Annotated in this window: 101 protein-coding genes and 1 other RNA gene (1 of these 102 only partly in view); 49 read left to right on the top strand and 53 right to left on the bottom strand. The window is 42.0% G+C overall.

Features of this window, described 5'->3' with window-relative positions:
- The 3 genes from AAEU28_RS08490 to AAEU28_RS08480 form a co-directional block, all read left to right on the top strand.
- A protein-coding gene (locus AAEU28_RS08490; RefSeq protein WP_421963722.1) for a glycoside hydrolase family 2 TIM barrel-domain containing protein crosses the window boundary here: on the top strand, positions 1 to 2,491 show its 3' portion. The gene continues 704 nt to the left of window position 1, outside the view; only the last 2,491 of its 3,195 coding nucleotides appear in the window; its start codon lies beyond the left edge, outside the window; the stop codon is at positions 2,489 to 2,491.
- Between the two features lie 18 nt (positions 2,492 to 2,509).
- Entirely contained in the window at positions 2,510 to 4,825 is a 2,316-nt protein-coding gene (gene ygjK, locus AAEU28_RS08485) for an alpha-glucosidase (RefSeq protein WP_421963721.1), read from the top strand.
- Between the two features lie 76 nt (positions 4,826 to 4,901).
- Positions 4,902 to 6,719 (top strand): S8 family serine peptidase, encoded by a 1,818-nt coding sequence (locus AAEU28_RS08480; RefSeq protein ID WP_421963720.1) that lies wholly within the window; start codon positions 4,902 to 4,904, stop codon positions 6,717 to 6,719.
- A 120-nt stretch (positions 6,720 to 6,839) separates the two neighbouring features.
- Here the strand turns inward: AAEU28_RS08480 and AAEU28_RS08475 are convergent, their stop codons facing one another.
- Genes AAEU28_RS08475 through rimK form a run of 3 tightly spaced genes read right to left on the bottom strand, consistent with a single transcriptional unit; the run spans position 6,840 to position 9,952 of the window.
- Complete coding sequence (locus AAEU28_RS08475) at positions 6,840 to 7,979, bottom strand: flavohemoglobin expression-modulating QEGLA motif protein (RefSeq protein ID WP_421963719.1); 1,140 nt, start codon at positions 7,977 to 7,979, stop codon at positions 6,840 to 6,842.
- A 19-nt stretch (positions 7,980 to 7,998) separates the two neighbouring features.
- Positions 7,999 to 9,033, bottom strand: coding sequence for a succinylglutamate desuccinylase/aspartoacylase family protein (locus AAEU28_RS08470; protein WP_404391214.1), 1,035 nt, complete (start codon positions 9,031 to 9,033; stop codon positions 7,999 to 8,001).
- Positions 9,034 to 9,046: 13 nt separating this feature from the next.
- On the bottom strand, positions 9,047 to 9,952 hold the full coding sequence (rimK, locus tag AAEU28_RS08465) for a 30S ribosomal protein S6--L-glutamate ligase (RefSeq protein WP_058028976.1): 906 nt from the start codon (positions 9,950 to 9,952) through the stop codon (positions 9,047 to 9,049).
- 132 nt (positions 9,953 to 10,084) lie between these two features.
- Between rimK and AAEU28_RS08460 the strand changes: the two genes are divergently transcribed.
- Positions 10,085 to 10,927, top strand: coding sequence for a LysR family transcriptional regulator (locus AAEU28_RS08460; protein ID WP_421963718.1), 843 nt, complete (start codon positions 10,085 to 10,087; stop codon positions 10,925 to 10,927).
- A 145-nt stretch (positions 10,928 to 11,072) separates the two neighbouring features.
- Here the strand turns inward: AAEU28_RS08460 and AAEU28_RS08455 are convergent, their stop codons facing one another.
- Positions 11,073 to 13,625 carry a DUF5666 domain-containing protein gene (locus tag AAEU28_RS08455; RefSeq protein ID WP_421963717.1) on the bottom strand — a complete coding sequence of 851 codons (2,553 nt, stop codon included), beginning with the start codon at positions 13,623 to 13,625 and terminating at the stop codon, positions 11,073 to 11,075.
- A gap of 294 nt (positions 13,626 to 13,919) precedes the next feature.
- Complete coding sequence (locus tag AAEU28_RS08450; RefSeq protein ID WP_421963716.1) at positions 13,920 to 14,768, bottom strand: DUF2306 domain-containing protein; 849 nt, start codon at positions 14,766 to 14,768, stop codon at positions 13,920 to 13,922.
- A gap of 275 nt (positions 14,769 to 15,043) precedes the next feature.
- On the opposite strand from AAEU28_RS08450, the gene AAEU28_RS08445 reads away from it, so the two are divergent.
- On the top strand, positions 15,044 to 16,171 hold the full coding sequence (locus tag AAEU28_RS08445) for a helix-turn-helix domain-containing protein (RefSeq protein WP_421963715.1): 1,128 nt from the start codon (positions 15,044 to 15,046) through the stop codon (positions 16,169 to 16,171).
- Here AAEU28_RS08445 and AAEU28_RS08440 read toward each other — a convergent pair.
- The 3 genes from AAEU28_RS08440 to AAEU28_RS08430 form a co-directional block, all read right to left on the bottom strand.
- On the bottom strand, positions 16,168 to 17,016 hold the full coding sequence (locus AAEU28_RS08440; protein ID WP_421963714.1) for a carboxylate/amino acid/amine transporter: 849 nt from the start codon (positions 17,014 to 17,016) through the stop codon (positions 16,168 to 16,170). The genes AAEU28_RS08445 and AAEU28_RS08440 overlap by 4 nt on opposite strands.
- Positions 17,017 to 17,119: 103 nt before the next feature.
- Positions 17,120 to 18,448, bottom strand: coding sequence for a DUF1501 domain-containing protein (locus AAEU28_RS08435; RefSeq protein WP_421963713.1), 1,329 nt, complete (start codon positions 18,446 to 18,448; stop codon positions 17,120 to 17,122).
- A 10-nt stretch (positions 18,449 to 18,458) separates the two neighbouring features.
- On the bottom strand, positions 18,459 to 20,477 hold the full coding sequence (locus tag AAEU28_RS08430) for a DUF1800 family protein (protein ID WP_421963712.1): 2,019 nt from the start codon (positions 20,475 to 20,477) through the stop codon (positions 18,459 to 18,461).
- A gap of 520 nt (positions 20,478 to 20,997) precedes the next feature.
- On the opposite strand from AAEU28_RS08430, the gene AAEU28_RS08425 reads away from it, so the two are divergent.
- The gene (locus AAEU28_RS08425; RefSeq protein WP_421963863.1) at positions 20,998 to 21,384 is read left to right on the top strand and encodes a VOC family protein; all 387 of its coding nucleotides are present in this window, start codon (positions 20,998 to 21,000) and stop codon (positions 21,382 to 21,384) included.
- Between the two features lie 130 nt (positions 21,385 to 21,514).
- Here AAEU28_RS08425 and AAEU28_RS08420 read toward each other — a convergent pair whose 3' ends face one another.
- On the bottom strand, positions 21,515 to 21,760 hold the full coding sequence (locus AAEU28_RS08420) for a hypothetical protein (protein ID WP_421963711.1): 246 nt from the start codon (positions 21,758 to 21,760) through the stop codon (positions 21,515 to 21,517).
- Positions 21,761 to 21,952: 192 nt separating this feature from the next.
- Between AAEU28_RS08420 and AAEU28_RS08415 the strand changes: the two genes are divergently transcribed.
- The 4 genes from AAEU28_RS08415 to AAEU28_RS08400 all read left to right on the top strand — a co-directional run bounded on the left by AAEU28_RS08415 (position 21,953) and on the right by AAEU28_RS08400 (position 29,584).
- Complete coding sequence (locus AAEU28_RS08415; protein WP_421963710.1) at positions 21,953 to 23,053, top strand: c-type cytochrome; 1,101 nt, start codon at positions 21,953 to 21,955, stop codon at positions 23,051 to 23,053.
- A 110-nt stretch (positions 23,054 to 23,163) separates the two neighbouring features.
- A complete protein-coding gene (locus tag AAEU28_RS08410) occupies positions 23,164 to 26,049 on the top strand; it encodes an insulinase family protein (RefSeq protein ID WP_421963709.1) in 2,886 nt (961 codons plus the stop codon).
- Between the two features lie 406 nt (positions 26,050 to 26,455).
- Positions 26,456 to 26,863, top strand: coding sequence for an ExbD/TolR family protein (locus AAEU28_RS08405; protein ID WP_421963708.1), 408 nt, complete (start codon positions 26,456 to 26,458; stop codon positions 26,861 to 26,863).
- Positions 26,864 to 26,977: 114 nt separating this feature from the next.
- Positions 26,978 to 29,584, top strand: coding sequence for a CHASE domain-containing protein (locus AAEU28_RS08400; RefSeq protein WP_421963707.1), 2,607 nt, complete (start codon positions 26,978 to 26,980; stop codon positions 29,582 to 29,584).
- A 12-nt stretch (positions 29,585 to 29,596) separates the two neighbouring features.
- On the opposite strand, the gene AAEU28_RS08395 is transcribed toward AAEU28_RS08400, so the two are convergent.
- Entirely contained in the window at positions 29,597 to 31,684 is a 2,088-nt protein-coding gene (locus AAEU28_RS08395; protein WP_421963706.1) for a winged helix-turn-helix domain-containing protein, read from the bottom strand.
- Between the two features lie 154 nt (positions 31,685 to 31,838).
- On the opposite strand from AAEU28_RS08395, the gene AAEU28_RS08390 reads away from it, so the two are divergent.
- A complete protein-coding gene (locus AAEU28_RS08390) occupies positions 31,839 to 33,680 on the top strand; it encodes a serine hydrolase domain-containing protein (protein WP_421963705.1) in 1,842 nt (613 codons plus the stop codon).
- A 46-nt stretch (positions 33,681 to 33,726) separates the two neighbouring features.
- Here AAEU28_RS08390 and AAEU28_RS08385 read toward each other — a convergent pair whose 3' ends face one another.
- Positions 33,727 to 34,935, bottom strand: a complete 1,209-nt coding sequence (locus tag AAEU28_RS08385) for an iron-containing alcohol dehydrogenase (protein ID WP_421963704.1) — start codon at positions 34,933 to 34,935, stop codon at positions 33,727 to 33,729.
- Positions 34,936 to 35,063: 128 nt separating this feature from the next.
- Between AAEU28_RS08385 and dbpA the strand changes: the two genes are divergently transcribed.
- Together dbpA and AAEU28_RS08375 are read left to right on the top strand one after the other, a co-directional pair.
- On the top strand, positions 35,064 to 36,452 hold the full coding sequence (gene dbpA / locus AAEU28_RS08380) for an ATP-dependent RNA helicase DbpA (protein WP_421963703.1): 1,389 nt from the start codon (positions 35,064 to 35,066) through the stop codon (positions 36,450 to 36,452).
- Between the two features lie 179 nt (positions 36,453 to 36,631).
- Positions 36,632 to 37,033 (top strand): hypothetical protein, encoded by a 402-nt coding sequence (locus tag AAEU28_RS08375; RefSeq protein ID WP_421963702.1) that lies wholly within the window; start codon positions 36,632 to 36,634, stop codon positions 37,031 to 37,033.
- Between the two features lie 73 nt (positions 37,034 to 37,106).
- On the opposite strand, the gene AAEU28_RS08370 is transcribed toward AAEU28_RS08375, so the two are convergent.
- The gene (locus tag AAEU28_RS08370) at positions 37,107 to 37,607 is read right to left on the bottom strand and encodes a lactoylglutathione lyase family protein (protein ID WP_421963701.1); all 501 of its coding nucleotides are present in this window, start codon (positions 37,605 to 37,607) and stop codon (positions 37,107 to 37,109) included.
- A 92-nt stretch (positions 37,608 to 37,699) separates the two neighbouring features.
- On the opposite strand from AAEU28_RS08370, the gene AAEU28_RS08365 reads away from it, so the two are divergent.
- From AAEU28_RS08365 to AAEU28_RS08355, 3 genes are all read left to right on the top strand, one after another.
- Positions 37,700 to 38,575 (top strand): LysR family transcriptional regulator, encoded by an 876-nt coding sequence (locus tag AAEU28_RS08365; protein ID WP_421963700.1) that lies wholly within the window; start codon positions 37,700 to 37,702, stop codon positions 38,573 to 38,575.
- A gap of 119 nt (positions 38,576 to 38,694) precedes the next feature.
- Entirely contained in the window at positions 38,695 to 39,417 is a 723-nt protein-coding gene (locus AAEU28_RS08360) for a tellurite resistance TerB family protein (RefSeq protein WP_421963699.1), read from the top strand.
- Between the two features lie 164 nt (positions 39,418 to 39,581).
- A complete protein-coding gene (locus AAEU28_RS08355; protein ID WP_421963698.1) occupies positions 39,582 to 40,322 on the top strand; it encodes a spondin domain-containing protein in 741 nt (246 codons plus the stop codon).
- Positions 40,323 to 40,388: 66 nt separating this feature from the next.
- Here the strand turns inward: AAEU28_RS08355 and AAEU28_RS08350 are convergent, their stop codons facing one another.
- The gene (locus AAEU28_RS08350) at positions 40,389 to 41,318 is read right to left on the bottom strand and encodes a LysR family transcriptional regulator (protein ID WP_421963697.1); all 930 of its coding nucleotides are present in this window, start codon (positions 41,316 to 41,318) and stop codon (positions 40,389 to 40,391) included.
- 128 nt (positions 41,319 to 41,446) lie between these two features.
- On the opposite strand from AAEU28_RS08350, the gene chrA reads away from it, so the two are divergent.
- Positions 41,447 to 42,601, top strand: coding sequence for a chromate efflux transporter (chrA, locus tag AAEU28_RS08345; protein WP_421963696.1), 1,155 nt, complete (start codon positions 41,447 to 41,449; stop codon positions 42,599 to 42,601).
- A gap of 45 nt (positions 42,602 to 42,646) precedes the next feature.
- On the opposite strand, the gene AAEU28_RS08340 is transcribed toward chrA, so the two are convergent.
- Positions 42,647 to 44,263, bottom strand: a complete 1,617-nt coding sequence (locus tag AAEU28_RS08340; protein WP_421963695.1) for an RNA polymerase sigma factor — start codon at positions 44,261 to 44,263, stop codon at positions 42,647 to 42,649.
- 224 nt (positions 44,264 to 44,487) lie between these two features.
- Here AAEU28_RS08340 and AAEU28_RS08335 point away from each other — a divergent pair, with 224 nt between their 5' ends.
- From AAEU28_RS08335 to AAEU28_RS08320, 4 genes are all read left to right on the top strand, one after another.
- On the top strand, positions 44,488 to 45,072 hold the full coding sequence (locus AAEU28_RS08335) for a CIA30 family protein (protein WP_421963694.1): 585 nt from the start codon (positions 44,488 to 44,490) through the stop codon (positions 45,070 to 45,072).
- Positions 45,073 to 45,331: 259 nt separating this feature from the next.
- Positions 45,332 to 46,546 (top strand): acyltransferase family protein, encoded by a 1,215-nt coding sequence (locus AAEU28_RS08330; protein WP_421963693.1) that lies wholly within the window; start codon positions 45,332 to 45,334, stop codon positions 46,544 to 46,546.
- 56 nt (positions 46,547 to 46,602) lie between these two features.
- Positions 46,603 to 46,794, top strand: a complete 192-nt coding sequence (locus AAEU28_RS08325; RefSeq protein WP_421963692.1) for a hypothetical protein — start codon at positions 46,603 to 46,605, stop codon at positions 46,792 to 46,794.
- A gap of 135 nt (positions 46,795 to 46,929) precedes the next feature.
- Positions 46,930 to 48,249 carry a serine hydrolase domain-containing protein gene (locus AAEU28_RS08320; RefSeq protein ID WP_421963691.1) on the top strand — a complete coding sequence of 440 codons (1,320 nt, stop codon included), beginning with the start codon at positions 46,930 to 46,932 and terminating at the stop codon, positions 48,247 to 48,249.
- A gap of 107 nt (positions 48,250 to 48,356) precedes the next feature.
- Here the strand turns inward: AAEU28_RS08320 and AAEU28_RS08315 are convergent, their stop codons facing one another.
- A complete protein-coding gene (locus AAEU28_RS08315) occupies positions 48,357 to 48,605 on the bottom strand; it encodes a DUF3297 family protein (protein ID WP_058028947.1) in 249 nt (82 codons plus the stop codon).
- A 92-nt stretch (positions 48,606 to 48,697) separates the two neighbouring features.
- On the opposite strand from AAEU28_RS08315, the gene AAEU28_RS08310 reads away from it, so the two are divergent.
- Positions 48,698 to 49,555 carry a bile acid:sodium symporter family protein gene (locus AAEU28_RS08310; RefSeq protein WP_421963690.1) on the top strand — a complete coding sequence of 286 codons (858 nt, stop codon included), beginning with the start codon at positions 48,698 to 48,700 and terminating at the stop codon, positions 49,553 to 49,555.
- A 47-nt stretch (positions 49,556 to 49,602) separates the two neighbouring features.
- On the opposite strand, the gene AAEU28_RS08305 is transcribed toward AAEU28_RS08310, so the two are convergent.
- Positions 49,603 to 50,922, bottom strand: a complete 1,320-nt coding sequence (locus AAEU28_RS08305) for an MDR family MFS transporter (protein ID WP_421963689.1) — start codon at positions 50,920 to 50,922, stop codon at positions 49,603 to 49,605.
- Between the two features lie 165 nt (positions 50,923 to 51,087).
- Entirely contained in the window at positions 51,088 to 51,570 is a 483-nt protein-coding gene (locus AAEU28_RS08300) for an MgtC/SapB family protein (protein ID WP_404395276.1), read from the bottom strand.
- Between the two features lie 279 nt (positions 51,571 to 51,849).
- On the opposite strand from AAEU28_RS08300, the gene AAEU28_RS08295 reads away from it, so the two are divergent.
- On the top strand, positions 51,850 to 53,178 hold the full coding sequence (locus tag AAEU28_RS08295) for a hemolysin family protein (RefSeq protein ID WP_421963688.1): 1,329 nt from the start codon (positions 51,850 to 51,852) through the stop codon (positions 53,176 to 53,178).
- 69 nt (positions 53,179 to 53,247) lie between these two features.
- Here AAEU28_RS08295 and nth read toward each other — a convergent pair whose 3' ends face one another.
- On the bottom strand, positions 53,248 to 53,919 hold the full coding sequence (gene nth, locus AAEU28_RS08290) for an endonuclease III (RefSeq protein ID WP_421963687.1): 672 nt from the start codon (positions 53,917 to 53,919) through the stop codon (positions 53,248 to 53,250).
- 160 nt (positions 53,920 to 54,079) lie between these two features.
- On the opposite strand from nth, the gene AAEU28_RS08285 reads away from it, so the two are divergent.
- Positions 54,080 to 54,919 carry an AAA family ATPase gene (locus AAEU28_RS08285; RefSeq protein WP_390448986.1) on the top strand — a complete coding sequence of 280 codons (840 nt, stop codon included), beginning with the start codon at positions 54,080 to 54,082 and terminating at the stop codon, positions 54,917 to 54,919.
- Between the two features lie 4 nt (positions 54,920 to 54,923).
- Complete coding sequence (locus AAEU28_RS08280) at positions 54,924 to 56,108, top strand: vWA domain-containing protein (RefSeq protein ID WP_421963686.1); 1,185 nt, start codon at positions 54,924 to 54,926, stop codon at positions 56,106 to 56,108.
- Here the strand turns inward: AAEU28_RS08280 and AAEU28_RS08275 are convergent.
- From AAEU28_RS08275 to AAEU28_RS08260, 4 genes are all read right to left on the bottom strand, one after another.
- On the bottom strand, positions 56,105 to 56,620 hold the full coding sequence (locus AAEU28_RS08275) for a helix-turn-helix transcriptional regulator (protein WP_421963685.1): 516 nt from the start codon (positions 56,618 to 56,620) through the stop codon (positions 56,105 to 56,107). The genes AAEU28_RS08280 and AAEU28_RS08275 overlap by 4 nt on opposite strands.
- A 218-nt stretch (positions 56,621 to 56,838) precedes the next feature.
- Positions 56,839 to 57,567: a cytochrome b/b6 domain-containing protein gene (locus AAEU28_RS08270; RefSeq protein WP_421963684.1), complete on the bottom strand. Its 729-nt coding sequence runs from the start codon at positions 57,565 to 57,567 to the stop codon at positions 56,839 to 56,841.
- Positions 57,568 to 57,838: 271 nt separating this feature from the next.
- Positions 57,839 to 58,087, bottom strand: a complete 249-nt coding sequence (locus AAEU28_RS08265) for a hypothetical protein (protein ID WP_421963683.1) — start codon at positions 58,085 to 58,087, stop codon at positions 57,839 to 57,841.
- 125 nt (positions 58,088 to 58,212) lie between these two features.
- Positions 58,213 to 58,395, bottom strand: a complete 183-nt coding sequence (locus AAEU28_RS08260) for a hypothetical protein (protein ID WP_421963682.1) — start codon at positions 58,393 to 58,395, stop codon at positions 58,213 to 58,215.
- A 246-nt stretch (positions 58,396 to 58,641) separates the two neighbouring features.
- On the opposite strand from AAEU28_RS08260, the gene AAEU28_RS08255 reads away from it, so the two are divergent.
- Positions 58,642 to 58,890, top strand: coding sequence for a hypothetical protein (locus AAEU28_RS08255; protein ID WP_421963681.1), 249 nt, complete (start codon positions 58,642 to 58,644; stop codon positions 58,888 to 58,890).
- A 60-nt stretch (positions 58,891 to 58,950) separates the two neighbouring features.
- Here AAEU28_RS08255 and AAEU28_RS08250 read toward each other — a convergent pair whose 3' ends face one another.
- Positions 58,951 to 59,232 carry a hypothetical protein gene (locus tag AAEU28_RS08250; protein ID WP_421963680.1) on the bottom strand — a complete coding sequence of 94 codons (282 nt, stop codon included), beginning with the start codon at positions 59,230 to 59,232 and terminating at the stop codon, positions 58,951 to 58,953.
- Positions 59,233 to 59,378: 146 nt separating this feature from the next.
- Here AAEU28_RS08250 and AAEU28_RS08245 point away from each other — a divergent pair, with 146 nt between their 5' ends.
- Positions 59,379 to 60,095: a substrate-binding periplasmic protein gene (locus AAEU28_RS08245; RefSeq protein WP_421963679.1), complete on the top strand. Its 717-nt coding sequence runs from the start codon at positions 59,379 to 59,381 to the stop codon at positions 60,093 to 60,095.
- Here the strand turns inward: AAEU28_RS08245 and AAEU28_RS08240 are convergent.
- Entirely contained in the window at positions 60,079 to 61,272 is a 1,194-nt protein-coding gene (locus AAEU28_RS08240) for an acyltransferase family protein (RefSeq protein ID WP_421963678.1), read from the bottom strand. The two genes, AAEU28_RS08245 and AAEU28_RS08240, sit on opposite strands and share 17 nt — an antisense overlap.
- A 163-nt stretch (positions 61,273 to 61,435) precedes the next feature.
- Between AAEU28_RS08240 and AAEU28_RS08235 the strand changes: the two genes are divergently transcribed.
- From AAEU28_RS08235 to AAEU28_RS08220, 4 genes are all read left to right on the top strand, one after another.
- Positions 61,436 to 62,131 carry a VC0807 family protein gene (locus AAEU28_RS08235; RefSeq protein WP_421963677.1) on the top strand — a complete coding sequence of 232 codons (696 nt, stop codon included), beginning with the start codon at positions 61,436 to 61,438 and terminating at the stop codon, positions 62,129 to 62,131.
- A 198-nt stretch (positions 62,132 to 62,329) separates the two neighbouring features.
- Entirely contained in the window at positions 62,330 to 63,328 is a 999-nt protein-coding gene (locus AAEU28_RS08230) for a Kelch repeat-containing protein (RefSeq protein WP_421963676.1), read from the top strand.
- Between the two features lie 90 nt (positions 63,329 to 63,418).
- The gene (locus AAEU28_RS08225; protein ID WP_138479997.1) at positions 63,419 to 63,598 is read left to right on the top strand and encodes a hypothetical protein; all 180 of its coding nucleotides are present in this window, start codon (positions 63,419 to 63,421) and stop codon (positions 63,596 to 63,598) included.
- Between the two features lie 347 nt (positions 63,599 to 63,945).
- Positions 63,946 to 65,637 carry an immunoglobulin-like domain-containing protein gene (locus AAEU28_RS08220; protein WP_421963675.1) on the top strand — a complete coding sequence of 564 codons (1,692 nt, stop codon included), beginning with the start codon at positions 63,946 to 63,948 and terminating at the stop codon, positions 65,635 to 65,637.
- A gap of 189 nt (positions 65,638 to 65,826) precedes the next feature.
- On the opposite strand, the gene AAEU28_RS08215 is transcribed toward AAEU28_RS08220, so the two are convergent.
- Together AAEU28_RS08215 and AAEU28_RS08210 are read right to left on the bottom strand one after the other, a co-directional pair.
- A complete protein-coding gene (locus AAEU28_RS08215; protein WP_421963674.1) occupies positions 65,827 to 65,994 on the bottom strand; it encodes a hypothetical protein in 168 nt (55 codons plus the stop codon).
- A gap of 33 nt (positions 65,995 to 66,027) precedes the next feature.
- Positions 66,028 to 67,437, bottom strand: a complete 1,410-nt coding sequence (locus tag AAEU28_RS08210; RefSeq protein ID WP_421963673.1) for an L-cystine transporter — start codon at positions 67,435 to 67,437, stop codon at positions 66,028 to 66,030.
- 310 nt (positions 67,438 to 67,747) lie between these two features.
- On the opposite strand from AAEU28_RS08210, the gene AAEU28_RS08205 reads away from it, so the two are divergent.
- The gene (locus tag AAEU28_RS08205) at positions 67,748 to 68,056 is read left to right on the top strand and encodes a hypothetical protein (protein ID WP_058028923.1); all 309 of its coding nucleotides are present in this window, start codon (positions 67,748 to 67,750) and stop codon (positions 68,054 to 68,056) included.
- A 103-nt stretch (positions 68,057 to 68,159) separates the two neighbouring features.
- Here AAEU28_RS08205 and def read toward each other — a convergent pair whose 3' ends face one another.
- Complete coding sequence (gene def / locus AAEU28_RS08200; protein WP_421963672.1) at positions 68,160 to 68,708, bottom strand: peptide deformylase; 549 nt, start codon at positions 68,706 to 68,708, stop codon at positions 68,160 to 68,162.
- A 185-nt stretch (positions 68,709 to 68,893) separates the two neighbouring features.
- On the opposite strand from def, the gene AAEU28_RS08195 reads away from it, so the two are divergent.
- The 6 genes from AAEU28_RS08195 (at position 68,894) to AAEU28_RS08170 (ending at position 73,245) form a co-directional block, all read left to right on the top strand.
- The gene (locus AAEU28_RS08195) at positions 68,894 to 69,472 is read left to right on the top strand and encodes a MotA/TolQ/ExbB proton channel family protein (protein ID WP_421963671.1); all 579 of its coding nucleotides are present in this window, start codon (positions 68,894 to 68,896) and stop codon (positions 69,470 to 69,472) included.
- Positions 69,459 to 69,866, top strand: a complete 408-nt coding sequence (locus AAEU28_RS08190) for an ExbD/TolR family protein (RefSeq protein WP_421963670.1) — start codon at positions 69,459 to 69,461, stop codon at positions 69,864 to 69,866. The genes AAEU28_RS08195 and AAEU28_RS08190 overlap by 14 nt, the downstream gene beginning before the upstream one ends.
- Entirely contained in the window at positions 69,835 to 70,542 is a 708-nt protein-coding gene (locus AAEU28_RS08185; protein ID WP_421963669.1) for an energy transducer TonB, read from the top strand. The genes AAEU28_RS08190 and AAEU28_RS08185 overlap by 32 nt, the downstream gene beginning before the upstream one ends.
- A gap of 231 nt (positions 70,543 to 70,773) precedes the next feature.
- Positions 70,774 to 71,571, top strand: a complete 798-nt coding sequence (locus tag AAEU28_RS08180; protein ID WP_421963668.1) for a hypothetical protein — start codon at positions 70,774 to 70,776, stop codon at positions 71,569 to 71,571.
- Positions 71,572 to 71,786: 215 nt separating this feature from the next.
- Positions 71,787 to 72,095, top strand: coding sequence for a DUF6172 family protein (locus tag AAEU28_RS08175; protein WP_421963667.1), 309 nt, complete (start codon positions 71,787 to 71,789; stop codon positions 72,093 to 72,095).
- 283 nt (positions 72,096 to 72,378) lie between these two features.
- Positions 72,379 to 73,245: an AraC family transcriptional regulator gene (locus AAEU28_RS08170; RefSeq protein ID WP_421963666.1), complete on the top strand. Its 867-nt coding sequence runs from the start codon at positions 72,379 to 72,381 to the stop codon at positions 73,243 to 73,245.
- A gap of 91 nt (positions 73,246 to 73,336) precedes the next feature.
- Here AAEU28_RS08170 and AAEU28_RS08165 read toward each other — a convergent pair whose 3' ends face one another.
- Positions 73,337 to 74,119, bottom strand: a complete 783-nt coding sequence (locus AAEU28_RS08165; protein ID WP_421963665.1) for a DUF1461 domain-containing protein — start codon at positions 74,117 to 74,119, stop codon at positions 73,337 to 73,339.
- A 118-nt stretch (positions 74,120 to 74,237) separates the two neighbouring features.
- Positions 74,238 to 75,110 carry a pirin family protein gene (locus AAEU28_RS08160; RefSeq protein WP_421963664.1) on the bottom strand — a complete coding sequence of 291 codons (873 nt, stop codon included), beginning with the start codon at positions 75,108 to 75,110 and terminating at the stop codon, positions 74,238 to 74,240.
- A gap of 116 nt (positions 75,111 to 75,226) precedes the next feature.
- On the opposite strand from AAEU28_RS08160, the gene AAEU28_RS08155 reads away from it, so the two are divergent.
- The 3 genes from AAEU28_RS08155 (at position 75,227) to AAEU28_RS08145 (ending at position 79,009) form a co-directional block, all read left to right on the top strand.
- Positions 75,227 to 76,132, top strand: a complete 906-nt coding sequence (locus AAEU28_RS08155) for a LysR substrate-binding domain-containing protein (protein WP_421963663.1) — start codon at positions 75,227 to 75,229, stop codon at positions 76,130 to 76,132.
- A gap of 169 nt (positions 76,133 to 76,301) precedes the next feature.
- Positions 76,302 to 77,150: an HAD family hydrolase gene (locus tag AAEU28_RS08150; RefSeq protein WP_421963662.1), complete on the top strand. Its 849-nt coding sequence runs from the start codon at positions 76,302 to 76,304 to the stop codon at positions 77,148 to 77,150.
- Between the two features lie 119 nt (positions 77,151 to 77,269).
- Positions 77,270 to 79,009, top strand: coding sequence for a hypothetical protein (locus tag AAEU28_RS08145; RefSeq protein WP_421963661.1), 1,740 nt, complete (start codon positions 77,270 to 77,272; stop codon positions 79,007 to 79,009).
- 60 nt (positions 79,010 to 79,069) lie between these two features.
- Here the strand turns inward: AAEU28_RS08145 and AAEU28_RS08140 are convergent, their stop codons facing one another.
- Both AAEU28_RS08140 and AAEU28_RS08135 read right to left on the bottom strand, forming a co-directional pair.
- Positions 79,070 to 79,840 (bottom strand): DUF4097 family beta strand repeat-containing protein, encoded by a 771-nt coding sequence (locus tag AAEU28_RS08140; RefSeq protein ID WP_421963660.1) that lies wholly within the window; start codon positions 79,838 to 79,840, stop codon positions 79,070 to 79,072.
- A 410-nt stretch (positions 79,841 to 80,250) separates the two neighbouring features.
- A complete protein-coding gene (locus AAEU28_RS08135; RefSeq protein ID WP_421963659.1) occupies positions 80,251 to 80,628 on the bottom strand; it encodes a MerR family transcriptional regulator in 378 nt (125 codons plus the stop codon).
- A gap of 59 nt (positions 80,629 to 80,687) precedes the next feature.
- Here AAEU28_RS08135 and AAEU28_RS08130 point away from each other — a divergent pair, with 59 nt between their 5' ends.
- Positions 80,688 to 81,539 carry an alpha/beta fold hydrolase gene (locus AAEU28_RS08130; protein ID WP_421963658.1) on the top strand — a complete coding sequence of 284 codons (852 nt, stop codon included), beginning with the start codon at positions 80,688 to 80,690 and terminating at the stop codon, positions 81,537 to 81,539.
- Between the two features lie 52 nt (positions 81,540 to 81,591).
- Here AAEU28_RS08130 and ppiC read toward each other — a convergent pair whose 3' ends face one another.
- The 3 genes from ppiC to AAEU28_RS08115 form a co-directional block, all read right to left on the bottom strand.
- Positions 81,592 to 81,870, bottom strand: a complete 279-nt coding sequence (ppiC, locus tag AAEU28_RS08125) for a peptidylprolyl isomerase PpiC (protein WP_058028905.1) — start codon at positions 81,868 to 81,870, stop codon at positions 81,592 to 81,594.
- A 91-nt stretch (positions 81,871 to 81,961) separates the two neighbouring features.
- Positions 81,962 to 82,507: a hypothetical protein gene (locus AAEU28_RS08120; protein WP_421963657.1), complete on the bottom strand. Its 546-nt coding sequence runs from the start codon at positions 82,505 to 82,507 to the stop codon at positions 81,962 to 81,964.
- 485 nt (positions 82,508 to 82,992) lie between these two features.
- Positions 82,993 to 84,465, bottom strand: a complete 1,473-nt coding sequence (locus AAEU28_RS08115) for a serine hydrolase (RefSeq protein ID WP_421963656.1) — start codon at positions 84,463 to 84,465, stop codon at positions 82,993 to 82,995.
- 688 nt (positions 84,466 to 85,153) lie between these two features.
- Between AAEU28_RS08115 and AAEU28_RS08110 the strand changes: the two genes are divergently transcribed.
- Together AAEU28_RS08110 and AAEU28_RS08105 are read left to right on the top strand one after the other, a co-directional pair.
- Positions 85,154 to 85,360 (top strand): hypothetical protein, encoded by a 207-nt coding sequence (locus AAEU28_RS08110; RefSeq protein ID WP_421963655.1) that lies wholly within the window; start codon positions 85,154 to 85,156, stop codon positions 85,358 to 85,360.
- 336 nt (positions 85,361 to 85,696) lie between these two features.
- On the top strand, positions 85,697 to 86,008 hold the full coding sequence (locus AAEU28_RS08105; protein WP_421963654.1) for a hypothetical protein: 312 nt from the start codon (positions 85,697 to 85,699) through the stop codon (positions 86,006 to 86,008).
- A 66-nt stretch (positions 86,009 to 86,074) separates the two neighbouring features.
- Here the strand turns inward: AAEU28_RS08105 and AAEU28_RS08100 are convergent, their stop codons facing one another.
- Positions 86,075 to 87,067: a fatty acid desaturase gene (locus tag AAEU28_RS08100; protein WP_421963653.1), complete on the bottom strand. Its 993-nt coding sequence runs from the start codon at positions 87,065 to 87,067 to the stop codon at positions 86,075 to 86,077.
- A 515-nt stretch (positions 87,068 to 87,582) separates the two neighbouring features.
- Positions 87,583 to 88,020: an acyl-CoA thioesterase gene (locus AAEU28_RS08095; protein WP_421963652.1), complete on the bottom strand. Its 438-nt coding sequence runs from the start codon at positions 88,018 to 88,020 to the stop codon at positions 87,583 to 87,585.
- A gap of 331 nt (positions 88,021 to 88,351) precedes the next feature.
- On the opposite strand from AAEU28_RS08095, the gene upp reads away from it, so the two are divergent.
- Positions 88,352 to 88,981 (top strand): uracil phosphoribosyltransferase, encoded by a 630-nt coding sequence (upp, locus tag AAEU28_RS08090; protein WP_421963651.1) that lies wholly within the window; start codon positions 88,352 to 88,354, stop codon positions 88,979 to 88,981.
- Positions 88,982 to 89,192: 211 nt separating this feature from the next.
- Here upp and AAEU28_RS08085 read toward each other — a convergent pair whose 3' ends face one another.
- The 4 genes from AAEU28_RS08085 to AAEU28_RS08070 all read right to left on the bottom strand — a co-directional run bounded on the left by AAEU28_RS08085 (position 89,193) and on the right by AAEU28_RS08070 (position 93,925).
- A complete protein-coding gene (locus AAEU28_RS08085) occupies positions 89,193 to 90,542 on the bottom strand; it encodes a hypothetical protein (protein ID WP_421963650.1) in 1,350 nt (449 codons plus the stop codon).
- A gap of 24 nt (positions 90,543 to 90,566) precedes the next feature.
- On the bottom strand, positions 90,567 to 90,731 hold the full coding sequence (locus AAEU28_RS08080) for a hypothetical protein (RefSeq protein WP_421963649.1): 165 nt from the start codon (positions 90,729 to 90,731) through the stop codon (positions 90,567 to 90,569).
- A gap of 573 nt (positions 90,732 to 91,304) precedes the next feature.
- Positions 91,305 to 92,276, bottom strand: coding sequence for a transposase (locus AAEU28_RS08075; RefSeq protein ID WP_421963648.1), 972 nt, complete (start codon positions 92,274 to 92,276; stop codon positions 91,305 to 91,307).
- Between the two features lie 677 nt (positions 92,277 to 92,953).
- Positions 92,954 to 93,925 (bottom strand): transposase, encoded by a 972-nt coding sequence (locus AAEU28_RS08070; protein WP_421963648.1) that lies wholly within the window; start codon positions 93,923 to 93,925, stop codon positions 92,954 to 92,956.
- Between the two features lie 211 nt (positions 93,926 to 94,136).
- On the opposite strand from AAEU28_RS08070, the gene AAEU28_RS08065 reads away from it, so the two are divergent.
- Positions 94,137 to 95,393, top strand: coding sequence for a hypothetical protein (locus AAEU28_RS08065; RefSeq protein ID WP_421963647.1), 1,257 nt, complete (start codon positions 94,137 to 94,139; stop codon positions 95,391 to 95,393).
- Entirely contained in the window at positions 95,393 to 96,424 is a 1,032-nt protein-coding gene (locus tag AAEU28_RS08060) for a hypothetical protein (RefSeq protein WP_421963646.1), read from the top strand. Before AAEU28_RS08065 ends, AAEU28_RS08060 begins: the two co-directional genes overlap by 1 nt.
- Positions 96,425 to 97,578: 1,154 nt before the next feature.
- On the opposite strand, the gene gcvP is transcribed toward AAEU28_RS08060, so the two are convergent.
- The 4 genes from gcvP to AAEU28_RS08040 form a co-directional block, all read right to left on the bottom strand.
- Positions 97,579 to 100,470, bottom strand: coding sequence for an aminomethyl-transferring glycine dehydrogenase (gcvP, locus tag AAEU28_RS08055; RefSeq protein ID WP_421963645.1), 2,892 nt, complete (start codon positions 100,468 to 100,470; stop codon positions 97,579 to 97,581).
- Between the two features lie 212 nt (positions 100,471 to 100,682).
- Positions 100,683 to 101,072, bottom strand: a complete 390-nt coding sequence (gene gcvH, locus AAEU28_RS08050; protein ID WP_421963644.1) for a glycine cleavage system protein GcvH — start codon at positions 101,070 to 101,072, stop codon at positions 100,683 to 100,685.
- Positions 101,073 to 101,128: 56 nt separating this feature from the next.
- Complete coding sequence (gene gcvT, locus AAEU28_RS08045; protein ID WP_421963643.1) at positions 101,129 to 102,211, bottom strand: glycine cleavage system aminomethyltransferase GcvT; 1,083 nt, start codon at positions 102,209 to 102,211, stop codon at positions 101,129 to 101,131.
- Between the two features lie 124 nt (positions 102,212 to 102,335).
- Positions 102,336 to 102,908, bottom strand: a complete 573-nt coding sequence (locus AAEU28_RS08040; protein WP_421963642.1) for a hypothetical protein — start codon at positions 102,906 to 102,908, stop codon at positions 102,336 to 102,338.
- Between the two features lie 128 nt (positions 102,909 to 103,036).
- On the opposite strand from AAEU28_RS08040, the gene AAEU28_RS08035 reads away from it, so the two are divergent.
- Positions 103,037 to 103,882: a LysR family transcriptional regulator gene (locus AAEU28_RS08035; protein WP_421963641.1), complete on the top strand. Its 846-nt coding sequence runs from the start codon at positions 103,037 to 103,039 to the stop codon at positions 103,880 to 103,882.
- Between the two features lie 858 nt (positions 103,883 to 104,740).
- Here the strand turns inward: AAEU28_RS08035 and AAEU28_RS08030 are convergent.
- From AAEU28_RS08030 to AAEU28_RS08015, 4 genes are read right to left on the bottom strand one after another with little or no spacing between them, the layout of a single operon-like run.
- Positions 104,741 to 105,919: an FAD-dependent oxidoreductase gene (locus AAEU28_RS08030; protein WP_421963640.1), complete on the bottom strand. Its 1,179-nt coding sequence runs from the start codon at positions 105,917 to 105,919 to the stop codon at positions 104,741 to 104,743.
- Entirely contained in the window at positions 105,919 to 107,100 is a 1,182-nt protein-coding gene (gene ubiH, locus AAEU28_RS08025; protein ID WP_421963639.1) for a 2-octaprenyl-6-methoxyphenyl hydroxylase, read from the bottom strand. Before ubiH ends, AAEU28_RS08030 begins: the two co-directional genes overlap by 1 nt.
- A gap of 9 nt (positions 107,101 to 107,109) precedes the next feature.
- Entirely contained in the window at positions 107,110 to 108,420 is a 1,311-nt protein-coding gene (gene pepP, locus AAEU28_RS08020; protein WP_421963638.1) for a Xaa-Pro aminopeptidase, read from the bottom strand.
- Positions 108,420 to 108,977, bottom strand: a complete 558-nt coding sequence (locus tag AAEU28_RS08015) for a UPF0149 family protein (protein ID WP_404391412.1) — start codon at positions 108,975 to 108,977, stop codon at positions 108,420 to 108,422. Before AAEU28_RS08015 ends, pepP begins: the two co-directional genes overlap by 1 nt.
- A gap of 222 nt (positions 108,978 to 109,199) precedes the next feature.
- Here AAEU28_RS08015 and ssrS point away from each other — a divergent pair.
- Positions 109,200 to 109,382: non-coding RNA, 6S RNA (gene ssrS / locus AAEU28_RS08010), on the top strand.
- 145 nt (positions 109,383 to 109,527) lie between these two features.
- Here the strand turns inward: ssrS and lysS are convergent.
- From lysS to AAEU28_RS07985, 5 genes are all read right to left on the bottom strand, one after another.
- Positions 109,528 to 111,069, bottom strand: coding sequence for a lysine--tRNA ligase (lysS, locus tag AAEU28_RS08005; protein WP_421963637.1), 1,542 nt, complete (start codon positions 111,067 to 111,069; stop codon positions 109,528 to 109,530).
- Between the two features lie 27 nt (positions 111,070 to 111,096).
- Positions 111,097 to 112,195, bottom strand: a protein-coding gene (prfB, locus tag AAEU28_RS08000; RefSeq protein WP_130256774.1) for a peptide chain release factor 2 whose coding sequence is annotated in 2 segments (ribosomal slippage) — positions 111,097 to 112,119 and positions 112,121 to 112,195 — 1,098 coding nt in all. Because the reading frame shifts where the segments join, the coding sequence is not laid out codon by codon here.
- A gap of 295 nt (positions 112,196 to 112,490) precedes the next feature.
- Complete coding sequence (gene recJ / locus AAEU28_RS07995) at positions 112,491 to 114,221, bottom strand: single-stranded-DNA-specific exonuclease RecJ (protein ID WP_421963636.1); 1,731 nt, start codon at positions 114,219 to 114,221, stop codon at positions 112,491 to 112,493.
- 144 nt (positions 114,222 to 114,365) lie between these two features.
- Positions 114,366 to 115,103: a bifunctional protein-disulfide isomerase/oxidoreductase DsbC gene (gene dsbC, locus AAEU28_RS07990; RefSeq protein WP_421963635.1), complete on the bottom strand. Its 738-nt coding sequence runs from the start codon at positions 115,101 to 115,103 to the stop codon at positions 114,366 to 114,368.
- A 59-nt stretch (positions 115,104 to 115,162) separates the two neighbouring features.
- Positions 115,163 to 115,343, bottom strand: a 181-nt coding sequence (locus tag AAEU28_RS07985; RefSeq protein ID WP_421963634.1) for a tyrosine-type recombinase/integrase, incomplete at its 5' end; no start/stop codon positions are given.

Genomic DNA, 115,343 nt, shown 5'->3' with positions numbered 1-115,343 from the left:
ACAGCATATTTTTGATTTTCATGCCAAACCTCGTTTAAACAAGCGCTTTGATAAAGGCACATTAGAGCTTGAGTTAGACGTTAAAAACTATCAAAAAAATAACGCTCAACTCACCGCAAAATTTGAACTACTCGACCCTAAAGCAAACCATGCAGCTGTCGCCAAAGCCACAAAAAAATTCATTGCAAACGCCCAAGGCACACAGCAAATCAGCTTTTCAGAGCAAATAGCACATCCACAACTTTGGTCAGCAGAAACCCCAAACCTCTACACCCTAGTGATGAGCCTATACAATCAGCAAGGTGAATTACTCGAAGTGGTGCGTGATGAAATCGGCTTTAGGCACATTGAGATTGTAAATAAACAACTGACTATCAATGGTAAGCCCATTGTTATTCGCGGCGTTGACCGCCATGAAACCTCGCCAACCCGCGGCCATGTCGTCGACAAAGCATCAATGGAGCAAGATATCAAACTGATGAAGCAGTTTAATATCAACGCAGTGCGCTCTAGCCACTACCCCAATCACCCATACTGGTATGACTTAACCGACAAATATGGCTTATACGTCATCGATGAAGCCAACATAGAATCACACCCGCTTGCCATTGACGAGAAAACCCAACTTGGTAATGAGATGAGTTGGTTGCCTGCGCACCTTGACCGCACTCAACGCATGTTTGAACGAGATAAGAACCACCCTTCTATCATCATTTGGTCGTTAGGCAACGAAGCCGGCCACGGCGAAGTATTTGCCAACACCTATCAATGGTTAAAAGACAATGATGATCTGCGTGTTGTGCAATACGAGCCAGCCGAGCTTGAGCATTACACCGATATCTTTGCGCCTATGTATCCGTCAATCGAAAAACTGGTTAACTACGCCAGCAATAATCCAGATAGACCCGCTATTATGATTGAATACGCCCATGCCATGGGCAATTCTGTAGGTAACTTGCAAGACTATTGGAATGCCATTGAAAAATACGAAGTGCTTCAAGGGGGTTTTATTTGGGACTGGGTTGACCAATCACTAGAGTACCGCAATGAATTTGGTGAAACATACTTTGCTTATGGCAAAGACTTCCACCCGACTCTGCCAACCGACGGCAACTTTTTAAATAACGGCCTGATGGATCCAAATCGTAACCCCCACCCGCACGCCTTTGAGGTGAAAAAAGTCTATCAACCAGTTAAATTTACTGCGCATAATCTACTTAAAGGGCAAGTCACTGTACAAAATAAATTCTTATTCACGGACTTAAAAAAGTATGACCTGCGTTGGAAAATAGAAGCGGATGGAGCAGTCATAAAACAAGGCCATAGCACTATGCCCAGCGTGCAACCAAGTAAAACCGCCATATTGAATTTTGATATTCAAGGTCTTCCTGCTTACAGCGACAAAGAATACTTTGTCACCCTGAGCATGCATGCCAGAGCACAAGAACCGCTATTACCGCTTGGTCATGAAATTGCTTTTGAGCAATTCAAACTACCGGTATCGCAGCCAAAATCAGCTGCAAAAAGTGCTAACAAACCAGTTAAGCCTAGCTATACACATCAAAAGGAAACGCTGATCGCGGACGCCGCAGGCACTCAACTCACCTTTGATAAACGCACAGGCTGGTTGCAACAACTTACTTTTAATAACCAAGCCATGTTAACCCGGCCACTTAAGCCAAACTTCTGGCGTGCACCAACTGACAACGACTTAGGCAATAACCTGCAAGTGCGTGCGGCTATGTGGCAAAGTGCCACTGACAGGCTCAAACTCATCGCCTTACAAGCCAAATCATCGGGCGTGACTGCGCGCTATCAATCACCGGATTTTGCCGGGAGTTTAGTGCTGAATTATCAGATCACAGCGCAAGGTTTTGTAGAGGTTGATTACCAGCTCAACCTTGATGATAACCAAACCTTGCCCGACATTCCGCGTGTTGGCATGCAGCTAAGCACATTTGGAGAATATAAAAATATGTCTTGGTTAGGCCGTGGTCCACACGAAAGTTACGCCGATAGAAAAACTTCAACGCGTATTTCTGTGTTCAACACACCCGTGACCGAACAGCACCATTACTACATTCGCCCGCAAGAGAATTCTAACCGCACCGAGGTGCGCTGGATGGCACTGCAAAACGCGCAAGGCGAAGGCCTGCTTGCAGTAGGCGACGAGGTATTAAATGCCAGTGCATGGCCTTACCTGCAAGCCGATATCGACTTTATCTCGGGCGATGCCAGTGCATCGGCATCAGGACTCGTACCTGTGACCACCAAGCACGCCATTGATGTGCCTGCACGCAACCTTGTCACCCTGAATATTGATCATAAGCAAATGGGTGTGGGCGGTGATACCTCATGGGGTCGTCTTGTTCACAAGCAATACCGCATTGCCGCTGAAAATCAGCAATATCGCTTTACGCTAGCGCCGCTTTCTGGTGATAAAAATGCCGCTGCATTAGCCCGTGAAATTAAAGCAAGTTACGGTGAGTAAACCATGAAGAACCCTTTTATGATAACTGCAAATACACTGCTTATAGGTTTATTTAGTGCACTCTTTTGCACACAAAGCCAAGCGAGTAATGAGCATTTACAAAACACCCTAACCCGAATTGGCGAGCCAAATATGATGAAGCCCGCCGATAAATTTGGTCACAGCCCGTTTAACCCGCTGTTTGATGCCGGCGCTTGGCACGGGCACTTGTTGCCAAGCTCCGCCGATGAGCTGGGCGGTTTTACCGGTCATGCACTCATTCAAGAAGAGTATTTAACGTATCTCGCCAAACGCTTTGACCGCTTACAGGTGTTTAAGAATGGCAAAAAGCTGACACTTACAGGTACAGTGCTGAGCGAGCCGGGCAAACTCATTCAGCACCTTAAAGCCGAAGACGTAACCGTCACCCTTACTTTGATGTTTGTTGGCCCGCGTACTTCTCTGGTTGAAACTAAAGTTGAGAGCGATAGCTCGCTAACTTTAAAGTTTGACGGCGAGCTACTCGCACAATTTGATAAAAAGCGCACGCTTGGACAAGCCCACCCGCAACTGCAGCCTAGCCTAAAAGCAACGCCACAGGGGATCACCGTACATTTTAATCAAGTGCGGTCACCTTATAGCCTAATGACCTCGGGCAGCTCCGCATATATGGTGAGTAAATCTTTAGCTACCACCACACGTATCCAAGGGCAAAGCTACAACAGCCAAACGGATATCAAAGGCACAACGACGTTTTATACCCTATTCAGCCATGTTCTGAACGCGCAAGAGCACACTAAAGTTAAACAGCGCCATCAAGCAATTCTTGCTGAACCACAACTATTTATGAAGGCCAGCCAAGCTCGCTGGCAACAATACCTTATACCGTTGCAGCAACTCGAGCGCCCTGCTCAGCAGCGCTTAATGGCCAAGTCTATTGAGACCTTAATTGGGAATTGGCGCAGTCCTGCAGGTGCTATCACCACCGACACGGTTAGCCCGTCGGTCACTGCACGCTGGTTCTCAGGTAATTTAACCTGGCCTTGGGATACGTGGAAGCAAGCCTATGCGCTCAGCGACTTTCACCCTCTATTGGCCAAAGCCAATATTGATACGGTATTCAATCAACAAATACAAACTGGCGATACAGTCAGACCGCAAGATACCGGCTTTTTGCCCGACCTAATCGGCTACAACCTAAGCCCAGAACGTGGCGGTGACAGTGGCAATTGGAATGAGCGCAATACCAAGCCGAGTCTTGCGGCTTGGGCGGTATTAAAAGCCTATGAGAGCGACCAAGATAAAGCATGGTTGGCAGCGCTTTATCCAAAACTCAAAGCATATCGTGCATGGTGGTTGCGCAATCGTGACCACAACCAAAATGGTATTCCTGAGTATGGGGCAACCCTCGACAAAGCCCACAACAACGAACAAGGTGAATTGTTATTTGTTCACCAGCAGGGCAAGACAAAAACCACCAAATACGGGCTTGCACACTATCGCAAACTCTTAGCACAGGGTGAGCAAGTTTTTGCCCCAGCGCAAACAGCAGCCTCGTGGGAATCAGGCCGAGATGATGCGGCCACCTTTGGCTTTATCAGCAAAAACCAACTTGCAGATTATGTAAAGCAAGGCGGCGATGCCGCTGATTGGCAAGTGGATTTTGCTCAAAACCGTGATAACACAGGTAAGCTGCTTGGCTATTCTTTACTGCAAGAGTCGGTAGACCAAGCCAGTTACTTTTATACCGATACCCTGTATTTGGCGAAAATTGCAAACATCCTCAACTTACCTAACGAAGCCAAACAGTTTGAAGCTGATGCAAAACAAGTAAAAAGCTATATTAATCAATGCATGTTCGATGCAAATACGGGCTTTTATTACGATATTCGCATTAACATCGCGCCACTTAAAAATGGTTGCGCTGGCAAACCTATCGTAGAGCGCGGTATGGGCCCTGAAGGATGGTCGCCGCTGTTTAATCAAGTGGCAACAGCCGCACAAGCGCGACAAGTTCGCGATATCATGATGAACCCAGAGACCTTTTACAGCAAAGTACCTCTTGGCACAGCTGCCAAAAATAATCCAGCGTATGGCCCCAACATCTACTGGCGAGGCCGTGTATGGGTCGACCAATTTTACTTTGGTGTAAAAGGGTTACAACATTACGGCTATGAGCAAGAAGCAAAACAACTGGTGAAGCGCTTTTTAACTAATGCCGATGGCTTGATGGAGAGCGCCCCCATTCGTGAAAACTACAACCCAGAAACTGGCGAGCAGCAAGGTGCGCCTAACTTCTCTTGGAGTGCCGCACATATATTCATGATGCTGAATGAAGGGTTTGCTCATGAATAAATAACTGCATAATGGCATTTCCTAAAACCTTTACTATGCTAAAAAATGCAACAGTCTAAATTTTAGGTTTGTCATTATGAAACCCAGTATTTTAGCAAGCGCTCTATTCCTTGCGCTTGCTACTCATTCACATGCCAGCCCAGATCAACACCGTTACATTATTCAAGTTGATAATGGCAACAAAGGACTTGTTACAGCTTTAACAAAGCAAATGGGCGGCGAGCTCAAGCTCTCCTCAAATGGTTTTATCGCCGCATCTTTTAACGGTAAAGACATACACCAAGTCAGAGGGTTACTTAATCACCCAGCCATTAAACTTATCGAGCAAGACCATCCTAGAACCCCCTTTGCATTGTTTAATGATGATGCGGGCGATCCCATGTCGATGCAGCTCACCCCCTATGCTGTTTATCAATCTCAAGCCGATCAGCTCACTTTTAACATCAACAGCGATATCAAAGTATGCGTGATTGATTCAGGTCTTGATATCAGTAATAGCGATTTTAATTGGGGCACAATCACAGGTGATAACGACTCGGGCACCGGGAATTGGTATGAAAATGGCGGGCCACATGGCACCCATGTTGCGGGCACCATTGCCGCGAAAAATAACCAAGTTGGCGTTGTAGGCATGGCACCAGGCGTGCCTTTACACATTATAAAAGTGTTCAATGCCAGCGGCTGGGGCTATTCATCTGATTTAGCCCATGCCACTAATTTATGTGCCCAAGCTGGCGCCAACATCATCAATATGAGTTTAGGTGGAGGTGGCGCAAACAGTACTGAATCCAACGCTTTTCAAGGGTTTGTCGATAACGGCGGGCTGATTGTCGCCGCCGCAGGCAATGATGGCAACAGTGTGCGCAGTTACCCAGCGGGTTACAGTTCAGTGATGATGATAGGTGCCAATGACGCCAACAATCAAATCGCCGATTTTTCGCAATTTCCCAGCTGTTTAACTGGCCGCGGGAAGAAGCAAAAAACGGATGAAACCATTTGCGTTGAAGTCACCGCAGGTGGGGTCGACACCCTATCAACTTACCCAGCAGGTATGGCAACCAATGCCACTCTTATGCTTGATGGCGTCACAATTAGCTCCGCAGCTATGGAAAACAATGGCAATGTGCAAGCTTCAGGCTATTTTATGGGCACTGCAGAAAGCATAGATACCGGTGCTCAAGGCAAAATCTGTGTTATCGACCGCGGTAATATTAGCTTTCACGATAAGGTCTTGAACTGTGAAAACTCAGGTGGTGTTGGTGCTGTCATTATTAATAATGAGCCGGGTATGCTCTACGGTACGTTGGGCGACCCGAATCTCACCAGCATTCCTGCCGTTGGTACTGCCCTTGAAGATCGCAACCAAATTTTGGCAGCTACTTCGATTAGTTTAAATATAGGCGCCAGTGACTATGGGTTTATGAGTGGCACCTCAATGGCAACGCCTGCCGTTGCTGGCGTCGCCGCCTTAGTTTGGTCAAATCACCCAGATTGCTCTGGCGAAGACATTCGAAGCGCGCTTAAAGCCACAGCGTTAGATGCGGGAGCTGCGGGGAAAGACGTCTACTTTGGTTATGGTATAGTGCAAGCTAAAGCCATGGACACCTATTTAATCGATAACCCCTGTTCGGGTGGCAACACTGGCGGTGGAGATGATTTCACTCTGAGTTTAAATGGCTATAAAGTAAAAGGCAGTAAAGTTGTAGACCTGACTTGGGCTGGCAGCAGTGCCGATAATGTAGATATATATCGCGATGGTAGCTTAATAGCGCAAACCGAAAACGATGGGGTTTATACCGACAATATAGGCGGTAAAGGCGGTGGCAGCTATAGCTATCAAGTCTGTGAAGCTGGCACGAGTGTTTGCTCGTCCACTATGACCTTTACTTTTTAAAAGTAGTCTGTAACGCTCATTACAAAACGTTCAACGACGTTAAAACAAAACAACGAAATAGTAAAAGGCGATGACTTATTCAAATCATCGCCTTTTTCAACTCACTGTTTGCATCTCGAATTATTTAATCGATAACGATAAGAAACGTTCGATTTCGCCTAGCTTTTGCGGTTTTTCAATCGCAGGGCTAATGTAACTCGGCGCTTTTAAAATCGACTTATTGATTAAACTCGTCACCACATCCAGTTGCTCTAGCGACACTTTACCACTGAGTAAATTTATAAAGTCATCACGGGTTTCGTAAGCATGTAGAATTTGATGGAAGCCTTTTAGATATAAATAATCTTTGGTAAAACCACCGCCTCGATAAACACGTGCTGTAATCGTAAACGCCAACTGTTCACTGACATTATATTGCTCAAGTAACATCTGATAAGTAAGTTTAAAATCGCGCTCATCTAGCATAGATTTCACCGCCAACACTCTCAACGCCAAGATTTTTAGGCGCGATACGGTTAAGTTACCCGATAAAAATTCACATAAAATAGCGATACCTTCTTGGCTTGTGGTATTCACCGGGCTCCCCAAAGAGAGTACCTTTAAAGGCTGAGTCTGAGCATTCAGAGTCGTCACTAAGTGCACACCTAATTCATGATGTGCAAGGGCTGCAACTTCTTTTTCGCCTAAACTGGCTGCTGCATTAATCTTTACCTTAGTGCCTGATACCAAAGCATTGGCGATCATCGAGCCATCAACCACTAACTCATAGCGATATCCATGGGTTTGTGCAAACTCATGCATTTGCGCAACTATCGCATCAGCATTGAGCAAGTTCCCTGATGATTTAGATAGAGAGTCTGGCACATGCAATACAAACTGGGCGTTGCGAATGTCTTTATCTGATGGCTCGCCGTAATAACGCAGCGAATCATACATAAATTGCTCACTGCCTACCGAACGAAACTGATCAAGCTTATCGGCATAAGACTCTATCACTTCGCTGTAGAGGCGAGTTAAATCATCATCCCCTAAGGTTTCCACCGGTAACTGATAAAGCTCTCGTTTTTTAGCAAACACATTGAACTGATTTTCTTTATATAAGAAGTTCGGGTTCTCGGTCGCATTACCTGCAAAAAATCTTGCTCTTTCTTCTTGATAGTTAATCGGTGCAACGGAATCAAGTATATCTATTCCTTGTACCATGGCATGCAACGCCTGATCTAAGCTTTGCAGCTTCGCATTTTGTTCAACTGTTAACATACTTAACTCCAAAGGCGCACTAATGCGCCTCACTTTCACCGTCGACAATCGCATTTTCTTCATTGTCGATATGTTGAGAAATTTCAGCTTCATCAGCCGTAAAATAGCCTATGTGGTACATAGCCTCACCTTCTTGCACCAAAGGAATATTTTGCTTACCGATGATGATCCCCTTACGAGGTGCTTTTACTTGCGCCAAGACTTCACCAAACGGGTCAACCACATCGGCCAGAACTGTGCCTTTCTCAACTTGTTCACCCAACTCAAGCTTGTGTGATACAAAGCCACTGGCAGTCGCCCTGATCCAATCAGAACTATGTGCAATAAACGGTAAGGTGCTACTTTTCTTCTTACGCGATTTTGGCAACATGTTTAAAGCCCGCAGCACATTTAATACCCCGCGATAGCCAATGTGCACAGAAAACTCATCAGTGCGCAGCGCCTCCCCCGCCTCATACACCATGATTTTTGTGCCTGACTTTGCCGCCGCTTCTCGCAAGGAGCCTTTAGGATTGGTGGTATTTATCACCACAGGTGCACCAAACGCATTGGCTAACCCACTTAAATCTGCCTCGTCTAAATTGGCTCTGATCTGTGGCAAATTAGAACGATGAATTGCACCAGTGTGCAAGTCGATGCCATAGTCACAATGCAACACACATTGATTTAAGAAAATATTCGCCAAGCGTGATGCCAATGAGCCTTTTGCCGACCCGGGAAAGCTGCGATTTAAATCGCGTCTATCTGGTAAATAGCGGCTTTGGTTTATTACGCCGTACACGTTTACCATGGGTACTGCAATCACAGTACCGCAAGATGGCTTAAGCTTCTTATCGCGAATTAAGCGATGAATAATTTCAATACCGTTCAGTTCATCGCCATGCACCGCTGCGCAAATTAATACCGTTGGCCCCGCTTTTTTCGAGCGACTGATAAAAACAGGAAGAGAAACTTCCGCATCGGTATACAGCTTGGCCACTGGCAACATGACTTTTGCACTCTGCCCCGCTTTGATACGGTGCTCACCAATTACAATGTCTTCAGGTAATGCCATTAATTTAGACTCCTCACCCCACCGCTAGTTTTCTTGGCGGTGACACGTCATTTTTTTTCTCTATGAACTCATAGAGTTTAGCTGCTACATCTAAACCCGTTGCTTTTTCGATGCCTTCAAGACCAGGCGATGAATTTACCTCCATCACCATAGGACCATTGTGCGAGCGAAGTAAATCAACGCCACAGAAGTTCAAGCCCATCACTTTCGCGGCACGTACTGCGGTTTCACGCTCTTCTTTGCTAAGCTTTACAATTTCTGCACAGCCGCCGCGATGTAAGTTTGAACGAAACTCACCTTCTGCTGCCTGACGCTTCATTGCCGCAACGACTTTGCCACCAACCACTAAGCAACGAATATCTGCACCGCCCGCTTCTTTAATATACTCTTGAACTAAAATATTGGCTTTAAGCCCCATAAACGCTTCGATGATGCTTTCTGCTGCCTTTGACGTATCCGCTAACACAACGCCAATGCCTTGCGTGCCTTCAAGTAATTTAATGACCAGAGGCGCGCCACCGACGTTTTTAATTAAGTCTTTAATATTGTCAGGCTTACTTGCAAAGCCGGTACGCGGTAAGCCAATACCACGACGCGATAATAATTGTAGTGAACGTAACTTGTCTCTCGAGCGGCTAATTGCCACCGACTCGTTCACGTTAAATGTGCCCATCATTTCAAACTGGCGCGCAACTGCTGTGCCGTAAAACGTAATTGATGAACCAATACGCGGAATAATCGCATCGTATTTAGGTAATTCTTCACCGTGGTAACGCACAGTTGGGCGGCTACTGGTGATATCCATGTAGCAATGTAATGTGTCGATAACATCGACCTCATGCCCACGTGCAAGTCCCGACTCTAATAAACGCTTAGTAGAGTAAAGTTCAGGTCCACAAGAAAGAATGGCAATTTTCATGTTCTTTTCCAAAAAAGTTAAATGTCTGTGTGTGAATACGGGAGCAAATGTAGGGCAAACAATTTGAAAAGAAAAACTAAATAAAATAACCTTGTTGAATAAAATTTTTTATCAATAAATCCGAGAGAAGCCATGCGCACTGAACTGTTAATGACATTTTTAGAAGTGAGCCGAACATTGCACTTTAGAGTGGCTGCTGAAAATTTATTTGTGACTCAAGCTGCAGTCAGTGCACGCATTAAACTGTTAGAAGAAGATCTTGGTGTACTGCTTTTTGATAGAGCAAACAAACGCTTAAAGCTCACTGCCGAAGGCCATAAACTGGTTAAACACGCCAACGAAATTCTCACTATGTGGCAAAAGGTCAAACAAGATGTCGGGGTTGGCGATGCCAGTTCAACTCAATTATTTGTTGGTGCCATGATGTCGATTTGGGATATGGTCTTACACGACTGGCTACAGAAAATTCATCGTAATCTAGACGACGTTAACCTATTCACGCAAACCTATTCACCGCTTGAGTTACGCAAACAAGTGCAAAATCGCATGGTTGATATTGCTTTCTTATTTGAACCGCCTTTTATTGATGACATCGAAGCCAAAAAAGTGGCTACCATTCCCCTTAAACTAGTATCCACTCAGGCTGTAAACAGCATTGAAGAGTTAGAAAATTGGGTCATGGTAGACTACGGCGAATCCATTAATAACCAGGTACTAAAAGACTTTGGTGATGCACTGAATACCCGCCATCATATGAACCAACCGCGTATTGCTATGAATTTTATACTTGAAGCCGGTGGTGCAGCCTATTTGCCTAATCAAATGTGCTTTACAGAGCTCAGAAAACAAAAACTCTATGTAGTGCCTGAAGCGCCCACTTATTACCGTGATGTTTATGCCATTTTCTTAGAGAAAAACCATAAAAAGCAGATCATTGAAGATGCCTTGCAGCTGTTTCCTTTTATCAGAGGCTGAATTTAAACAAAAAAATCTATCAAACAACAATCATTGATAATTTAAATCTATCAACTAAGAAGCGAACAAAATTTAATTTCATAAAAATTAAAAAAGCCGCACTTAAAAGTACGGCTTGGTTGCTTAACATTCTGACGTATTTAAATTAATCTTCAAACTTCACTTTTGTTGCCACTAGCACTGAGCTTTCATTATAAAAGCCCTTCACTTCGACTTTTGCACCTTGCTTAAGATCACTCGCTTTACCTTTAACAAATCGCGTGTTTGCGTTAGTCGTTATGGTTTTACCATCGACAACAAAGTTAGTTAAAGAAGTAAACTGAGTAACTTCGCCTTCTACTTCAACTTCGTCGACTTCTTCAAACTCGACTTTTTTGGCAACCAGCACTTGGTCTTCATTAAGTGTGCCTTCAACTTCCAGCTCTACACCAAGCTGCAACATCGCCGCCGAGCCATTTTTAAACTCAGTGTTAGTTGTGGTGGTGATTTTTTGCTCACCAATAGCAAAGTCAGTTTTTGATGTAAACTCAGTGACTTTACCTTCAACTTCGAATTCATCTTGCTCAGCGAATTCGACCTTTTTAGCAACAAGCGCGCCGTCGTTGTTGATTTCACCTTCAACTTCAACCTCAACATCAAGGGCTAGGTCTGACGCTGTACCATGTTTAAACTCAGTTTGGTCATTAGTTACAATTACTTGCTCGCCAATTTTGAATGACTGCGCAGAAGTAAATTCACTGATCTTACCTTCGATTTCTGCTTCGCGTTCATCACTGTCATCTTCTGAGTCCAGCTCAATTTTACGTGCCACAATCACGCCTTCTGCGTTTAACTCACCTTTAACTTCAACAGCCACACCAACCGCTAACTGCTCAGGATTGAAACCAGCATAACGGGTATTAAGCTGCGTCGTAACCGCATGGCCGTTTACGCTAAACTCAGTTAAAGACGTAAACGAGTCAATCACACCTTCAAGGTCGATATAGCGTTCTTCATCGGCGTCATCGTTATCAATCTCAACTTTAACCGCTAAGAAGGTGCCATCTTCTTGCTGCACAGCTTTTACTTCCACTTCATCCCCTTCGACTAATAACTCGAAGAACTCAGCTTGTAAAAGTGCATCGCCATTATCTGCTTCAAACTTAGTCAGCTCAGAGGTTTCAATGCGAATACCTTCAACGGTAAAGCCCATCTCAGAAATCGCACTCGCCTCACCTTCAAGCTTATTCACAAACTCATCGGCATTCACATCAGCGGCAACCTTGAAGCGCTTCACTTGTCTGGCAACAACATCGTCTGCAACTTTTGCCGCTTTTACCACTAGTTTGTCGCCTTCGTTAATATCATCCAATCTGAAGCGGCGTACTTTGGCTTTTGAAACATCAATAAATTGCGTAAACTCATTAATGGTCACCGTTGTGCCCATTAATTCTAATTCGCTGTCGTCTTCATCTACCTCAGACACTAAACCTTCTAACTTGAGTTTAGTTGCCTGCTTAAAGCGAATTAAATGTGCCACCAGCTGGTTTTCTTCGTTTAAAGCACCACTGACAACCACTTGAATACCCTCTTGCAGATCTTCTAGCTTGCCCACTGCAAATACAGTTTGCTCATTAGTGATCACCATTTGGTCGTTCACTTCAAACAACGAAGCTGACTCGAAATCATCAATTTCACCTTCCACAAACACTTTTTGTCCTGCGGCAAATGGCATTGTTTTAACTTGAACTTCATCGGCGGTTAAAACATTATCGACAGGCTCACTTGAGGCTTTGATTTTTACCATGACCTCATTCGCAAGCTCGCCATCTACTTCTGCAGAGCTGTAATCAATAATTAAAGTACCAATGTTGAATTGTTTACTTTCTGTATTAAGCTCAGCCACTGTGCCTTTTAATTTAATATCTTCGGAGTCCGATGACTTTTCAACACGGGTTGCAAGCCACTGCTCATCAGCATTTTGCTTAGCACTAACTTCGACATAATCACCGACGAGTAAAGCTTCAAAAGTAAGCTCATCATCAAATTCAGTGAATTCGTCCACATAATAAACTTGCCCTAAAACAGTGAATGATTGCTCAGCCAAATTGATCACTGAAACCGGGCCTTCCGCTGAGGCGTTATATTTAATTTTGCTCGCAGTCGGGGTTTCGCCATTGGCACCCATTGCACCTTCTAAGGTTACAACCATGCCCACTTCTAGCGCATCTTCAGAGTCGTTGTCTTTGTCATCGGTTGAGAAAGCTGCATTGTCGGTATTGAATCGCACCCCGTTAATATAAACGCTACCAAAGCCTGTGATCACACCGCTACTTACAATTGGGGCTTGGTATGCAACATCAAAGGAAGTAACTTGGTTTTCAGAAATAGTGATAGTTTGCTCTGAATTACTGGCAGAATAGGTTACGCCATTAACTGTGACGGCTGTGACCGCAACTGTGTAGTCACCAACAACAAGATCTTTTAGCTCTTCTGCGCCTGTGAGTGTTTTGCTGTAACCATTCGGCCCAGATACCGTAATGTTCGCGCTTGAGTCATTTGGTAGACCTGAAATATTAATTTTAGCGCTGCCAACGGTTGCTTGAGGCTGCTGTTGTGTTGGTGGGTTTTGCTCTGAGTCATCGCTACTACTACCTCCACACCCCATGATTGAGAGGGTTAAGAGTGATAAAGCGGTACCGGCTACAAACTTATTCATAATTACTCACCTTTATTCCATTGCTAGGAATGTGTCTTAATGACTATAGATTAATTCTGCCTCTAGAAACTAAAAGACAGATAAAATCAGACATAAGCACTAGCTTCTAGGCAATCAGCTTTAGCTTTTTGTCTGATTTGCTAAATAGTGAGCATGACGATGACATAGTTTGTCTGAATGCTTTCTTAATACAAATCAAAAAAACATCCTAAAGAATGTAACCAACCACCAAAAACCATCCTTTATAATTAATATTTTATTTTTAAACTTAAGCCTAATAACAGACTCTGAAGTTTAAAAAATAGACTCTATCACCATAGAGACTCTTGGCCCCCACATCATCATGGCTGCAGCAATAACACCAATTAGCGTGATCACGGCCGCGATAGAGGTAGTCATAGCAGCAAGCCACTTTATGTTTTCAGTTTTACAACGCTTTGCCCAAAAGATAAGTTCAGCAATCAGCATAGGCAACAAGTAACAGGCAAAAGATAAGGTTAGATCCATAGGACCATCTAGATTACCATTATTGCCATTTGGGCCTTGGTTAACTAAATACCAGCCCATCAAAAATAACCGGAAAGTCCAAACCCCATTCACTAAAATAAAAGCATGCACCGCCCAGCGTTGATGCTGAGCAAATTGCTTTTTAACCGCGGTTTTCCAAGCAAAAAATATCGCCACCAAAATAAGCACGCCGTTTAATGTGACACCTAACGCACCTATGTCACTAAAGCGGATACCTGCGCCCCAGGTTAAATACAATCCCGTAACCGCGCCAGACAGTCCTAAAGTAAAAAATAGGCGACCATTCCAACGGTGAAACTTAGGATAAGTTTTGCGTATTTTCGGAATTATTTGTGCAAGACCACTGGTTGCCATAATCGCCGCAGGCAGAATATGGCTAAAAAACATGATGGAATCAAAACCCGCACTGGTATCGAACCCTCTTGCTGGAGAAATTTCATCTGCTTGATGCACGGCCCCTATTAATAAAGGGATGGCGTATAAACTGAGAATATAAACGGCAAACGCCCATTGACCGACTAATACAATACTGACCCAACTGGTGACGGCTTTTTTAAGTGCTGAATCGGCAGACATACCCCAGATATTTTTTTGATTAACGGTTAGCTGTTCCATAACACGCTCCTTACTCTAATGTTGATGTAAGCAGCTTGGCATTGATGCGAAAGAGGATCGCACCGAATTTTAAAATCGGTCTATGGTTTTAGTGATTTGCGCATTTTTAATTTTGATAAAGAGAACCTAAAACCAATATAACAACATGAAAATAATGCTAACTTTATTACTTGTCAGATTAACAAGCAAAATACGACACGCTTTCTTACAAACGCACAATTGAGACAGAACTAACGATTAGATAAACTCTGCGGTGTTACTTTGGAGCGCCCCTGATGACATTATCAAACATTTATTTCATCCAACTTATCGTGGCATTAACCTGTTTACTCGCCCAGTTATGGGTAAAAAACAAGCATACGACGCATATTTTATTTGCGGTATTTTGTGGCTCGGTTGCCATGGGCGTGATGCAAACACTTTCCGCTGACCTCTTAGGGGCTTACCAATATTTAGTTGGACTAGGTGCTTGCGCTACTTGTAACTGCTATTGGTTGTTTGTGCGTAGTTATTTTAGAGGTAACAATGCCATCTCTTTGCAGCATATTGCACTTGCCATTGGCATTGCTGTGTTAATCATGATGAGCAAAGGCTATTTGTTTGTCACTGAGCTGTGGCACATAGAATCAAACAGCTTGAGTTTTGCTAAATATACGCTCACAGAAATCACCATGTTACTGTCTTCTGCGATCATCGTTTTATCTATATGGGAAGCATTTAGGGGTTTTAAACAAGCCTCTAAGACCCAACAAAAACAGCGTGTGTTTTATCTGTGTGCCATCATTTCTGCAGTCCTCATAAGTAAGGTTGCCAAAGGCTACTTTGTAGACACGCCACATATTAAAGAAGCCATCACGGCCAGTATCACTATTTTCATGCTGCTAGTAACACAAACACTAATGTTCTGGCGCTTTAAATCTGAGCAAAGTAATGAGCAGATTGCTTCAACTCATCAGGTTAAAGTGGGTTGTTTTGAACACGACGCTTTTGAAGCAAAAACACAAGTTAGCTCTGAAAAAATACACAGCGAAGAGCCGCTTGATATTGAATTAAGCAATACCCTCTATCAATTATTAATAGAGCAAAAGCAATATCTGCAAGCAAATTTAAAAGTAGGTGATTTAGCCAAGCAACTCGACTTACCTGAGTATAAGATCAGCCGCGTATTAAAAGAGGGTTTTGGTGCTCGAAACTTTAACCATTACATAAACCAACTCAGGGTCGAGCACGCTAAACAGCTACTCTCGGAGTCGGATAAATCACATTGGCCTGTGTTAGTAATCGGTCTTGAAAGCGGCTTTGCGTCGGTCGGGCCATTTACTCGCGCTTTCAAGCTATTTACAGGCTCTACGCCCAACCAGTACCGACAGCAATTTAGCTTTAATAAAGCTCAGGTCGCTTAGCGACCTGAAGCAAACTTTTGGTTAACCCACAGAGCCAGCAAAATAATACCGCCACCGATGGCAAGCCTGATTAAATCTGCATCCCGGTTCCAAATAACCAAATTAACCAGTATACCCGCGGGAATAAGCACATTATTCATCACCGCAAGTGCACCTACATCCACCAAGGTTGCGCCTTTATTCCACGCAAAATAACCAAAGCCCGAGGCCACCAAACCAAGGTAAATTAATATGCCCCATTGGGTGCTAGTCGTTGGTAGCTTGTCTGTATTGCCAAACATTAAAAAGAACAGCAAAGATACGACTAATGCACCGACAAAAAACCAACCAAACACGGTTTTATGATCAAGTTCACTGCCTTGCATTAAACGCTTATAGGTCACTTGCCCTGTAGCGAAACAAAGGTTAGCCCCTTGCACCAACAACAAACCAAATAAGAACTCACCGTCCAGATTTTCGTAACGAATGGCGACCGCACCTATTACGGCTATCACCGCAACCAGTAAATATTTGCCGTTAAACTGCCTATCTAACACATCATTGAGTAAGGTGATATAAACCGGCGTCATCACAGTAAACAGCAATACCTCGGGTACACTCAAAAACAAAAACGAGTGATAGTAAAACCCGTACATTAAACCGAGTTGCACACCACCGATGGCCATTAATTTAAGGATGAGATCTTTAGGAATACGTGAGCGGATTAAAAAAGGAATAAACACGCAAGTTGCGAGTGCCACTCGGCTAAAAGCGCTAAACCAAGCATCAACTTGCCCTGCCAAATACACGCCAATTAAACTAAAAGAAAACGCCCATAAACAGGTTACAAAGGCTAAATAAGACATCAGAAAACCACATTATAATTTTCGCTTAGTAAACCATGAATACCCAAAAACAAAAAGCCACACTCATCTCGACTGTGGCTTTTAAATTTAACGATAAAAGAAATTAGATAAACCCGAGTGTATGTTGATTGAAATTAACCAAGTTCGGGAAGATATCGACCAGCTCAGAGTCAGGCACGCCAAACCACCTTGCTAAGGTTGCAAAATACTGCTCATTGGCAACTTCGGGAATAAGTCGACCACCGCGCGTATCTCTCGGTCCATTAAGGTGCTGAGTCAGTAACTTGCCGTACAAATCGCCGCCATTAACAGCGCCCCCCATAACAATATGGTTACCAGCCCAACCGTGATCTGTACCATTTCCATTCGACGTTAAGGTTCGACCGAATTCACTCATGGTAAACGTAGTAACATTATTTTGCTGACCCAGATAAGTCATGGCTTGATTAAACTCAGACAAAGACTGGGCTAATTGACCAAGCAACGACGCATGACTGCGGTTTTGATCGCCATGGGTGTCAAAGCCCCCCATAGAGACATAAAATACTTGGCGCTTACAACCTAGTTGAGATTGGATCGAAATAGTGCGCGCAATTGTACGCAAGCGTCTCGACAATACACTGCCAGAAAATACCCCATCAATCGGGTCGGACTCTTTTAACGCCAGATTCATCGCCGACGTTTTGTCTATCGAGGCTTTCACGCGAGCACCATAAGCTTGACCAAGCGGATTCTTCTGCCCTGTCAAAACTCGGTTAAATAAATCGCTCACATGCTCGTTGCGCTCCTGACGACCACTTAAGGCATTGATCTGGCTTATACCATTGGTGCTCAAACTAAATGGCATGCTATTTACGCTGGTTTGCCAATGGTTCATACCCGAAAGCGAAATATTGCCCCCAAATCTATCAGCTTGTTCTAGGCGCTCTAATAATCGCGCGCCCCATCCGGTGTTAATGGAGCTCTGCTCTTTGCCATACATCCAAGTCGCTTGCTGTTTGTTGTGTGAGAATAAATGTAAAGGTAACGGCACTGATTTATTGATCACATCCTGCTGCGTTGTAGGCGCGATAAGGCTCCCTACACCAGTTACAAAAGCTAATTGCTTTTCAGCAAATAAATTTTGTAATGGAGCCAGAGAATTATGCAAACCCACTCCGCCTTCTTGAGATGTATAAGGTGACAATGCCAAAGGGTTTGCCACTGCTAAGCCCTGTCGACTCGCTTCATATAAACTACGCGCTTCACCTTCCAGTGGCACCAACATATTTAGCGAGTCATTTCCCCCCGATAAAAATACACATACCAGCGCTTTGTAATCACCGTCATCAATTGCTGTTGAACCTTGAAATGCTTGCAGTTGTAGCTGTGTTAAGGCGGCCATTGATACACCGCCTTTTAAACACATGCCTAAAAACTTTCTTCTATCCATGATATTGCTCCTATTGCTGCAAGCTGTATTCAGCTGAGACGGTAATTAAAAATATAATGTAAGAAAGCCTCAGATGACTTTCACTGGAGGAAAAATAGGCATCCATATCGTAAATGGCTTGGCGCATTTCTTCAGACATTGCGCCTGCAAAAAACAAGGTATCGTATTTATCTATCACCGCATTCAAACCATAGTTTGCCAATAACGCCATGTCTTCTGACATGTATAAGTAGATGCGGTTTTCATACAAGCTGTCATAACGCTCTGCGACACGGCCGCTAAATTCATCAAAATGGCTATTCAAGGTATTGATCACATATGCGTCATTGGCGATTTGTAACTCAGGTGCGAGCAACTCTGAACCCGACAGCTCTTGCGGTTGGTGATCCGGTTGATAAAAGTTGAATACCGATGTTGATTGCAGAGGCCCTTGACCAAACATCAAGGGTAAATTGCCCGTAAAATAAAAATTGTTAAGTGCTTTCGCATCGAATACGCGCCATAAATGTACTTGTTTTAATAGAGGCTCTTTTACTTTGCCAAAGTAATCAAGTGGCGCGCCAAACAGTCTTGCTTCTGCATCTAAATAGATGGCTTTTACGACCGCTGCTAAGTCACCCTTTACGCCTTCACCATTGTCGTTAAACACTTTGGCGACACGCTCAACATAACCAGGACTTGGATTTGATGTGATTAATTTTAAAATCAGCTGCTTACTAATATAAGGTGCAACATTTGGGTGCTCAAAAATGGTATCAAGGGCTATTTTTAACGATGCCTCTGGCCCTGTATTCTCAGGGATCACCACGCCATTGAGCAAATGCTTTGCTGCAGTCGAATGATATTCTTCGAATGGGCTCATGGGTATTGAGTGGTTGTTACTTGGGCGGTTCCAAAACTCACTGGCACCAAATGTCCAACCCGTAAATACTTTCGCGAACCCTTCTATATGCTCTTGGGTATAAGCTGGAATAGGCAACCCATTTTCATCTTTTTTGGCCGTGCCATTGAGTTCTAGCTCATTCAAACCCAAACTAAATAACTGCAGTAGCTCACGGGCATAATTTTCATCGGGTCGAATGTTGCGCTCTTCATCGGCTTTCTCATTATTGAGGTGATCTAGATAAATGCCCATCATGGGCGATAAGGTAATGGTTTCGAGTAAGTCTCTAAAGTTACCAAATGCATGAGTTTGCAGCATATCGTAGTAACTCACCATGCCCTTAGGTTGATTGGCTAACGCGTTGTTAAAGTCAGACACTACAAAGATTTGACTCATGGCATACGCCACACGCTGCCGAAGCTGATCAGGCGCATTGATTGTGCCTTTCCACCAAGCATCAATGCGATTAATTTGAATTGGATAATCGCGGTTTGGATAGTTTTCCAAATAATCAACATGGTAAGTTATTGGCAACTGCATTTGTGCTTCGATCCACTGCTGAGCACTCATGCCCTCCGCCGCTAAAATTTCTTCATATCTTGGCCCGACTCCAGCCTGATGAAGCAAACGAGCAGCTTGCTCTCTATCCATAACTGTTTTAGCAGTAAATTCAAATTCTTGGCTTGCCTGTGCACCATGCTCATCGGTCACCGTTAATAAAAAACGATACGTTTCGTCAAAGCCGTTTATAGGTTGAGGAATTTCGAAAGAGATCTCAGCTTGGGCTGATAATGTCACAGTCTGCCCAGCTAATTGTTGCCATTTATAGCTAAGCGTATCACCGTCTGCATCACTGGCATTGGCTTTTATCTCGACTTGCTGACCATGGTTAACTTCTGTCGGAGAGGTTAGCTTTATGACAGGGGTTTTATTCTCTGACGCTGAATTATCGCCATTATCACTGCCACTATTATCATTGCCGCCATTATTTCCATTATTATCTGACCCATCCGTGCCACCATTAACCGGTGTTGTTGTGGGATTATCTGATACGGGTGTATCCTTACTCGTGTTTGCTTCATTGCCACCGCCGCATGCAACTAAGAAACAGCTCGTAAGGATAGCAATTGCTATACGCTTACTCATCTTTATGCCTTAGTACTGATTAAAAACAGCAAAACTTTAGCATTAGAAATTTGATTTTACGCAATTATTTTGTATGACTTTTATTCAAGTTTCTGGTCATACCTGAACAAGTAAGTAAGTGCTTTTTGTTTCCACTATAAAAATAGGGACTTTAACCTGAACAATAGGTTAATTAGACCAAACAAATAAATTTAATTTGCATGTAGTATTTGGTTACTACCCAATGCCACCCAGCTTTATTTATTATTCAACGCATCAATTAAACAAGTAACTCTCCAGATTAAAGTAAGGTTTTTCTCACTACCAGAGGGTTTAATCATCGCTTAGTAATAGATTGAAATAAATTCGGCAGCCGTCTGGTCTTCATCATTCGCTAAACGCTCTAATCACTGCTTGGCCTAAACTTTAGTAACAACTTTTTGAATACGCACTGAGCATTTCGTTGTTTTGAATAAACCTTGCGGCACAGCAGAGTAGAGTAGAGTTCACACAATAGATAGGTATTTTAAACGTGGCAAAAATGATCCACAGTATGATCCGAGTTTTGGATGTAAAAAAGTCGACGCAATTTTACCAAGATATACTCAACTTAGAGATAAAGCGTACCTTAAACTTTGACGGCTTTGATCTGCATTATTTAGGCAATAATGAAAGTGATTTTGAGCTAGAGCTTACCGTTAATCATGATAAAACCAAGCCATACATTCTAGGTGATGGCTATGGTCATCTGGCATTTAGCGCGCAAAATATAGAAGCGCTGCATGAAAAAGCTGTACAGCTGGGTTATCAACCTCGCCCCATTAAGTCTTTTTATAATGATGATGAACTCGTCGCTAAGTTCTTTTTTATTGCCGATCCTGATGGCTATGAAATTGAAGTGATAGAACGCTCTGAGGCTTATCACTAGGGCTTATTTACCTTGGTAATGAGTTTATTAAGTCAAAAACTTCCAACACCCCATAAAGAAAAAACCACGTAGCGAGACAACTTGCTAGGTGGTCCTGGGCAGTTATTTTCAAGCGTGAATATGCTTCAAATCAAAAGTCACATTTAAGTAACTTCATCGGTTTATCTGCTGCCATAACACACCCTCTCGCTTCATCCGATGTAGCTTTACATTGCTTCAACATATCAGATTTACTTGGTGCATTTTCTTTTAAGACTGATTTAGCATGGGCGACAACTTTATCGCATTCACTCTCTGGTACAGATTCAGCCTTAGAGCATGCTGTTAGTAAAAAACCACAAAAAGAAAGAACTGCTAACGTGCTAATTGATTTCATATCTGTACCCTACGTTCATGAATATAAAGAGTATAGTTGGAAATCTTCAAGTAGCTAAAAATTATTAACACATTTGAATATCTAAAATTTCCTCTCTCATCACACTAAATTGTTACCAGATTTGTATTTGGCTAGTAATCAGTAACTGACCCCTTTATGCTCAATTAACCGTCATTTCATCCAAGGTTGGTTATGTCTAAACTATCTTTCGGACTGCTAACAAGCAGCTTTATCGTTTTGCTTTTTCAGACGAGTATTGCTTACTCACAAGAAAGAGAACGACGCTCACCGCCACGTAAACTCACGACCGAGCAAGCTCGAGTTGCAGCTAATAACTATCAAAAATACTGCGCACTGTGTCATGGTGAAAACCGCGAAGGTCATAAAAACGATCATGCGCCATCACTTCGCAGCAAAAGCCTGATGGAATCTGGCGTGGCACACCAAATCTTGAGACCAATGCAATATGGCCGAGAAGGAACAGCAATGGGCGGCTATCTAGATGAAGTTGGTGGCCCTATGACACTTGCTGAAACTTGGAATTTAACTTATTGGCTTTTTGAGCAAGCAGGATACAACAGACTTAAATTTTCAACCAATCCTGTACAGGGCGATATAAAACGCGGAGAAGTTGTTTATCAAAAGCAGTGTGCAAGTTGTCATGGTAAACAAGGTGAAGGCATTACAGCACCTGCACTGATGAATCAATCAGCCCTTGCCCATAATACCGATGAATTTATTCGCTACGCCATTCAAGAGGGTCGACAAGACACGCCAATGCAAGCCTTCAAAAATAAACTATCTCCAGCTGACATTAACAATATCACCGCATTTTTACGCAGCAAATCAATGGGACTGGTCGAAGAAAAACCAGTCCTAAGAGCACTGCCAGAGCCTAAAGATTATATTGTCAACAAAGCGGGAGAAGACCCTAACTTTGATTTAAAAGATGGCATGTATGTACTTTCAAAAGATCTTAATGAAGCACTGAATGCAAAAAAACGCATGGTATTGCTAGACACGCGCGTCACCTCAGTATGGCAAACAGCACATATAGAAGGCGCAATTCCCTTTCCTTATTACGCTGATTTAGATGAAACCGTTGCTGGAATTCCCAAAGACGTGCAAATAGTCGCCTATTGCTCTTGCCCTCGCGCCGCTGCAGATCACACTATCAATCGCCTCCGTGCTAGGGGTTACACTCGCACAGCCGTATTGTGGGAAGGTATTTTCGGCTGGATGCACTTGGGCTACCCAGTAAGACGAGGTGATATTAGCGGCGTAAATGATTAAATTTTGATTGTTACATCACTTTACAAAACGCCGATAGAATTGAGTGATTAACTTATTCCAAAGGCGTAAACTAAATATTCAAAACTGATAAATTTCAAAGGACGACACCTATGAAAAAAGCATTTACGATTAGTGCTCTGGCATTAGCACTTGCGGCTTGTTCACAAACATCAAATAACAATACACAAGCAAGTGCAACGAACGCACTTGCACCACTTGATAAGCTTGCTGTTAGTCCGAATGACCAACGCGGCTACAGAACTTTAAAGTTAGAAAATAACATTGAAGTGATTTTGGTGTCTGACCCTACAACTGAGAAATCTGCAGCGGCATTAAACGTCGGTGTCGGTCTTTTACAAGACCCAATGACACAACAAGGTATGGCGCACTATCTTGAGCACTTACTTTTCTTAGGTACAGACAAGTACCCTGAAACAAACCAGTACAAAGAATTCTTAACTGAGAATGGCGGTGTTTCTAACGCATCGACTTGGTTAACCTATACAAACTATATGTTCAAAGTGAACAATGACGCCTATGACGAAGCACTTGATCGCTTCTCTGATTTCTTTAAGTCACCAAAGCTTTACCCTGAATATACAGAAAAAGAAATCAACGCTGTTAACGCTGAATGGTCAATGCGTCGTGAAATGGACTTTTTCGGTCAGTTCAAATTATCACGCGATATGATGGGTGAACACCCAGCTAACCGCTTCTTAATCGGTAACCTAGAAACATTAGGCGATAAAGAAAACAGCAACCTTCACAAAGAAACCGTTGAGTTTTATAACAAATACTACTCTGCGAACATCATGAAAGTGGCGCTGATCAGCAATGCTTCACTAGATGAAATGGAAAAGTTAGCAAAGAAACACTTTTCACCGATTAAGGACAAAGGCATCGAGAAGCCGCAGGTTAAGCAAGAAATTAACTTTGCAGAGTTAGGCGGTAAGAAAATTTACTACAAGCCTAACCAAGACTTAAAGCAACTAAAACTTGATTTCACCATTAAAAACAATCAAGACCAGTTTAAGTTCAAACCAAATGCATTTGTGTCTTACTTACTTGGCTCAGAAATGCCTGGCACACCAGCGCAGCAGCTAAAAGCATTGGGCTGGATCAGTTCATTGAATGCTGGCGGTACACCAAATCATTATGGTAACTACGGTGAAATGTCTATTACCTTAAACCTGACTGATTTAGGTATGCAGAACCGTGACGAAATCGTTGCCATCATCATGCAGTACATTGATCTCGTTAAAGAAAAAGGGGTTGATGAAAAGTACTACAAAGAGATCAAAACCTCGCTTGATAACGAGTTCCGATTCTTACAAAAAGTCGACGAATTCAGTTATGCCGCTCAGTTAGTTAACAGCATGCAAGATTACCCGCTAAATTACAGCATCAACGCGCCATACTATTTTGGTCAATTCAATGCCAAAGCGGTTGATGACGTGTTATCACAGTTAACGCCAGACACTCTAAGAATTTGGTATACCAGCAAAAATGAGAAAGTCGATCAGAAACAACATTTCTATGCGGGTGAATACCGCATCGAAGACATTGCTGAGCGCGAAATTGCAACCTGGAAAAAACCAACCCAAGTGGCATTAGCACTACCAAAAGTGAATCGTCTATTACCTGAAAACTTCGACCTAAAAACAGCGGGTATGAAGCAATCGACCGCTGAGCTTAAAGTTGAAAAAGACGGCGTAAAAGTGTGGCATTACCCAAGTCAATTATTTGCCGAGCAACCAAAAGGCATCTTAAAAATTGACCTAAATGCCGGCGAAGCAAATGCAGATATCGAAACCCAAGTGTCTCTTGCACTTTGGTCAGATCTATACAACCTACAACAAAGCTTATTGCAAGCTGAAGCCAGTGTTGCGGGTATCAGCACGCGTGCAACAACGAGTAACGGTATGAGTCTGTTATTGAACGGTTTCACTGATAAGCAAAACTTGCTGCTTGCTGAAATGCTATCTGATCTCATTCCTGAGGTGACAGAGACGAACTTTGCTCAAGCTAAAGATCGCCTTATTCGTGGTATCAATAACGCACAAAAGCAATTTACTGTTCGTCAGTTGTTCCCTGCCCTTCAGAATTTAACTGAAGCCAATAACTTTGAAGATGACGCGTTAATCGCTGCGGCACAAAAGTTAGATGTAGCGACTTTCAAAGCACGCTTAGAAAAGCTGGTAAAGGCAAACCAACCACGTGTATTTGCATTTGGTAACTACAATCAAGGCGATTTAGAAAACGTTGCTGAGGTTATCAGCAAAACGCTTGGTAGCAACCACACGCAAACAAGCTTTGCAAAAACCAAAACCATTGCACCATTACCGCAACAGGTTTTGAGCTATCAAAAAGATACCGCAGCTGCCGACAATGGCTTATTAGATATTCATGTTCATCGTAAAGCTGGCTTCAAACAAAAAGCCATTGCTAACGTATTGGCTAAGCACTTCAGCCATGAAGCATTTAACCAATTAAGAACTGAAGAGCAACTGGCTTACGCCGTAGGTGCGTTCTACTACCCGGTTGATGACTATGCAAGTATTGGTCTATATATCCAATCACCTGTCATGGACCTAGTACAAGCGCAAAAGCGTTTTGATGACTTCAAGGTAGAGTACAAAGCCAAGCTAGATGCACTGACACCTGAGCAATTTGCTGCAATTAAGCAAGGCGTACTAGTAGGCCTGACGCAAGCACCTAAGAATATGTATGAAGAAGTCTCTCCTATCTTCTCTGATTGGTATAAAGAGAACTGGAATTACGATTCTAAACAACAAATGATCACAGAAGTTCACAATGTAAAACTGGCTGATATCAAACAGTTCTACAATGAAACGTTAGCGAATCCTAAAGCGTCTCGTATCAACGTACAACTGCGTGGTGCAAACTACCAAGACAAGCCATTTGCTGAGATTAAAGGTCAAACGAAGATCACTGACATCGCTGAGCTTACTGGCAAAGTCAGTTACCAACTTTAAAGAGTAATACCAATCCTCTTAATTAAGTGATCTATTTTGAGGCAAGGAAAACGAGGCGATAGCACCGCTCACGCGTCCTGCTATCGCTGAGGTACCTACTTCCATGTAGGCAAGGCGAAAATTTTGTTATTTAGTTGTTCTAAATAAAAAATTTGTAACGAAGCTAGCGTCCGTTTTAGTCCCTCAAAATGATTGAGTATTATTGAGGATTGGTATAAATGTAAGCCCATCAGGGCTTGCTCCTACTCATATGCCCTCAAGGGTTAACCTAACGGTTAACCCTTTTTTATTTCTTGGTAGAAGAAATCTCGCTTTTTGTGAAAGATTGTAAATATTAACAACAGGTTAAAAGTGAGGTTACAAGCGTGGTCTAGGCTGAATATTGAAACAACATGGAGAAACGAAAATGATAAAAACAGCCAAAGCACACATGCAAGAAAACCTCAGCGTAGACATGAATCCGATGCTAGACATTGTTTTCATCTTATTAATCTTTTTTATTGTAACCGCCAGCTTTAACAAAGAAGCTGTATTAGACATCGAACGAAACAACTCACCGACATTGTCTGTCACACCCAAAGTGACCCCACAGTTCACCATAGATGCCAACAACAAGGTGTATTTAAATAACCGCCAAGTTGAAATTGATGCAATTAATGTAAATATCGCCAAACTCGCTGCCAATGCAGACATTACCGCTATCAGTGTTAGAGCCCATGAAAATAGCCAACACAATACACTGGTCGCAGTTTTAAATGCGATTAAAGAGCAAACTTCAGCGCCAGTAGCGGTCGGAGAGGTTACTTCTAATTAGTATTACAAATAATGCCAGCTTAATTGTGACAAAGAAGAATTAAGCTGGCAGTTTGTGGAAAAAAAATACTCATCCACTAAATTTATATTAATTGTATCAATTTGGTTTTTAACTTTGAGTTCAAGCATACTAAAAGTAACAGTTCTGGCAGTAACAGGCTTTTTCATCAGTGGGTTAGTTTTATTTTGGATGAAAAGTATCGAACGAACAGCCATCATCAATAACTACCAATCTGAAGTTGAACAAGTTGCCAACAATTTACAAAAAGAAATTCAAGTCCATTTTGAAATTTTATATCTGATCCGCTCTGTCTACTCCTCTGCCGATAATGTCAGTAAAAATGAATTTTCTAGTATTGCTCAACAGGCACTCAAACGGCATCAAACCATTCAGGCACTTGAGTGGATCCCTAAAGTCTCACACCAAGACAGAACAAAATTCGAAGCATTACAGCAAGAAATATATAAAGGATTTGAAATTAGAGAGAGAATTAACAATGAAATGCGTGTTTCGCGAATTAAAGAGTTCTATTTCCCCGTTTCGATTGTAGAACCATTTATGGGTAATGAATCAGCGGTTGGTTTTGATTTACACTCCAATTTAGCAAGACGCGAAACTTTACTAAAAGCAGCTAATACAAACTCTATTCAGGCAACTGAAGGCGTTAACCTTGTACAACTAACAGGCCCCGATAAAGGCTTTCTGGTTTTTTTACCAATCTATGAGAAAGGGGCATTAAAGACATTAAATAATCTAAAAGGCTTTGCACTTGGAGTTTATCAATCAACTGATTTTCTCAAAGACGCTTTGAGTGATAAGTTTACATCACTTGGTAATTTAAAATTATATGATGTTACCTCTTCAGCCTCACTACTAACTCAAATAGCCCCTAAAGCGAATGATGTGTCTACGTTTAATGTATCTGTATCGGTTGATAATATTGCGGGCAGGCAATGGATGATACAAGCCTCAATCCCACAATCATATATAGCTTCACACCAAACATTTGAGCCTGTGCTCTCTGCACTTTTAAGTTTAATGTTCTTCATGTTTTTAACGCTCATTTACTATAAAGAGTTAAAAACTGCCAAAAAGATCAAAGCTGAAGTAGCTAAAAAAACTGAGCGCTTAACTAAAAGTAATTTATTTATTAAAAACCTCACCAATAGCGTGCCCATCATGCTGGGCTATGTTGATAAATCTCGCCGCTACCAATTTGTTAATAACAAATTTGAATCATGGCTACAAAAACCAACTAACTTCTATAAAAATAAACTGATTGAAGACACGGTCTCAGAAAGTAACCTGTCATTGATACAAAGTAATATAGAAAAAGTGTTTTCTGGTAGCGCGACTTCTTTTATCGACGAACAAACAGTAAAAAATAAACAACTCAGTTTAAAAACGACTTATACTCCCGACTTCGATAATCATGGCAACTTTATTGGCTTCTTTATATCAATTGAAGATAAAACAGATGAAATCAATAACGAACAAAAGCTTGCAAAGTACACTGCAGATCTCGAGTTTAAATCTTGGGCATTAGGTGAAGCGAAAGAGCAAGCAGAACAAGCAACAAAACTAAAGTCAGCCTTTTTAGCTAACATGAGTCACGAAATTCGGACTCCTATGAACGGTGTGATTGGCGCTTTGGAACTCGCTCTCAATTCCCAAGAACATAGTGAACAACTAAGATTTACGCATTTGGCTTATTCAAGTGCCGAAACACTACTGAGTTTAATCAACGAAATTTTAGATTTATCAAAAATTGAAGCCGGAAAGCTCACGATTGAAGAAACCCAATTTAATCTGGTCGAGTTAATAGATAGCCTCACTAAAATACACACCCATCTAGCTTATGATAAAGCCTTAAGCTTTACTGTGCATATGCATACAAACAAAGAACTCCTAATCATTGCTGATGAATTAAGAATAAGCCAAGTTATTAATAACTTGATCAGTAACGCCCTTAAGTTTACCCATAAAGGTGAAATTTCTATCACAGTCCGGCTCAATGAAGGCAATGACAACTCAAATATAAAAAGGAAACTAAGTATAGAAGTCAGTGACACGGGTATTGGCATGACGGAAGAACAGGTTAAAAATGTATTTAATGCTTTCGAACAAGCTGATAATTCGACTACCAGAAAATTTGGTGGCACTGGTCTGGGACTCAGTATTTGTAGGGAGTTAGCAGAATTAATGCAAGGGACTATTCAAGTGACAAGTGAAATAGGTAAAGGAAGCAAATTTACTTTTTCCATACCTGTAGAGCTGTCACACCTTGATGTATTAATAACCAACCAAGAGCTGAGAGATGATGAACAAACGCAAAGTAATATTTTAACTAAAGAAATATATGTCTTGTTAGTCGAAGACAACCCAGTAAATCAGATTGTAGGAAAAGGCATACTCAATGCAATTAATGTAAGCGTCGTAACTGCTAACAATGGTCAAGATGCAATCGCTATACTGAAACAGCAACCAAAAAGATTCGATGTAATTTTAATGGATTGCATGATGCCTATTATGGATGGATATCAAGCAACTAAGGAGATCAGAGAATCCTTGCATCTAAAAATACCTATCATTGCCCTAACAGCAAATGCAATGAAAGGCGAAAAAGAAAAATGTCTATCGGTCGGTATGAGTGATTATTTATCTAAGCCCATTCAAAAACATAAGCTAAAGAGCACACTGCTACAATGGCTATCAGCATAAATAGAGACATTATCACCAAGTTAAACGCACAATATTACTTTGTGCGCTTAATGACTCAACCATCAACAAAGCTTGTTGCTTTGGATGAATATCAAAGTTCAGACGAAATTGGTTGTCGTCCATTTTTTCACACACCGCATCTTGAAAAGGTGAAGAGAGAGATACGAAACAAACTTCCCCCTCTCTTGCGACTCTTCTTGAGAAATAAAGTAAGTTATTTTTTATACGCCAACGATTAGGGCTTGCTGAACTCAGCTGGGCCAGTTTCGACTGCTTTTGCCAACCTTGTTCACCCTTTTTTAAGAACCAAGCCGTCAGTGACGTGTCTACTCCAATCGCATTATCAGTATCTAAAGGTTTAAAGCTCAAAAAGCCTGAAGCAACAAATTCCCTCTCACCATTGAATACATTGAGCTTCACTATATTTGGCACATTCCCCTTTAAGTGAGCAACATAAATTGAGCGATTATCTGCACTCCAAATAGGATTTTCAACGCGCTCTAAAGCCGCAGTTACAAAGTTGAGGCTTTGTGTAGTTTTGGCTTCTTGAGTGTTCAAGATAAATAACCGTCCAGAAATAATACCAGCTAATTGGTTGCCGTCATCCGATGCGACCAATGCATTCAGTGTGTTAGCACCATTAAATTCTGCGAGCGTAAAGCGTTTGCCATGAGAGTTAATGCGCTCTATCGAAAACTGCTTATTATTTAATGCCGCAAATACCAAATCGGCTGAAGCATTTAAATAAGAAGGAAAGTCTTGAGCCCCAGCATAGTTAAATATACGCCCATTGAATAATGCATTGTGTTCAACTGTGACTTGAAGTGGGCGCTCTTTAATATCTAAAAAGTCGCCATTATGCTGCCTTAAAATCAAACAATGCTCACCACAGCTGGCAAATACATCATGGGTGTTTGCTGGCAGAGTTATATCTTGTTCTATTTTTTTACTCAGCAAATTATAGTGGGCTAGTTGACCATTAAAACTGCTCAAAAAGATCTCTGTACTTTCGTACCAAACCAACTTGCTTGCAGCAAAAGGCAACATAACATTGGCTTCTTCATCCCCCAACTTTAAGTCGATAATAATCAGTGCTGCTTTTTGCTTGCTCACCTCTCTCAAAATCGCCAATTTAGCGCCATCATCAGAGAGTCTTGCTAGGTAATCTCCCTTCCCTGCCACATTGGGGTAACTCAGTGTTTTTAACTGTTTTGACTCTAAATCATATTGATAAATACTATGTTGCTTAGTGCTTTTGACTTGCTCCGCAAACAATAAGCCTGATTGCGCTTTGAGCCAGCCAATCACAAATAAATTCTTTAAGCTTTTATCATTCAATGTTTGGGTTTTTATTACATCACCCAGCTTATCAAACTCAGCAATATAGTGCAGATAGCCAATGCCATTACCCGCACCATAAACCAGCTTGGTACCATCTGGTGACCAATACACGTTGGTATAATTTTGCGTATCCCATGTGAGGCGATTGAGAGAATTAGATGTCAAGTCTTTGATATATATTTGCTGCGGACTGGATTTGGTTTCTCTATGTAAAAATACCAGTCGTTGTGTGTCACTATGGTAATCAGCAAACACTTCTGAGCCTGATAGTTCTGTTATATTACTTACACTTAATTGAGTTGGTTTTACTACCGCTGATTCAGTCTGTACAAACCACATCATTAAACTGACTACCACGAGTAATGCCAGCAAAATACTGATTAGACTTTTAGTTGCTGGTTTATGCTCTGTTGCTGTGTTTGACCTTATTACTTGAACAGGTAATAGCCATTTATATCCTTGCTTAGGTACCGTTTTTATAAATTTAGGGGTGCGAGCATCATCACCGAGTAAATCACGTAACTTTTTAACTGCGGCACGAATCGACTCATCCGTGACCGGACGACCAACCCAAACTCGCTGTTGGATAACATCTCGCTCAACGATTTCTCCGCGTTGCTCAAGTAATAACAACAACAGTGTAAATTGTTGCGGTTCAATATTGAGTCGCTTGCCAAAGCGTCTCAATGTCTCACTATCTAGGCATAATTCAAAGTCATCGAACTGATACTTCATTTGCTCTGAAGAAAAACTTTCCATTTTAAATTATAGCCTTACAAGATGTGACTTTTTGTTATTGAGCCATTCTGACATAGCTTAACGAGACTTCACAAAACTTTCTTTGTGTTTTTATTACTCACCCAATAAAAGTGTTTCACCAGCTTTTTACTTATAAAAAAACAAAGGACTTACATTGAAATTTGTCATTTATGCTATTAGTCAGAGCTTAGTTATTAGTCTGCTATGCTTGCTGTTTAGTTTTTCAGCCTCTGCTGAATTAACTAACCATGATTTAGAATTACTCGATCAAGATATTCAGAAAATCGTTAAACAATATAAGCTTCCCTCGTTGGCTTATGCCATTTTACAAAAAGATACACCAGCATTTATCAGGGTCTCGGGAGTGACCAATATAAAAAATAACACGCTTGCCGATCAGCACACCCAATACCGTATTGCCTCAATCAGTAAAATGTTTGTTGGCATTGCTGTGATGCAATTGGTAGAAGCAAAGCAAGTTAAACTCAGCGATAGAGTCAGTACTCTTTATCCTGGGCTGGAGTTTCATAACCCTTGGCAAGACACTCACCCACTGCGATTAGTACATTTATTAGAAAACACCACAGGCTGGAATGATATTTCACTGAGCGAATTTGCCTATGAAAATACCCCAGCCTTAAACCTTGATGACGCGTTAGCGATTAACTCAAACAGCCGAACGTCGCGATGGCCTCCGGGTACACGACAGGCTTACACCAATTCTGCTGCGACAGTCGCCGCACGTATAGTTGAAAAATCATCAGGCCTGAAATTTACCGACTATGTCGAGCAACATATTTTCACGCCATTAAACATGCAACATAGCAGCTATGCCAAACCACTTGACCAAGATAACGCTGCAACTGGGTATAAACGTCATCAGCCTGTGCCGTTTAAACATATTTTAATGCAACCCTCAGGCAGTTTAAGTGCCAGCATAGAAGATATGAGTCGATTTACTATGATGTTAATCAATCAGGGGGAGCCACTTTTATCTGCAAACACACTAAATAGAATGGAACATTCTGAAAGCACTAACTTGAACCGATTTACCGCGGGTTATGGTATTGCTAATTTTTCGAGATACTATCAAGGTCACCGATATCGCGGTCATGATGGCACATTGCCGGGCTGGATGTCTGAATTAGTGTACTCCCCCAAACATAAAACTGGATTTGTAGTGCTACTCAATAGCGAACACCCAGCAGCATATCGCGCTTTAACTCTGTTGATTAGTAAAGCACTTGCTAACAGTTATGCAAAACCTGAGTTCGCACAAAGCAAAATTCCCGAAGAACTCATAGCTCAATCAGGTTATTACCAATACATCAATCCAAGAAACGAAAAACAATTTTTCCTAGAACGTTTAATCGCGACTAGGAAGTTAACGGTGACACAAGACTCTGCAAACTTCTCTTCTTTATTGCCTGCCAATTGGCAACGCACACTGTATTACTCTGAGCAAGGCAAATGGCTAAACCCTCAGGGGGAAGAAGTTATGGCGTTTGCTAATGACCCCATCGAAGGTGAAGTACTGCACTACGGTAACTTGGTCTTTAAACCTGTTTCTGGACTTCAAGCATGGGCTGATAAAGTCATCGCCATTACATGGCTACTGCTTCTAGTTGGTTTAATTTTACATAGTTTTTACTGGCCTTGGCGACGAAAAAAACTGACGGCACCTGAAGTTCAGATAAGGCAATCGCTATCATTCAATGCTTGGAGCGCATTACTATTTTTACTTTTTTTAGCTATTGGGCTTATGTCAGCCATCGACCGACTTGGTCATATCGGTTTTTTCTCTTTGGGCCTCATGCTCTCAAGTCTGCTATTGGCAGCAACTTCTTCATGGTCTGTATGGAAGTTGAAACTACTTTATAACCAGTTAACAGCCAAAACAGCCTTTTACATCGCTAGTATATTTGCTGCATTACAGTTAATGGTGGTCGTGTATCTCGCTGCCCATGGCGTCATAGGTATTCAAAGTTGGAATTAAACCTTAGTTTCTAACATAATTGCGCGAGTAACTAACCTCGCGCTATTTAAAACGCCACTTCTCGCTCACCCGCTTTTACCGCATCCAAAATTCGAATTACTTGATTAAGTTTCATCGCTTTAGGCACAGAGTAAGAGTCATTCGCCTCGCGTAGCGCCTGTTTTGCTATCTTAAAAAAGTCTTTTTCTAAAAGACTATCAAGGGACTTTTCTATTTGAAGTTCATCAGACAATTGATCGATGCGCTTAATAAAATTGTGCGCTAACTGCTGCTCAGGCAACTCCGAATCATAGCCTAAAATAGCACTTTCAATTCCGGCCAGTTGATTTAAACAATGTGGTTTATTGAATCTTAATACCCTCGGTAACACAACGGCGTTGGCTAAACCATGGGGCGTATTGTAATGAGCACTGAGCTGATGAGAGATGGCATGCACATAGCCCAAGCCTTGTTTACTAAACGCATAACCCGCCATAAACGAGGCTAGCGCAACCATTTCGCGCGCTTCTAAATCCGTACCGTTTTTATAAGCACGCGGTAAATACTCGAGCAATAAACGAATTGCAGTTAATGCATCACTTTGTGCATCATTAAAATGTACCCGCGCAATATAAGCTTCAATGGCGTGAGTCAGTGCATCCATACCGGTATAAGCGGTTATCGCAGGCGGTAATGAAGCGAGTAAATCAGTATCGAGCCCTGCCGCAAGTGGCACAAAATCAGGGTCTAAGAAAAACGCTTTTTGATGGGATTCTGGGTCAGAGATCACCGCAGCAACGGTTACTTCAGAGCCAGTACCTGACGTAGTTGGCACCGCAAACATAGGGAGTGGCTTGTTTCTTACCCGCATCATGCCAATGAGTTTTTTAGGTTTGTTGCCATTGGTAAGCGCCGCAGCAACCACTTTGGCAATATCAATCGCAGAGCCTCCGCCGACGACAAATATGCCATCAGCCTGAATACTCTGAGCCAGAGTCACGCTGTTTTCGACTTCGAGCATGGTCGGATTCGGCACAACTTCATCAAAGACGGTAAACTGACAATTGGCATCAGTTAAAAGCTTCGTTAATGCAGACAGTTTACCGCTTTGCGTCATAAAGCCATCTGCAATGATCAAAGGGCGCTGTACACCACTGCTCACCATTAGCTTAGCCAGTTTAAGCATCGCGCCACTGCCCGTTATCAAGGTTGGCTTGTTAGCAGGAAAGGCACTTGCTAAAAACTTAATGCCCCATTTATTAATTGCAGCGCGCATAGTCAAACTCCCCTGTAAAAAATATGACATCAAATAGGATAATTACTCAACAATAAACTAGCTAAGCCTGAGTCTCAAGCCATGCTATACTCTCGCCAATCAATTTTAGTAATTCAAAGAGCCTGACCTTGACGCAACAGCTATTTTCTCAAACATCCCTTTCTCGCGATTTGTTAGACAACCTAGAATCATTGGGTTATCAGCACATGACTGACATTCAAGCGCAAACACTGCCGTTAATTTTAGCAGGCAAAGATGTGATTGGTCAGGGCAAAACAGGCTCAGGTAAAACAGCCGCGTTTTCTTTAGGATTATTGCATAACCTCAATGTAAAACGTTTTCGTGTGCAGTCGCTGGTCGTATGTCCAACGCGCGAATTAGCCGACCAAGTTGCGGTTGAAATTCGCAAGCTTGCTCGTGCTATTCACAATATCAAAGTACTTACTTTGTGCGGCGGTGCACCGATGGGCCCACAAATAGGCTCTTTAGAGCATGGTGCGCATATTGTTGTAGGCACTCCGGGTCGTATTGAGGAGCATTTACGCAAAGGTCGTTTAGACTTAAGCGAAGTAAATACCTTTGTGCTAGATGAAGCCGACCGCATGCTAGAAATGGGCTTTGAAGACGCCATTGAATGTATTATTGAGCACTGCCCAGCACAACGTCAGAACTTACTGTTTAGTGCAACATTCCCGCCTAAAATTGAGCAACTGGCTAAGCATGTAATGACGGCACCTGAAAAAGTGATGGTCGAAGCAAGCCACGATCACAGCAACATCACCCAATATTTCTATGAAGTAGACAATAATGATGTACGCTTAGATGCCGTACAAAAGCTATTACTTGAGTTTCAACCAAAGTCAGCGGTGATCTTCGCTAACACCAAAGCTGAGTGCCAAGCTGTATGTGATGAGTTACAACAACTTGGGTTTGATAGTGCCGCCCTTCATGGCGACCTAGAACAGAAAGACCGTGACCGAACGCTTGTGCGCTTTGCCAATAAGAGCTTAACCATTTTAGTGGCCACCGATGTTGCTGCTCGCGGTATTGACGTTGACCATGTTGAAATGGTGATTAACTACCATATTGCCCACGACCCTGAAGTACACGTGCACCGAGTTGGCCGAACTGGTCGCGCTGGTAACACGGGCATTGCATGTTCACTGATGAGTTATAAAGAGTCTCATAAAGTAAATGCCTTAGAAGATTATTTAGATATCACCATTGAACCGAGTGACCTGCCAAGTGATGCCGTGTTTAACAATCCGATTACCCGTGCACCTATGGTGACACTACAAATTGATGGCGGTAAAAAAGCCAAGCTACGCCCGGGTGATATTTTAGGTGCTTTAACTGCGAATAATGCGCTTAAAGGCAGCCAAATCGGTAAAATTAAAGTGACGGCCATGGCCTCTTTTGTTGCTGTTGAACGAAAAGTTGCAGGCAAGGCCTTAAACGTGATTGGTGAAGGTAAAATGAAAGGCCGCAACTTCAGAGTGCGTAAAATCAATCGATAGTTTAAGCGCATAAAACAATCAAACTGCTACGATATGCACAAAAATCGTAGCAGTTCTCTTTAATCTTCACTTATCACCTTCATCGTGCAAAATTCATATAACTAAAAAGAATTAATTAGACACAAAAGAAATATGATACATTATCACTCTTTTTTGATTAAGATTATAAACAGAGTGTTATGAATCAACTCACATTAGAAAACATCATCGCCAAACGTCATTGGCTGGGATTATTTGCCATTGCGGTCAGTATCATTGCTTGGACGGTAGAATTAATGGGCGCCGTATATATTTGCCCATATTGCCGAACACAACGCACTGTTATCGGTTTACTTGGTATTATTATGATTTTGCCATTTGTGCATCATTTTCTGACGAAATATTTGGCGTTAGCATTGGGATTCTTTGGTGCAGTAGTGGCTGCAAATCAACATTTTATGGGCTGGAAGAAAATTTCAGCAGGTAAATTCTCTTTCAATGAGAACATTTTTATCGACCCATTCTTACTCTCAGGTGGCGCGCTATTTTTCATCATTGGTTTGACTACACTTATTTTGCATACTCAAAAGCCAAGTAGCTAGCTATTTGCATTCCACCATCTAGATATTAGGCTTCTCATACTCTGAGAAGCCCTTCACCATTTAGCTTGCGAACTTAATAAGCACCTGCACTATAAATTAGTTCATAGCTATGGCTATAAATTTCTAATATGTTGCCAAACGGGTCTTCCATATAAATCATGCGATAAGGCTTTTCACCCGGATAATAGAAACGCGGTTTTTCCATACGCTTTTTACCACCTGCAGCCACGATTTTTTCAGCTAGCTCTTCAACGTTAGGATCTTGCACGCAGAAGTGGAAAATCCCAGTCTTCCAATACTCAAAATTATCTTCTGGGTTCTGTTGGTTTTTGAACTCAAAAAGCTCCACACCAATGCGATCACCTGTAGACAAATGCGCAATGCGAAAACGCTCCCATCCAGCACCAAATACGTCAGTACACATTTCACCAATGGCACTGTCATCTTCTGTGATTTCGGTTGGTTCCATAATCAAATACCAACCTAACACCTCAGTGTAAAACTTAACGGCTTGCTCCAGATCTGGAACAGAAATACCAATATGTGAAAAGGTTCTTGGGTAAACTACGCTCATAATGTTCTCCTGTAAAGTACAGGAAATAGTCTACGCAATCGGCTATCATTATTTGAAATTATAAATTCTTATATTTTTAAGTAGCTCTACTAATGATAAATCCAGTCTTCTTGCGTACCTTTTGCACACTCGTCGAAACCAAGCATTTCACTAAAACCGCTGAACAACTGTTTATTACTCAATCGGCAGTCAGCCAGCATCTCAAAAAGCTCGAAGACCTGTTGGGCGAACCGCTTATTCAAAAAACAGAGAAAGGGTTTGTGCTTACGCCAACCGGTGATCAAACCTATCAAGAAGCAAAAAAAGTCGTTGCCACCTTACAAGGCTTCAAAGAAAAAGTAACCACAGACTCTGAGCATGTTGGCGTGGTTAAGGTTATGTCACCAGGCAGCATAGGTTTGCGCCTATATCCACAACTATTAGCGCTGCAAATACAGTTTCCTGAACTTATCATTCACTATCAGTTTGCGCCAAATAGCAGCATTATTAAGGCATTACAACAAGGTGACATAGATATTGGCTTAGTCACAGAACACGCAAACTCAAGCCTACTAAACTTCGAAGAGATTGCTCAAGAGCCACTGCAATTAGTACTTCCCGCAGAGGTCGAAAATGCCACCTTTGATACTCTGAAACAGCTTGGTTTTATTAATCACCCTGACGGTCATCACCATGCCAATCAACTGCTCAAAGCGAACTTTGCTGAATTCACGCATATTAAAGACATAAAAGAGAGTGGTTTTTCAAACCAAATTGGCTTGATCTTAACCCCTGTGAGCTTAGGGCTTGGCTTTACTGTTCTGCCTCAAAGTGCAGTGGCGAGCTTTGCAGAACCTGAAAAAATTCATATTCATGAACTCGAACAGCCAAGTATGGAGCCCGTTTACCTCGTCACGCAAAATATAAAGCGCATCGCCAAGCGGTTATTATTTATGCACAACAAAATTAAAGCTTTACTGCAAAACTGACGTGCTTTGTAACAAATATGGGCTTTTAATTTTAGATTGCTTCTCTTAATCTGGGTACAGATATACTCAAACTACATCAACCTTAGAGGTAGTTTTGGTAACAGTGAAGGAGACAAAGTATGAAAGACTTGCAAAAACTCGTTGGTAGCCTTAACAAATCAGGTGCCCTAAGTGGCTTTTTAGGAGGCGTCGCCGGCGGCGGATTAACCAGTTTAGTCAGCGGTAAGAAAAGTAAAAAGACCGGGAAAAAAGCCGTTAAATATGGTGCACTTGCTGCTGTAGGCGGTCTTGCTTGGAAAGCCTATAAAGAATATTCAGAGCAAAATAAAGCTGCGCAACAGCAAGCCGATAGTCGCGCTTATGATAACGCCATGAATAAACGCAGTCACAACCAAGCGCACCAAGAGCATGCTCAGCAAGGTCGTACTTTTGACTTCACGCCAGCTTATATGCCGGAGCAAAGCTTTGAACAAGTGGTTGAGGATGAGTCAGGCTCTGGGCAACTAATTATTATGCGCGCTATGATAGCCGCCGCTTATGCTGATGGTCATATTGATGAAACTGAGCGCCAGAAAATCTTTGCGCAAGTTGAAACCATGGAGTTGACTGTTAACGAAAAAGCCATGTTATTTGACGAGTTAAGAAAACCTATGACACTCTCAGAGTTGGTGCAATCAGTACCTGATGCACAAACAGGCATTGAGGTTTATGCCGCGAGTGTCAGCGCCATTGATTTAAACCAGCCTATCTCAGGGCAATACCTTGAGGCGCTAGCCAATCAACTTTGCCTGCCTAGAGAGCTGGTGCAGTCAATTCACCATCAACTTACCGTACAAGTCTAAGTAACCAAAGCTCAGGTTAAACCTATTTGTGTCAGTGATACTTCCCACACTGACACACGATTCTCCCCATCCCAAAAGCCCTGTATAAACTTCAAACAAATTTTGAAATAAATATTTGCAGTTCAAGGTCTATTAAAAAACAAGACATGAACCTATGTGTAACTATGAACAAACTCATTCAACTTTCGACTGTTTTAAGCTTTACCCTTTTAACTGCGTGTGGAGGTAGTTCAAGTTCTAATTCAACACCTGAAACAACAACGCCAACGACAACACCACCATCAAGCACAGCTCCAGCTGATACAGTGACTTACGAGCTCACTTTTACGCAAGAGTGGACAGAGGCTAACTTTGCCACCAACTATCCAAGTGGCACTCACTTCTCTCCTCTTGTAGGACTTACCCATAATTCAGAAGGGGGGATCTTCAAGCGTGATGAGGTGGCGTCGCCAGGTATTGTTTTAATGGCTGAAACGGGTGGCAAAAGTACGTTGAAAAATGAAATCAGTGACATACAAAATGCAGGTCATTCTAATTATTTAATTGATGAGTCAGGGATCTCAAATGGCAGCCAAAGTGTGATGTTCACTTTTGAAGCCAGCCAAGACTTCCCGCTTTTAAGTGTGGTTTCGATGATAGCACCGAGCCCTGATTGGTTTGTGGCCATTAACAGCTTATCTTTATTTAATGACAATACATGGATTGAGAGCCAAACCATTGAATTAAGAGTCTATGATGCGGGCAGTGATAGCGGTCTGCGCTTTAGCTCTGGCAACCTAGCTACAGATCCTGCCGAGCCAATTACTTTACTTTCAAGCGAGCGTGACGACACAGATTTTGCTGAAGGTATACATTATCAAACTGGTAAGCATATTGGTTACATCGAAATTAAGTTAATACAGTAACCCTTGCTGAGAGCTTTTTTGCTTTTCCCTTGTTGGCGGCTTAAACTTTATATTTAAGCTGTTTTTTTATACCAATACCTTGTTTAAAACACTACGTAACCAACGGCTTTTGTCATCTTGAGTTTTCACCTCAGGCCAGATCATCGCAATATCAAAATCAGTAACTGCTATCGGCGGCTCCAACATAGACAACCCTGCTTGCTCGGTGGCCAAAACTGCCATTTTCCTCGGCACAATCGCTATCAAGGCACGCCCTTTAAGCAAAGTTTGAACGGTTAAGAAGTTGCGACTTGCCACAGTAACTTGCCGTGATAAACCATGCTCTGACAAAGTTTTATCAATTTGAGTTGTTAGCTTGCCATCTGGGCTGACTAAAGCATGTTCTACTTTTGCAAATGACTGCAAACTTAATTGACCACAGGCTGAGAAAATCGATGAATCTAAAGCCGATAAATCAGTCAAGCACACATGCTGTTCAGTGTATAAATGCTGACTGCTAAAGCCATCAGCCAAAAGCGGCATACTACCGATAATGATGTCGAGCTTTTCTTGCTCAGAGATTTGCTCATAGTTACTGCGATTCACATTTATCAAGCTGATCTGAGCATGGGGAGCTTGCGCTCGAATGGCATCATAAATCGCTGGCGCAAATATTAGTTCGGCGTAATCGGTTAACCCAATCCGACACACACCTTGATAATGACTGGGAGAAAAAGGCTCACTTTGCAAAATCTGCCCAGAAACTGTGTCGAGCAACACGCTGATTTTAGGGGCTATTTGATGAGCTCGCTCGGTTGGGCACATTTGGTGCCCTTTTCTTTCGAATAATGCATCACCTAAAAGCTGCCTTAATCGAGCAAGACTATGACTCATTGCCGATTGGCTCACACAGGCATGCTCTGCGGCAATACTGACGCTACGATGGCGGTACAGATACGAAAATGCCACCAGCAGATTTAGATCAATATGTCGCCACTGCAATTCTTCTTTACCCATTTATTTCTCTTGCTCATCAAATCCCAAATTATTCATAGTTAGCATAAATACTATTAATTTGAATCATGCTAAGTGAATTTTTACACTATGGGCATACTTATAACAACCTCGTATTTTGCGTCTTGCGTATGCTTTCTATTTTTAAAACTTTTTTCTGGCTTGGCTGGATAAGCTTTGGCGGGCCAGCCGCTCACATCGGCTACTTTCGAAAAACCTTTGTCGAGAAGATGAAGTGGCTTGATGATAATGAATATGCACAAATCGTTGCACTCAGTCAGTTTTTACCGGGCCCGGGCTCTAGCCAAGTCGGCTTTGCACTGGGTTATAAACGAGGTGGGCTGTTAGGGGCGTGTGCGGCATTTTTAGGCTTTACCCTGCCATCTATTCTGATCATGATAGGTTTAGCCCTACTTTCAAGCCAAGTCATGGATACCAGTGCTTTTCAAAATGTGGTGCATGGCTTGAAGCTACTGGCCGTGGTGGTGGTTGCCGATGCTGCTTGGGGTATGTATAAAAACTTCTGTAAGAACACGCTATCGGTAAGCTTGTGCTTGCTCACGGCAATCGCGCTATTGGTCATGCCAAGTATCATGATGCAAATCGCCGTATTAATTTTTGCAGCTATAGTCGGCACACTGTTTTTACAATCAGAAAAAAGCCACTCAAATGGCTCAAATTCAAGCCCTTTCAAGCCGAGTCTCGTCCCGCTGATTTTATTTATCGGCTTATTACTAGGGTTACCATTTGCAGCGCACCTTGCGCCAGAATTAGGCTTGTTTAATGACTTTTATCAGGCGGGCAGCTTGGTATTTGGTGGTGGCCATGTGGTGCTACCGCTACTGCAAAATATCGTCGGAGATCAGCTCAGCCAAGATGCATTTTTAACGGGCTACGCAGCCGCACAAGCGGTGCCAGGGCCTATGTTCACCTTCGCGACTTACATTGGCTATGAGCTACTACCAGGCAACCCTATTGCAGGCGCGATCATTGCCACAGCCGCAGTGTTTCTTCCGGGCTTTTTATTATTATTAGCGGTATTAAAGAACTGGCAACAGCTGGCGCAAAAGCCAAAGGTTGCGGGCGCTTTAACCGGTGTTAACGCTGCTGTCGTAGGTCTACTTGCTGCGGCGCTATATCAACCTGTCTTTATTAGTGCAGTACTACAGCCGCTTGATATTGCCTTGGTGTTAGTGGGTTTTTACTTAATGAAACAGCTAAAACTGCCCATTATCTGGATGGTTGTTTTCTTTATGTTGGCAGGCTTTGCCACTGGCCTTATTTGAGAAAAAGCTGAGAAATAACGAGTTTTAACTTAGAAAACGCGCTGATCATTTCAGCGCGTTTTTTCTCATTCTGCTTCTAACTTTATTCGAATGCCACGCCGCTGGCACAATCACAAATACCGCAATGAGTCCAAGCAGCCAAGCATAATGCTGGTTGATAAAAGATAAGTTCGTCAATTGCGCGGCGAGTTCGTTATTTGCTTGATCAGCATACGCAATTGCGCCAATTGCCCCGTTTACAGCAACTGCAAAGCCACCACTCACAGCACCTTCCCATGCCAATGAAGACAAAGACGAAAATGCCTGATAGCCAATGGCTGAAGCGCCAAATGCCAACCCACCTATGGCCACCGTGCCTGCGGCCAATAATCCAATACCTACTGCCCCTACACTTAAAATGCCAAATGAAATTATACCCACACTAATAGGCGCGACGGCAATCCCACCCCATGCAAACAGCAACCCATACGCTTTACTGCCACCAGCTATCCAACCAACGGCGGGGTTATCTGTTTTTTCTGGCATGGCAAATTGCATATGGATCAGTGGCACACCGAATAAACGAATAGGACTGATGTACTCCCTTTGTTTGGCATTGGGTTTATCTTGCTCTGCACTAAAGGCTTCAGGGTTAAAAAGCCGCTCTTGCGCCCTTAATTGCTTCATAGCATTAAATGCGTGTTTTACTAACCAGATATAAGCAGCAACAAACATAAATACGCTAAGGTGCGCGACTAAGGTAATTTCATCGACATAATTTTGCTGTGCATAAGCAAGTGGTTTGAGTAATAACAAAACCCCTACAAACAGCGCGGCAACGAACATAAATAAGAACACGCTTTTTTTCACTAAGCTTTTTTCTCGTTCAGTGCGAGATTGTTCAAGACTGGCTCTCAAACCAAAATACGCACTTACAAACCCAGATGCTGAGCCTAGCACGGCCATGATGCTGGCAAAGTTAAACCCTGTGCCTGCTTTAAAAGCACCTAAACCTGCTGCCGCTTTAGCCGGTGGTGCAATGTCGCTGATTGCAGACATGACCGCAGAAGTAAAGGCCAGACCAGGCTTTGAATGTTTAAGCGATACTTCAACCAGAGCAGTTACCGCCTCTTTCATCATCTTCCGACCTCGCGACAAGCGCTGCTTTACGGTGTCGAGGGATAAATCCAGTTCACTGGCGACACGCTCAACAGATTGCTGCTCTCGGTAAAATAAAATCAGCGGTGCACGGTAGGTATCATCGAGCTGTTCAAGCACTTGCCACATTAAGGCTTGTTGCTGTGCTGAAATTGCATTGGCTTCTAGTTCAGCGTTTTCAGCACCAATATGCTCTGCGTTTTCTAGCTGTTCAGCGTGTTTTTCTGCACTTGAAGCCTGCTTACGATAATGGTGACTTATCTTAAATTTAAGAATGCCACACAGCCAAGCCTTGAGTTTATTTGGGTCGTGTAAAGTATCGAGCTTTCTCCACGCCTCAACAAATGCATCTTGCGCTAAGTCTTCACTGTATTTGATATCGCCCACGGCAGAATAAGCCAATGAACAAAGTAGTGTTTGGTAGCGCTCTACTATTTCGCAAAAAGCGTTTTTATTGCCGCCAAGCGCGCGCATCACCAAAGCTGCATCATCAAGTGTTTTATGTTTTTTTGCTGTATTGAACATACCTCAAGCCTGTTTTTATCTCTTCGTTTTATACCCAAACTACCTACTAGTTTTAGGCGCTTTAGGTATAAGTGCCAGCCCTGCCAAAAAGGTGACAACAAAAATTAAAAAATTTTTTGTGATTTATTTTGTCACCTTTTTAAACCGCCCGGCACTTATTGATTAAACCAAGCAAAAACGCCGCAGGCTTTTTGCAGTCGATAATCAACATAGAGCACACTAACATGACATTTAAACACTTTATAGAAGTCGTAAAACTTACCCTGCTAATTAGCTTTTCACATGCCACTTGGGCGGAAGAGTCGCAAACACTGGTCGATGATTTTAATTCGCCCTCACACAACAATATGGGCTTTGAAAGACTATTTATTGACGACACCAGCGCCGGCGGTAAAACCAAAACCCAGATTAGCGTCAACAATGGCCTACTTTCAGCAAAGGGCGATATTGTGCCGCCTCGAGGTCAACCGGGCTGGGCAAGCTCGGTACTGCCACTGAACGAATTTGGCAAACAGCTCGATGCCAGCCAATATCAGGGCATAGTTTTAAAAGTTAAAATCAACCAAGGCATGTTATCTGTGTCGGCCAATAGCAGTGCGATTGATAACTACGACTATCATGCACTTCCAGTCATGATCAAAGCGGATGGACAATTCCATACCGTCAAATTGCCTTTCAAAGACATGAAACGCGCATGGTCGGCTCAAACACCACTAGACCCTAAAACCCTCAATAGCTTAAGCATTGTTGCGTTTAGCCTGCAACAAGCCAAATTCGATTATCAAATTGATGAAATTGGCTTTTATTAACCTGAGTTTTGGTTAATAAATTTACTAACATATTGATATTGAAGAAATAAGTAATTTTTAACGTCTGCAGCCGGAGACTTTTAGCGATAACCAGGCGAATTTACGCGTCAATAGCTGGCCTATTGCAAGTAAATTCAACGCAGTTAGTGTTGAAAGTAGCCGCTGGAGATAGATTTATTATTCATATCTCAGGTTTCTCAGTTCCGAACTTAGCAAGGCCTGAATACAGGCCTCTCCCTTCACTTTGAGAGACATAACAATGACGATCACAACCCGATTGCACTATTTAGACGCAGTGCGCGCCTATGCTTTATTACTGGGCGTTGTCTATCATGCCAGCCTATCGTTTTTACCTATCTTCATCGGCTGGGCGGTGATGGATATCTCAACCAGTGACTGGGTGTCGGTGTTTGTGTTCATTAGCCACGCATTTCGCCTAGAGGTTTTCTTTTTAATTGCCGGCTTTTTCTCTTGTATGACGCTACAAAAAGTCGGTATAACGCGGTTTTTAACATCGCGATTTACACGGATTGTGCTGCCGTTTTTACTAGGCTGGATATTGCTTAGGCCACTGCTGGTGTCAGGCTGGATAATAGGTGCCGAAAGTATGCAAGGTGAAGCGAATATAATCGCGGCTGTAGTGACAAGCTTTAGCGATTTTAAAGGCTTATCGATGAGCTTATTTGTCGGCACCCATTTGTGGTTTTTGTACTACCTCACTTTGGCCACTTTACTGACGTTATTACTCTACTTGCTCCATACCAAGTTTTCTCAATTAGCACCTAAGTTTACTAGAAGAATACGCTTAATTCTTGTGCATAAACTTACCAGCAAAGGCTTATATTTTCTTGTTATTCCTCTGTCTGCTTGTTGCCTTTGGTATATGCAGCACTGGGGGGTCGATACCCCAGATAAAAGCCTAACACCACAATGGCCAGTGCTATGTTTATATAGCGGTTTCTTTTTATTTGGCTGGGTATTATTCAATCACCAGAAAACACTTGCAGATTTTACTAAGCTGAGCGCTTTTAAAGTAGGTGTTTGGTTGTGCAGCTGTATCGCTGCAGTTATGCTCTCTCGTTATCAAATGCAATATATGCACGAGTACTATCTTCAAATTAAAGTCGCCTTTGTAATCAGTTATGCTGTCATGATGTGGACCTCTTGCATGCTGTTTATTGGTTTATTCAAAAAGCTGGCAAACAAACCAAATGCGTTCACACAAAAACTTGCAAACACCTCTTATGGGCTTTACTTAGTACATTTGCCTCTGGTTGTTTGGCTACAAGTGGCTGTGGCAGAGCTCAACTGGCCAATATTGCTAAAAATAACTGTGATTAGCCTGTGTAGCATTATTATTGGTTTTGCTTTGATAAAGCTCTTCAGAAGATTTTATCACCAACTAAAAAGCGTAGCCCTAAACAAAAAGCGGCTAACCAATATAGAAATCGAACAAATTTCACCCAACAAGTAATCCATCACATTGTTTAAATCGTAACCTAATTTATACCGAAAAGATGAGAGGTGGTTATGCAAGCAAATGAATTAAAACGTGGTGAATGGGTTGAATATAATAACCATCCTGTAGAAGTGGTTGCCATTGATGCTCAGAAACAACAAGCTACTGTATGGGATGAGCAAACCTCAACACACCAAACACTGAGTATTTCAGAATTGAATGCCGACCCACAGTGTCACTGCGACTCACACCTATATTACTAGAATATGTGTATCAATAGTTCCCCCACCTGTCAGTAAGGTGATGGATGAGCCTCACTGACTTTCAATCTATGTTTTTATTGACTTTTTCTGCGTAAAACTCAAAGGTAAAGGTAATTAACTTAAAGGAGTATTTTTATGCGCTTCAGTACTGCGCTGTTGGCTTTTTCAATAATGCTGGGCTCGACATCATCACTTGCATCGAACTCAGTAAAGAATAACTTAACAGACGCTCAATCTGATCCCAACACATTGCAATTAATGGTTGGGTTTCCACCACCGGTAGATAAACGCGTCACTCTGCCTGACTCTAATTTTTTCAGTTTTCCTAAATTACGCTGGTCGGTTTGTCATATGCGTGAATTGCTACCGACCGCCAGCATAGAACGTAACCCTTACGCCTACACGCCGCTAAATTACGCCTTATTACCGGGCATTGATGAACTAACATTTAAGCCTAGCAACAGTAATAAGCTGATGACTTGGCAACAAAGTTTGGCAGCCAATTACACTGATGGCATGCTCATTTTGCACAAAGGTAAAGTTGTATATGAGCGCTATAGGGGCTGCTTAGATGAGCACACCAAACACGCTGCCATGTCGATGACCAAATCTTTAACCGGCCTAGTCGCTGAAATTCTTATCGCTCAAGGCAAACTAAACGATAAAACACTCGTCAAAAACATTATTCCAGAGCTAACAAATTCTGCTTTTGGTGATGCCACAGTAAGACAAGTCATGGATATGACCACAGCCCTCAAATATAGCGAGCATTATGCTGATCCTAACGCCGATATTTGGCAGTACAGTTATGCGGCAAACCCACTACCTAAACCCAAAGAGTACACTGGGCCTGTCGGTTATTTTGAGTATTTACAAACTGTTCAAAAGCAAGGTCAGCATGGTGCAGCTTTTGGCTATAAAACTGTCAACTCAGACGTGCTAGGTTGGATTGTCTCTAGAGTGACGAACAAAAAATTCGACGAGTTAGCCAGCGAGCTGGTGTGGTCAAAAATTGGCGCAGAGCACAGTGCCGACATTACAGTTGATGGCTTAGGCACGCCTTTCGCAGGTGGTGGGTTGAGTGCAACCTTAAGAGATTTAGCTCGCCTAGGACTTGCCGTTGCAAATCAAGGTGCGATTGACGGTGTACAAGTTATTCCTGCAAAAGCGATAGCGAGTATTCAATCAGGTGGTGATAAAAACGCTTTTTCAAAAGCAGGCTTTAGCTCAATGCCAAACGGTAGTTATCGCAGTATGTGGTGGCATTTTCACAATGTAAATGGCGCATTCGCAGCACGTGGTGTGCATGGGCAAACAATTTATATAGACCCCATTGCTGAGATGGTAATAGTGCGATTAGCCTCACACCCTATTGCTGCAAATGGCGTGATTGACCCAACCTCGTTACCTGCCTATCAAGCAGTGGCTGACTTTTTAATGCAGCAGTCTAAATAAAAATGAAATTTAATGTGTAGAGGGAGTTTGAAGGTGTTTTGGCAAAGGCAGTTATAAAATAACTTTATAATTGAAAGGAGTAAGCAGACGCTTACTCCTCCCAGTAATTAGCGGAAGAATACTTCAACTTCACCTTTTGATTTGATCAGCATTGGCTGACCGAAACGGTCTAACGCCTTAGGTGCAGCTGTTTTGATCCAGCCTTCGCTGATGCAATATTCTTCAACGTCGTTACGCTCTTTACCTTTAAAACGCACACCAATATCGTGCTGTAAAATCTCTTCATTGTAGAACTTGCTACGAGGATTAATTGAAAGGTGATCTGGAATTGCTGGTAAATCTGTCTTATCAGTCATAATCTTTTCTTAAATACAGTGTAAAAACTGGGCGTATTGTAGGTAATAGTATGCAATGGCTCAATAAAAACTAAACTGAATAAGGAAATAAAATGCCTACAATGCTAACCAGCATAGGTTTACCTGTCGCGCTGATCTTAATTATGATTGGTGTCGGCATGAGTTTGACCCTAGATGACTTTACTCGGGTTTTCAAACAGCCTAAGAGTTTCTTAATTGGCGCTGGCTGCCAAATGTTATTGCTACCATTGGTCGCGATTGCCATTATCGCTTTAACCGGCTTATCGGGCGAATTAGCCATTGGCTTATTTATTTTATCTTTATGTCCTGGTGGCACAACATCAAACCTATACAGCTATTTGGCAAAAGGTGACGTTGGTTTATCCGTTTCGCTTACGGCAGTCATTGGTTTTATCACCCCATTTACTATCCCTTTTTTGGCCACTTGGGCAATCGCATTTTATGGTGAGCAAGCTCAAAATTTTCAATTACCCATAGTAAGCACTTGGTTCAAACTTCTGGCAGTGACTGTATTCCCCGTTTTAATAGGTATGGGGATACGCGCGAAATGGCCTGCTTTTGCAAACTGTGCGCAAAAGTACGTAAGTTGGTTTTCTGTGGCCATACTGACTCTGGTTATTTTAAACATTTGCATCAAGTTAGGAGGTCAACTTATTGAGTTTATTCTTCTTGCAGGACCTGCGGCTGTTTTACTCAATATCGTCACTATGTTGTTAGGTTATTTGATTGGTCAAAAGCTATTACATAACGATGCTCAGTCGCGCACCATCACCCTTGAGGTTGGGCTGCAAAACGGCACCCTCACATTGCTGATCACCAGTACCATTTTAGAAAGTACGACAATGTCGATTGCACCGAGTATTTATAGCTTATTTATGTTTATCTCTGCAGGTTTGTTTACTTACCTTGTCACCAATAAGACAAGCTAATTTATTGGAAACGCACAATGAGCTACTGCACATTGTGCGTATAAACACTAAGAATGTACTTCGCTTTTCGTAGGCTCTGCAAAGTCTGGTCGAGGTAACTTTTCTAGTACATAGTACAACCCCATCACCACAACACACATGGCTGAACACACCAAAAATAGCCAAAAGCCACCGAATAAATCGAGGATAATACCGCCGCCAAGAGGCGCGAACGCAAAGCCAAAATCGTAAAACGCGGACGCGCCAAAATAAGCCCCTCTTAGATTATCAGGCGCAATGCGGTCTATATGTACGTTCATGGTCGGGAATAAAATCGCCTCAGCTAAGCTCAGCACCACAACAGCACCTATCCAGCCCCAGAAGAAACTCGGTGCATTGATTGCCATAAAGACCTGCGAGCACATCAACAAAACCAAGCCTACTTGAATACGATGTACCAGTTCGACTTTAGCCATGATCCGCAATAACACAAACTGGCAAGTGATGATCACCATGGCATTGGTAAAAATCAGTGATGAAACTAGCTCAAGTAATTGCGGAACATTCTCGCGTGTTAGGTATTGCACTAATGAGCTGTCCATTTGTCCGTAGATAAACAAACAGATGACATTGGCTAATATCAAGCATTGAAGTAAGCGGTCTTTAGCTAAAATAGCCAAGGTTTGCTTCATGCCGATACTTTCTTTTAAAGGTTTATCATTCTCTAACTCTGCCGAACTCGTACTTTGACTCTCTGTATTTTGCTGTGACTTTTTATGATGAGACCTTTTATGATCAGACTTTTTATGATGAGAAAAGCCCCACACTAGCAGCCCTAGCAAAAATGCAAAGGCCACGGTTGTGATATAAAAACTCGACTGCTGGCCTGTTAAACCCAACCAAACACCCGCAATTGGCCCAACCGCACAACCCACATTCACGATAAAATACATGCTCTGCATCGCTAATTCGCGAGTTTTGCTATCGTCAATAATGTCGCCAATCAGCGCCGAAGCCAGTGGTCGCCAAAGCGCTGTAGCAATTGAACACAAGGTGATCACGATGGCAAACATAGTGACGGTATCGGCCTCAGCCAATAGAGAAAAAGACACGATATAAAGCACACCCGTGGCATACATCACCGTTTGTCGACCTAGCTTGTCAGAGAGTGTACTGCCAATAAAACTAACAAAGACCGCCACCACGGCCGCCGTCGATAGGATTAGCCCGACTTCAGTCGCGCTTAAGGCAAATTTATCGTACAGAATGACCGCCAAAAACGGCCACACCATAAAGAAGCTCCCCCGAGTAATAAAGGAGCCAAAAAGTAATATCCACATCAGCAAAGGGAAATCCTTCACCCGTGAGAAAGAGAGTTCACTGCTCATAATTAATTGTTCGCAAATAATAGTTAGCTTGACGCTGAAATTAATAAAAATGGAAGTGGGTGTTGGGGTGCCCTGAATTTTCATCATGACGCCTATTTATTCGGCTGTCACGATGAAAATTGGCTTTGAATTATGTTGTTACAAATTAAGAGAGTTTGATTATGATCAGCGCTGTTTGTTTTTCCAGTTATTAAATCTACTGTGTACACCCCGTGTCAGTGATGCCGAGTAATCTTCAAGCACATCAACACCATATAAAATACCAACTACCAATATCGAAAGCTTAATTGCAGCGAGTTCTCCCGCCACACTGATAGCGACACCAATCCCTGCAAGCACCCAAATCGTCGCTGCTGAAGTCACACCGACGACGATGCCATCTTTGGCAAGCATTACACCTGCACCTAAAAAGCCCACGCCCGTCACGACTTGGCCTATGATCCGCGATGTATCGGTTACATCATTATTCAGTGAGTTCGACGCAGCGATAAACAAGTAAGTACCAAGCACGATTAAAGAAGAGGTACGAATACCAACGGGTTTGCCTCGTAACTGACGCTCTAAACCGACAATAAAGCCACATAAAATAGCGGTGCCTAATTCAGTCCAAGTAAAAGGGTCAATCGAGAATAACTCGGCAAGTGTGATGTTCAATGCTGTAAAAATCCTAACAGAAATAAGTGTAAATTAACGCCGCTATGCTAGCCCAATTTTCACTCATCACCTACAAAAATAATGCCTACTAGTAAAATTTAAAAAAACAACTTTAAAAACAGCATAAAAACAAAGTAAACCACTGATTTTTAAAACATTAAAATAATTTCAAATAATCATTGCACAGGCCTTGTTTATCCTTAATAATTGCTCACTTTTTGTTTAAACCCGCTGTGATAAATTAAACTCGGGTACTTACTTTTTAGGAACTCAATGAGCGACCTACTCGCTATCAGCATCTTAATTTTCTTTGGTGCTTTATTTGCTATGTCTGAGATATCGATTGCTGCTGCGCGTAAAATAAAATTACGCGTCATGGTCGACGAAGGCAGCAAAAATGCCGAAACCGTATTGGCTTTACAAGAGCAACCGGGGCGATTCTTTGCGATGATCCAAATCGCACTGAATGCCATTGCTATTTTGGGCGGTATTATTGGTGAGCAAGCGCTGGCTCCCTACACATCAGAGTTAGTGTCAGTGTTTTATTCTGGGCCTTTACTTGGGCAGATAAGCTTTTTGCTGTCGTTTTTTATCATTACGTCACTGTTCATCTTATTTGCCGATTTATTACCAAAGCGTATTGCCATGATCATGCCCGAAGCGGTTGCCATTCGTGTAGTGAATTTAATGAATATGGTAACACTCGGCCTGACGCCATTCGTACTCATGTTTAATGGTTTGAGTAACCTAGTCTTACGTATTTTCAAACTCCCCACTGAGCGAGAAGAAATCGTCACCACCGAAGACATCGTGGCGGTCATGGAAGCAGGCGCACAAGATGGCACTTTGCAGCAGCAAGAATACCATCTCATTGGCAGCGTATTTGAACTAGACAGCCTCACATTGCCAAGTGTGATGACCACTCGCGAGGCAATTATTAGCTTTGATTTAAGCGACGATAATACAGTGATCAGTGCCGCAATTCAGGCTCATCCGCATAACCAGTTTTTAATTTGTGATGGTAGCTTAGACAAGCTCAAAGGCTATGTTGAATCGAAAGATATTTTGCGTCAGTTGCTCAATGGCGAGAGTGTTCAATTAAGCGAAGAAATCGTAAAAAAAGACATACTTTATTTGCCTGATACACTCACGCTTTCAGAGGCTTTGAACGCCTTTAAAAGTGCGAATCAAACGTTTGCCGTGGTGGTCAATGAGTATGCGTTAGTGGTTGGCCTTGTCACTATGAAAGATTTGATCAGCAGTTTTATGGGCGACTTAGTCAGCTATAACTATGAAGAGCAAATTATTCAAAGAGACGCTAATTCTTGGTTAGTTGCAGGTAATACACCCGTAATTGACGTGATAAAACAACTAAATATCAATCATTTCCCAGATATGGATCAGTACGAAACCATTGCAGGCTTTTTGATTTATGTGATGAAACGCATTCCAAAACGTACCGATAGCTTTATTCACGAAGGCTTTAAATTTGAGGCCATAGATGTTGAAGGAGTACGTGTCGAACAATTGCTGATCTCACGCCTAACCGAACGACCAACTCAAACAACGACGGAAGAGCCTCCAGTCAACACAGATAAATAACTTTTCAGCTTACTCCCAACAAAGCAACCTTGTTGGGAGTTCTTATCTTATGCCTTAAACATGAGGTTATTAAGGCTTTTTGATTTTCTTCGGGTGTTTGCGATTCGGGTAACAAGTGGTGCAAATTGGGCACACTAAACCATGACAACTTCTTGCTTGGCAATGCTCACGGGCATAGTAGATAATCTGCAAATGTAAGTCGTTCCAAGTTTCTTTAGGAAATAAACGCTTTAAGTCTTTTTCGGTTTGCTCAACGCTGCGACCATTCGTTAAACCCCAGCGCTGCGCTAAACGATGTATATGGGTGTCGACCGGAAACGACGGTACACCGAATGCTTGCGCCATCACCACCCCTGCGGTTTTATGACCCACGCCCGGTAGCGTTTCTAAAATAGCCATGTCTTCTGGCACCACACCGCCATGTTGCTCAACTAATATCTCAGAAAGACGCTTAATCGCTTTCGACTTTTGTGGAGATAAACCACAAGGGCGAATAATGGCTTGAATGTCTTCGACACTTTGTAGAGCCATATCGAACGGATTATCAGCTAACTCCCACAATGCAGGCGTTACTTGGTTTACACGTTCATCGGTACATTGCGCCGACAATAACACCGCCACCAGCAAGGTGTATGGGTCTTTATGATCTAAAGGAATTGGCGGATTTGGATAGCGCTTTTGCAGCTCAGACAAAATATAATCAACACGTTCTTGTTTTAATAAGTTTTTTACTTCCACCATTTGCTCTTTTTGTTGGCACAACGTGGGAGCATTATAAAAGCTCTGGCAGGTTCATCAAGCAAGAGCGCTGCTTAGGTTGCTTCCAATTGCTTCTCTTTTATCTATAAAATACTTATGGCAGACTTACAGGTCAGATCTCTTAGAAAAAATAGGCAACGTCGTGCAATTTACCGGTACTGAAAACTACATCGCATCTGACTCTCTTAAGCTTGCAGTGAATGCGGCAATCACACTAGAAAAACCATTATTAATCAAAGGTGAGCCAGGTACAGGTAAAACCATGCTTGCCGAAGAGTTGGCAAAAGCACTCGATACCGAGCTTATTCAGTGGCACATCAAATCAACTACCAAGGCACAGCAAGGCCTTTATGAGTACGACGCTGTATCACGTTTACGTGATAGCCAACTTGGCGACGATCGTGTTCACGACATCAGCAATTACATTGTCAAAGGTAAACTCTGGCAGGCGTTTACCGCCGAAAAACGCCCAATTCTCCTTATCGATGAAATAGACAAAGCGGATATAGAATTCCCCAATGACCTGCTTTTAGAACTCGATAAAATGGAATTCTATGTATATGAAACACAAGAAGTTGTTAAAGCTAAACAACGCCCGATTGTGATTATTACTTCGAACAATGAAAAAGAATTGCCTGATGCCTTCCTTCGCCGATGTTTCTTCCACTATATCAACTTCCCAACACCTGAAGAAATGGCCAGCATCATTGATGTGCACCACCCAAATATCAAACAAGAGTTGGTGCAAACGGCACTGGGCGTGTTCTTCAACTTACGCGAAGTAAATGGCTTACGTAAAAAGCCATCGACCAGTGAATTGATCGATTGGCTTAAATTATTACTAGCCGAAGACATCGATGCTAAGACACTTCACGATAAAACGCACAAAGGCGGGTTAATGCCATTATTTGGCGCGCTGCTTAAAAACGAGCAAGATGTCAGCCTGTTAGAAAAGTTAGCATTTATGGCCAAGCGCGGTTAACCCCATGCTTATCGATTTTTTCTTCACCCTAAAAAGATATCGCGTAAAGGCCAGCTTGCGCGAGCTACTCGATTTAATTAACGCCTTAAAGCAACAAGTGGTGTTTGCCGACATTGACGGCTTTTATGAGCTTGCCAAACTGTGCTTGGTGAAAGACGAAACCCAATTCGATAAATTCGACCGCGCCTTTGCCGAGTATTTTGAAGGCGTTGAAAGCATCGATATTTTTAGTCAGTTACAACAACATAATCTGCCCAGCGATTGGCTAAGAAAAGAGTTTGAAAAACAGCTCAGTGAAGAAGAAAAAGCGCAGCTTAAATCACTCGGTGGCCTAGACAAACTTATGGAAACCCTTGCCGAGCGTTTGAAAGAGCAACAAAAGCGACATGCTGGCGGTAACAAATGGGTTGGCACGGGCGGCACTTCGCCGTTTGGTGCCTACGGCTATAACCCTGAGGGTATTCGCATAGGCCAGGGTGGTAACCGCCATCGTCGAGCTGTGAAAGTTTGGGACAAACGTCAGTTTAAAAACCTCGACCAAGATGCCGATATCAGCTCGCGCACCATGAAGCTGGCGCTCAAGAAACTGCGCAAATTTGCCCGCAGTGGCGAAAGTGACGAACTCGATTTAAACCACACTATCGCAGCCACTGCCAAGCAAGGCGGTATGCTCGATGTAAGAATGCAGCCGCAGCGTCATAATGCCGTTAAAGTGCTGATGTTTTTTGACATCGGCGGCTCGATGGACGATTACATTCACACCTGTGAAGAGTTATTCAGCGCTGCGCACAGTGAATTTAAGCACTTAGAGTTTTTCTACTTTCATAACTGTCTTTATGAACACGTTTGGCAAGACAATGAACGTCGCTTCCAAAACGTGCTCGACACCATGACAGTGATCAACCGTTTCGGTTCAGATTACAAAGTGATTTTTGTCGGCGATGCCACTATGGGCCCTTATGAAATCAACTACCCCGGCGGTAGCGTTGAACATTGGAATGAAGAGCCCGGCAGCGCCTGGTTAAAACGCATCACCAATCATTTTGATAATGTAGTTTGGTTAAACCCACAACCAGTAGATTATTGGCGTTACTATCATTCAATCGACATCATTTATGAACTAATGGATAAACGCATGTATCCGTTAACGTTAGATGGCATTGGACAGGCAATTAAGGCGCTGGGTTAGTCCGGTTCCCTAGCTGGCAACAAGTCTTCTAAAAAGAACGCCGAGAGTTCTGAACGACCACTGAGGCCTGCTTTTGCATAGATAGACATAGACTGGGCACGGGCAGTTTTTTCGCTCGTGCCTCTAAGCTCAGCAAGCTCTTTTAAACTCATGCCTTTTAACAATAAAAACGCCACTTCTCGCTCTGCGGGGGTGAGCTGCCAAAGGGTTAATTGCTCATCAATTAAAATCGATAAACCATCTAAATAGGTTTTAGATTTCTCGCGCCACAATTCGGCCTCTGCTCGATAATCTTTCGCCAGTGCCCGCTCAGACTGTAAGTCTTGTTTAAGCTGAACAATGTCTTTAAAAATATACGCAATACCAATGAGCGCCATAACCCCCGCGGCTCCCTCAATAACAAGATGCCACAGTGCCACACCTTCTTTTAAATCGGTAGAGAGATCTACTGCGATTAATACCGTAATTATTAACAAGGTAGACAGTAAAATCAGACGGTCTTTACGAGTCATAATACCAATCCTCTTAATTAAGAGATCCCTTATGAGGCAAGGAAAATTTGTCGATAACACCGCTCACGCGTCCTGCTATCGCCGAGGTACCTACATCCATATAGGCAAGGCGAAAGTTTTGCGATTTAGTAACTCTAAATAAGAAATTTTTAACGCAGTTAGCGTCAGTTTTAATCCCTCAAAATGATTGAGTATTATTGAGGGTTGGTATCACAACTCTATTCATGCTCATCATTTTCATAGTGCTCATCATGCGCTTTGTGCTCGTCAGTTTCAAACTCTGATAACTGCCAAGTTACCCCAAAAATTGAAGTTGTACGCGTGTGTGGATCAAATTGTGCTATCAAAGTCGTGGTAAATAGCAAAGTAGCCACCAAGCACAGCACGCCCAAAATGGTAAATGTGGCCACATGTTTAGTGTCATCTGATACCGACTTTTCACCGCTTACCATACTTTTACCTATGGGATCCCGATATTTAATGGTGTGCAGCACAATGCCACATAAATGCAATACCACCACCAGCATAAACGCATTGGCGCATAACTCGTGCACCTCTTCAATCACCTCATTAAATGATCCATTGGTCATCAAAAAGCCTGTTACACCTAAACAGGCCGCTAATAACATCATAGTGATTGCCGCCCAGCTCGAAGCAGGATTATGCCCCACTGAGTGCGAATTGCTGCCACTCAGTGCTCCTTTCAAGTAATGCATTAACGCGGATGGGTTTAAATTAAAATCAGAAAACTTGGCGTGTTTAGTGCCTACAAAACCCCAAATAACACGCCAGATAAGCGCCATGCACATGGTTGATCCTGCGATCATGTGATACGAAAAAGTGGCTTGCTCATCGTCTATGGTATTAGCAAGGGTAAAAGCAGTTAAAAAGCCAAAGGCAAAAAGCCAGTGAAACACTCTTGTGGGTAAATCATAAACGCGGATCATCGTGGTCGCTCCAACAGTAAAAATCGATATTGAAGATAAACATCAAAATCTAAAATTACATGGAGCAAATGTCTTAGACTGGCCTATTGGGCAAATGACCTATAAAAATTAACGAGCACTTTTATATAGTTAGCGGGTTGCGGGTTGCGGGTTGCGGGTTGCGGGTTGCGGGTTGCGGCAATAATAAGTCGCGTTAATGTGAGAAGCCACTTTGTAAGACTCATTATGGGCAAACAAAATCACTTCTCATTAGCTGGTGGCAGGGTGTTAATTAGTGGCGTTTTTTAACCCCATAGCGCACCATGTCTTTGCCGTTTTCGTAAACGTCTTGTGATACCCAGCGACCAAGTAAAAGCTGATGTTTATCATCTAATACCGCAACAAATGGGCGACCATTACTGTTATTGGTTGCTAAAGCAACCCCTTCAACATTGGTTAGTCCTAAACCACCGTTTTCAACCAATAATAAAAAAGCTTCAAGCTCTTCAAGTGTTTCAATGATGTCGTTTTCTTTAATCATGTTTTCATGCTCTAAATACTGAATGAGCATAGGATATCAGGTGTTTGCATAAGTATAAATTAGCAGGTGTTTTGAGTATGGATAAGAGCCTGTTAGCTGCAGGCTCTGTTTGAATGAAATACCGTTTACATCACCGTACAGTCTTTTTGGTCAGTCACATAGCAGGTTTCTGTTACTAAGCATTTTTTATCACGACTACACCATTCAGTGATTTTCACACCACCGACAACTTGAGGAGTTGCTTGCAGGTGTAAAGCTGAATCTTTTGATAATGATTTTAGTGGCTTCTTTTGTAATTTTAATTTCATGTTTTTCCTTAAAAGTTTTACCCTTAGTGGGTTTAATCAAATTAAGTAAAGACTCTATAGTCGTCAATAGAACTTCACATCAAGTTACAAATTAAGCATCGACTAGCATCCCAGTACCGCCGAGCCTTACAAAGCACCGTCACCTGAAATCGCTCCGTGCCGCTTGATATTTTTTTGTTTAAAGATAAATTAATTTCTGCTGTACCAAATTCAGGTTCAGCTATGTTTAATAAAAGGAAATTAATTATGAAATGTAAGACATTAATTATCGCTGCTGCGACATTTATTATTACCACAGCTTCGGCTCAACAGGCTGTTGCGGCTTCAACACAACAAGCACAAGGTCAAACCTTCTACGAAGTGCTATGTCATGATGCAAATACAAATAGACTGATCTCAAGATACATTTGGGATAGCTATGACGAAGCGAAAATTGATTTAAGCACCTGTGAATTTATGGGTGGGGTTGGCAGCTTGAGTATTGGTCGACGATAAAAAAGTTAAGTCAGAACAATATAGAGTAATCACAAGGTATGTGGTTACTCTAAATAAGACCTAAAAGCCTTTTTCATTTTTCTTCGTTTCAAAGCAATACTTATCAACTGATTTTTGATGCGTTTTAAGTGCACTTTTATCCTGCTCTTCTATTGCTAATTTGTGGTCAAATTGCGCTTTCAAACAACGTTGTTTGAGTGCTTTATTCTGTTTATTCAATGCTTTGTTACTTTCAGCACAATGCTGTGAACCTGTAATTAAAAAGCAATTTACTTCAGGATCTGCACTGCATCCGCTGAGGGCTAACATAAATAAGATAACAAAGGTCGTCAAGCGGCTCATTTTTCATTCTTTCCTTAAAATTGATAATTGAGTTAAACTGAAAGTAATTCACATAAAGTATGTCATATGGCTTGCACGTAAACTGTTAAATTATGTACAAGCATGCTTTTAAATTTACTTCTCCTTATTATTAAAGGCCAAATCAAATGCACTTAGTGAAAGCATGTTTGATACTTTTACTAATAACAACACATTTTACCCAAGCACAGACACAGCCAATAAAAGCGTGTATTGACGACCACCCTCCCTATCAGGTGCTCGAGCCTTCGCCTTCTGGTGTGCATATTGATGCTCTGAGGGTACTTGCCACAGTGCTAAATAAAGAGATTACATTTATAAAGTCGCCTAATTTTGCCCGCTGTGTCGCTTTCTTAGAAAGTGGAGAAGTAGATGTCATTGCAGGTTTAAGTCCAACAACACCTAGAAAGCAGTTTGCGTTTTTCGCGCCTTTCAAAACAGCAGACCAATTACGTGTTATCTCAAAAAAACAAATTAGAGTTACAAAATATGAAGATCTGTACGGAAAAATTATCGGCGTCGCAAGAGGTGAAAGCTACTTCCCACGTTTCGATAAAGACACATCCCTAGACAAGATCTCAATTCAAAATGCCAGAGTGGGCTTTTCATTATTGCTCAAAGACCGCATCGATATTCTTATGGTCAGCCCCGAAAAGTTTGCTTCTCTATCAAAAGAACAAGACCTCTCGACATTATGGATTTCACCTATCTCGTTAGATAAAGCAAGAGCCAAAGAAACCTTCTTTGGCTTTAGTAAAAAGCATAAGCTTAATATGTCTAATGCAGAATTAATCAGAATCGTTGATAAAGCGTATGAAGCTGGCGCATTTAAGCCAATTTATTAAACCCTTTAACGCTGCGCTTCTTACCATTTAAAAAGGTACCTATAAATGTACTTCTTACAAAAAGGTGATAACTCAAAATAGACAAAACAAAAGTCACTAATATAGATACGTTGAATTTTATAAACACATTAAATGAAGTGTTGATTAAAACAAATTGAATAATCATCAAAATAGGAAGGTGAATAAGGTAAACCCAGTAAGAAGCATCTGAAAGGTAACGACTTAAATTGTTGGGCTTATTCAACCATTTGTAACCTGATAAATAGCACACCGCAGTCCAACTAAGAATGGCTAAGGTTTGCATCACAACTAAAAACGCATCGACTTCAACATGCACTACCCCGCCATTGTTTATAGCCGTAACCACATCTACTATCGCCAACGGAGCTGGCAAATGGGCAAAATAAAAGTAGCTGCTCACAACGGCAATAAGTAACAGATAAACTATTTTTTTTTCATACCTTCGGATCACACTATGGTGATGAAAAAGGCTTGCGCCAACCAAAAACAATACCCCATAAAAGCCATATGACCATAACTGAGGAAAAAGCTTATCTGGTGGAGGAAATGGGATCATCTGCTGCGACATAGAAACTCCAACAACAAAAGGTAACACCGCAATAAGAAAGATAGGTCGGCTTATAAAACCCATGATGGCTTGAAAACCACTTTGCCATTTAGACAGCAACCAAAACACACAACAGAACTGAAACAAATTAAATAAGAACCATAAATGCATGGTGCTGATAGTCGGCGATTCAACTAACTCGAACAATTCAAAAATGGGCGGGCGGTATTGCACAAAAGATGCAGCCCAAAATGAGATTGCGAGGGTTGAACCTAAAATTATGGGCAGAAATACCAGAAAAGGTAAAAACACCCGCTTAAAACGATTGAAGAGGTAGCTATTTTCTCCTCTTAAATTGACCAATAAAGCCCCACAAAAACCTGCAATAACAAAGAATAAGGGCATTCTGAATAAGTGTGTCCACTTCGCTATAAAATCAAATACTATATGGTTAGTCACATCAGACGTGAGCCAGATATTTTGAAATGATGCACCGTATGCAAGTGCCGCATGAAATACAATGCCGAGTAACAATGCAATGGTGCGAAGATTATCAATATAATGATATCGAGTATGTTTAATCATGTTTTCATCCTTGGTAGTTTCCATGAGTTTACCTCATTACAGGTACAAAATTATAAGTCACAACAAGTAATTCGCGTAACGAAATGTTTCGAGATGAAACACTAAAAAACGCGTTTTATCTGCTTGGTGAAGTCGATGACTTTAACGTACACTGCTGCAGTGCTTTAGTTACTAATATGAGGTTTCTGTGACGCAGCAAGAAAACAAACCAAGTGGATTTTTCAGTCAACTTTTATTCAATATCATAGTGCCCGTTATCATCCTGACTCGCTTTTCAGGTGAAGAACACCTCGGGCCAAGCCTAGGTGTTGCGGTAGCGCTTGCCTTTCCTCTAGGGTTTGGTCTTTGGGAATTAAAAAAAGTCGGTAAATTTAGTTTTATTTCTATCTTAGGTATCGTTTCTGTCTTATTGACTGGCGGGATCAGCTTACTAGAGCTCGATGTGAAATACATCGCTATTAAAGAAGCGCTGGTACCGGGCTTAATCGCAATTGCGATTTTTGTCAGTCAACACACTAAGTACCCGCTTTTAAAAACTATGTTGTTTAATCAAAATACGTTAGACGTGGCGCGCATAGAAAAAGCACTCGCAGAACAAGGTAACTTAGAAAAACTACCTAAAATACAAACTACAGCATCGAATATTTTAGGGGCTTCGTTTGTATTTTCTTCAGCGATGAATTACATCTTAGCCAAAGTGATTGTCGTGAGCCCAACTGGCACTGAGGCTTTTAACAATGAACTTGGTAGGATGACAGCACTCAGCTATCCAGTGATAGCTATTCCAAGCATGATTTTATTTTTTGTTGCACTCTATTATTTGCTTAACTCAATCAAAAAGCTGTCTGGGTTATCGCTAGAAGAGATGTTTCCCGATAACTAACTTCTCTTAAGATTAAGCTTTCATCTATGACGTGTATGAATTTTATTCACCCACGTCGTAGTTCGCCTATCTCCTTTTAAATTCAGCAACTTAGCAATCGCCTCTCTAAGTATATAACTCATACCAACCTTCACCTGTACCTAAAAAGATTAATTTCTGTATGCTAAACATCTGATATTTAAGTTTTTAAGGAAAATTATGCGCTCGCCATTTACCGCACTATGTCTGCTCTTATCTGCGACTTTAGCTAATGATTTGTTCGCACACGAAGTTCCACCCGCTTTACCCGAAGCTGTACAAGAAATATATCCAGCAGTTTATAAGAATAAGATTTGGGTTGCTGGCGGCATTTCTTCAACCCTGCCTGCAGAGCAAGGCAATATGACCGCCAAAGTACATTTTTGGTCAACCGAAGAAAAGCAATGGCAACAAGCCCCTAGCTTACCTGAAGGTCGACATCATACTTATCTTCAGGCAGCAGCAGGAAAGCTCTTTGCTTTTGGCGGCTTTATAAACTCAGCACAAGGGCAATGGCTGAATACAGCTGATGTGTTATTACTCGATGAAACAAAAAATACATGGATCAAAGTTGCCGAGCTCCCTATCCCTTTGAGTGAAACGGTTGGAACTGTTATCAAGGGTAAAATTCATTTGGCAGGCGGAAGAAGCCCACAAAAAAACCAAAATGGACAATGGCAACACAGTACGGATACCGCTGCTCATTTTGTGTTTAATCCTACAGACTATACGTTTACACACGCAAAACCGCTGCCAACCCCTCGCAATAGCGCAGCGACGGTAACAAGCAAGCATGGCTGGATAGTTATAGGTGGCCGACAAATGGGGGGAAGTAATTTGTCAGAAGTTTTACTTTACAACGCCAAGCTTGATACTTGGCAACCCTTAGCGCATTTACCTGAACCAAGAGCCGGACATGCAGCAACAATCATCAATGAGAGTATTTACGTGTTTGGTGGTGAACATCACAGCGGCGTTTATCAAAATATTCTAAAATATGATTTAAAAACAGATGCTTGGCACAGCATATCAAAGTGGCCAGCGGCCCTTCATGGTTTAGGCTCGGTAACGCTTAATGGCACACCATGGCTGATAGGGGGTGCACGTCATAGTGGCTTAGCTAACACAAGTAATGCACTGCTTGATGCCAATAAAGTGATAACGCCTCAAAAGTTATAGTCAGGATATTGTTAAGTTGTATTTTTTTCATTTGCCAAAGTACGCTTTTTACCGATAATTTTTTTAACGTTTTATTTACAAGGAAACATTATGAAACTACAAATCAAAAAGCAGTCACTTAAACAACTTTCACAAAAATCTTTGAGTAATGACCAAACAGCAAAAATTGCTGCGGGTTACTTCACGCCAGATCCATATTCTTGGCAAATGTGCCCGACTCACCCTGCGCTTTGTCAAAGTGCGCAAATCACGCAATGCTGGAAAGATTAAGGCATAGCAACTCAATATCTCATATTAATTATGATGATTAAATTTAAATTAATGAAAATTTAGAATCGTGCAGTAGCACGATTCTTTTATTTCTCCCGCCCCTTCCTAACCCATTCTCCTGATATCAAAAAGTACCTTTATTAGAAAAATTCATTTTCCAAACTCATATAGATGACGGTAGGTTATTTACAATTATTTTACACAAGGTATATCAAGGATTGATGGTCGTACTCTACCTTGTCTTAATCAAGCCTAAAGTCTGGTTTGTCGTTTTTACTCCGAATTTAGGCAGTTAACTCGTCTGCAAATTATTGCATGGCATTAAAACAACAAAAGGAATTAATAACATGTTGAAAACATCAAATACCCTAGTTGCAGCAGTTGCAATGGGCCTTTCATCACTCGCTTCAGGCAGTGCCTTAGCGAGCTCTGGTGACCTTATGGTTAACCAACCAAGTGGTGTCGTTGTCGGTTATTGGCATAACTGGTGTGATGGCGCAGGATACAAAGGCGGTAATGCACCTTGTTTGACGCTAGAGCAAGTAAACAGCCAGTATAACGTCGTCAACGTCTCATTTATGAAGGTGTATGACCTTGCTGAGGGGCGTATTCCGACTTTTAAACTCGACCCAAAAATTGGGCTATCCGAGCAAGACTTTATTGCTCAAATTGCGAAATTGAATAGCCAAGGTCGCAGTGTATTACTTGCGCTAGGTGGCGCTGATGCATTAATTGGCCTAAAAACCGGTGACGAACAAGCATTCGCAGATGAAATTATCCGCTTAACTGATAAGTTTGGCTTTGATGGTTTAGACATCGACCTTGAACAAACAGCAGTTACTGCTGACGATAACCAAACCGTGATCCCTGCGGCACTGCGCCTTGTAAAAGACCACTATGCTGCGCAAGGCAAAAACTTTTTGGTGACTATGGCACCCGAATTCCCCTATTTAACACAAGCGGGTAAGTACATTCCTTACATCACTGCATTAAATGGTTATTACGATTGGATCAACCCACAGTTTTACAACCAAGGTGGTGACGGCGTGTATGTTGATGGTGTGGGTTGGATAGCGCAAACCAACGAATCGCTCAAGCAAGAGTTTATTTATTATATGTCTGACTCTCTTGCGAACGGGACTCGTGGCTTCCATCAAATCCCGCACGATAAACTGGTTTTTGGTATTCCAACCAACAACGATGCTGCGGCATCGGGCTATATTCAAAACCCAAATAACCTGTACAACGCGTTTAATCAGTTAAAACAGCAAGGCCAGCCACTTAAAGGGGTGATGACTTGGTCGGTAAACTGGGATATGGGTACCAACGCAGCTGGTACAGCCTACAACCAAAGCTTTATTAAAAGCTATGGCCCATTTATTCATGGTCAAGTAATCGATCCACCAAAGAATGCGCCAGTATTCAGCGGTGTGAGTAATGCGCGTGTTCGCCAAGGTGATGTGTTCGATGTACTCGCAGGTGTCAGTGCTACCGACAAAGAAGATGGTAACTTAACCAATAACATTATCGTTTCAGGCAATGTCGATACTTCAACAACAGGCCAATACGTATTGGTATATAGCGTCAGTGATTCAGCAGGTAACGAAACCAAGGCGACCAGAACAGTAGAAGTGTATAGCAACAAACCTGCGTTTAGTGGTGTAAGCGATGTGCAGATAGCGGTCGGCTCAAGCTTTAATGCGCTTGCAGGTGTTACGGCAGTTGATGAAGAAGACGGTGATTTAACAGCGAATATCACGGTTACAGGCAGCGTTGATACAAATACAGCAGGGCAATATCAACTGACTTATAGTGTGTCTGATAGTGCGCAGCAAACTACGACGGTCGTTCGCACAATTACCGTGTCTGATGCCTCATGCGCACAGCCATGGGATCGCAATACCGTGTACTTAGCCAATCAACTCGTAAGCCACAAAGGCGATATTTATAAAGCAGGTTGGTGGACGAAAGGCGAAGAGCCTGGCACAACAGGTCAATGGGGAGTTTGGCAGTTAGCGAATAACGCTTGCCAGCTATAACTAAATAACCAAAGTTAAGGCTAATTGGCCTGTTTATTAAGCCATTCATAGTGCTAAGTTTTACTATGGATGGCTTGTATAAAGCAGCTAATTTAGGTACAACCAATTAACCTTTTTTTAATAAGCATAATCAATGTCTTCAAATATTTACGTAAAACTTCTGATAGGATTGGCAGCTTTCAATTTATGCTACTTTTTGATTTCAGCTTTTACTGAACATCCATACTCAATCTCTACTGCAATTTCAGTGTCTTGTGGCATTGCGTTCGCTTCATTTCTTTCAAAAGTAAGCGCAGCTAAAAAATAATAAATGCTTTTCAGAATATTCAGGTGTTGAGCAATCAGAGTTGAAAGCATCGCACTCCCAACTCTGAGCACTCTCGAGTGAGACTAGGACGCTTTTGAAAACTGCTCGTTAGAGTGTGCCGAAGATACGTCATCCGATGCGACTTCTGCATTAGCTGCATCACCCAAAATACGATGGGTGATGGTACCCGCTGTCATTGAACCTGATACATTCAACGCGGTACGCGCCATATCAATCAGTGGCTCAATAGAAATAAGTAAGGCCGCTATCGTCACAGGTAACCCCATTGCTGGCAATACAATCAAGGCTGCGAAAGTTGCACCACCGCCAACGCCAGCAATACCAAACGAGCTAATAGTTATCATCGCAACCAATGACACAATAAAAGAGAAGCTCATTGGGTCAACCCCTACGGTCGGTGCAACCATAACCGCTAACATCGCAGGGTAAATACCCGCACAACCATTTTGACCAATGGTTGCGCCAAATGACGCTGATAAATTTGCTATGGCAGGTGGCACATTTAATTTGTTGATTTGCGTTTCAACATTAAGCGGTATCGTTGCGGCACTGCTTCGCGAGGTGAAAGCAAAGGTCAATACAGGCCAAATCTTTTGAAAATATTGTTTTGGGTTTACACCAAACATGCCCACCAGCAGGCCATGCACCACAAACATTAATAAAATAGCGACATAAGACGCAACGATAAACCCAAGTAAATTCAGAATGTCAGTAAGGCTAGAAGTCGCAACCACTTTCGCCATCAAAGCCGCTACACCATAAGGGGTCAGTGAAATCACCATTTTTACCAGTCGCATAACCACGGCTTGTAATGTTTCAACAAAAGTACGAATAGGTGCTTCTAACTCTTCACGCTCTTGCATCACTTTGCGTGCTGCAATGCCCGTTAAAATGCCAAAGATCACTACGGCGATAATCGACGTAGAGCGGTCCCATGCGAGATCTTGGAAAATATTCGTTGGAATAAAGCTCACCAGCATTTCGGGAATTGATAAATCACTGACTTTTTCCATTCGCGTTTCTAAGTCAGCAAGTCGAGTGGTTTCGCGTGCGCCTTCTGTCAGCCCCTCTGCGGTGAGACCAAAAAGCTGTGTAATAGTGATACCAATCAATGCAGCAATCATAGTGGTGATTAAAAGAATTGAAATGGAGATACCACTGATTTTGCCAAGAGCCCCTGACTTATCTAGCTTCACCACCGCGGCTATCATCGACACCAACACCAGTGGCATGATGATCATTTTAAGCAAACCGACATAGCCACTGCCGACCACATTGGTCCAAGCTAAGGTTTCTTGAATCGCAACGTGCCCTTCACCTAAGAAAAATTGCAGTGCTAAACCAAACACACTACCTAGAGATAAACCGATTAATACCAACCGAGAGAGTGGTGCCTCTTTTTGTTGTATTTTAAATAGCGCCAAGAGTATTGCTGCAAAGACAGCCAAACTCACCATAGCAATGAAAGACATAGTGTTAACCTATTAATACTGTTACTAACTTACAGACCTGAAAACCGACTGAATCAATTCATCGGTTAAGACGAAAACTTCTTATACGAAGGAAAACTCAAATTAGAAGATAATTTTTAAAGCTTTTACTCAACGCAGCACAGTAATAAATTATTGTCTTCGAGAAAAGATTGAATCGGAATGAGATATATTTTCGAGTTATGACATTGCTTAAATAGTAATGCTTGTCGCATTGTCTCTCACTGTTTTAGCCACTCAAGCTCAGGTATACTCCTGTGCAGTATTAACTCTCTGTCTTTTTGGTTCATTTATGAAGAAGCTTTCAAAAGTACAACAAAAGCAACAAGCCTTAGTTTTACAAATCGCTGATATGATCGAAGCGCAAGGTCGTGAAGAAATTCCAGGCATGCTGCAATGCTGGTTCGATGTGGAATACCATTTATTTCCAGGCTCGCTGTTATTGTGCTTTCAATTTGAAGATGAGCAATCGCTAGAAGCAGCAAAACCAGATTTATTAAAATGGCAGAAACGCTTAAGCGCAGCCATGCTAAAGAAAGGCGTGATCTTAAAAGATATGCGCAAACACTTAACCTTTACACTATTAGGTCCAGAAGATTAACGGCACAGAAGAATCAAAGTAAAAGCCTCTATTTTGACTCAAAATACTTAATCGCAAAAACTAATCAGGCTCACTTTTCAGTGAGCCTGATTAAATCCCATTCTTACCCCTGAGACATATAATGCTCATACCAATAGCTTTCACTCACTAAATCTTCCATCGACTCAAGCCTATCGATAAACGTTAGACCATCTAAGTGATCGATTTCATGTTGAAAGATACGTGCAATAAAGCCCGTAAAGGCGGTTTCATGCTGTAGCCCTTGCGCATCGTGATATTTTACTGTCACAGTTTGATGCCTAGGCACTAAGCCTCGCATACTCGGTACACTCAAACAACCTTCCCAGCCTTTTTCTGTTTCTTCACTGGCAGCGATTATCTCGGGGTTGATGATGGCAGTAGGGGCCATTAGAGGTGCGTCGGGGTATCGTGCATTAGGCTTTGAACACATAATAAAAATACGCAAGCTGTGATAAATTTGTGGCGCAGCTATCCCGACTCCACCAGCCTCTTCCACCGTAGACATCATGTCTTTTATCAAGTTTTGACATTCGTCGCCGAGAATATCTTCTACAATTTGCGCTTTTTGTTTCAACACTGGTTGACCTAGCTGAGCGATACCGGGGGTTAGCTTATGAGCGATTGAATGCATAAAAACTCTATTTTAGAAACTCGAAGATCATTTTTAAATAAAACCTACAGTGACTTTCTATGATAAATACTAACTATATCAGAAAGCTACTTTACCCAAAGGTAATATCATTAGTGGCATTGAAATTAATTAACATATGAGATAGGTTATTTTTAGTACCGATTACAAAGTCATAAAGAGTATGTATGGAAACATTATTTATAAAGGGAGGTATTTTTATGTGGCCTCTCTTAACGCTGCTTGTTGTTTCATTAATCATCTTAGTTGAACGAAGTATTTACTGGATAAAAGTTAATACTGATAAAAATTTAACTTACAGAACAACTTTATTGAATTCACTCCACATTAAAACAGCCGCAAACGGTATAAAAGACAGAGCTATCATACTTGCAGAACAATCGCAGAAAAAGAAAATCCTCTACAATGAAGAGATTGAGAATCATTTAAAGTCAACATTCATGAAGAATAACCGCTTCATGCGTTCTCTCGACGTTATCACTAGTGTAGCCCCGCTGTTTGGGATCTTAGGCACCATCTGGGGGATCATCAGCTCTTTTAATCTGGCGGGCTCATTTACAGATTTAGAGCCAGCGACAGCCATGGTAGGCATGGCAGAAGCCTTTATTACAACAGCCTTTGGGTTAATTGTCAGCCTTTTCTCTCTTTTTACATATAGTTACTTCCAAAGTATTTCCGAGAAAAACTTAGTTGAAGAAGATATGTTTCTCACCAATATGAAAGTAAAGCTAGATGGAACTGTCTAAATACTCAAAGCCAAATAGACCTGTAAACTTACTACCGCTTATGGATGTGATTTTCTTAGTGCTCGCGGTATTCTTTTACTTAATGTTGTTTATGGTGAGACATGAAGGTATGAAAGTAGATTTACCTAGTGCTGACAACTCACAATCTAACACGCAAGTATTCAAATCAATAAGTATTGATAGTGATAATAACCTATTTTTTGATAAGCAAGCTGTAGAGTGGGCACAGTTGAGTAAAAAGGTTGTCGAATTAAAGTCAACCCACAAAGATGACATTGTCATTTACATTGCCGCTGATAACAAAAGCCAATATGAATACTTCGTAAAAGTACTCGATACTTTAAAAAGCAATGAGATTTTCAATGTTAATATTGAAACGTCTGGATCTAAATAATGATTCACACCGCTTAATCATGGCGGTAACAATAGTCATGGTCGTAACCATCATGTTTGTTTCGCCATGGATGTCTTCTTCAAATGAACGACACAATTTCAGTTTCAAAAACACACTTAATTCTCTTTTTTCTCGACCTGCACAAGCCTCTGATTTCAGTTTATCGCAATTAACCTCCGCAAATAATTATAAATCAAATATCAATTTACTTACTCAGAAAGACAATGTATTAAAAGTGAGTATAGGCAATAAAAACAGCACCGGAGAGCAAGAGTCAGAAACAGAAAGTATAGACAAGTTCAAGGCCTCAAAAGGCCATGGCAAAGCAGAAACAAATCAACCTGCCCAGCTCAGCAAGAGCTCATTACCTACACCTGAATCTATTTTAATCTCTGGTGCTCTTTCAACCGAGTTAGTTTACCAAAATTTAACTGTAGGCGCGCCTCCAAGCTATAGTTATAAAGCCAGAAAGAATGAACTTGAAGGGAAAGTAGTTATCAAGTTATTAGTCAACAAGCACGGTCTGATCGACCTTATTACTATGACGAAGTCTTCTGGCCATAAAACGCTTGATGATGATGTGCTTAAAGCGGTAAACCTCTGGATCTTCGATACAAATGCAATAGGCCACAAAGCCAAAGAATTTATGATCGAGTTCAACTTCTCTTTAAACTAGTTGCAGGATTTAATTTGAAACCAGCTCTCTTCTATTGAGCCATATTCAAGTTAACCACCGTATAAATACTAATCTAGCTTTTTGACTGCCTCAGTTCACCCTAATTTATACCAATCACGCTAATTAAGTGATCTATTTTGAGGATTGGTATTAGCCCCTTTTAATTCCATCTAAACAGATTTTACAGTAAGCTTCTTGATTCTGTTTAACCCCAAACCAAAGGTAAATGTTTTGAGTAAAAGAATTGAACCTGAGCTGCCTAGTATTATGCCCGATTTAGACCAGGTTAAAGACTTTAAGCAGTCTCAAGCACCATCGAATCACAAAGCGCCTGCATTTGACAAAAGCGAGACGGTTAATCAACAACCCGCTAAATCAAGTAATACTGCATTATGGCTTTGTATCGTTTCAATCATTGGCTTTTCAATTGGCGGTTATACACTTCACCAGCAAAACTTAAAAACTCAGGCGAAACTGTTTGCCTCTGAGCAACGAATTCTCGAACTTGAGCGAGCTTTGTCTGCTACAGGTGAAGAAATGGGTGAATCTGCAGGCGCCATCAAAGCAAAGCTGAATGCCATTACCGAGCGTACCGATGAGCTTTGGACACAAATGGATAAGCTATGGGCATCAGCTTGGCGACGCAATCAGTCAGAAATTAAAAAACTGCGCGAGCAAACAGCAGCACTAGAGAATTCACAATCACAACAAAATAAAACACAATCTAATACAGCCTCTAGTATTAAGTCATTGTCAGATAACCAAGCTGATATGACGTTAAAGCTCTCTCTTTTACAAGAGCAATTAGATGATGCGCAATCAATCAAAAGTCAGTTAACTGCATTGAGTTCAGATATAGATAAACTAAAATCTCAAGCACAAACCAGAGATTCAAAACAGTTAGAAATTGGCGGCAGCATCGCACAGCTTGAAATGACGCAAAGTGCCCTCGTTGAGCAACTTGAGCGCCTTGAAACTAAACTTGCATCTGCGCCAAGCAAAACTCAATCGCAGCAAGCACTTAATTAATGAGGAGGCTGAAGCTATTTCAGCCCCCGATTTTTACAAGTCTCCTACTCGTTATTTACGCCGTCTGAGGCGTATCTAACTCGCCAGTTCGCTAATTATCGCGTAAACTTAACGGCTAAAGTTAATATTGATGAAATTGCGAGTTTCCTCGTTTATCAATGCCCCTACTCGACCAGCTAACGGCTGCTTGAGTCCTTGTTTGCTTGAAGGCAATTATGAAAAAAACATTTGAACTAACTCACCCTAAAATCAAAATCGCACGCCGTGTTGACGCGGTTAAGCATGAGCTAAAAAAGTATGTAAAACGCGAGCGTAATAAAAAGCTACCTGCAGGCGTTGATTACTGGGACTTTGACTGCAAATTCGGCAACACTGAAGCTGAAGCCGAAACTGTGCATTTATCACAAATCAATAAACTGATTGATAAAACACAAGATGAGAACTTAACGTCATTTTATGTTGAGATCTTAGCAAAGCCTGGTTTTAGAGAATCAGCAGACTTTGCTGATTTCGACGACGAGTAAATAGCTAAACTGGTTTCTTAGCTAATAAAATCTCCTACTGAACTGATTTATCATGGCTATGATATAAATATCAGTTCAGTTTATTTTTCACTTTGCTTTTTATTCTTATTCCTTACCTCTGCAAATCAAGTAAACGCCACTTAAACTCACCTAAAGTATAAAACCCCCTGAATTTGTGTTACCCATAACAAATACTCAAAGTTAGCAAACATTATCAAACGGCTTTGCATTACCTTATCAATGTCGCTGAACAATCACCTTAAATTAGATTTTGAGTGAAACCATGAACCATAAACTTGTTACCAAAAATCAGTATGAGCAACGCCTGCTTAGAGTTATCGACTACATCTATGAACATGTGGATGGCGAGCTGGATGTCAATGCACTTGCTGATGTGGCCTGTATGTCTAGTTATCACTTTCATCGTATATATCGTGAATTTGCCGGAGAGACCATCAATGTTACGGTAAGAAGAATGCGGTTATTAAAAGCAGCGGCGTATTTAGTGCGTAGTGACTTGTCTCAACAGCAAATTGCAAAACAGGTTGGCTATGGCAGTGTTGAAGCTTTTAACCGGGCGTTTAGTAAACACTATCAAGAAACACCAAACCAATATCGTGCAGCAAGAGCTGATAAGCAAGTGACCGTGCTTTATCCAAAATCAGATAAGGAATACAAAACCATGTACCAAGTTGAACAACAAACAACGCCCGCACTTTCATTAATCACCATTGATCACAGCGGTGACTATATGCAAATAGGCCAAGCATTTGAGAAGCTCTCAATGATGGCCGGCAAACTAGGTTTAATTAACGATAAAACACGCTTTTTTGGCATTTACTATGATGACCCTAAAACCGTTAAAGCGGATGAGTTAAGGTCAAAAGCCTGTATTACGGTTGATTTAAATACCCTCCCAGAACAGCATGAATTTGAAGTCATGAGCATTCCCGCTTCTAACTCTGTGTCTTTGCTATTTAAGGGTGATTACCCTGAACTTGAAAAGCCTTATGACTGGTTGTTTGGTGAATATTTACCAAGTAGCCAATATCAATTAAAAGACTTTCCACCGTTTGAAGAGTACTTAAACGACCTGCGAGAAGTAGCCCCGCAAGACCTGCTTACGCGTATTTATTGCTTGGTAGATTAAGTTACGGCCTTTTAGATTAAGAAACTGCATGCCTTGGTTTAACATAAGGCATGCAAATTAAGCGAGCTCCACTAAAGTAGACTTTAAGGCTCTATATCAAGCCCCTGCTTGGCGTAAATAAACCTGCTTTCTTATGCATCACGCTAGATAAAACGCGCTGTAAAACAAATACTGTGAATAACTGAACAACCAGCATACTGATAAGTAACAAGCCTCCTATATAAGCAAAGAGATTTGGCGCTTGCATTAAGGTAGTCATTAAAGATTCTTGATAATAAAAAAACCACTGATTATTTGCAGGAAATACCCATTCATGCACCTGATAAAACACAGCTTCAAAGCCTATTAATGCAACCAATACTAAACCCATTATCAGTGTACATAACATAATCCAATAGACGTCTTTTACTCTCAAACACACCGTTTTTTGAGCCCTTGTTTGGCGTTGGAATGACAATAAGAACAGTAAAACTGAGATAATAAACGCAGCATAGCATGCTGTTTGAATGTTATTTAACAACACCGCGACATCGTATAAGTGTTGTACCTCAGCGTCATGTAATAAGGGTTTACTCAGGTACGAACCTTTGGGGATATATACTATCGATTGTAACGCAGGTTTAACTTGCTCTAGTGGGAGATCAATACTCTGAGCTATCTCTTCAAAGAACTGCATATGCTGAGCTTGAGTGGTCGATTCAAACCCAGAACGATATTGGTTTTGCGGGCCATACTTTGCGATAGTCTTATCAATTTCTAGAGCGAGATACCAAACCGGGTAGGCAAAATTAACAGACGATATAGCCTGCCAAGATACAATAAAAGCGAGTGCGAGAGATAAAAACAGCGCACTCAATGTGGTTAGGACGCGCATTGAATTCCTTGTAAAGCAAACTTTTGTTTGGTCGTTTTATAAAAAGCTTTGTACCACACTCAACACATGTATTCACTCACTCGCACAAAGTGAGTGAACATTTCTTTGCAATCAAATGCTAATTCTTGCCTATTTGCCCCAACTCCCCTGCTTCATACTTAGCCACCACATCATCTATTTCTTTTTGCGTTGTCATGGCAAATGGACCTTGTTGAACAAACGCTTCTTTGATCGGCTCCCCCGACATCACAACAAAGTGACTTTGTTTAGAAACTGCTCCTCGCACCGTTAATTGTTGTAACTGCTCAAAAGTGAGTGCAATTGATGAGCCTTGCTTTAAGATTGTCCAATGGCCGCCTAACTGATACTCAATATCGCCCTCTACGGCATATAGCCATGTGTTAAACCCGCTTTGTACTTGATGCGTAAACTGTGCACGGTTATCAGCATAACCATCTAAGATGGTCACAGGCCAAACGGCATTGTCTTGTGAAGAGCGTCCATTACTTTCTCCTAACACCAAACGAATTCTATAACCTAGCCCCTCAAGAGTTGGCATGTCTTCTCGCTTTATATGCAGTGAACTTGGTGCTGCATGTTTTAGCTTTGCAGGTAGGTTTACAAAAACCTGTAAGCCATGAATTTTAGCCCCCGGTCTTGGCGCTTCATCATGAATTGCGCCGCTACCGGCATTGAGCCAATATAAATCACCCGCTTCAATATCAAAATCATTACCCAACGAATCACGGTTATTAAACTTTCCTTCAGTATCTTCAAACAGTACTGATACTGCTGAGATACCAGCATGAGGATGTGCGCCAAAAGTGGGTACTGTCATCGTATAATGGTCTGCCATGATCAAGGGGTCCATCACACCGTTAAATTGCTTATGGCGAAAGCCTAAACCGATAAAGCCTTCGCCAATATTAAGTGGGTTACCTGTCACTGGTGAGAAATCAATTGTTTCATTTTTGTTTTCATAAGTCGTCATTTTACTATTTCCTGTTGAATTCTTTGCGTTGAAATAACTATAACAACTTGGAATTGGCACAAAAACAGATAATAATCGGACTTATTGTTCCATATTTAGAACAACCTAATATATTCATGAAACTAGATCTCAACGACTATTACTACTTCGTGCACGTCGTAGAAAAGCAAGGTTACACAGCTGCGGCTACAGCATTGCAAATGCCAAAGTCTCGGTTGAGCCGACACGTAGCACAGCTTGAAGCCCGCCTAGGTGTTAGACTTCTGCAACGCACTTCTCGACATGTCGCGGTGACACAAGAAGGCCTGCACTTCTATGAGCATGCTCGTAAGCTCGTAGATGCCATGGAGCTGGCTGAGTCTGCCATGAAGAATACCCAAGGTGAACTCTCTGGCAACGCTGTGATCAGCTGCTCAACCGGAGTTGCTCAATACGCTCTAGGGGAGTTATTGATTGAGTTCGCCGAGCAACATCCACAGGTAAAAATAGAACAGCGCGTTTCAAACAGCATGACCAACCTGATCGCTGAAGGCGTCGACTTAGCAATTAGAGGCCACAGCACCGACCTACCCGACTCAAGCTTGATCCAACGTTCTATTGCGCGAGTCGACTGGGGGCTATTCGCTTCTCCCGCTCTGTTAGAAAAAGTGACACCATTAAGGGATGCTACCGACTTGGCTCACCTCAACTTCTTAAAGGTCGGTCGCTTTAATCAAGCTAGTACCATTAACCTCATTGATGATAAAGGCCAAAACACATCGCAAACGGTCATAGCAAAACTTTGCTCTGAAGATATGAGCACACTCAAGCGCGCAGCCATTGCTGGGCTGGGTGTTACCTCACTGCCAAATTATGTCTGTAAATCAGAGCTTAAAAGTGGAGAGCTTGTTCCAGTATTGCCTGAATACCTAACACAAGCAGCGAATTTAAGTTTAGTGATGCCATCAAGACTTGGTGTTCCAGCCCACATTAAAGCATTAGCCGACTTTATTCGTGACAAGCTACCCAGTGTGATGAATTGATAACTAAACCTAAGTGATACCTCTGTCATAATCTTTAGACATACTTTTAAGTGTTGCTATTAGACCGTGACTTCATTCACCGAGCAATGATCTATGTTAGGCTTTTGCAAGTAGAAACTTACATCAGCACAGATTATGTTCTTTGATATTTCAACCTAGGATCTTCAGCTTGAATATATATACCCAGCAAGAAATAAAACAACTCGTCGTATTTGATCTTGATAGAACTTTACTCAACAAACACTCGCAACTAACACCATTTACGCTTAAAACTCTTCGCGAAATGGACAAGCGAGGGATTCATTACACCATCGCCACAGGCAGAAGCTTTTTATCTGCAGAAGACATCATTAAAGATCACACATTTCCTCTGCCACAAATTTATACCAATGGCGTTGTTACTTATTGCCCGACACAGCAGCGTTTTAGCTTTGATAATTGTTTAGGCCTCGATGAAACATTAGCTGCAACTGAAATAATGATATCAAACTCTGCGCACCCATTTATTAATGCACTGGACGACCAAGGAGAGCGCATTGTTTTTCACGGCGAATATAAAAACCGATTTGAACAAGCACTGTTAGAGCAATTTGGGTTATCACCAAAAACGCGCATGTTGCCTTTAAGCAAGTTGAATCACGACTTTCAAATTACTAACATCAGTATGATTGGCCCCCGTGATGAAGTTATTTCAGTTCACAACACCATTGAAGCACTCAACCATTTAATCGCTTATTCAGGGCAAGCCATAGAACATGAGACATACCGCTGGATAGATGTGCATCATGCAAAAGCCACCAAGGGTACTGCAATCGCTAAATTAAAAGAAATGCTCAATATAGAATCAATCATTTGTTTTGGTGATGGTGACAACGATTTAAGTATGTTCGAAATTGCAGACGAATGTTACGCACCTGAAAATGCTAATATTGAGAATAAACAAGCAGCTACTGCTGTGATTGGCCATCATAACGAAGATGGGGTGGCGAAGTTTTTAACTGAACGTTTTTCACTATAAAGCGTACGGTAATTTAGGCTAAAAAGCCGTAACTAGCCCCTATTTTTGCTACTTTGGCTGGTAATATCCTGTTATCCTAAAAGGAACTTGAATAATAATAATTCTTATGGAGTAAGAATGTGAAAAAACTACTTTTAGCAGCAGTCACCGGGACCGCTTTTGCCTCTGGCGCATATTTTGTTTCTACTCAAAACAATTCATACACCCCATTACCACAATTAGATTATGTACCTGCCGATACTGTCTTTTTTTGGTCTCAGCTAGAAGGGTTTCCATACCTTGAATATCTAGACGTATTGCCTGAAGCATTTAAGAACACACATCAATTTGATGATCTGGTCGAGCTGATGCAACAAAGCGATACCTCTAGCAATGAGCGTTTCTTCGTTAGACTTATGGAAAGTTATACTAACAGCTTAAATTCTTCAGAAGCCTTTGCAAACACTTGGGGCGCTGACAATGACTTTAAAATGTTAAGTTATTCAGTGGGGCTTCTGCCTGTCGGCAGAGCGAAATTAGCCAATGTTGAAACCTTTGTACAAACGATTAAAACAGCCGCAGAACAATCTGGTGTGCGTTATGAAACGGCTGAATTAGCTGGCCTGCCTATTACCCGCTTTTTTATCGAGCAGGGAGATAAAAAGCTATTTGATATTGTTGTCTCAACCAAAGGTGATTGGGTCACACTCACTTTAGACACGGCCTTTAATACCGAAGAAGACTTAAAGGTGGCACTGGCAGCCACAAAACCTGCAAAAGCACTCAGTGAAACGAATCGCGTTGAACAATACATTAATGACTATCAGTTAGATGGCCAGTCACTCGCCTACCTTGACACAACTCTACTAGTTGATGCCCTTACTGCGAAAAACCCACAAAGCAATACCACAAGAATGCTTGATGGTTTGCTTGGTTTATTAGGGAGTGAAGACGACCTCGCCCTCATCCGAAATGAAGCTTGCCAACAAGATTTTGCTGATATGGCTAGTAATTGGCCTGCGATTGTATCCGGTACACAGAAAGTTGAAATCACACATAACTATGCTGATATTCAAGTATCTACTGTATTCGCATCGACAGACAAGAAAGTGCTTGATGCGATGAGCAACGCTCGCGGTTTTATCCCTGAGCACGCAAAAAATATGGGAGAGGCGATGATTTCTTTTGCATACGGCCTCAATGCGTCGAAAATTTCCCCTATGGTTAATACAGTGTGGGCACGTTTTGCTTCGGCTGAATTTAGTTGCCAACCTCTCGTCGCAGCGCAAGCGCAAAGTAAAGACGCAAACCCTGCGGCACTCGCAATGATGACCGGCATGCTTGGCTCTTTAAAAGGTGTCAGTTTAAGTCTTTTTGATGTCGAAATTGTGGAGCATGCACAAAACCCAGGGCAACCTGATTTCAAATCACTCAATGTACTTGCGACAATTTCTGCCGATGATGCTGAAGCTTTATTTAATATTGCTAAAAGCTTCGAACCTACACTCGCAGGAGTCACCTTACCTACAAATGGCTCTGCGATTGAAGTAAATGAATTTCTTCCTGCTGGCTATGAGTTAGATGCACCAATCTACCTTGCATTAAAAGGTAATCATTTAACTTTTTACACCGGTGAGCAAGGCAAAAAGTTTGCTGACACTTTAACTAAACAAACCGTTGAAGCAAACGGCATGATGGCATTTTCAATGAATTCCGATAAATTCTTTAAAGCACTCTTAAAGGGCGCCGAAATTGCAGGTGAAGAATTAGGTGACGAATTTGAACAGTTCATTGGTCAAAATACACAAATGCAAATTAACCTTGATGTTGCAGAGAAAGGGGTGGTTACTGACACCCAAATCATGATTAAAAAGCTTTAAAAATAGTCCCACTTATAAAACCTGCATACTTCAATTAAGAGTATGCAGGTTTATTACCCCTTAAAGATTTTTAATACGAATAGAGCCGTTATTACTCGACAGTGTAACTTTGGCTTTACCCGAACCTATTTCGCCAGACAGCGTTTTTCGATTCGAACGACTTTTATCTACCTCTAAACCAAAGTTATTGCTAATAGAGCCGTTGTTCGACTTGGCTTTAATGCTGGCATCAATCGAATCAGGGAAATAAACCGTAATCGACCCATTTTGCGACTCAACATCCACATCACTAAGGTCTGTTAATTCATCGCTAAACGATAATTTAACAGAGCCGTTGTTGCTCTCTACACGCGTATTACCAGCAAGCCCTGTCGCCACCATACTGCCGTTATTTAAAGATGCGTTAACAGCTCCAGTCACGCCTTTGATAGATAACGAACCATTATTTAGCTCTACGTCATCTAACTCAATGTGCGCAGGCACATTAATAAAGTAATCTACCTTGGCATAGCCGCTATTATTCCAGCCAAACTGCTTAGCAAAGTGAGTTTCGATATCAATGGTATTGCCTCTTTGTGATAGCTCAACCTCAACCCTTTCCCTGCCCTCTTTGTCTTTACTGTAGATAGTTGCGGTTACAAGCACTTCGTCCTTGCCCCATGCTTCAATTTCTACTTTGCCATTGGTATTTTCAATTTGTAATTGCGTGCCTGCATCTGCTGAGAACGTCTTCTCCACAGTTTCAGTATAGCGTTGACCGTTATGGGCAAATACACTTGCAGAAGTTAGTGCACAAAGCGCGAATGCTAAGGTTGGTTTTAATAAATTCATGGTATTTCCTTTCTCTTAATCACCTGTCTTAACCAATAAGACGCAACCCGTTAAGGAAAGGTTTAAAAGTGCAAAATATACGTTGCGAAGCAAGGTTATTTTGCGCAAGGTGAAATAAGCAATTTTAACAAGCGATAAGATATACATCTTGCGAAGCAAGATTACTTTTTGTTCAAGGGCGACGAGTGACCGAAACGAAGTTTCGCAGCACGAGGAGGTGAGGGTATGGATACCCGATGGGCTTAGCTACATGGATGTATAACAACATAGCCTTAAAATTTTTCATTTTCAGTGCGCGCAGCAAGACTAGCGTTGAGCGTGAGGCCAAATCGTGCAAAATACATCTTTCAAAGCAAGCTTATTTTGCGCATCATAAATAAACCATTCTCATAGCCGCCAAGATAAGACCCTCATTTACCCGATAATTTCTCTAACTGCGCTCTATACTCACAACTTCCCTCTAACGTCTCTCTGATGTGTACTTTAAATTCATGCAACTTTTTAATTTTATTATCAATCTCTTGCTCTTTTTGCTTTAAGAAACTACTCATTTCAGACATAGTCAGTTGCCTTGAGAATAACAAATCGGCTAGTTGCTTTATTTCTTCTAAGGTAAAGCCAAGTTCTTTTGCATGCTTTATCAAGTTAAGTTGCTCAACATGGGTATCAGTATAATTTTTATAGCCATTTAAGCCTTTCTCTACATTGCTTAATAATCCCAGCTTTTCATAAAAACGAATGGTGTCTTTGCTCAGTCCTGTCTTTAAACATATTGCTTTAATTCTCATAACCCCTCTTGACCATAGAGTGTACTCCACGGTTTATGATAGAAATAAAAGGAGCGAATATGAAAACAAATTTCACGATTGCTTGTACAGACGGTAAGAAGCTTGCTGCTTCTAAATACACACCTGACAAAATGAACACTCATAAACTCATTGTGATCAACTCAGCGTTAGGCGTTAAACAGTCTTTTTATGAGCCTTTGGCTATGTACCTAAGTGAACATGGATTTACTGTCATAACTTGGGACCCAAGAGGTATCGGGTTATCGAGCCAAAGTAATATTAAAAACGATCAATCAAAGTTAAGGGAATGGGGGCAATTAGACTTAACAGCTCTTCTAGATTTAATCGCGGCAAAGCAATGGGCTGATTGGCAAAACATTACGCTAATCGGCCATAGCGCTGGAGGTCACTTAATTGGTTTATGCCCTCGCATCAAGTACCTTCAAAAAGTGATTTTAATTTGCTCAGGCACGTGCGCCTGGCATTTATACCCAAAAGTCCACCAGCCCAAATTGTTAATTGCATGGCATCTTGTTTTTCCACTTTTGTACAAAACCATTGGCTATGTGCCAAATAAATTTGGCATTGGTCATGCGCTCCCAAAAGGTGTCGCTCGGGATTGGAGAAAATGGAGCTTAAATAAAAATTATTTATTTGGAGATAATAGCCTTGGGGAGCACTTCTACACGAGTTACAAAGGCCAGTTAGATGCAATTGGTTTTAGTGATGATAACGGGTTTTCACCTAAAAAAACTATAGACGATTTAGTAAAGCGCTTCTCCTTCGCCGGTTCAAAAATAGAGATTTTTGAACCGAGCCAGTTTCAGAGAAAGTCAATTGGCCACTTCGGACTCTTTAAACCGAACAATAAACATATATGGGAGCAGCTCATACTCAATAAGCTGACTTAAAACATTTAAATATGAGCAAGCTAAGTGAGCAGAGTGAAACTCCGCTCACAAATTAGGTGCGATAAAGCACTTTTATCACATGCCAACCAAACTTAGTTTTAACCAACTGCGGCGTTAAAACTTCACAAGAAAAGCAGACTTTATCAAATTGCGGCACCATGGTTCCGCGTCTGAACTCTCCTAAATCACCGCCCTTTTTACCTGTCGGACAGTTAGAATACTTCTTTGCTAAAGTCTGAAACTTAGCGCCTTTTTTTAATTGCTTAAGAATGTCTTCTGCTTGCTCTTTATGCTTTACCAAAATATGCAAGGCATGTGCTGTACTGGCCATATACTCTCGATTTACGACTTGAAATTAACTCTAATAATATTGCGTATTATAACGAAAAATCATGACCACACGAACTTATGATTGCGCGACATTACTTAGTAAACAACCCAAAAGGTATGACTAACCCAACTTGCGCTGTTGTGTCTCGCTCTAACGACAAAAATACATCTACATTCACACCAATACCGATAAACTTACCAAATGTGGCAGAGGCATGAAGTGGAATACCTATGCTTGACCCCTCTTTTAAGTCACAGATATCACTAGAGCCTAACAAGCCATCCTGATAGTGCTCACAGTTTTTAGACCATGTACCATCGCCGTAACCTAATCCAGCACCCGCATCAACATAACCCCAGCTATAAGGCATAGAAACAAATCGAGTGACGCCATACACTTTAAATTCAGCATCATGGCGTGTCTTTGTTACTCGATTCAAATTTGTGGTGCCGAAGAACTCTTCTTCAGTGTAGTTCGAATGAACAAACGCCCAGCCTGTGTCGTTGTCTCTTACTTTAATTTTAAACGAGCTGCCATACTGAAGCCCTTCACTGTATTCCAGCCAATATCTATCATATTCAGCCTGAGCAGCTGAAGAGAGTAAACATAGGCCTATTGCTGAAAGTAATTTTTTCATGCGTCCTTTCTTCCTTTAAATATTGTTGAGGTTCATAGGCATAACAGACATCCAGAGAATCTATGTTGCGCTTATGCAGAAGACCAAAACCACTCATCATTATTAATTGATAAATAGCAATGATTTACGCGCGCAAATATAACAGCCACACCAACTTAGGTACAAGTGATAACGTGTGCAAAATACACGTTATAAGTGCAAAGGATTTATGACTACGAGCGCAGCAAGTACATGCTCTTTGCGCAAGCTGAATTAAGCAGTTTTAAAAAGAACCTAGACATGCTCAGGCTACAGAGATGTAATACCAACCTTTATTTCGAATTTACTTTGCGCGGGGTAAACCCGCGCTTACAAACCAAAACTTAACTTGCTGTAGGCGCCGACTTTATGTCGCGCTTTATGAGTTGTAAAAATGCAATATTTACCAACCTTCTTAAGACCTAAAGGATTAACCAAAGCTCAGGCTTATTAGAGTCACTTACCCCTTATAACTTCGCACCATTTAATTTTGCCAACTGCTGCTTAGCTGAAGCAAAGTTTGGGTCTATTTCTAATGCTTGCTTTAAACGTGCTGTCGCTGCCCTTTTTTGGCCATTTGAAATTAACGCTTCAGCCAGGCTATCTAATGCATTTGGCGACTTGGGAAAAGCTTCAACATTTAATTCAAAAGCAGCAATTGCAGCTTGAACATGCTCTTCTTGTAACAATACATAACCTAAGTCATTCAATTGACCTTCAGAGAAATCATACCCTGCTGCTTGATTGGCCTTTAATTGATGATATGTACTCATTGCCTTGTTGATATCTTGCTTAAACACGCCATAAAGTGCTTGTGAAATAGGCTGCTGAACAAATTCATACGTCTGGCCTGCCAAAATCGCATCAACGGCTATTTCATTGGCATCTACACTGTCATCTTGCCCATTGTTGGTCAGTAAAATAATTGTGCGATTATCTTCAATTTGACGCGTATAAATCGATTTAAATGCACGCCAATGACCACTGTGCCCGACCTTTTGCTGATTAAAAGCATCCGTTTTTAGCATAAATCCAAAGCCATATTCTTTGGTTTTGCCATCTGTTGTTTTAGTCACTTGTGTGGCTGCTTGCCACGTCTTTGGGTTTAAAAGCTTATGGCTATGTAGCGCTTGATCCCAAGCATAAAGATCGCTGGTTGTTGAATAGATCCCTCCCATTCCTTCGATATCAAAAAATGGAATTTGGTCAAATGCACGTTGAGTGCCATTAATTTGCTGACGAAAACCGTATACACGCTCGGTTAATTTATGCTCTGTTTTGCTTGTACGGCTTACCGACTGTGTCATTTTCAGAGGTGTAAAAATGTTGCTTTGTAAAAACTCGCCATAACTTTGCTTTGAGATCTTAGACACCAAAGTCGCTAACACGACATATCCGGTATTACTGTAACGCCACTGTGCGCCTGGCTGAAACATCGCCTCTGGGGCTTGGTCTATTAATGCATCTAGCACGGTATTTTGGTCAAGACTCGTTGTTACTTTCCCCTGACGGTACAAGCTTGTTAAGTAAGGCATCATATCAGCAATACCAGATGTATGATTAAGCAGGTGTTTGATGGTGATCTGCTCATACGGAAAATCAGGGATATGCTGAATGACTTTATCTTCAAAATTAAGTTTGCCCTGCTCTTGAAGCATCATAATGGCGACCGCTGTAAACTGCTTTGAAATCGAGCCAATATCAAATTGGTGTGAAGTTGAAAGCGGCATTTCACCTTTATGGTTAACACCCATAGCTTGGTGATATAACACTTTTCCGTCTTCAGCCACCAAGAAGCTACCATTACAAAGTTGTGCCTTATGACACTGTTTAAAATAGGATTTTAATGTTTCAACTCTTGAGTCCTGATCAGCCATTGCTGATTGACTACTAAAAAACATTACACTGCTTACTAAGCTAGAAAGGATAAACTTGTTCATATTAATTCTCGATTATTATTGAATTCGTAGTAATCAATTAACAAGTATCAGACCAACATTTTAAACCTTATTTATCAATAAGCTATAAGAAAACTTATTCTTTTTACCTTTTTTAGTGTCGCTATATCGGAACATAAAACATGTGCAGTGTGTCACTTTCGAGACACACTTTGAGGCCATTTAAGAGTGTATTCACAGCAATATAATTTTTTGCTTACGTAGCAAAATCGACACAGTCAAACCAAAGATAAAATGAATTACCTCTAAATAAACTAAACAGAGGTATTCCCATAATGAGGGGAGGAAATCATAGTGCTGCGCTTTTAGTTTTGATCGAACGACCTCACATTTCGTATCAAAAGGTTAATCAAGAGGATTAGATTAATGAGAATACGCCACAAACTCTGCGCACAATGCCAACAAAACAAGCCTGTTATGTACCGATGCCGCTATAACGGCAACATTGAATGGCAATTTGTCTGTGGCCCTTGCTTACTCGTCATCAAGAAGCAGTATTTTGAAACATATCAATACGGTGGGACTTGGAAAGCAAAAAAGAAGTGAGGGTACGACCGAACTTAGTTGCAAAATCGATAACGAAAAGTTGCAATAAAGTTTAAGAGGATCAAATATGTTCACTGTTCGATAAATTATCGACGCCAAGCATTTTAAAAATTCAAAGGAAATAATGATGAACTTAAAACTAGCTAAAAAGAGAATAAAGTCTTTGAGTCAAGATTCAAAACAGCTACCTGTATTTGTTACTAAAAACATTGCCGGTGGTAAAATCACTGATGACTATCCGATGACTAAAGCTGCAATGACCTGCCCTGAGCCAACAAAGGATTTACCTACTCCTTTCCCTAAAACTGTTACTGACCCTTCAACAAATTAGTAACTTTTTTGAAGTGTTGCACATTAAGGGAGCTCAATAAGCTCCCTTTGTAGAATTGCGAGTTTAAACACTTAAAATTACAGTTAATCATTCATCTCGTATTTGCTTAGCTTACTCATTCAGTACCCCCTTCAACCCCCTCAATTTTTCAAAACCTGAAATACTCATTAACTTTCAAAAAATTGACACCATAAAAACCATTTTTCATTTGCTCATTATTAAATGTGGTTACTCTTTTATTTTTATGTACTTACGCACAAAATTTGAGTCAACTTTTAAACTGGTTTAAAAAATGCATATTACTATTCACTAACACTCATTAAACAGGTAAGCACCATGAATCATAATGATAGTAAAGTTTATGTATTGAGCGGATATGCTAAATGCTCGACAGCTAACAGCGAAAAATACAAAGAAGGTAATCAGCATTCTATCGGTTTATTAACTACCGACGAAAATTATCAAGAGAACATTACGCAGCTTGAAGCTTTCGTTAGAGGCTTTGGTTGGGACTCTATTTCGTTTTGCATGGTAGAAGAAGTTGATGACATTAACGCTTTAACAAACGATGTTTTAATATCAAGCTTCATTCGCGCCAAAGAGAACGGTCAGTCTTTAGTTGTGAATGATTTACCTATCGCAGTTTGATAATGCAATTATTGCCTGTTGCGCAAGTGAAAATATACAGCTTGCGCAACCATAAAGTCACCCCTATCAACCTTTTTCTAAATAACGATTCGCGTACCTTAAGCTCTGCAAATCATTAAAACGTACACCATGCTGAGCCATAACTGGCTGTATTTTCTTACTAATTAACTGGCGGATATAAAATGGTTGATTCGGCACAAAGTGATGAATGGTGTGCGTACGGCCAAAATCAAAACAGAAAAGCTGGAAAGGCAAAAACCAACGACTGCTGATCACATGTGTTTGCTCTAGCAGGTTAGTCACACCACCATAGTAATGCATTGAAGAAGTTACAAAATTCAGTGACGTTGAGCGGATCATGTTCGGGACAATCAGTACCACCATTAAAAACTCAGCCACTGCAAGAATATCTGCGCCCCAAAGAGGCAATTCAAACGGCTGAATAAGCTGTACTACATGATAAGTAATCACGCCATATAAAATCGCAAAATAGGCCGAGGTGATCGGAAAGCCAGCATTAAATACCTGCAAAAACTTAAAGCCTTTGATCTCTTTGCTAAAACGCTTAGAGTTAATCAGTAAACCAAGCAGCCCATCCATGATCACTACCGCTCGTAAAAATGGTGACTTGATACCATTACCGACTAAACGCTCTTCTAAATCTTGCTCAGTGCCAGACACCTTGTGGTGGTGGAGGTGTATTTGCCTGCGATACCAAGGATTAACCGTATTGGGTCGCATCAACCATACTGTCAACATCATAAAATTATGTATAGATGGTCGATTACTAAAGTATTGTTTGTGAATCAGGTCGTGCTCTAACTCATGAGAAATAGAGGTAATGAAAGCCCCTAAAACAATACATAACCAAGCAGGAATAAGCGCAAAGTAGTAAAGCGTACCAACGCCAATGAGTGAAAAAAGTGACAGCAACATAATTACCATCGCAATACTGTCTTGTTGATTAAGAATTGGGTAACGTGCCCTGAGCGATTGTTCTTCGGCTTTAATCGCAGTCACAATGGTTTTGATATTCTGCTTCGCGGTTAATTTTGACATTGAAAATATAACTAACTTCTTGGTGCCAAGATCATAGCGTAAAGGCAACATTCCCTCGACTAATTGCGGTGGAACTAAGTGCAAAATACACGTTGCGTAGCAAGGTTACTTTTGCGCAAGGGTGACGAGTGAGCGAAACGAAGTTTCGCAGCACAAGGAAGTGAGGGTATGGATACCCGATGGGCGTAGCTACATGGATGTAATACAGCACTGCTCTTAAACTTTTCATTTACAGTGCGCGCAGCAAGACTAGCGTTGAGCGTGAGGCCTCGGATGGCCGAACCGGACCCAAGCTACATGGATGTAATACCACGCCAATTTTGTTTCAAAATTTTTCCCGCAATGCGAAGTAAACCATTTTCAAAAACTACTGATACTGCATCTAGCTACATTGCGTATTTTACTCAGCATAATTTTGTTATGACCGAAACGAAGAAACTCAGCCTGAAGAGGTGGGAATAAGAATACCTAAAAAGCAAAGCTCAATAAGTATCCCCCGCCTCCACCAACAAAACCTATTGAGCAACATCCATTTCATACTGCTTAAGTATAGCCAGCATATTCTCTGGAATTGGTGATTTTTGCCCGGTTTTCATATTAAACATCACCACATTCGCATACCCTGTTGTACAGATTGCCTGCTGAGACTCACTAAACGCTTCATAACGCATAGTAAAGCGATCTTCCTTAATGTCAGTAATATACGAGCCAATGTGCAAGGTATCGGGGAAAGTCACTGGACGCTTGTATTGCGCGTATGTATCGCGTAATACAGGGCTATGCGTCGGTTCAGATAAAACAGATAACAGTCCAGTTTGCTGTAAAAAGTCGATCCGCGCGGTTTCAAAGTAGCGAAAATACGACACATTGTTTACATGTCCCAACGCATCCATTTCACCCCACACCACCTTTACTTTAGTGGTGATTGCAAACTTCTCGAAAAACTCCTGCATGATATTGCCCTTTTATAGTTATTTGTTTTAAAGTAAAAACTCATCGTACCAGTATAGTGGTGCAAAATACACGTTGCGAAGCAAGGTTACTTTTGCGCAAGGTGAAATGAGTTATTTTAAAAACTGCTGAGTTTACATCTAGCTAGAAGGTGCAAAGGGTTAATGACTGCGAGCGAAGTGAGCACATTCTCTTTGCGCAAGGTGAAATAAGCCAAGGGCAAGAACTAATCTGTTCTTAAGATTGTGCATTTAAATTCTCTAATAGAATTTATCGTTCCCTCCCCTTCTTGTTAGACTTAACTAAATTATAAAAACTTGTTTAGGGCACAACATGAGCGTTGCTGAAGTTAAGCACCCATTAATTTCTCACAAGATGGGACTGTTACGAACACACGATATTAGCGTTAAAGCATTTCGTGAATTGGTATCTGAAATTGGCAGTTTATTAACCTTTGAAGCAACACGAGATTTACCGCTAGAAGAGACCACCACCACTTCTTGGCAAGGTGATATCACCACGCAACAACTAGCTGGTAAAAAACTAACCTTGGTTCCTATCTTAAGAGCTGGGCTGGGTTTAAATGAAGGTGTGCTATCCATTATTCCATGTGCCAGAGTCTCAGTGGTTGGCCTTTATCGAGATGAAGAAACCCTAGAGCCTGTTCCCTACTTTGAAAAACTCACTTCTGATTTAGATAAACGTGTCGCCTTGGTAGTAGACCCAATGTTAGCAACCGGAGGCTCAATGATCGCGACCATTGATTTATTAAAAAAGCATGGCGTAAAAGAGATTAAAGCCATGGTTTTAGTGGCCGCCCCTGAGGGTATTCAAGCGCTGAAAGAGGCTCACCCTGATGTCACGCTTTATACAGCCAGTGTCGATGAAAAGCTCAATGAGCAAGGTTACATTATACCGGGTCTTGGTGATGCGGGTGATAAGATATTTGGGACTAAGAAGTAAAGGATGTAAGTAAAGCTCTGTGAAATAAACAACCTCAATCAATGGGGTCACAATCAATGGGGTCAGAGTCATTGATTTCATACTTAAACAACTTCATATTTAAGCATAGTTAAGTAAAAAGCCGAGGTTTAGAGTAACTCGGCTTGAATAAACAGCTTATATATCACTGAAATTGAATTGGGTCTTGTTAAGTTTAGTGAGGTTCAAAAAACTATTGTAATTGAGTAAGGAGCGGGTCATTTTCATCCAAAGTTTTATTTCTTACTTTTGCTTCTAGCAATAAGCGAACTTTGGTGAGCTTCTTTTGCATTTTGTCTTCGGTTGCGCCAACAATATGCTTTTCCAAACCCCAAGTCATCAAAAATAACTCAAAGGTGGTGTAGGTGATAAGTAAAGTATCCATCATTTTATCTAATACGATATTAACGTCTTGCTTCTGACCGCCGCGTTCATATTTTTGCCTTGCATCACCCACATATAATGCAATGGCGCTGAGCAACTCTTTACCCACGGCTCCACCAGCGACATTAATACCAGCAGCGCCCAATTTCGTCACTCCTGAGGCAGACACCGAACCTACGATACTCGCCACGACACCTAATAGACTTTCTAGAGTCCATAAAATGCCGCTATAGAATTTTTGATACCACGCTAGATCCAAACTAGATGAATCAAAGTGATAGCTTTTGGTCATCATGCGCATCTGTCGATAAGAGACAACCAATAAGTTTTCAACTGCTTTTAGTTTATCTAAGTAACGGGTTTTACCAATACTTTCTTCTGTTGGGGTACCAAATGCGCCATTTTTATTAGATAAATTTATAATTAACCCTTCATAGGCAAGCCTTGCTTTTTTGTTCGCATTTGAATATCCACCCATAGTGTATAAAGCGAACACTGAATTATCGTAAGCGATAGCTGGCCACTCTACATTTACGATAGCTTTAATTGTTGCTGCTAGCTTATTGGTAATACAAAGCATCATTTCAAAGTTATTTTTAGTCATAGCTGAGTCTTCGGTATAAAAGCCACCCACAGAAGGAGGGATAATTGATTTATCGCCTTTTTCCAGTTTAGCTATTTCTTCACTGAAGCCCTTGGTGCTAAATAACCCCCAAAGCTCTGATTTTCTATAGTTATTCCATGGATAACCTACGTCGCTTGTTAACGACTTATTTTTATCTTCAATTTTTCCGTTATCGTTAATTTCATTGATGATGGAGTAGTTTTTAGCAAGCCCTATCCAACCCGTGCCTCTATCAAGATAAAAGTCGAACGCATTTGGTGCGTTGTTATACTTTGAATCGATTCCGCCCTGAGTTTGTTGATTTTTCTTATCCCAATCCCTGAAATTACTTTTTGATTTATCGAATTTCATGTTTTTACAACTGAGTAATGCTGGAGCCCATAAACCCTCTCTTCGCTCAGTAGCCACCCCGTCTGGATCTTTGACTAACTTCTCCAAGTCCTCTTTAAACACCTCATATAAGGTATCTTGCTCTGTATAAATTTGACTAAGCACATGTTTTAACTTGCCATTGTTAAAAATAAATAATCTCATCTCGTAGCTCTCCTTCTGCTCATTTTACTCATCGTCGTCAATCAAATTTTGCAGTAGCCAATAATCTCCGCCATTGTTTTGCTCACGGATCAAACTGGTCAGTGCAGCCGGTAGATTGAGCTTTTGTAAATCGTCAGATGGCTGAGCTTCCAAGCCATTATATTGTTGTGACATAGGATTTGAATTCATTGGACTGTACTCATAGATCAACATTAAATTGAGTACTGAAAGTAACTTAGTCAGGCTTAGAACACTCGGTGGAATTAACTTAAAACTTGGGGTAATCGAAAAGGGGTTGTTAAAACTGGTTCAGTTCAATGGGGTCAGAGTCATTGATTTGTTATTTCGACTTCAAAAACGCCTCTGATTTCCTATCTCCGCCTTTTGGGAAAGGCGAGGCTCTTCTACCCGACAATTCCTCAACTTTTTGTTTGAATTTATCATTGCCAAGTACCCACATTTTATCGGTTGCTGTTTTTATTTCCTCTAACGTATAAGGCGGAATGTCTCTTTCAAATAATGCGCGGTAATGTGCTTGCCTATTTTCTGGGTGAGTACTAGATGTTTTAAGAGGACAGCCACTTTAATTTTTAAAAACAGAAAGCCAACAACAAAGTCTGTATGCAGACTAACCAATTCAAATATCTAAACCCAAAAAGGTAAGTAAATGATTAAAAACCAAGGGGGGTGACGTAAAAGTATAATTAATCAACGTGGCTACCGGTAAACAACCAAGTAAGTACAAATAAGGGTATGAGATATTTAGGTAAAAAGCCTTTGGCATTGAGTTAAATTGCTGCGCCGCTTTAATTGTACATGATCACAATAGCTTTGCAGTGACTGTTCACGCCCTACTGCCCCTCTAAAAGACTTGGTAAATTGCGTGGTAAGTTTTAGCCAGTTTTCAGGGCAAATATTTAACCTAGCTAAAATAGGCTGAGAGGAGTCGATTGAACCTCTTTTATCTGCCCGTATACACTGCCCTGTTTGCTCTACCAGCTGTAGATAATTCTTAAATTCAAAAGGCAGACCTTTAGGCATATGTTTTCTGGGACTACCTGAGAAGCGAAGTAAACTCTTGGGCTGCTTTCCCTCTTTTGCTGATTCTATGCGTTTTTTAATGCTCGTATGCTCTGATGTTTCTGGCGTTTTCGCCATCTTAGCGCGAATAGGATTTAAATCTACATAAGCCATACACGCAGCTAAGGCGGCTTCGTCTAATAGCGCTTGTGATTTAAAGCGGCCTTCCCAAAATCGGCCTGTGCAGTTGTCTTCTTTATTAGCTTTTCGGGCGATATGCTCATTTAAAACCCGCATAAACCAACTGATATCAGACAAACGATGTCTTAACTCTTTTATTTCTCTTGCTAAAAAGAATTGCTGGCCTTTATCTAACTTTTCACCAGCCAAAAACTTCTGGGTATGGAGCGTGCCTTTAAACAGTTTATGCCAACGGATTAGCACAGCTTTATCACAAAGCCTGTTTGCTTTTTTATCGTCTGCATACAATACAAAGTGGGTGTGATTACTCATAACCGCATACGCACATACATCAATACAAAATACTTTAGATATCTGTTGCAGTTTATCTTCTATCCACTGTCTGCGATGCTCGTAAGATTTGCCCGTATGCGCATCTTCACCACACAAATAGGCACGACGCACACAACGTGAAATGCAGTGGTAGTACTTGGTATCTTGCAAGCTCACTTGCTGCTCTCGCGCCTTTGTCATTGTATGTGCCCAGAAATCTGTGTCATTTCAGTAGAATATTAAAAAGCAGGAATGACACACTGTACTGGTCAAGTCCAACCGGACACGAGACTGTAAAAAATTCTGTGTAACTGTTTATTATTGAAACCCTTACGGTTAAGGATAAACAATTATGAAAGGTCAAAGGGGTCAAGAATTGATCTTATATCTTTATGAACTACCTTTAACTTAGACCTTACTGTTGAAGGTATCAGCAAATGCCTCGCCCCTTAAGATTTGAATACGAAGGCGCTTTTTACCGATTCTTTTTTATCGTCAAATTCCCTCTTTCCAGTCTCGCTAATCAACTTTTATTCGTTTCACATTTTCCTCTCAAATCGAAAAATTATTCTAGGTTCAAGGCGAGCTGGCTTTTCTTGCCGCCTAAAACCAAAGCTCTGCAGTAAGCTTTGAGAAGCATAGTTGTTGTCGAACACATCGGCATACAGCTGGGTTAGATGTTTTAAGAGGACAGCCACTTTAATTTTTAAAAACAGAAAGCCAACAACAAAGTCTGTATGCAGACTAACCAATTCAAATATCTAAACCCAAAAAGGTAAGTAAATGATTAAAAACCAAGGGGGGTGACGTAAAAGTATAATTAATCAACGTGGCTACCGGTAAACAACCAAGTAAGTACAAATAAGGGTATGAGATATTTAGGTAAAAAGCCTTTGGCATTGAGTTAAATTGCTGCGCCGCTTTAATTGTACATGATCACAATAGCTTTGCAGTGACTGTTCACGCCCTACTGCCCCTCTAAAAGACTTGGTAAATTGCGTGGTAAGTTTTAGCCAGTTTTCAGGGCAAATATTTAACCTAGCTAAAATAGGCTGAGAGGAGTCGATTGAACCTCTTTTATCTGCCCGTATACACTGCCCTGTTTGCTCTACCAGCTGTAGATAATTCTTAAATTCAAAAGGCAGACCTTTAGGCATATGTTTTCTGGGACTACCTGAGAAGCGAAGTAAACTCTTGGGCTGCTTTCCCTCTTTTGCTGATTCTATGCGTTTTTTAATGCTCGTATGCTCTGATGTTTCTGGCGTTTTCGCCATCTTAGCGCGAATAGGATTTAAATCTACATAAGCCATACACGCAGCTAAGGCGGCTTCGTCTAATAGCGCTTGTGATTTAAAGCGGCCTTCCCAAAATCGGCCTGTGCAGTTGTCTTCTTTATTAGCTTTTCGGGCGATATGCTCATTTAAAACCCGCATAAACCAACTGATATCAGACAAACGATGTCTTAACTCTTTTATTTCTCTTGCTAAAAAGAATTGCTGGCCTTTATCTAACTTTTCACCAGCCAAAAACTTCTGGGTATGGAGCGTGCCTTTAAACAGTTTATGCCAACGGATTAGCACAGCTTTATCACAAAGCCTGTTTGCTTTTTTATCGTCTGCATACAATACAAAGTGGGTGTGATTACTCATAACCGCATACGCACATACATCAATACAAAATACTTTAGATATCTGTTGCAGTTTATCTTCTATCCACTGTCTGCGATGCTCGTAAGATTTGCCCGTATGCGCATCTTCACCACACAAATAGGCACGACGCACACAACGTGAAATGCAGTGGTAGTACTTAGTATCTTGCAAGCTAACTTGCTGCTCTCGTGCCTTTGTCATTGTATGTGCCTACTTAAAAGTCTTTAGTTTAAAAGTAGGCGATGGATATTTATTGGTCAATTTTTGAGGTGGGTGTCCTGTTTAATTTTTATGCAAGACCTGACCCCGTTGATTTTCATTTTGTTTGATTTTTATTCCGTTGATTTTACTTGTAATTGGAATACCTATCCCCATATAAATTATAACGTTTCACAAAAAAGTAGTAATGGATATGGACAATAAAGTACAGGGAGCTTGGCTAGTTCACCACTCCGCAAAATTAAAAAACGTAACTAATGGTGACCTTGAATTTGAACAAATAAGCTTTGCGGGAAAGTGCGGAACTTTATTATCAAGCCTTTCCGCGGATAGTCAGAAGCAAATACCTGACAGTTCAGTGCAAGCTCTAGCAAGAGCGGCAAATATTCACCCAAAACTTGAACTACCCGGTATAATCAGTGAGCTTGAAAATCAAAAGCTTATTCTTAAAGGTGAAGGTGGGATAGAAGTTCTTGGTATGACGTCGTCTAATACCTTAGAGCACACTTTCAGAATATTTGATGAATCCAGTCCCCACCCAAAAGAAAAAGCAGCCATTGAGCTCGCAGAGAAATGTTCAGACCTTCCTATCCGAGAAAAAGAAGCCAAGGAATATATATCTGATTCATACAAATTGAATAACTCAGATACTGAAATTTTATTTAAAAATAGCGAGTGCATTGGATTTGTGGACTCGGAGCAAGCCTATGGCAACAACAAACTACTGTTTAATGGCAATTTATTTAGAATCGAAGATACAAAAAAAACCTACGCAGTTCTCAATTCATTAAGTGATGCTGAAGCATCCAAAATTAATGAAATCAATGGCCTTTTACAAAAAGATGGTTGCATAAGCGTTAATTTAGCAAAAAGAGTCCTTGGAGAAGACTTATTTGCAAAAGTTCACTCTATTGCACTGTTTGACGTCAATACTATCGGGAATGAGTCCGGCACTCACGAATTTCTTACAAAACCGTCAGCATTCAACAAGTTTTCGACTAAGGCAATTGACGACGCCTTTGACTTGGCTAAAGCGTTTGTTACATCATTGACTTACGGTATGAAACAAAGTCACTCTGGAAGAGGTCGTATACAAATGATTAACCTGCTGGTTGGTAAGCTTCTCAGAGGTGAATGGATTGGCCCGGCAACAGCCATTGGCCATGACTACCAAGCGTTAGAACTTAAGGGTGTTGTTAAGGTTGAAAAAACTAGTAATGGTCTCTTTAGAATGAAACTGGAGAAAAAAGAAGTTGGTCGATTAGCGCTTCAGGTTATAAATGACGGCGATGCCAGCGAAAGCTCATTGGATGCTCTACCTGCTGCCAACGTTTCAATTTATCAGCCCCCCGAAACAGCTAGGGAGCTAGAACGGAAAGATCAAACACCACAACTGAAGCAAAATATCAGTGAAATTTTGGACCAATTGAGAACTGGCGGAATCAAATAATGGCAACGAACAATTTACCAAAGGGCGAACAAGCAGAAGAGCTATTACGCCAATATTTTTTAAGTTTAGGTTATTTTGTTGTACGCTCGATTGATTGCAAATACCAAGGGTATGATGTGACCGACGTCGATTTATGGCTATATTCTAGGCCATCTCCAATATCTAGAGAGAGAACGAATGTAGACGTCAAAATGAAAAAAACACCGCAAGCACTTGAACGGATTTTTTGGACTAAAGGTTTGCAAAATGTATTGGGGCTAGAAAAGTGTGTTGTCGCAACAACAGATAAACGATCCCATATTGTAGACTTTGGTGTTGAAAATGATGTTCTGGTTTTTGACGGTAACTTCATGACAAAGCTCAATTCCTCGGAGCGCTACTCAACACATAGAGTTACAGAAAACGAGCTATTTGAAATCATAGAAAACGCTAGATGCGGTGAAATAGATGGCGACTGGAAGAAAAAATACATTACATCCAAGTCTACTTTATTGAATGAATTGAATTTCGACGGCGCTAATCATATTCTGAAGAATGTAGGCTATTTCTTAGAGCAACTATCACTCGGAATAGCACCTGAAGCTAGCTTAAGGCTATTGTACGTCTCGCTTGCCCATTTTTTACTTTGTATTGACTATTTAACCAAAGATATAAGCTACAAAGAACCGAAAGAAAGGCATAACTTTATCAGTAATGGGATTAGATATGGTGAACAAGGTGAATCAAAAGCTTTAGATTTGATTTCAACATCATCCAAGCTAATTTCCTCATTCTCATTAGGCACTGAAATTAGCGCCAAAAGCATTGAAAAAATGGTTCTACAGCAGTATCAAACTATCCCCTCTGAGCTACTTGCAGAATATTTTTCAAACACAAAAGTAATGAAAAACTTATTTAGTCAAGCTAAAGCATTTGAAAGCTTAGCAATGAGGAAAGAACTAATTTCACCAAATTCACTGGAGGGTGAACTTCAAGCTGACATTGGCTTGCTTTGTGACTTCTTTGGGTTAGATAGAAGAAAGCTCTTATGATACATTGTTCGTAAAACCAACAGGCAACTCCCCTCCCCCTTATATCACGCCTGAAAATAAGTAATTGATGAGTAATGTGCTCGCATGGATGCGAGCCAAGCCATGATTTCGCCAAGGATGGGAAAGAGAAAGGCTCTGCAATAGTTAAAATTACTCCTTTAACCTTGCGCAAAAGTAACCTTGCTTCGCAACGTATATTTTGCACCTTCATCAATCGCATTATTTGAAGATTTAGCGTGATGGAGGGGCTCCGTGGGGTGACGAGTGACCGAAACGAAGTTTCGCAGCGCGAGGAAGTGGAGGCATGGATGCCGACAGGCAGAAGCTTCATGGATGAATTTCTGCACATTATTAAATTGAAATACTTGCCGCCCTTTGGTTGCCGTCGCCAACGCGACAAAAAGTTAAGTTGAAGACAGGTGGTGAACAAAACATAGATTCTGAAACAAATTCAGAATGAAGATTAATGAGGGTTACCCTCCCTGCTCCCTACAAAATGGATCCTGACCTTCGTCAGGATGACATAAACTGCATAAAGCCGCTGCTACCAAACTCAAGACTAACATCGAGCGTGAAAACACCTAGATTCTGAAACAAGTTCAGAATGACAGCCCCAAACCCCATCCATAAAAAAACCGCCTTAATTGCTTAAGGCGGTTTTCAAAAGATCTAAGTCGAAAAGTAATAGGGATCAGGTCTTGCTTCGTGCAACCCTAAACTACAAAACCCACAGACAACTCCCCTCCCCTTCTATCACGCCTGAAAATAAGCAATTGATGAGTAATGTCAGCGCATGGATGCGCTGCAAGGTTGATTTAGTTCATGGATGAACTATTTAACCGTTTACGTTCACATCAATAGCGTTTTGAAGATTAAGCGTGATGGAGGGGCGCCGTGGGGTTCCAAGGGGCGGTCGGCGGCAGCCGCCCTTTGGTTGCCGTCGCCAACGCGACAAAGGGTTAAATTGAAGGCTGATTTAAAACCTGTCGCGCTAAAGCACGACCCACACACCATCACAAGACGCGATATAAAATCGCTGCTACCGAGATATGTAAAGCCAAAAATATACAAATCCCAGCCACAAAAAAACCGCCTTAATTGCTTAAGGCGGTTTTCAAAAATCTAAGTCGGGGATTAGCCCGACCTACAATTCATTACTCTGCATATGTCTCAACTGCAGGGCAAGAACAGATAAGGTTACGGTCACCTAGTACATCGTCGATACGTGTAACTGTTGGCCAGAACTTATCTTTAGCAACTGCTTTCACTGGGAATGCCGCGTAGAAACGGTCGTATGCACGATCCCACTCGTTGCCAAGTACATCAGCTTGCGTGTGCGGTGCGAATACTAATGGATTGTTTTCAACAGACCACTCGCCGTTTTCAACTTTGCGCACTTCTTCACGGATTGAAACCATCGCTTCGATGAAGCGGTCAATCTCAACCTTAGACTCAGACTCAGTTGGCTCGATCATTAACGTGCCCGCAACTGGGAACGACATAGTCGGTGCGTGGAAGCCGTAATCCATTAGACGTTTAGCAATGTCCATTTCTGTGATGCCAGACGCTTCTTTAAGAGGACGTAAGTCAACGATACACTCGTGAGCAACACGGTTGTTTTGACCACGGTAAAGAATTGGGTAGTGCTCGCTTAACTTCTCAGTTAGGTAGTTTGCGTTCACGATAGCCATTTCAGTTGCATCTTTTAAGCCTTGGCTGCCCATCATTGTGATGTATGCCCAAGAGATAGGTAAGATAGCCGCTGAACCGTAAGGCGCTGCAGATACTGCACCGTTGCCTTCAGTTGTACCAGGTACGTTGATAACGCTGTGGTTAGGCATGAATGGCGCTAGGTGTGATTTAACACCGATAGGACCAACACCTGGGCCACCGCCACCGTGTGGGATACAGAATGTTTTGTGTAGGTTTAAGTGCGATACGTCTGAACCAATTGAACCTGGGCTAGTTACACCTACTTGCGCGTTCATGTTCGCGCCGTCCATGTAAACTTGGCCGCCGTGCTGGTGAACAATCTCACATACTTCACGGATAGACTCTTCGTATACACCGTGTGTAGACGGGTAAGTTACCATGATACAAGATAGGTTTTCTGACACTTCTTCAGCTTTCGCTTTAAGGTCAGCCATGTCGATGTTACCGTCGTTATCACACGCAACAACCACAACTTTCATGCTTGCCATTTGCGCAGATGCCGGGTTAGTACCGTGCGCTGAGCTTGGGATTAAACAGACGTTACGGTGACCTTCGCCACGAGACTCGTGGTATTTACGAATAGCGATAAGACCTGCGTATTCACCTTGTGCACCTGAGTTAGGCTGCATAGATACAGCGTCGTAACCTGTGATGTTTACTAACCAGTCATGTAGCTCACCAATCATTGTTTGGTAACCTTGCGCTTGGTCTAGTGGACAGAACGGGTGAAGTTCTGCGAATTCAGGCCAAGTTACTGGGATCATCTCAGCAGTCGCGTTTAGTTTCATAGTACATGAACCTAACGAGATCATTGAGTGGTTAAGCGCTAAATCTTTGTTTTCAAGACGCTTGATATAACGCAGCATTTCAGTCTCGCTGTGGTACGAGTTGAAGTTAGGGTGCGTTAAGATTTCGTCGTCGCGTACTAGGCTTGCTGGAATACCAGTGATGTCATCTGCAGATACTTGTGCGTCAAGCGCTGCAACGTCAAGGCCGTGGCCTTCACCTAAGATGATGTCGAATAGTGCTAGTACGTCTGCACGTGTTGTTGTTTCGTTCACAGATACTGAGAACTCACCCGCGTGGTTTGTTGCAAAGTTAGTCTCTGCAGCGATTGCGCGTGCAACGATCTCTTCTTTGTTGTCTGCAACCACAGTAATTGTGTCGAACCAAGTGTCGTGCTTAAGGCTTACACCTTTCGCTTTAAGACCTGTCGCTAAGATGCTTGCGAAACGGTTGATGCGCTGTGCAATTGTCTTAAGGCCTTGTGGACCGTGGTAAACCGCGTAGAACGCAGCCATGTTTGCAAGTAGTACCTGCGCTGTACAGATGTTTGAGTTCGCTTTTTCACGACGGATGTGCTGCTCACGAGTCTGCATCGCCATACGTAGTGCATCGTTACCTAAACGGTCTTTAGATACACCGATGATACGACCTGGTAGTGAACGCTTGTACTTGTCGCGTGTTGCGAAGAATGCCGCGTGTGGACCACCGTAACCCATAGGTACACCAAAACGCTGTGCAGAACCAAGTACTACGTCAGCGCCTAGTTTACCTGGTGCTTTAAGTAGCATTAAGCTCATGATGTCAGCTGCAACACAGGCAATCGCTTTTTTGTCTTGTACTTGTGCGATTAGGTCAGTGATGTCTACCACTTCACCAGTTGTTGTTGGGTACTGGAATAATGCACCGAAAATTTCATGGTTAGCTGCATCTGCCGCAGGACCTACTACCACTTCGAAACCAAACTGCTCTGCACGTGTTGCTACAACGTCGATTGTTTGTGTGTGAACGTCATCAGCGATGAAGAAGATGTTTGCTTTTTTCGCTTTAGATACGCGCTTAGCAAGTGCCATTGCTTCTGCTGCTGCAGTCGACTCATCTAGTAGAGATGCAGATGCTAGGTCTAGACCTGTGATGTCAATCGTCAACGTTTGGAAGTTTAATAGTGATTCTAAACGACCTTGAGCGATCTCAGGCTGGTATGGCGTATATGCTGTGTACCAACCTGGATTTTCTAATACGTTACGTAAAATTACATTCGGTACGTGTGTTGGGTGGTAGCCCTGACCGATGTAAGATTTGAAGATTTTATTTTGGCTAGCAACAGACTTTAGGTAGCTTAGTGCTTCAACTTCTGTGCGGCTCTCACCCACTGCTAAACCCTGCTCTAAACGAATACCAGCTGGTACTGTTTGCGTGATTAGCTCTTCAACGCTTGATACGTTAAGTGCCGATAGCATGTCGCTCACTTGTGCCGGTGTAGGGCCAATATGGCGGCGGATAAAATCTTGCTTTTGCTCTAATTGCTCAAGAGATTTAGCGTTTGACATTAGTCTAGATTCCTATGATCCAAAAAATTTAGGGGGTTAGTGCTGATTCCTGCTGCGGGTACTGCTCTGGCTTCAGCTTTACCAACTTATCGCTAAGTTGATGAAAAAGTTCTGTACTCTGTATGGTTTAGTACGGACCTTTTTTAAAATTAAACTATAAAAGTTTAAAACAACAAAAGCCCCACAAGGGGCTTTTGTGATCAACGAAGCAATTAGTCTTCGTCGATTGCGTTTTCGTAACCTTCAGCGTCAAGAAGGTTCTCAAGCTCTGACTCGTCAGACGCTTTAACTTTGAACAACCAACCGTCACCGTATGCGTCGTTGTTAACGTTTTCTGGTGAATCTTCAAGATCTTCGTTGATTGCTACAACTTCACCAGAGATAGGTGCGTAGATGTCAGATGCTGCTTTTACAGACTCTGCTACTGCGCAGTCTTCGCCAGCGTCAACTTCGTCACCAACTTCTGGTAATTCAACGAATACCATGTCGCCTAGAAGCTCTTGTGCGTGCTCTGTGATACCTACAGTGTAAACGCCGTCGCCTTCAGCGCGAACCCACTCGTGTGAAGACGCGTATTTTAACTCGCTAGGAATGTTGCTCATCTTTTTGTTCCTTTGGTTCGGTGTAATAACTGGGCGATGGTTCGCCCTTATTAATATTAAATAACTGACTTGCCGTTACGTACGAAGCAAGGCTTCACTACTTTAACGTCAACTAACTTTTTACGCATTTCTACTTGCGCTGTTTCGCCCGTTGAGCGAGGAACACGCGCCAGTGCAACACTAAAGCCTAATGTCGGAGAGAATGTACCAGAAGTAATGATACCTTCGCCACCTTCTACGATAACTTTAGAGCCACCACGTAGAACACCTTTGCTTTCAAGTACTAGACCAACTAGCTTGTGTGTGCTCTTTTCAGCACGTTGCTTGGCAACCGCTTCACGACCGATGAAGTCACGATCTTCTGGTTCCCATGCAATCGTCCAAGCCATGTTTGCAGCAAGTGGAGATACAGTTTCATCCATATCTGAACCGTATAGGTTCATGCCCGCTTCTAAACGTAGCGTATCACGTGCACCAAGGCCAGCCGGCGCGACGCCTGCGTCTAATAATTTTTGCCAAAGGTCAGCTGCATCATCGTTGTGTACAACGATTTCGTAGCCTGCTTCGCCTGTGTAACCAGTCGTTGCAATGAATAGGTTGCCCGCTTGTACACCGAAGAATGGTTTCATACCTTCAACTGCAGCGTTTTGCGCGTCATCAAGTACTTTAGCTGTTTTTTCTTTTGCGTTAGGACCTTGTACTGCGATCATCGCAAATTCAGGACGCTCAGTGATTTCTACTGCGAAATCAGCCGCTACTTTAGCAATGTGCGCTAAATCTTTTTCACGCGTTGCTGAGTTAACAACTAGGCGGTATTCAGTGTCAGAGAAGAAGTAGATGATAAGGTCGTCAATTACGCCGCCTTCTTCATTTAACATGCCTGTGTAAAGTGCTTTACCAGGTACTTCTAGTTTAGCTACATCGTTCGCTACAAGCTTACGTAAAAATGCTTTTGCGTCTGCGCCTTTAACGTCCACAATCGTCATGTGAGATACGTCGAACATACCTGCATCAGTACGTACTGCGTTGTGCTCTTCGATTTGTGAACCATAGTTGATTGGCATTTCCCAACCGTGGAAGTCAACCATTTTTGCGCCAGCTTCTACGTGCTTAGCGTGTAGTACAGTTTTAGAAGTCATATCATTCCTTCACTAATTACTGACCTTGTAGTGTATGGCTACAAGATTGCCTCTTTGAGGCGGGGTTAATGCAATAACAGCTAAGGCACCCGTATTGAGTGCCTTAGCAAATTTTATTTGAAATCTAGTTTAGGCTAAAGCCTTGTTCTTGCAACTGCTGATGCCATTTGTTCAGAGTGTCTGTTTGGGCAATCAACTGATACTGCTGTAAGTCGTCTGCAAGCAATGAAGTGACGAACACTTCACCACTTTGACGGCCGTAGCACACTTGCTCGTCTGATAAACGCAGACCCGGTGTTAAGCCAAACTGCTTGATGATGGTATCAAACGCTTGCTCACCACTTAATGTGCTCATGCTTAAATCTTTGCGCGCCACCAGCTCAATGTCGTAATCGCTGTGGTGGGCTTCAACCAAGTTTTGCAGCTCATCAGCGTGGCTTTGCTCAATCACAAAGCGGTAAGCCGTTTCACTGAAGTAATAAACCGTAAATGCCGCACCTGATGCTAATTGGCCTTTAACGCCTAAACCCGGTGCTAATAGTTTATTTAGGTTAATACCTAAAACTTGGTTTAAAAATGGTGTGGTTTCGAAGCCACTGAAGTCTAAGACCAACTGTGCGCTGTCTAACGCTAACGTATTTAGCGCAGGCGCTGTGCCTTGACGATGTTTTGCAAACATACTGGCTGAAAATGTCATAACCACACCTTAATAAAACTTTAATTTGTGCAGTATATGAGTGCATTTGGGCAACAACAAATTGTATTTATTTATACATTGATAAATAATACTTATGTAACTTGGTTTTATAAATTGATTTTTTAAATATGAAGAACTTATCGAACGACGGCTTACGCACATTTGTTACTGTGGTTGAATTAGGTGGCTTTGCCAAGGCCGGTGAACTACTGGGATTATCGCAACCTGCGGTGTCATTACAAATTAAACGACTCGAAGAAATGCTCGGTTGTCGACTGTTTAAAAAACAAGGTCAACGACAAGTTATCAATCAATATGGCGAGCTCTTGCTACCACTGACGAAACAAATGCTGCAACAAAACGACGCCATTATTCAGCAGTTCACCTCCGAGAGTGTGACCGGTAAAGTACGTTTGGGAATTCCCAGTGAATTCGCAGCCCGCATTCTGCCATCGATTATTGGCGACTTCGTTTCTCTTTACCCTGATGTTGCCCTCGAAGTAAAATCACGTTTGAGCAAACACCTGTTGTCTGTTTCGCGCCAAGATCAATTCGATTTAGTCTTGGCATTAAATGAAGAGCTTAATTCAGAACAGTTCCCCGTATTTATGCAAGACCAGCTGGTGTGGGTTGGTAATTTAAACCTCGCCAAGAACGATGTAGTGACGCTGGTCACCGCACCTGAGGGGTGTATCTACCGCCGCCGCGCTATCGAAGCCCTACAGCAAGCCGGATTAAAATACCGTATAGTTTACAGCAACGCCGATTTAACCGGTTTAATCGCCGCGATTAAAGAAGATCTAGGTGTCACCGTGCTGGCTAAAAGCACCGTACCAAGCGATTTAAACTACCAGTCACACACCCCTCACCTACCTGAGCTCGGCCAAATTGGTATTTGCTTGGTAAAAAATTCACCCGAATCTGTGCATGCCGTTGATAAGCTGGCGGAGTTTATTGAGTTGAGATTGGGGTAAGCGGTAAGCGGTAAGCGGTAAGCGGTAAGCGTACAATAGTTTGCGAGTTACGAGTTGCGAGTTGCGAGTTGCGAGTTGCGAGTTGCGAGTTGCGAGTATTCAAGATAATTCAAAAAGCGTGACATAAAGTCAGCGCCTACATGGTTTAAAAATTTGCTTTGTAGGCGCGGGTTTACCCCGCGCAATTTCCAGCAACGTTACCACAAATGGAAGGTTCAAAAAGCGCGACATAAAGTCAGCGCCTACAGGATAAATATAAATCTAACAGGCTACGCCCTACCCCCTTCTATCACGCCTGAAAATAAGTAATTGATGAGTAATTCATTTCATGGATGAAATGTAAGGCTGACTTAGTCCATGGATGGACTATTCAGCCGTTTACGTTCACATCAATTATTTATTTGAAGAATTAGCGTGATAGAGGGGCGCCGTGGGAGTCCAGAGCGAAGGTCGCACCCGAGCGGCCAGCGGCAGCCGCCCTTTGGTTGCTGTCGCCAACGCGACAAAGAGTTAAATTGAAGACTACTGTAAAAAGATTGGTGTTGTAATACATCCCTGTAGCTACGCCCATCGGGTATCCATACCCTCACCTCCTCGTGCTGCGAAACTTCGTTTCGGTCTTAATAATGTTTGGTGAGTATATTACGTCCATGTAGCCTGGTTCCGGTTCGGCCATCCAAGGCCTCACGCTCAACGCTAGTCTTGCTGCGCGCACTGTAAATGAAAAGTTTAAGAGCAGTGCTGTATTACATCCATGTAGCTACGCCCATCGGGTATCCATACCCTCACTTCCTTGTGCTGCGAAACTTCGTTTCGGTCACTCGTCACCCTTGCGCAAAAATAACCTACTTCGTAGGTCTATTTTGCACTACCTTTCCCAACAGCCTCTTTGGCAAACAGGGTTTTAATCGGCCCTAGGTTATCAACCATACTCAAGCCAACACCGCGGATCAGCTTCTTCAACGGGTTATCACCTTCAAACAGCTCTTTTAAACCTTGCATCATGGCAATGTGCTTTTGCGCATCAAGTTTACGAGCGCGTTCGTATTCACGTAGCACGCGAGTGCTGGCAAATTCTTGCTTGCTGTCGGTAAGTAGTTTAATTAAAAGCGCTGCATCTTTAAGACCTAGGTTCATACCTAACCCAGCCAGCGGGTGGATGGTGTGCGCTGCATCACCCATCAACGCAATTTTGCCGTTTACCCATTGTTGGGCGTAACGCATTTTCAGTGGGAACACTGCTCGGTCATCTTGTACTTCGCATAAACCACATTGACCGTCGATAGCGACATTCAATGCTTTATTGAACTCAGCGTTGTCTAAAGACATTAAATACTGTGCTTGCTCAGGTGACGTTGACCACACGATTGATTGGCTGTGTTCATCACTGAGCGGTAAAAACGCCAAAGGACCTGTTGGTAAAAATACTTGTCTTGCAGTGTGGCTGTGCGTCTCTTGCGTCTTAACCGTCGCAACGATGGCGTGGTGGTCGTAGTCCCAAAAGGTAATGGGCATTTTAAACTGAGTACGAATACCCGAATTTGCCCCATCTGCTGCAACTAATAGCTTTGCCATAACTGGCATGCCTGACTCTAAGGTGATTAACACGTCAGTGTCGGTTTGATGAATAGCTTGATAACGAGTATTAAAGCTAAGCGTTGCAGATGGATACTGTTTTAACTGCTGAAACAGCGCATAGCGAATAGCGCCATTTTCAATGATGTGCCCAAGCTCAGGTAAATCTAGTTCGGTGCTGTTAAAGGCTATTTTGCCAAAACTGTCTTTGTCTCTGACATCCATATGCGTATACGCACAAGTTCGCTGCGCTAAAATATCATCCCATGCGCCTAGCTCAGTAAATAACGTTTGACTGGAAAGACTGATGGCACTCACACGATTAGCAAACTGCTCTGTAAGTGACGCAGGTTCATTACCCGCATCAATCACGTGTACGCTAATGTTATTTTTCGCCAAACCTAACGCCAAAGTAAGGCCTACACAGCCACCACCGACAATACATACTTGCGCTTGTTGCATCAGCTTTTTCCTTTAATAACATGACCCATTAGTTGCTTGGCTAACGGTGCTTTTAAATTTTCAGACAGTGACATGGCAAGCAAACCGCAGCTGCGACCGAGTGCCATTAAACGAGAAGAATTAGAGAATAGTCGCACGAGCGCATCGGTTAGTGTCATCACCGTTTTGATGTCTTGTGCACGCGCAAGATTATAAGCTTGCGTAAAGGCATGTTCACCCAAAACATGCTGCTCTGAGGCTATCAGCTCAACCAAGGCTTGAATGTCTCTTAAACCCAAATTAAAACCTTGCCCAGCAATTGGGTGAATAGCATGAGCTGCATTGCCGATTAATAGGCTACGATGATGAACGAGCTGCTCGACTCGCCCTAGTACCAGCGGGTATTGTGCGCGCATACCAACTTGCTTGAATACTCCTGCGCGATAGCCAAAGGCAGCTTGCAACTCAGCAATAAAGGCGTCAGGTTCAAGCGTTTTATAATCTTCAAGGTGTGCGTTAGGCATACACCAAACCAGCGAGTAGCGGTTTTGTGTCATAGGGAGCAGTGCCATTGGCCCATGCTCGGTAAAACGTTCAAACGCTTGGCCGCTATGACCGCATTCAACTTCGATATTAGCGATTAGTGCCCCTTGCTCATAGGCCAGACTATCAAAACCAATGTTTAGCTGTTTGCGCGTGGGGGACTGTGCGCCATCGGCAACGACTAATAACCTTCCGCTTAACTGAGTTTCATCGTTTAAGATCAGCTCAACACTGTCTTGTGTTTGCTTTAATTCATTAATGGTCGCTGGGCAGTATAGTTGAATGTCAGTTTTAGCTAGCTGTTGATGTAAATAAGCACCAAATGGGTTCACTTCGACCACATAACCAAGCGCATTCGTTTTATAGTCTTGGTGGTGCAATGAGGTTTTACCAAAGTGACCTCTATCAGACACGTGCACTTGCTTAATGGCTTCAGCAAACGGCCAATCAGCATTAAACAAGTTAAATTGCTTTAAATACTGCACAGACTGATCGGCCAAGGCAATTGAGCGGTCGTCAAAACTAGGGTGTGCTTGGCTTTTTGGTGCAAATGCCTCAATCACGGCAACTTGCAAAGTTGGGCTGGTCTTTTTGATTGCCAAAGCAGCGGTGGCCCCTGCCATACCGCCGCCTACAATCACAACATCAAAGTGTTGCAACGCATTCTCCTACTGCTGCATTAACGCTTCTATTTCTGCTACGGTTTTCGGCACGTCTTGGGTCAAATTTTCGTGACCATTTTCAGTTACCAATAGGTCGTCTTCAATACGAATACCGATGCCTTTATATTGCTCTGGCACTTGCGCATCTTCATCGAAGTACAAACCTGGCTCTATGGTCAACACCATACCCGGTGCGAATGGCCTGTCAGCTTCATCGAGCTTGTACTCGCCCACATCGTGCACATCAAGGCCTAACCAGTGACCTAAACCATGCATATAGAACGCTTTGCATGCTTGTTTTTCAACAAGTGTATCTAACTCGCCAGATAAAATACCGAGCTCGATCAAACCTTGGGTCATTACTGTCATCACCGCTTTATTAGCCCCAACCAAAGTACCGCCCGGCTTCACATGCTCAAATGCCGCCGCTTGGGCTTTTAATACCAGCTCATAAATGGTTTTTTGTGGCTCGCTAAATTTACCTGATACAGGAAAAGTTCGCGTGATATCAGCGGCATAACCTTCAAGCTCACAGCCTGAGTCAATCAACACTAAGTCGCCAGCTTTTAAGGTATCGCTGTTTTCTGTGTAATGCAGAATATTGGCATTATTGCCTGAGCCGACAATGGTGCCATAAGCCGGATAGCGTGCGCCATTCATGGCATAATGATGATGAAGTTCGGCTTCCAGTTGGTATTCAGTGGCATCTGGCTTGGCAAACTTCATTGCACGCACATGACCTTCAGCGCTTATTTGACCCGCTTTGCGCATCACAGCGATTTCGGCGTCTGATTTAAACAAACGCATTTCATGAATAAGCGGGCGCGTATCTTTGATGATTTCAGGCGCGCGATAGCCTTTTTTCGGTGCACCGCGCAGGGTATTTAACAATGCCCATACCTTGTCATCAAATGCACTGTAAGTGCCTTGCGCGTAAAATAAAGTGCGATTGCCATTTACCAGTTGCAGAAGCTCATCGTCTAACTCGCTCAACGGATAAGTTTCATCAAACAAGTAGTCAGACTTGGCGCTTTCATAGCCCACTCGGCGGCCGTGCCAAATCTCGGCAGTTTTATCTTTGTTACGACAGAATAACGTACTTTTACCTTCACCTTGTTTGTCTTTTGATAACACTAAAACAGCATCAGGCTCTTTAAAGCCTGTCAGGTAGAAAAAGTCACTGTCTTGGCGAAACGGGAATTCGGTATCGCGACTACGGGTAATTTCAACCGCAGCAGGAATAATCGCTACGCTGTGGTTGTCGAGTTGCGCAAGTAATTTGCTTCTGCGCTGAACAAATTCTTGAATGCTGATCATTAGTGTAACGTCTTTGATGGAGTAACCGTTTCTCTGCCCATTTCAGCAAAACATAGCAGTGCTGAAACACGGATATATTCAACGATCTCGTGGAAAGCTTGTTGGTCTTCTTCTTCCTCACCGAAATCAGTGTCAAGTTTAGTTATTTCACTAAAATCGTTGATCACTTCTTTGACATCAGCTGACAGCTTGCCATAGTCTTTTTGCTTTAAACCAAAGCCCAATAAAAAGCCCGACACCCATGCCACTAGTGCATTGGCTTTATCTAGTAGGGTTTCATCTTCATTTGGCAAATACAGCTCAAAGCTTGGCTCTTCGCTGTTGAAGCATGACATAACATGTGTGAACATTTGCCCAAATAGACCTTTTAATTCGTTTGAGAAACTTTGTCCGTCGTTGAACACATCACTTAACATGATCAGGTAGTCTTTTTCATCAATGTTTAAGCCACAAGCCAGCAAACCACTGATGGTGCCGTGAGCTTCTGAAGGCGATACGAAAATATCATGCTTTTCAAGCAGCAGTTGTGCTTGTGTGTAATCGGTCATTTCTGTCATTGCTAATGCTCGTCAAAGAATCTTCATTATAAGAACACACTCAATTTAAAAAGTATGTCTTAATTTAATTGCTATCAATGCTAACACTCACAGTATAGCAACTCCAAACAATTGTCTTTAAAGGGCTTCATTTATGAGCAGCGGCGTTTAATTTGCCAGCAGTTGAACTGATATTTTTTGATTTATGGTTTACCTCTGCTGCGAGTCTTATATACTGAAGTTAATTCCCTAGCTCGTAGGACAGCAGATTAAGTCCCTGAGCCGATAAACTTTATCTAGGGGTGTAGTTTGCTTACTATTGCGCAAGCTTGGCATGTACCGAGAAGCCTACGGTGAGCTGTTACACTCCGCCTTGAACCTTAGGGTTCAAGGGCTGACATCAGCATCCGCGAAGCCGGGGAAGTCTTACCTTTATTTCTGAATCTCTTTTCTTTATCTATCTAAATTTCTCACCTCTATTTGAAATATCGAATTGTTAAATATAGCTTTTGTTAGGCAAAAAAAAGCCCCGGCATTTGCCAAGGCTCTTAATCGATAAACTCAATCGAGATTAGTCAGCTTGCGGACGCATGTGCGGGAACAAGATAACGTCTTTGATTGTTGGTGAGTCAGTGAACAACATCACTAGACGGTCGATACCAATACCTTCACCCGCTGTTGGTGGTAAACCATACTCAAGCGCTTGAATGTAGTCTGCATCGAAGTGCATAGCTTCATCATCACCGGCATCTTTTTCTTCAACCTGACGCGCAAAACGCTCAGCTTGATCTTGTGCATCGTTAAGCTCAGAGAAACCATTAGCAAGTTCACGACCACCTACGAAGAATTCGAAACGATCAGTGATGAATGGGTTTTCATCGTTACGACGTGCAAGTGGAGATACTTCCCACGGGTACTCAGTGATGAAAGTCGGTTGAATTAGCTTATGTTCAGCAGTTTCTTCGAAGATCTCACATAAGAACTTACCTGCACCCCATACACATTTCTCTGGGATCTTAACGTGTACTTTCTTCGCGTAAGCAACTAGCTCATCGAAGTGGTTTTCAGGATCTTTGAAGATGTGCGCGATTTCTTCAGCGTCAGGACCATACTTGATGATGGCATCAGCCATAGATAGGCGCTCGAACTGCTTACCGAAGTCATATTCAATCGTCTCTGTTACTTCGCCTTCAGCATTCTTAACTGTGTTAATCACTGTCGTTGTGCCAAGAACGTCTTGTGCAACAGTACGTAACATGTCTTCAGTTAAGTTCATTAGGTCTTTGTAGTCAGCGTAAGCTTGGTAGAATTCGATCATCGTGAATTCTGGGTTGTGACGCGTTGATAGACCTTCATTACGGAAGTTACGGTTGATCTCAAATACACGGTCAAAACCACCTACCACTAGACGCTTAAGGTAAAGCTCTGGTGCGATACGTAGGTACATATCGATGTCTAGTGCATTGTGGTGAGTCACGAATGGACGCGCCGTTGCACCACCAGGAATAACCTGAAGCATTGGCGTTTCAACTTCCATGAAGTCACGCTCAGCTAAGAAACGACGAATGCCTTCGATCACTTTTGAACGGATACGGAACGTTTCACGCGTGTCCATGTTTGTGATCAGGTCAACGTAACGCTGACGGTACTTAGCTTCTTGGTCTGTTAGGCCGTGGAACTTCTCTGGTAACGGACGAAGTGACTTAGTCAGTAGCTCGTACTGAACCATGTCTACGTAAAGGTCGCCTTTACCTGACTTATGAAGTGGACCAGATACACCGATGATGTCACCGATATCTAGTTGACCATATTTTTCTTTAAGCGTTTTTTGCACGTCTTTTGATGCATATGCTTGGATGCGACCTTTCATGTCTTGTAACACAAGGAAAGGACCACGTTTTGCAAGGATACGACCTGCTACCGACACCTGATGGTCTAACTCAACAAGCTCTTCCTTCGATTTATCACCAAACTTAGCCTGTAGATCAGCCGTATAGTCTTCACGGCGGAAGGTGTTCGGGTGGCCATTGGCATCACAATTCTCACGAATTGCATCCAATTTAGCACGACGCTCAGCAATGAGTTTATTTTCGTCTTGGATTTGATCTGTCATTTTTTAGCTCTTAGTTTAGCTTGTTGATTAAAGGCCTGATTTCAGGCTGGCTTCGATAAATTTGTCTAAATCACCGTCTAATACCGCTTGGGTATTGCGGTTTTCAACGCCAGTACGTAAATCTTTGATACGTGAGTCATCTAATACGTATGAACGGATTTGACTGCCCCAACCGATATCTGATTTAGCGTCTTCTTGAGACTGCTTTTCGGCGTTTTGTTTTTTCATTTCAAGTTCAAACAATTTCGCTTTTAACTGCTTCATTGCTTGCGCTTTGTTCTTATGTTGTGAGCGGTCATTCTGACACTGTACAACGGTATTCGTTGGTAAGTGGGTAATACGTACCGCAGATTCTGTACGGTTAACGTGCTGACCACCCGCACCCGATGCACGATATACGTCGATACGTAAATCAGCTGGGTTAATATCAATTTCGATGTTGTCGTCAATTTCTGGGTAAATAAACGCAGACGCAAATGAAGTATGACGACGACCTGTTGAATCGAATGGGCTCTTACGCACTAAACGGTGTACGCCGGTTTCTGTACGTAACCAGCCGTAAGCATATTCACCAGATACACGCACGGTTGCGCCTTTAATACCGGCAACATCACCATCTGTCGCTTCAACGATTTCAACTTTAAAACCTTTTGCTTCAGCCCAACGTAAGTACATACGCAATAGCATGTTACACCAGTCTTGCGCTTCAGTACCGCCCGAACCTGACTGTAAGTCAATGTAGGCATCGTTAGCATCTTGTTCACCAGAGAACATACGACGGAACTCTAGCTTTTCTAATTGGCCAACTAGACCTTCTACTTCAGCTTGTGCTTCTTCAAAGGTTTCTTCGTCTTCGGCTTCAACGGCTAGTTCTACTAGGCCTTCTGCATCGTCTGCACCACCAACAAGATTATCAATGGTTTCAACAATTGCTTCTAGATTCGATTTTTCACGGCCCAATGCTTGTGCTTTTTCAGGCTCGTTCCATACTGCTGGGTCTTCTAACTCTGCGTTTACTTCTTCTAAGCGCTCTTGTTTTAGAGCGTAGTCAAAGATACCCCCTAAGCAGCTCAGTGCGTTCGCGAATTTCCTTGATTTGGTTAATCACAGGATTCACTTCAAACATGCTCACTACTCCAAAAAAATTAACGTGAATCACACATAATACCAATTTTATTAACTGACTAGTCATTCTAGCGAGCTAAAAAGGCCACTAACTTTGTCTGAAACTTCTAATATAGAACTACTATATGTCGAAATTTCATCCTCGTTATTAACCTTTTTTTCTGTCGCAATAAACGACTCGAAGTTTAATGCAATTGGTATAATATAAATAGCTGAATGCTTTTCCAGCCCATAAAAAAGGCGCGTGATTTTTAAACGCGCCATGATAACAGACAATCTGTGCCCTATAAATGGATTTATGCGGGTTGAGCTTGAATTTCTCGCACTAATAATTGCAGTGAGAACTTGCCTCTAAACTCATTTATATCGAGCTGATACGCCAATTTGGCATATTGTGCGGCTGTATTTGGCCAAGCTTTTACATCAATGTTAAATGCGATGGCATCAACTAACTGACCAGAGCTGTGTTTTAGCACCAATTTTAGGTGTTTTTCACCGACAATACGCTGCTGAATGAGTTCAAATACGCCTTCAAATACAGGTTCAGGGAATTGCTGACCCCAAGGCCCTGCTTGCTGAAGCAGTTGTGCAAAGTCTAAATTGAAACAGGTCGCAGGCAACTCGCCGTCGGTCAATAACACGCTCTGTTTATGCTCTTCGGTTAAAATCGCACTGGCAGCATTAGTAAACGCCGTTTTAAAACGTTCGAAATCACACTCTAAAATGGTTAAACCTGCCGCCATGGCGTGGCCACCAAACTTAGCAATTAGATCTGGGTGTTGCGTGTTAATTTGCTCAAGCAGGTCACGCATATGCAACCCTTCGATAGAGCGACATGAGCCTTTTATTTCGCCCTCATCACCTTGCGCAAAAATAATTGCCGGACGGTGATAACGCTCTTTCAAGCGCCCCGCTAAAATACCAATCACCCCTTGGTGCCAATCGTCTTGATATAAACAGACAACATCAGGCACGCTTTGTTGTGCCGATACCAAGCGCTCCAGCACGGCTTGCGCTTCTTGCTGCATGCCCGCTTCAATTTCACGGCGTTCATGGTTAAGTGCGTCAAGCTCGCCTGCTATGCGTCTTGCTTGGTTGATATCTTTCGATAACAAACAGGCGATACCTAAACTCATATCATCGAGTCGACCAGCAGCATTCAGGCGCGGCGCGAGTGCAAAACCAAAGTCGCTGGCAGATAAACGCGCAGCATTGCGTTTTGCCACTTCAATAAGTGCGGTGATCCCCGGTCGAGTTTTACCACTACGAATACGTGCTAGGCCCTGATAAACCAATGTGCGGTTATTGGCATCAAGCGCCACAACGTCAGCAACTGTGCCTAGTGCAACAATATCGAGTAACTCTGCTAAATTTGGTTCAGACTGTTGTTGAGTCGCAAAGTATTGCAGCTCGCGCAGGCTATGACGCAGCGCTACCAACAAGTAAAACGCCACCCCCACACCCGCAATGCTTTTTGAGGGGAAATTACAACTATGCTGATTTGGGTTGACGATGGCATCGGCATTTGGCAGTTGCTCACCTTGTAAGTGGTGATCAGTGATAAGTACTTTAATACCGGCATTTTTGACAATCTCAACGCCACTAATACAAGAAATACCGTTATCTACGGTGATAACTAAATCAGGCGCAATCGTGACAATTTGCTCTGCCAGCGCAGGGCTTAAGCCATAACCTAAACTAAAGCGGTCTGGCACAAGATAATCGACATGCTGGAAACCAAACAGTGCTAACCCTTCCATCAGAACCGAGGTACTTGTTGCACCATCAGCATCAAAGTCACCAACGATTAAGACTTTACTTTGCTGTTGTAGTGCTTCGACTAACAAAGCACAGGCCTTATCCATATCTTTGAATAAGTTGAAATTTAATAAGGTGCTAGCACGATTATCGAGCTCAACAGAATCGCTTACACCGCGAGCTGCATAGATTTGTTTAATTACAGGATGAAGATGCGCAGGAAGATGACTGTCATCCACGCGCTCACGTGTTGCTATCACGGTTTGCATTTATTCTTTTACCCTTATACCTGCTCTCAAAAAGCGTTAATTAAGAGAGCGAGTATTACAACGTTAAAACTGAGATTTAACAGACAACAAAAAAAGGCCCTTAGGCCTTTTTAAGAATACGGTGATTATAGCGAATTTTATCGCTTATGACTTCTTACCGTCTAGCGCTTGCGCCAATGCTGCTGCTGGTTGGTAACCTGGAATAATCGAACCATCTTCTAAAATGATTGCTGGCGTACCAGAAATACCAAAGCTCTGACCTAACTGGTAGTGCTCAGCCACGGGTGCAGAGCAGTTTTTAACTTCTGCCACTTCTTCACCCGCTTTTGCCTCTGTTAATGCTTTTGCTGCATCTTCCGCACACCATACATTCATTAAGTCTTTGTAACCCTTACCGCGTAAACCACCACGAGGGAAAGCTAGGTACTTAACCGTAATACCCGCATTTAGATAATCATCTAATTCACGGTGTAACTTACGGCAGTAACCACACGTGATATCTGTAAATACTGTAATTTGATGCTTTTCATTTTCAGCTTTGTAAACGATCATTGAGTCTTCGTACTCAGTTACGCCGTCTTTACGAACACCACTTAAAGCTGATTCAGTTAAGTTTTCACGGTTCTCAACATCGATCATCGTGCCTTGAACCAGGTAACGACCATCTGGGCTTACGTAAAATACCCCTTTGTCAGTTAAAACCGTATTTAAGCCAGCGACTGGGCTATCTTGAATTGCTTTAACTGTTAAGCCTAAGTTATTTAACTGAGTTTCGATTGGGCTTACTTTTGTTTCTACTGCGTCAGCTAAAGGAGCAGTCACTTGCTCAGCCATTGCGCCTGTAGATAACGCCATTGCTGCAGCTAAAATTAACTTTTTCATTCTGTTCTCATAAATTTCGTTGTTATCCAGTATGACCGGATAAATTCAAAAAAATTCCATCACGCACGAGGATGATGTTCTTGATGCAGCGATTTTAATCTTTCACTCGCTACATGAGTATAAATTTGTGTCGTCGATAAGTCGCTGTGGCCTAACATCATTTGCACGACTCGTAAGTCGGCACCATGATTCAACAAATGTGTTGCAAAGGCATGACGTAACGTATGTGGCGATAATGGC

It is taken from the genome of Pseudoalteromonas sp. SS15, from assembly GCF_049257195.1.
In the GTDB taxonomy this organism is placed as follows: domain Bacteria; phylum Pseudomonadota; class Gammaproteobacteria; order Enterobacterales; family Alteromonadaceae; genus Pseudoalteromonas.
The sequence above is the reverse complement of the archived record's forward strand: the minus strand, read 5'-3'. Positions and strand labels throughout refer to the sequence as shown.

Excerpts from the sequence above, each read along its gene's own strand:
- AAEU28_RS08175 (WP_421963667.1), top strand. The coding sequence starts at position 71,787 with ATGAAAAAAACATTTGAACTAACTCACCCTAAAATCAAAATCGCACGC.
- AAEU28_RS08360 (WP_421963699.1), top strand. The coding sequence starts at position 38,695 with ATGAAAGACTTGCAAAAACTCGTTGGTAGCCTTAACAAATCAGGTGCC.
- upp (WP_421963651.1), top strand. The coding sequence starts at position 88,352 with ATGAGCGTTGCTGAAGTTAAGCACCCATTAATTTCTCACAAGATGGGA.
- AAEU28_RS08155 (WP_421963663.1), top strand. The coding sequence starts at position 75,227 with ATGAAACTAGATCTCAACGACTATTACTACTTCGTGCACGTCGTAGAA.
- AAEU28_RS08215 (WP_421963674.1), bottom strand. The coding sequence starts at position 65,994 with ATGCTTTCAACTCTGATTGCTCAACACCTGAATATTCTGAAAAGCATT.
- AAEU28_RS08030 (WP_421963640.1), bottom strand. The coding sequence starts at position 105,919 with ATGCAACAAGCGCAAGTATGTATTGTCGGTGGTGGCTGTGTAGGCCTT.
- AAEU28_RS08250 (WP_421963680.1), bottom strand. The coding sequence starts at position 59,232 with ATGAGCCGCTTGACGACCTTTGTTATCTTATTTATGTTAGCCCTCAGC.
- def (WP_421963672.1), bottom strand. The coding sequence starts at position 68,708 with ATGCATTCAATCGCTCATAAGCTAACCCCCGGTATCGCTCAGCTAGGT.
- AAEU28_RS08385 (WP_421963704.1), bottom strand. The coding sequence starts at position 34,935 with ATGCGCGCTGCAATTAATAAATGGGGCATTAAGTTTTTAGCAAGTGCC.
- AAEU28_RS08350 (WP_421963697.1), bottom strand. The coding sequence starts at position 41,318 with ATGGGTAAAGAAGAATTGCAGTGGCGACATATTGATCTAAATCTGCTG.
- ygjK (WP_421963721.1), top strand. The coding sequence starts at position 2,510 with ATGATAACTGCAAATACACTGCTTATAGGTTTATTTAGTGCACTCTTT.
- AAEU28_RS08330 (WP_421963693.1), top strand. The coding sequence starts at position 45,332 with ATGACGATCACAACCCGATTGCACTATTTAGACGCAGTGCGCGCCTAT.
- AAEU28_RS08170 (WP_421963666.1), top strand. The coding sequence starts at position 72,379 with ATGAACCATAAACTTGTTACCAAAAATCAGTATGAGCAACGCCTGCTT.
- AAEU28_RS08355 (WP_421963698.1), top strand. The coding sequence starts at position 39,582 with ATGAACAAACTCATTCAACTTTCGACTGTTTTAAGCTTTACCCTTTTA.
- AAEU28_RS08095 (WP_421963652.1), bottom strand. The coding sequence starts at position 88,020 with ATGCAGGAGTTTTTCGAGAAGTTTGCAATCACCACTAAAGTAAAGGTG.
- AAEU28_RS08245 (WP_421963679.1), top strand. The coding sequence starts at position 59,379 with ATGCACTTAGTGAAAGCATGTTTGATACTTTTACTAATAACAACACAT.
- gcvH (WP_421963644.1), bottom strand. The coding sequence starts at position 101,072 with ATGAGCAACATTCCTAGCGAGTTAAAATACGCGTCTTCACACGAGTGG.
- AAEU28_RS08260 (WP_421963682.1), bottom strand. The coding sequence starts at position 58,395 with ATGAAATTAAAATTACAAAAGAAGCCACTAAAATCATTATCAAAAGAT.
- AAEU28_RS08410 (WP_421963709.1), top strand. The coding sequence starts at position 23,164 with ATGAAAAAAGCATTTACGATTAGTGCTCTGGCATTAGCACTTGCGGCT.
- AAEU28_RS08475 (WP_421963719.1), bottom strand. The coding sequence starts at position 7,979 with ATGTTAACAGTTGAACAAAATGCGAAGCTGCAAAGCTTAGATCAGGCG.
- AAEU28_RS08115 (WP_421963656.1), bottom strand. The coding sequence starts at position 84,465 with ATGAACAAGTTTATCCTTTCTAGCTTAGTAAGCAGTGTAATGTTTTTT.
- recJ (WP_421963636.1), bottom strand. The coding sequence starts at position 114,221 with ATGCAAACCGTGATAGCAACACGTGAGCGCGTGGATGACAGTCATCTT.
- AAEU28_RS08370 (WP_421963701.1), bottom strand. The coding sequence starts at position 37,607 with ATGAGCGTAGTTTACCCAAGAACCTTTTCACATATTGGTATTTCTGTT.
- lysS (WP_421963637.1), bottom strand. The coding sequence starts at position 111,069 with ATGACAGATCAAATCCAAGACGAAAATAAACTCATTGCTGAGCGTCGT.
- AAEU28_RS08225 (WP_138479997.1), top strand. The coding sequence starts at position 63,419 with ATGAAACTACAAATCAAAAAGCAGTCACTTAAACAACTTTCACAAAAA.
- AAEU28_RS08430 (WP_421963712.1), bottom strand. The coding sequence starts at position 20,477 with ATGAGTAAGCGTATAGCAATTGCTATCCTTACGAGCTGTTTCTTAGTT.
- AAEU28_RS08120 (WP_421963657.1), bottom strand. The coding sequence starts at position 82,507 with ATGAAAAAATTACTTTCAGCAATAGGCCTATGTTTACTCTCTTCAGCT.
- AAEU28_RS08395 (WP_421963706.1), bottom strand. The coding sequence starts at position 31,684 with ATGGAAAGTTTTTCTTCAGAGCAAATGAAGTATCAGTTCGATGACTTT.
- AAEU28_RS08210 (WP_421963673.1), bottom strand. The coding sequence starts at position 67,437 with ATGTCTTTCATTGCTATGGTGAGTTTGGCTGTCTTTGCAGCAATACTC.
- rimK (WP_058028976.1), bottom strand. The coding sequence starts at position 9,952 with ATGAAAATTGCCATTCTTTCTTGTGGACCTGAACTTTACTCTACTAAG.
- AAEU28_RS08075 (WP_421963648.1), bottom strand. The coding sequence starts at position 92,276 with ATGACAAAGGCGCGAGAGCAGCAAGTGAGCTTGCAAGATACCAAGTAC.
- AAEU28_RS08085 (WP_421963650.1), bottom strand. The coding sequence starts at position 90,542 with ATGAGATTATTTATTTTTAACAATGGCAAGTTAAAACATGTGCTTAGT.
- AAEU28_RS08035 (WP_421963641.1), top strand. The coding sequence starts at position 103,037 with ATGAAGAACTTATCGAACGACGGCTTACGCACATTTGTTACTGTGGTT.
- AAEU28_RS08425 (WP_421963863.1), top strand. The coding sequence starts at position 20,998 with ATGATCCACAGTATGATCCGAGTTTTGGATGTAAAAAAGTCGACGCAA.
- dsbC (WP_421963635.1), bottom strand. The coding sequence starts at position 115,103 with ATGAAAAAGTTAATTTTAGCTGCAGCAATGGCGTTATCTACAGGCGCA.
- AAEU28_RS08110 (WP_421963655.1), top strand. The coding sequence starts at position 85,154 with ATGATGAACTTAAAACTAGCTAAAAAGAGAATAAAGTCTTTGAGTCAA.
- AAEU28_RS08190 (WP_421963670.1), top strand. The coding sequence starts at position 69,459 with ATGGAACTGTCTAAATACTCAAAGCCAAATAGACCTGTAAACTTACTA.
- AAEU28_RS08435 (WP_421963713.1), bottom strand. The coding sequence starts at position 18,448 with ATGGATAGAAGAAAGTTTTTAGGCATGTGTTTAAAAGGCGGTGTATCA.
- AAEU28_RS08195 (WP_421963671.1), top strand. The coding sequence starts at position 68,894 with ATGGAAACATTATTTATAAAGGGAGGTATTTTTATGTGGCCTCTCTTA.
- AAEU28_RS08270 (WP_421963684.1), bottom strand. The coding sequence starts at position 57,567 with ATGATCCGCGTTTATGATTTACCCACAAGAGTGTTTCACTGGCTTTTT.
- AAEU28_RS08040 (WP_421963642.1), bottom strand. The coding sequence starts at position 102,908 with ATGACATTTTCAGCCAGTATGTTTGCAAAACATCGTCAAGGCACAGCG.
- AAEU28_RS08130 (WP_421963658.1), top strand. The coding sequence starts at position 80,688 with ATGAAAACAAATTTCACGATTGCTTGTACAGACGGTAAGAAGCTTGCT.
- AAEU28_RS08460 (WP_421963718.1), top strand. The coding sequence starts at position 10,085 with ATGCGCACTGAACTGTTAATGACATTTTTAGAAGTGAGCCGAACATTG.
- AAEU28_RS08450 (WP_421963716.1), bottom strand. The coding sequence starts at position 14,768 with ATGGAACAGCTAACCGTTAATCAAAAAAATATCTGGGGTATGTCTGCC.
- AAEU28_RS08015 (WP_404391412.1), bottom strand. The coding sequence starts at position 108,977 with ATGACAGAAATGACCGATTACACACAAGCACAACTGCTGCTTGAAAAG.
- AAEU28_RS08275 (WP_421963685.1), bottom strand. The coding sequence starts at position 56,620 with ATGACTCGTAAAGACCGTCTGATTTTACTGTCTACCTTGTTAATAATT.
- AAEU28_RS08240 (WP_421963678.1), bottom strand. The coding sequence starts at position 61,272 with ATGGAAACTACCAAGGATGAAAACATGATTAAACATACTCGATATCAT.
- AAEU28_RS08080 (WP_421963649.1), bottom strand. The coding sequence starts at position 90,731 with ATGAATTCAAATCCTATGTCACAACAATATAATGGCTTGGAAGCTCAG.
- AAEU28_RS08135 (WP_421963659.1), bottom strand. The coding sequence starts at position 80,628 with ATGAGAATTAAAGCAATATGTTTAAAGACAGGACTGAGCAAAGACACC.
- AAEU28_RS08070 (WP_421963648.1), bottom strand. The coding sequence starts at position 93,925 with ATGACAAAGGCACGAGAGCAGCAAGTTAGCTTGCAAGATACTAAGTAC.
- AAEU28_RS08160 (WP_421963664.1), bottom strand. The coding sequence starts at position 75,110 with ATGACGACTTATGAAAACAAAAATGAAACAATTGATTTCTCACCAGTG.
- AAEU28_RS08320 (WP_421963691.1), top strand. The coding sequence starts at position 46,930 with ATGCGCTTCAGTACTGCGCTGTTGGCTTTTTCAATAATGCTGGGCTCG.
- AAEU28_RS08305 (WP_421963689.1), bottom strand. The coding sequence starts at position 50,922 with ATGAGCAGTGAACTCTCTTTCTCACGGGTGAAGGATTTCCCTTTGCTG.
- nth (WP_421963687.1), bottom strand. The coding sequence starts at position 53,919 with ATGGTGGAAGTAAAAAACTTATTAAAACAAGAACGTGTTGATTATATT.
- AAEU28_RS08315 (WP_058028947.1), bottom strand. The coding sequence starts at position 48,605 with ATGACTGATAAGACAGATTTACCAGCAATTCCAGATCACCTTTCAATT.
- AAEU28_RS08470 (WP_404391214.1), bottom strand. The coding sequence starts at position 9,033 with ATGGCATTACCTGAAGACATTGTAATTGGTGAGCACCGTATCAAAGCG.
- ppiC (WP_058028905.1), bottom strand. The coding sequence starts at position 81,870 with ATGGCCAGTACAGCACATGCCTTGCATATTTTGGTAAAGCATAAAGAG.
- AAEU28_RS08205 (WP_058028923.1), top strand. The coding sequence starts at position 67,748 with ATGAAGAAGCTTTCAAAAGTACAACAAAAGCAACAAGCCTTAGTTTTA.
- AAEU28_RS08265 (WP_421963683.1), bottom strand. The coding sequence starts at position 58,087 with ATGATTAAAGAAAACGACATCATTGAAACACTTGAAGAGCTTGAAGCT.
- AAEU28_RS08365 (WP_421963700.1), top strand. The coding sequence starts at position 37,700 with ATGATAAATCCAGTCTTCTTGCGTACCTTTTGCACACTCGTCGAAACC.
- AAEU28_RS08325 (WP_421963692.1), top strand. The coding sequence starts at position 46,603 with ATGCAAGCAAATGAATTAAAACGTGGTGAATGGGTTGAATATAATAAC.
- gcvT (WP_421963643.1), bottom strand. The coding sequence starts at position 102,211 with ATGACTTCTAAAACTGTACTACACGCTAAGCACGTAGAAGCTGGCGCA.
- AAEU28_RS08375 (WP_421963702.1), top strand. The coding sequence starts at position 36,632 with ATGAATCAACTCACATTAGAAAACATCATCGCCAAACGTCATTGGCTG.
- AAEU28_RS08185 (WP_421963669.1), top strand. The coding sequence starts at position 69,835 with ATGTTAATATTGAAACGTCTGGATCTAAATAATGATTCACACCGCTTA.
- AAEU28_RS08165 (WP_421963665.1), bottom strand. The coding sequence starts at position 74,119 with ATGCGCGTCCTAACCACATTGAGTGCGCTGTTTTTATCTCTCGCACTC.
- AAEU28_RS08455 (WP_421963717.1), bottom strand. The coding sequence starts at position 13,625 with ATGAATAAGTTTGTAGCCGGTACCGCTTTATCACTCTTAACCCTCTCA.
- AAEU28_RS08105 (WP_421963654.1), top strand. The coding sequence starts at position 85,697 with ATGAATCATAATGATAGTAAAGTTTATGTATTGAGCGGATATGCTAAA.
- chrA (WP_421963696.1), top strand. The coding sequence starts at position 41,447 with ATGCTTTCTATTTTTAAAACTTTTTTCTGGCTTGGCTGGATAAGCTTT.
- AAEU28_RS08220 (WP_421963675.1), top strand. The coding sequence starts at position 63,946 with ATGTTGAAAACATCAAATACCCTAGTTGCAGCAGTTGCAATGGGCCTT.
- AAEU28_RS08335 (WP_421963694.1), top strand. The coding sequence starts at position 44,488 with ATGACATTTAAACACTTTATAGAAGTCGTAAAACTTACCCTGCTAATT.
- AAEU28_RS08415 (WP_421963710.1), top strand. The coding sequence starts at position 21,953 with ATGTCTAAACTATCTTTCGGACTGCTAACAAGCAGCTTTATCGTTTTG.
- AAEU28_RS08295 (WP_421963688.1), top strand. The coding sequence starts at position 51,850 with ATGAGCGACCTACTCGCTATCAGCATCTTAATTTTCTTTGGTGCTTTA.
- AAEU28_RS08065 (WP_421963647.1), top strand. The coding sequence starts at position 94,137 with ATGGACAATAAAGTACAGGGAGCTTGGCTAGTTCACCACTCCGCAAAA.
- AAEU28_RS08255 (WP_421963681.1), top strand. The coding sequence starts at position 58,642 with ATGAAATGTAAGACATTAATTATCGCTGCTGCGACATTTATTATTACC.
- gcvP (WP_421963645.1), bottom strand. The coding sequence starts at position 100,470 with ATGTCAAACGCTAAATCTCTTGAGCAATTAGAGCAAAAGCAAGATTTT.
- AAEU28_RS08480 (WP_421963720.1), top strand. The coding sequence starts at position 4,902 with ATGAAACCCAGTATTTTAGCAAGCGCTCTATTCCTTGCGCTTGCTACT.
- AAEU28_RS08310 (WP_421963690.1), top strand. The coding sequence starts at position 48,698 with ATGCCTACAATGCTAACCAGCATAGGTTTACCTGTCGCGCTGATCTTA.
- AAEU28_RS08445 (WP_421963715.1), top strand. The coding sequence starts at position 15,044 with ATGACATTATCAAACATTTATTTCATCCAACTTATCGTGGCATTAACC.
- pepP (WP_421963638.1), bottom strand. The coding sequence starts at position 108,420 with ATGATCAGCATTCAAGAATTTGTTCAGCGCAGAAGCAAATTACTTGCG.
- AAEU28_RS08140 (WP_421963660.1), bottom strand. The coding sequence starts at position 79,840 with ATGAATTTATTAAAACCAACCTTAGCATTCGCGCTTTGTGCACTAACT.
- AAEU28_RS08100 (WP_421963653.1), bottom strand. The coding sequence starts at position 87,067 with ATGTCAAAATTAACCGCGAAGCAGAATATCAAAACCATTGTGACTGCG.
- AAEU28_RS08280 (WP_421963686.1), top strand. The coding sequence starts at position 54,924 with ATGCTTATCGATTTTTTCTTCACCCTAAAAAGATATCGCGTAAAGGCC.
- AAEU28_RS08230 (WP_421963676.1), top strand. The coding sequence starts at position 62,330 with ATGCGCTCGCCATTTACCGCACTATGTCTGCTCTTATCTGCGACTTTA.
- AAEU28_RS08420 (WP_421963711.1), bottom strand. The coding sequence starts at position 21,760 with ATGAAATCAATTAGCACGTTAGCAGTTCTTTCTTTTTGTGGTTTTTTA.
- AAEU28_RS08340 (WP_421963695.1), bottom strand. The coding sequence starts at position 44,263 with ATGTTCAATACAGCAAAAAAACATAAAACACTTGATGATGCAGCTTTG.
- AAEU28_RS08440 (WP_421963714.1), bottom strand. The coding sequence starts at position 17,016 with ATGTCTTATTTAGCCTTTGTAACCTGTTTATGGGCGTTTTCTTTTAGT.
- AAEU28_RS08060 (WP_421963646.1), top strand. The coding sequence starts at position 95,393 with ATGGCAACGAACAATTTACCAAAGGGCGAACAAGCAGAAGAGCTATTA.
- AAEU28_RS08405 (WP_421963708.1), top strand. The coding sequence starts at position 26,456 with ATGATAAAAACAGCCAAAGCACACATGCAAGAAAACCTCAGCGTAGAC.